This window comes from Stenotrophomonas sp. YJH_SMC_94-11 (assembly GCF_059370435.1).
Map to the genome: position 1 here is coordinate 1 of NZ_JCAFTR010000008.1, position 115,051 is coordinate 115,051.

Below are 115,051 nucleotides of genomic sequence, written 5' to 3' on the forward strand. Positions count from 1 at the left end.
CTTCATCGAGATGTTCTTGCCGGTCAGCGTGGTGTTCTGCCAGGTGCTGCTCTCGGCATTGGCCTTGCTGCTGCCAACACTGGCTTCGGCGTACACGTACACGCCGGTCTGCGCCCCTACCGAGACGCCCACGCCGACTTCGGCACCGGCATTGCTGCTCTTGCTGCGGTCGGTCACATGCGCCTTGCCTGCTTCCAGCAGGATGTCGCCGGCCGAATCCAGGCTGAGGGTGTTGCCTGCACTCAGATTGCCCTGCACCACGTGGATGTCGCCCTGGGTGCTGGTCAGGTTGACGTTGCCGCCGCCCTGGATGGTGGAGCCACGCGACACCCTGCTGCTGCCATCGGCACTGCTGTTGGCGGTCTTGAAGCCGATGCCTGCTTCAGCACGGAACAGTTCGCCACTGCCGCCACGGCCGGACAGTGCCGAGATCGCACTGGCTGCCTGGTACGCGTTGGCGCCCGCTGCCATGCCCTGCATCTTCTGCAGGCGATCATCCGACTGACGGGCCGCGTCCACGTTGTTGATCAGGTCGATCAACGGCGACTTCACCCGCGCGAACACGCCGATCTTCAGGTCCTTGTCGCTCTGCGAGTAGTGGCCGCTTTCGTCGGCGGTCAAAAGCTCGATCTCGGCGGCGGTGATGTTCACGTCCTTGGTCGCCACCACGTTGCTGGCGGTCTGCGTGTACTTGCCGCCAGCCGTCAGGTTTACGCTGCCGCCCAGGCTGCCGATGCTGCTGGCCACCTGTGACACCTGCGCGCTGTCGTCCTGGTGCTGCTCGCGGTGCCAGCCGGAGAACTTCTCGGTATCCGATATCTGTACCGTGCCGATCGCCTTGCTGTCGGACGTATTGGCGTTGCTGACCGTATCCTGCCCGCTGCGCACCAGCAGATCACCGGCCGCACGGATGTTCACGTCCTTCTCGGCGGCGATGTTGGCTGCGGTCAGGCTGATGTTGCCCTCGGTGGTGGCCATGCGCACGCCGCCGCCGACCGACAGCTGCGTGCCAGTGATGGTGTCACTGCTACCGCTGCCCTGGCTCTGCGAGTTGTTGGTACCGAACGGTAGGCCGCTGGTGTTGTTGGCAAAGCCCCAGCCCTTGCCGCGGCTGCTGCTGTCGCTGCGCTCGGTGTTGTGGGCCACGTCGAACACGATGTCCTTGGTGGCCAGCAGCACAGCGTTGCCCTCGGCCGACATCTGCGTGCCCTGGCTGAGGATCGAGCCGCCGTTGGCAATCAACGTGAGATCGCCACCTGCAGCCAACTGGCTGACACGGGCATCACTGGTCGAATGGCTCTGCTCGCTGTTGGTGCGCTGGCTGCCGGCAGTCACCACGGTCGAAGTGGTGGCCGCACGCAGGCCGGAGGCTGCGCCTTCAGCGGTGCGGGTGATCCGCCCCATCGCCGAGCCACTGTCGGCCATGCCGTCGGTGGTTGAATCGCGGGCGCTGCGATAGGCCTTGGTCGGGTCGTAGGTCACGCCCACCGAGAACCCGCTGGACTTGCTGGCCTGGCTGGATTGGCTGTCCGTGGTGTCCTGTCGCGCCAGCAGCGCAATGTCCTTGCCCACCAGTGTCAGGTTCTCGCCTGCGGCGACGTCCGAGGCCTCGATCGTCAGTGTGTTTCCAGCATTGATCAGCACATTGCCGTCGCGCGAGGCGATCGCCGATCCCACCTGGGTGGTGGACTGCTCGGCGTGGGTGCTGCTGTTCTTCGCGCTGCTGTAGCCGACCGATGCCACGCCGTTGCCAAAGCCTCCGGTAACGCCGGATTTCTTTTTGCTCTCGCTGGACTCACTGCTGTGATGGTCCTCGGCGGCAGTGATCAGCACATTGTTGCCAGCCCCCAGAATCACGTTACCGGTGGCATCGACCACCGCACCTACCGCAGTCAGATCGCGGCCAGCCGTGATGTTGATGCGCTCGCCCTGGATCGCCGTGCCGATGGCATAGCTGTCGCTGGCGTCGACGCTGCGCGTGGTGGTGGTGCTGGAGAGTGTCTTCTTTTTCTTGTCGTAGCTGTCCAGGCTGTAGTCGTGCGTCTCGTTGGCCGAGAGCAGGTTGACGTCGCGGCCCGCAGCCACGCTTACCGCGCCGTCATTGCTGTCGACCAACGCGGCTGTAAAGCTCACGTCCCGGCCCGCGTTCAGCAGCAGATTGTCCCCGGCCTGCAATGTACTGCCGCGCACCGTCTCATCACGCTGGCTGACCTGCAGCGAGCTGCGCTTGCCTGCATTGGCAAAATCCCGGCTCTCACTGTCCACCAGCGCCTGGCTGTTGATGTCCCCACCGGCCTGCAATGCCAGGCCACCACCAGCATTGATCTGCGCTGCAGCAAGGTTGATGTCCTTGCCGGCGGCCAGCACCACATCGCCAGCGCCCTGCACCGACGAGGCAGCGTGTGTCGTCTTGCTGCTGCGCTGGTGGTTGCGTTCATCGAAGGTGGCGTCGCGGCGCTCCTCCAGCGCAATCGCGCCAACATCCAGAGTGCCGCCTGCGGCCAGCTGGGTCAGGCCGTCGGCGCCGGCGTTGCGGATCTGTGCGGCTTGCAGGTTGATGTCACCGCCAGCCACCACCGACAGCATGCCGTCGCCACTGGGATTGGTTACATACAGACCGGCGACCCGATCGATGCGGTTGGTCTCGTACTGGTAGGTGCCACCGCCCTGCTGTGTCTCCACCGTGGAGGCCACCGTGACATTGCCCGCAGCCTTGACCGACAGCGCATCGGTGGCCGTCACGGCGGCACCCACAACACGGATGTCGTTGTCCGACGACAGCCCGACGTACTGGCCGGAAATGCTGCCGCCCAGATGCTCGATGTTGCCGGCATCGATGGTCACCAGCTTGCGCCCGGCGATGTTGCCGGTGTTGACCAGGCCATTGCCCAGTTTGATATCGACATTGGCGCCGGCCAGCAGTGCACCGTTGGCGTCCAGATCGCCCGGGCGCAGGCGCAGGTAGACCTGCGGCACCAGCGCGGTGGTGGTGCTGCCATCGGCCAGGGTGACGGTCTGCTCGACCAGCCAGACGATGTCACTGGTCAGCTGTGCCATCTGCGCTTCGGTCAGCGCCACGCCGGGGCGAAGGCCCCATTCGCTGGCCACCGTGGCACCGGCCTCCAGCAGCGCGCGGTACTGCGCCTCGTCACTGGCGTAGCCGTCCAGGAAGCGGCGACCGGTCAGCTGGCCGATCTGCTCGCGCACCAGCTTCTGCTCGTAGTAGCCATCACCCAGCCGCTTCTGCACGGTATCGGGCGAGTAGCCCATCTGGCCCAGCAGGTGGTCCGAGCTCAGCCAGGTCTTGTGGTCGGTAAAGCGCGGATCGGTCTCGACCAGGTAGTGGCCACCGTTGGGATTGACGTTGAACAGGCTGGCGCTCGGCGCGCGCGTGTCCGGTGCGCCCATCGCGATGCGGTCCGGCGATCCGCCACTGGCCGCGACCACGCGCGGCCCGGACGTGCCGGTGTTGCCGCTCACGCCGCCGACGCTGCTCCCTTGCTGGGTACCGGCGGCATCGGCCGCCTGCGCCAGCGCGCGTTCGGCACCGGTGCCGGTGGACTGGCCCGGCCCCTGCGCACCGCCGTGGCCCGGCCCATCCGGCAGCGCCTTGGGCCCCTGCACGTTGAGGTTGGCCATGGCCGAACCGTTCTGCACGTTCGGCGCGTTCCGTCCCTGGTTGAGGTTGCTCAGGTCACCGACGTCGATGACCAGCGTGCCTCCACTGGTGATGCTGCCACCGATCCTGCCGATCTCCTCGGAGATCGTCTCATTGCTCCAAGTGACCCGTTCATTGCTGTAGGTGTGGCCCACGTTGTTGAATTCATGGGTGCGGAACAGCGTCTGCGCCAGATTCTCCACCTTCGCCGTTGCGGTCAGCCCCACGATGCTCAGGTTGCCCCCTGCGGCGATGCTGCCGTAGTGGTTCTTCAGGTTGTCCGTGCCGATGCGCATCGCCCCGCCGGAGCGGATCACCGCATCGGCGCCTACTCCGGCGCCGAGCACATCTTCGGTCACCGTCCGGGTGGCAATGCGGTACTGCTCGTTGCTGCTGACATTGTTGCCACCCGAGCCGCGCGGATTGGTCAGCGTATGATCCGGATCGTTGTAGTCCTTGTAGGTCCACAACTGCACGCAGTTGGTGGTGCAGGTTCCGTAGTTGCTGGAATAGGTCAGCTTGTCGTCGACATAGCGGAATGGCGGCGCATCGGGATGCAGGGTGCTCAGCTCGGCGAACGGGTCATCCGCGCCGACGCGCACCTGGTCCGGATTGACCTGGTTGTCCTGCCGGCCGACGTAGTACATCACCACCGTGCCATCCTGCACGTTCAGGCGCGCGCGTTCGCCCAGGCCTGCATACAGGCCACCGCGCCCGAAGAAGTAGGCACTGGTCTTCGAGCTCAGGCGCACCACCGCGCGATGCACGGTGAAGCCATCAGGCGTGATGTGCGGCGTGTCTTCGAGGATGTCGGCCGGGTCGAGGTAGTACACCTCGTGCGCGGAGTAATGGCTGGTACTGCGGATGTCCTCGGTGCCGTTCTTGCCGTTGCGCCACCATGCCGGGCGATCCAGCCGCACCGGATCCATCACGGTCCTGGTCTGCGAAACGACCACGTTCTCGCGGATGTTGTTGACCTCCTGCGCATCGATGGACAGGTTGCCGCTCACATCGATGACCGAGCTGATGTTGTCGATCCGCCCGGCAATGCCGCTGGCGATCCGGTCGGCGCCGAGCGCGCCACCGATGGCCGCATCACCGCCGCTGTAGATCAGGCCCTTGCCGGTGTTCTGCAGTTCGCGCACGCCCAGGTCCAGCCGCTCGCGTGCGGCCACGGTGCCGACGCGGGTGGCACCACCGGCCTCTTCGGCGCGGTTCTTCAGCACGCCGGTGGAGATCGCCACGCGATCACCGTAGATGCGCCCGGTACCGAGATTGTCGATTTCGCCGGCCTCCAGGAGGGTCAGCGCGCCATCAATCAGGCCCCGGTTGGTCAGCTGGCCACGGGCATTGAGGTGGGTCGTGCCCTGGCTGGAGATCTCACCCGAAGCCGCATTGGTGATGTTCTGGGCGTTGAGGTCGAGGTTGCCACCGCGCACCACGCCCTGGTTGTCGAGGTCGCCGGACAGGTTCAGCGACAGGGTGCCGTTGGCGATCCATTCGCCACGTTGGCGCATGCCCTGCTGCAGGGTGAGGCCGAGGTCACGCTGCGCATGCACCTGGCCGTCTTCGCTGAGCGCACGTGCGACCAGGGTCTGGCTGCCATCGGCGCGCAGCAGGCCGCCGCTGTTGGCGACGTTGTCCGCCTGGCTGTCCAGGTTGCCGCCGGTGCTGATCACGCCGCCGGTGTTCTGCAGCTGACCGTTGATCTGCAGCCGCGCACCGCCATCAGTGACGACCTGGCCCTGGCTGTTGTCCAGCCAATGTGCACCGAACTGCAGCTGGCCCGCCTGCAAGCCACGCGTGCCGTCGCCGCCACGGGTGTTGCGGTTGTCCACGCTGGCGGCCGTGAGGGTCAGCAGCTGGCCGGCCGCGATCGCGCCGTCGGCGTTGTCCAGGTGCCCGTCCAAGGTCAGGTCGAGGTTGCGCCCGGCCTGCACGCGACCACTGGCATTGGCCAGGCTCGCCGCCTGCAGCGACAGATTCGCGGCGCTGGCAAGTGTTCCACCGGAACTGTTGTCGACGCGGGCCAGCAGCAAGCGCGCATCGCCTTGTGCATTGACTGCGCCGCCACGGTTGTCCAGCACGCCACCATCCAGCTGCAGCTTTCCGGCCGCCAGCAATCCACCGCTGCCGGCGGTGGCGCGGTTGTCGATGTCCTGCCCGGCCGTGTTGATGGCCAGGTCGGCCGCCGACTGCACGCGACCGCCCTGGTTGTCCATCGCGCCACTGCGAACGCTCAGGTCGCCCTTCTGCGTGCCCAGCGTGCCGGCGCGGTTGTCCAGCCGCTGGCCGCGGGTATCGATGTCCAGCTCGCCGCCCAGCAGCGTGCCGCGCTGGTTGAGCAGGCCGTTGCCCTGCAACTGCAGCCGTTCGCCGGCCTGCATCGCGCCGTCGCTGTTGTCCACGCCTGCCGCCGTGGTCGCGCTCAGGTCCTTGCCAGCGACCAGGGTGCCGTGGCGGTTGTCGAGACTGCCGGCGCCCAGGGTCATCGTGCCAGTGCTGGACAGCAGCCCCTGCTCGCCATTGTCGAGACGACCCTCAACGCCCAGCACCAGCGCGCTGCCGCCCGCATGCACGGTGCCGCCCTGGTTGCCGAGGCTGGCCGCGGTGACCGTGCCGGCACCGCCGAGCAGGATGCGGCCCTTCTGGTTGTCCAGCGCCTGGCCGATCGCCAGCGTGGAGTGACCCGCGCCTGCACCCTGCAGCGTGCCCTGTGCATTGATCAGCTGCTGCGCGGTGACAGCCAGCGCGCCATTGCTGGCCAGCGAACCGCCGCGATTGTCCAGCACACCCTGTACGCGCAGGCGCAGCGCGTCTTCACCGGTTGCGGTGAGCGTGCCACCGGCGGTGGTCAGGGTATCGGCGGTGATGTCGACGCGGCGCGCCGAGGCGGTTGCCGCGGTCAGATCGAGGTTGGCGCCGTCCAGCGCGAAGCTGCCATTGCTGAGCACGCTGCCGCCGTTGCCCAGCAGGGTCTTCGCCGAGACCTGCAGCTGGCCGCTCCCCGCGTGCTGGATCCTGCCTGCACGGTTGTCCAGCACCTGTGCCAGCAGGGCCAGGTCGCCATTGCTGGCCAGCGTGCCACCGGCATTGCCCAGCGTCGTGGCCTTGATGCGACTGGCGCCTTCGCCGCTGGCGATGATGCGGCCACCGGCGTTGTCGAGCGTGGTCGCCTCGAGGTCGAGGCGATCGGCGCCCAGCGTTGCGTCACGATGATCCACGTCATCGGCGCGCAGGGTCAGTGTGGCCGAGGAGACCAGCGTGCCCTTGCTGCCGTCCAGGCGGCCGGTGGTGATGTCCAGGCCCTGGTTTCCGGCCTGGCGGATGCTGCCGCCGCTGTTGTCCAGCCGTGCGGCGGCGACCGCCAGGCGGTTGGCATTGCTGGCGATCGTGCCTTCGTGATTGTCCAGCGCACCGGCGATCTGCAGCACGCTGTCAGCCGTTCCGGCGCCGCTGAGCGTGCCCTTGCGGTTGATCAGTTCGCCGGCCTGCACATCCAGCGCGCCGTTGCCGGCGATCGTACCGCCACTGTTGTCCACGCGCTGCGCCACGTGCAGCCGTAGCATGTCGCTGCCGGTCGCGCTGAGGTTGCCGCCGGCATTGTCCAGGTGCTGCGCATCGATGGCGATGCGCTCGGCCTGGGTAATGCTGCCGGCCCCCAGCTGCAATTGGCCGCCCTCAAGCATCAGCGACGACTGGCTGAGGATGCGGCCGCCCGCGCCCTGCAGGCCGTCGGCGTGGATCTGCAAGATGCCGCCGGCGGCGTGTTCGATCGCCCCACTGCGGTTGTCCAGCCGTACCGCCTGCAATCGCAGATCGCCAGTACCGGCCAGGCGACCACCGTTGCTGTTGTCCAGGAGTTCGCGGGCCTGCACCTGCAGCGCACCACTGCCTGCGGCCAGCACCTTGCCGCCCTGGTTGACCAGGCTGCCAACCTGCAGCTGCACCTGGCCATTGCCGGAGATGCCGCCGCCGCTGTTGTCCAGGATGCCGCGGACCGCCAGGGACACGCCCTGCGTACCGGCCGACTGCAGCGTGCCCTTCTGGTTGTCGATGCGACCGGCGTCGATGCGCAGGCCGCCGTTGCCGACGATCTGGCCGCCCTGATTGTCGAGCGCATCGCGCAGGTCCAGCGCCAGCTCCGAGACACCCTGCGAAACGATCTGGCCCTGGTGGTTGCGCAGTGCTCCGGCGTGGATCTGCACACTCTGCGCCGATGTCGTACCACCACTCACGTCCAGCTCGCCGCCGGACAACACCAGCGCGCCGTTGCTGAGCAGGCGCCCTCCGCTGCCACGCAACGTATCGGCCTGCACGCTCAGGGTGCCGGTGCCAGCCTGCTGAACCAGGCCGTTGCTGTTGTCCAGCGTGGTCGCGACCAGTGCCAGATCGCCGTTGCCGGCCAACGTGCCGCGGGCACTGTTGTCCAGCGTCGTGGCCTTCACCGAACTGGCCCCGGTACCGAGCGACAGCAGGCTGCCGCCGCGGTTGTCCAGCGTCGCGGCGAGGATGTCGAACGCCGCCGCACTGAGCGAACCGTTGCGCAGATCGGCGTTGCCGGCCGACCATTGCAGGCGGCCCAGGGTACTCAGTCGCCCACCGCTGCCGGCCCAGTCGCCCGTATTCAACGCGAGACCACCGCCACCGGCGTGTTCGATGCGGCCACCGGCATTGCCGACCTGGCCCGCGCGCAAGGCCAGCTGCGTGGCATTGGTGGCCAGCAGGCCACCGTCGTTGTTGAACAGGCCCTGCACCGTCCACGACGATGCCGCCTTGCCGGCGTGGCGCAGTTCACCACCGCGGTTGTCGAGCGCCTGCGCATCCAGCCACAGGTCGCCGGCCACGCTCAGCGCACCCTTCTGGTTCGACAACAGGCCCACCTGCAACGCGGCATCGCCATGCACCTGCAGCATGCCGCCGTCATTGCGCAGCTCACCCCCGGCCTGCAGCGCGCTCACGCCCAGGCGACCGCCGCTGTTGTCGAGACCGTTGCGTGCGGCCAGTGACACCGTGCCGCCGTTGCTGATGCTGCCGCCGTCGTTGTCCAGCGTACCGGCGATGGCGATCAGGCCCTCGGCCATCGGTACCACCGGCGAGGTCGGCGTGCCGGTCGAGCCACCGCCGGTACCCGGCGTCCCCGTACCCGGGCTACCGGTTCCGGGTGTTCCACCGCCATTGCCGGGCGACGCGCCGCTGCCAGCGCTGCTCCCGTTACCACCTGATGCCATGGCATCCAGTGCACCCAACAGGCCATTGCTACGGTTGCTGGCTGCGTCGGCCTTGAGTGCCAGCGCTTGCACACCGGTCTGTTCAATGGCGCCGCCACGGTTGCGCAACCCCTGCGCCTGCAGCTGCAGGCGCTGTGCATTGAGCGTGCCGTTGCTGTTGTCCAGCGTGCCACCGGCGGTGATCGCAACTTCGCGCGTGGCCGCGATGGTGCCGCCATTGGCAAGATCGCCACCGGTCTGCACGCGCACGTTCTGCCGCGACTGCAGGGCGCCGGTGTTTTCCAGCCGGCCATCCACCGTCACCACCAGCTCGCCGGCCTGTGCGCCAATGCTGCCGGCATTGCGCACGCCCACGCCGTGCTCGTTGCCCACCAGCCAGATCTTGTTGGCGAACATGCCGCCCAGCGCACCAACGTCCAGCGCGAAGGCCGGCGCCTCGCCGCTGGCTGCGGTCGCACTGGCCTGGCTGTGGTCGGCACTGACCACGTTGTTGCCCAGCGTCGCCTGCAACTGATTGGCCCAGATGCCGGCGTTTACCTGCAACGAACGGGTGATCAGGTCGGTGTAATCGGCACGGCTGGTGTCCAGGCCATCGCCATCGATCTGGATCGCGCCCCCTGTGACGCGGTAGCCCTCAAGTGCGCCTGCACCCGTGAACATCGGCGTGCCGGTGGTCAGGGTCACCCGGCTGGCATTGAGGAAACCGCCGCCATTGACCTGGATGCCGGCCGGGTTGGCAATGATCACCTCGGCGCGCTGCCCGGCCACTTCCACATAGCCGTTGAGCCGGCTGGCCGGACCATTCACTTCATTGAGGATGACCCGTGCACTGCCGGTGGCAAGCCACGGGTTGCCCTGCACCCAGCCGCCCAGCTGCGTCTGCACCTGGCCGCGGGCGTTGTTGAGGATGACGCCATCGCGGCCCACGTCGAACTGCGAATAGCGGTTGCGCGACACACCCGCTGCCGACGGCGTGGTGATGTTCACCATCGGCACGCCATTGGGTGCCGTCACCATCGTCGGCCGTTCACGGCCCGGCGCATTTGGATCGGAAATGATGCGCGCATCGGACTGCGCCAGCGCAGGCGTTCCCAGGCTGACCCAGCCCAGTGAGCACATCAGTGCGAAGCCCAGCGGCGACAGCGCAGCGCTCTGCCGGCCCGGCACATGGCCGACCAGGCCACCGCCGCCCTTCACCAGCTCCGAAGCCACCTGCCAGACGCGCAGCGCGCGGTTGAAAACCAGACGATAGATAGTGTTCATGTCACGTGTCCTTGTGGCAGATCAGTAGCGCCAGGCCAGGCTGAAGCCGAATGTGGTGTAGTCGGTGGGGAAATGGGCGGGTTTGCGCAGCGCCGAACCCACGAAGCCATCCCAGGAAAGCTGCTGCCAGCCGCCGCGCAGGCCCAGTGCCATGCCGGCCAGGTCATGGCCGGACTGCCACCGCGCGGATGGGCCGCCGATGCGGCCGTAGTCGGCAGCCACGTAGAACTCCTGGCCGCCACCGATACCGAGCGAAAGATCGTTGCGCAGCGACCAGCCACGCTCGCCGCTGAGCGAGCTTTCACCGTCGAAACCGCGCACGGTATAGCGGCCACCGATGGCGAAGCGGTCCTGCGGCGAGAGTGGCGTGCGGTTCCACTGCGCCCGCCATGCGGCGGTGTAGCGCAGGCGCTGCCTGCCCAGCTGGAACGGCACGCTGAACTGCGCGTCGGCGGTGATCAGCTTCATCCGCGAGGTGCCTTCCAGCGGCAACGTCGGGTCCCACAACTGCGCCATCTCTTCCGGCGAACGCAGTGCGTGGAAGGCGCCCGTGCCACGCCGGTAGGCCACGCTGGCATCGAGCGTGGCAGTGCCGATGAACTGTTTGTGGGTCAGGCCCAGTTCCCAGCCAGCGGTGCGGCGGCGCTGCACTTCGATCTCGGTATCGTCGATGTAGTTCTTCGACTCGCGCTGCCAGCCGCGTGCGTAGGCACTGAACTTGATCTTGGCATTGCGCAGCAGCAGCCGGTCCACCCGCGCTTCGGCGTTGCGGCTGCGGCCGCTGTACTCGTAGCGTTCAAAGGCACCGACCACGTTCTGGCTGTAGTTGTAGGCGCTGGCAGTAGCACCGAACAGCCAGTAGCCGTAGGGCACGTCGTAGTGCGCGGTCCAGCTGTCGGTGTCCTTGCCGCGGCCGTTGAACACACCGCGGCCAGCACTGACGTAGAACAGCTCGTTCAGGCCCAGCGGATTGTCCAGCGACAGCGTCGCGTTGGCCTGCAGCTTGCCGGTGCCGCGGCTGCCGGCATCGTCCAGGGTGACGCTGGCGCGCACCGGCGAGCGCTGCGTCCAGTCGATCTGCAGGTCGCTCTGGCCCGGCGCCGCGCCCTCGCCGTCGGCCGGCGCGATCTTGATGTCGGCGCTGACGGTGGGCACGCGCTGCAGGTTCTCCAGGCCCTGCTCGATGTCACGCAGGTTGAGCAGGCCGCCGCTGCGGATCGGCAGTGCATTGGCGAGGGCCGGATGCCGTCCCTGCGGATCGGAGAACACGGCCTCGCGGAACCGGCCCGGCACCACCGACAACGCCAGCGTGCCCTGGTTGAGGTCCTGCGGTGCCGACAGCACGCGCGTGGTGACATAGCCACGGGCGATGATCGCGTTCTGCACACGCTTCATCACCACGTTGATGCCTTCGGTTCCCAGGCAACGGCCAGTGGCCGGATCGTCCGTCGGGTCGGCCGCCGCCAGTGCCCAGCCGAAGCGCTGGCTGTCTTCGCCTTCCAGCACGATGCGATCGATGCGTACGCACGGGTGCTCCTGCGCCGGCAGGCGGTCGCCCTCCTTCTGCGCGTCCCGCTCCAGGCGGACGTCGGGGCGTTGTTCCTGCTGCTCGCGCAGCACGCGTTCGCGCTCCTGCTGCCGCAGCAGTTCCTGCGCGGCGGGATCACCGGCCTGCTGGGCGGTCGCCGGCCATGCGGCAACGGCGAGCATCAATGACCAACCACGATGGAGCCTCGGCCCCGGGTGCTTCTTCCCTGTTTCCACGCTACGTTCCATTCGAAATCGTCCTGCCAGCCGCGGTGCTGCAGGAACGTGAACCGAGGCTGCGCCACCATGGACAGCCACGGCATCGCGCGACAGGCGCAATGCCGCAGTACAGATCGGCCGGCGCGGGAGTTTCTGAAGGATGAATTTCCGCAGGGCGCGCGTCAGCCCGGCGCAAGGGCTCGCGGCAAAGCGTTGGCAGGTGGCGGAACGAGCGTTCGCCTCGTACCTGCAAAGCGGCACATGCGGCTGCACGACAGCCGTGCAGCGAAGTGCAGCCGCGAAGTATGCGGTGCACGGCCCACGCCCGCAAAGCGAATCCGTTCAGCCGCACACACCCTGCGCGCGGGTCACGCTACAGTCGGCGCATGACCATCGTCCTACAGATTGAAGGCGCCGCCATCGATGACATCGCCAGCCTGTACACGGAGATCAACCGCGTGTTCATGGCTGGCGAGGCGTGGCAGCTCGGGCCAAGCCTGGATGCGCTGGACGACCTGCTGCATGGCAGTTATGGCGCGTTGGCCGGCCAGGCGCAGGCCACGCTGATCTGGCGCGATATTGCCCACAGCCGCACGGCCCTGGGCATGGAGACCACCCGCCAATGGCTGCAGGCAAAGCTGGACACACCGGGCAGCTTCAACACGCAGGCCATTGCCCACCAGCTGCAGGCCCTGCAACGGGGCGAAGGCCCGACCTACTTCGAGATCGTCATGGAGATTTTCACCAGCCACCGGCAGATCACGCTGGTCCCGGCCTGACTCCTTTACGTGCCGTACCGGCCTGCCACCGGTGGCGGCAGCCCTGCGCCCCAGCAGTTACCATGGACGGCCCTGTACCCGCTCCGCTGCGACCGCCCTCCGGCGTGGCCGGATGCCCAGATCCACGAGTCCCATGTCCAAAGACAAGTCCGCCGAACACACCCCGCTGATGAAGCAATTCTTCGCAGCCAAGTCCGAGTACCCGGACCTGCTGCTGTTCTTCCGCATGGGCGACTTCTACGAGCTGTTCTACGACGATGCGCGCAAGGCCGCGCGCCTGCTCGACATCACCCTGACCCAGCGTGGCAGCTCCGGCGGCGCACCGATTCCGATGGCCGGCGTGCCGGTGCATGCCTACGAGGGCTACCTGGCACGGCTGGTGGCGCTGGGCGAGTCAGTGGCGATCTGCGAGCAGATCGGTGACCCGGCGCTGGCCAAGGGCCTGGTCGAACGCAAGGTGGTGCGCATCGTCACCCCCGGAACCGTCACCGACGAAGCGCTGCTGGACGAGCGCCGTGACACCCTGCTGATGGCGCTGTCGCGCACGAAGCAGGGCTACGGCCTGGCCTGGGCCGACCTGGCCGGTGGCCGCTTCCTGGTCAACGAAGTGGAAACCGACGATGCGCTGGAAGCCGAACTGGCCCGACTGGAGCCGGCCGAGCTACTGGTGCCCGACGAAGAAAACTGGCCGGAATTCCTGCGCCAGCGCACCGGCGTGCGCCGCCGTGCGCCGTGGCTGTTCGATGCCGACAGTGGCCGCCGCCAGCTGCTGAACTTCTTCAAGCTGCATGACCTGAGCGGCTTCGGCATCGATGACAAGCCACGTGCGACCGCTGCCGCAGGTGCCCTGCTCGGCTATGTCGAGGAAACCCAGAAGCAGCGCCTGCCGCACCTGACTTCGATCGCGATGGAAACCGCTGGCGAGGCGATCGCGATGAATGCCGCCACCCGTCGCCACCTGGAACTGGATACGCGCGTCGACGGCGATACCCGCAATACCCTGCTGGGCGTGCTCGACAGCACGGTGACGCCGATGGGCGGCCGCCTGCTGCGGCGCTGGCTGCACCGCCCGCTGCGCCTGCGCGAGGTGCTGGTGCAGCGCCACCATGCGGTGCAAACCCTGATCGATCGCGGCAGCGACGCCGACATCCGCGAACAGTTCCGCCGCCTGGGCGACCTGGAACGCATCCTCACCCGCGTCGCGCTGCGCTCGGCGCGCCCGCGCGATTTTTCCACCCTGCGTGATGGCCTGGGCCTGCTGCCCGCCGTGCGCGAGGTGCTGGCGCCGCTGGATTCGCCGCGCCTGCAGGCCCTGCATGCCGCGCTGGGCGAACACGATGAGTGCGCGCAGCTGCTGGCCAGCGCCATTGCCGAAATGCCGCCACTGAAGCTGAGCGACGGCGGCGTGCTGGCCGACGGCTTCGATGAAGAGCTGGACGAGCTGCGCCGCCTGTCCACCCATGCTGACCAGTTCCTGGTCGATCTGGAACAGCGCGAACGCGAAAGCAGCGGCATTCCCACCCTGAAGGTGGGCTACAACCGCGTGCACGGCTACTACATCGAGATCAGCAAGGGCCAGTCCGACCGTGCGCCGGTGCACTACACCCGCCGCCAGACGCTGACCAATGCCGAGCGCTACATCACCGAAGAACTGAAGGCGTTCGAAGACAAGGTGCTGTCCGCGCGCGACCGTTCGTTGTCGCGCGAGAAATACCTGTACGAGCAGCTGCTGGACACCCTCGGCGAACAGCTGGAACCGTTGAAGCAGTGCGCCGCTGCGCTGAGCGAACTGGACGTGCTGGCCGCCTTCGCCGAGCGCGCGCAGGCGCTGGACTGGTCGCGGCCGGAACTGGAAACGGCACCGTGCCTGAAGATCGAGCGTGGCCGCCATCCGGTGGTCGAAGCGGTGCGTGAGCAGCCGTTCGAACCGAACGACCTGGACCTGCATCCCGACCGTCGCATGCTGGTCATCACCGGCCCGAACATGGGCGGTAAATCGACCTACATGCGGCAGAACGCGCTGATCGTGCTGCTGGCCCACATCGGCAGCTTCGTGCCGGCCAGCCGTGCGGTTATCGGTCCGATCGACCGCATCCTGACCCGCATCGGCGCCGGTGACGACCTCGCCCGCGGGCAGTCGACCTTCATGGTCGAGATGGCCGAGACCAGCTACATCCTGCATCACGCCACCGCCCATTCGCTGGTGCTGATGGACGAGATCGGCCGCGGCACCTCCACCTACGACGGCCTGGCGCTGGCCGATGCGGTCGCACGCCACCTGGCCTACCAGAACCGCTGCTATACGCTGTTCGCGACCCACTACTTCGAGCTGACCGCGCTGGCCGACGAACAACACGAGGGCGGCCGCAGCGGCATTGCCAACGTGCACCTGGATGCCGTCGAGCACGGTGAAGCGCTGGTGTTCATGCACGCGGTGAAGGACGGTCCGGCCAACCGCAGCTTCGGCCTGCAGGTGGCCGCACTGGCCGGCCTGCCGCGCACTACCGTGGCGCAGGCACGGCGGCGCCTGGCCGAGCTGGAGCAGCGCGGCGGTGAAAGCCATGCCGCCGAGCTGGCGCCGCAGGCATTGGATGCGCCGCAGCAGTTCGGCCTGTTCAGCGCCCCGGCCAGCAAGGCGCAGGAAGCGCTGGCGGCGATCGACCCGGACGAACTGACGCCCAAGCAGGCGCTGGAAGCCCTGTATCGGTTGAAAGCGCTGCTGTAACTGCAACGCATAGAGACGGCCTCCGGCTGCCATGCAGGAGGCCTCTTGAAAGTCTCTGCAAATCCGATTCTGCGTTTCAATTGACAGAATCTATCAATCTGAACGGATCATTCGATTATTCATTTCATCTGGCCCTAGCTAAAGTCGAGTGAAGATGTTCCACCCCGTCTTCACCCGCAGGAGCCAGCCATGAGCCAGTCCGATAACAACAGTCCCAAGTGCCCGTATCACACCGCTCCGTCGCCGGCAGAAGGCGCGCAGCAGCAGCGTGAGCTGAGCACGACGCCGAAGCAGAAGCACGGCGACGATCCGGTCACGCCGATGACCACGGCCTTCGGCGCACCGGTGGTGGACAACCAGAACAGCAAGACCGCTGGCCCGCGCGGCCCGCTGCTGATGGAAGACGTGTGGCTGCTGGAAAAGCTGGCCAACCTCAACCGCGAGATCATTCCCGAGCGCCGCATGCATGCCAAGGGATCGGGTGCGTTCGGTACCTTCACCGTCACCCACGACATCAGCAAGTACACCCGCGCCAAACTGTTCGAGAAGGTGGGCAAGCAGACCGAGATGTTCGCGCGCTTCACCACGGTGGCCGGCGAGCGTGGTGCCGCCGACGCCGAGCGTGACATCCGCGGCTTCGCACTGAAGTTCTACACCGAAGAAGGCAACTGGGACCTGGTCGGCAACAACACGCCGGTGTTCTTCCTGCGCGACCCGCGCAAGTTCGCCGACCTCAACAAAGCGGTCAAGCGCGACCCGCACACCAACCTGCGCAGCGCGCGCAACAACTGGGACTTCTGGACACTGCTGCCCGAAGCCCTGCTGCAAGTGACCGTGGTGATGAGCGACCGCGGCATTCCGCGCAGCTTCCGCCACATGCACGGTTTCGGCTCGCACACCTACAGCTTCACCAACGCCGACAGCGAGCGCTTCTGGGTCAAGTTCCACTTTGTCAGCCAGCAGGGCATCGAATCGCTGACCGACGCGCAGGCGCAGATCCTGGTCGGCCATGACCGCGAAAGCCACGGCCGCGACCTGTTCGACGCGATCGAGAAGGGCGACTTCCCGAAGTGGAAGCTGTTCATCCAGGTCATGCCGGAGCTGGAGGCGGAAACCTACCGCATCCATCCGTTCGACCTGACCAAGGTATGGCCGAAGAGCGACTACCCGCTGATCGAAGTGGGCCAGTTCGAACTGAACCGCAACCCGGTCAACTGGTACCAGGACGTGGAGCAGTCGGCGTTCGCACCGAGCAACCTGGTGCCGGGCATTGGCCCGTCGCCGGACAAGATGCTGCAGGCACGCCTGTTCGCCTATTCCGATGCGCAGCGCTACCGGCTGGGCGTGAACCACCACCAGATTCCGGTGAACGCCGCACGCTGCCCGGTGCACAGCAATCACCGCGATGGTGCGATGCGCGTGGATGGCAACTACGGCGGCCTGCCGCATTACGAACCGAACAGCTATGGCCAGTGGCAGGAACAGCCGCAGTACCGCGAACCGCCGATGAAGATCCGCGGCGACGCCGACTTCTGGAACTTCCGTGAGGACGACGCCGACTACTTCAGCCAGCCCGGTGCGCTGTTCCGCAGCTACAACCAGGCACAGAAGGACCGCCTGTTCGCCAACACCGCCCGCGCCCTGGGCGATGCACCGGACTTCATCAAGCAGCGCCACATCGACAACTGCAGCAAGGCCGACCCGGCCTACGGTGCCGGCGTCGCCGCAGCCCTCAAGGCGCTGGCCAGCCAGCCATCGGATCCGTTCAAGCCGGCGCAACCGGAAGCGGACTTCCCTACTGCGACCCCGGGCGCGGAAGACATCGAACTCTGATCGCCCTCCCCGTGTACGGCACGCCGCCTCCCTGTAAGGCGGCGTCGCCGTTTTAACGGTCCGCGTCGTACCTTCTGCACGCCCCACCCCAATCAAGGAATCCGCAGATGAGCCTGACCGATGAACTTCTCGCCAAACTGCAGGGCGAGCCGCTGCAGCAGGTCTCCCAGCAGCTCGGCATCAGCGATACCCAGGCCTCCGGTGCGATCAGCGCCGCACTGCCGGTGCTGATGGGCGCGCTGGGCAACAACGCCTCGCAGCCACAGGGCGCACAGGCGCTGCTCGGCGCACTGCAGAACAACCACAGCGGCCTGGACCTGGGCAGCGTGCTCGGCTCGGTACTGGGCGGCGGTGGCGGTGGTGCCGCCAGCGATGGCGCCGGCATCCTCGGCCACATCTTCGGCGGCAGCCAGCAGAAGGTCGAAAGCGGGCTGGCGCAGGCTACCCAGCTGGACAGCGGCCGTACCAGCCAGTTGCTGCAGATCCTCGCACCGATCGCGATGGCCTTCCTCGCCCAGCGTCTCGGTGGCGGCCAGGCCGATGCCGGCTCGCTCAGCCAGGCGCTTGGCCAGGAAAAGCAGCGCGTGCAGCAACAGGGTGGTCTTGCCGGTGGCCTGCTCGGCAGCCTGCTGGACCAGGACGGTGACGGCCAGCTCGGCGTGGGCGATCTGCTGAAGATCGGCGGCAGCCTGCTCGGCGGCAAGCGCTGACGCCTGCGGGCGCCGGACCCGATCCGGCGCCGCATCATTTACAGCGCGTCAATATCGCCCAGCGCGCGGATCAACCGGCGCGCGCGCTTGTCCGGCTTGTGCTCCGGCGGCTGGAACCCATCGCGCGCGGCGATGCGCAGCGCACGCTGTTCGGCACGACGCGCCTTGGAGGCCTCGCTCTCGGCATACAGCTGCTGCGCCGTCGCTGCGGGCCCGCGCTGATCGCTCAGGCCGAGCACCTGGACCTCGAAATGCTCTTCACCACGGTCGACCTGAAGCTGCTCGCCCACGCGCACCGCGCGTGAGGATTTCGGACGCTGCCCGGCAACGCTGACCTTGCCGGTCTCGATCGCCTGCTTGGCCAGGCTGCGGGTCTTGAAGAAACGGGCCGCCCACAACCAGATGTCCAGGCGGACACTGGGTGACAGCGGGGAAAGCTCGGGCATGGGGGCAGGCTACTCCAGTGGCTTGTTGAGGGGACGCGGGTTGTCCGGGTCGGCCCGGCAGCCGGTGCCGCCGATCAATGGCCGCACCCCGGAGGCCAGGTCCTGGCGCTGGCTGCCGACCAGACACTCGGGACGGTCGGTTGGCCGGATCTGGGTATCACCCAGCCGGTCGTCCATCGAACATGCGGCCAATCCGACGCTGATCAAGGCCAGCGCCAGCCTCCGCTCCACCTGCAGTCGTTGATGCATTGCCACATCCCGCAAACCGGCGTGGTGCTAGTGTGCGCCTCCCGGGATTCGATCACCACTCCATGGCCAAGGCACCGCTTGACCTGACCTCCGGCCCGATCGGGCGCAATCTCCTGTTGTTCTCCCTGCCGATCCTGGCGGGCAACATCGCGCAGTCGCTGAACGGTTCGGTGAACGCGGTCTGGGTCGGGCGCTTCCTGGGCGAGGCGGCACTGACCGCCACCGCGAACGCCAACAACATCATGTTCTTCCTGATCGGCTCGGTGTTCGGTTTCGGCATGGCCTCCACCATCCTGATCGGCCAGGCGATCGGCGCGCGCGACATCGCGCAGGCGCGGCGCGTGGTCGGCACCAGCGCCACCTTCTTCATCGGCCTGTCGGTGATCATCGCCCTCGCCGGCTGGTTCATGGCCCATCCGCTGCTGGCGGCGATGGGCACGCCGGCTGCTTCGCTGCCATTGGCGGAGGCCTACCTGCAGATCATCTTCCTGGCGATGCCGACGCTGTACGCGTTCGCCTTCCTCACCGCCGCGCTGCGCGGTGCCGGTGATTCGCGCACGCCATTCCGTTTCCTGATGGTGTCGGTGGCGCTGGACATCGTGCTGAACCCGGTACTGATCTTCGGCGTGGGGCCGTTCCCTGCGCTGGGTATCGCCGGCTCGGCGTGGGCCACGCTGGTCGCGCAGACGCTGTCGCTGGCCGGCCTGCTGCTGTACATGCGGCACAAGCGCCACACCCTGTGGCTGGGCCGCGCCGACATGCGCCTGTTCAAGCTCGACATGACCATCCTCAAGGCGCTGGTGGTCAAGGGCGTGCCGATGGGCCTGCAGATGGTGCTGATCTCGCTGTCGGTGATCCTGCTGATGACCATGGTCAACCAGTACGGGACCGACACCGGCGCGGGCTACGGCGCTGCCCTGCAACTGTGGAACTACCTGCAGATGCCAGCGATGGCGATCGGTGCAGCGTGCTCTTCGATGGCCGCACAGAACGTGGGGGCGCAGCGCTGGGATCGCGTGCGCGGCACCGCGCGCCAGGGCGTGCTGTTCAACTTCCTGCTGACCGGCGCGTTGATCCTGCCGCTGGTGCTGTTCGATCGCCAGCTGCTGGCGCTGTTCCTGCCACCGGCCAGCCAGGCGCTGGAGATCGCGCGCCACCTCAACCACGTAGTGATCGGCTCGTTCCTGTTCTTCGGCGTCAGCTTCGTGATCTCCGGCGTAGTGCGCTCCACCGGCGCGGTGATTCCGCCGCTGCTGATCCTGGCTGGCTCGCTGTGGGGCGTGCGCGTGCCGTTCGCCGAACTGCTGCAGCCGTACTGGGGCGCCGATGCGATCTGGTGGAGCTTCCCGGTCAGCTCGCTGGTGTCGATGCTGCTGTCGCTGGCGTATTACCGCTGGGGTGGCTGGCGCAAGGCGAAGATGATGGTCAAGCCCTCGCATGCCGAAGAACTGGCCACGCCCTCTGAGATTCCCGCCTGCCCACCGTCGCCGGTGGCCGACCCGGATGCGGCACTGGAGCGGTAGTGCCGGCCGCTGGCCGGCAACTTCAAACCCCTCCGCAAGCATCGCAGAACAGCCGGCCAGCGGCCGGCTCTACCGCTTCTTCGCCGCCGGGGATTACCACGGTAGTGCCGGCCGCTGGCCGGCAACTTCAAACCCCTCCGCAAGCATCGCAAAGCAGCCGGCCAGCGGCCGGCTCTACCGCTTCTCCGCCACCGGGGATTACCACGGTAGTGCCGGCCGCTGGCCGGCAACTTCAACCCCCTCCGCAAGCATCGCAGAACAGCCAGCCAGCGGCCGGTTCTACCGCTTCTTCGCCGCCGGGGATTACCACGGTAGTGCCGGCCGCTGGCCGGCAACTTCAAACCCCTCCGCAAGCATCGCAAAGCAGCCGGCCAGCGGCCGGCTCTACCGCTTCTTCCGGCCCGCGTTGAACGTCGCCGCCGCGCGCAGCAGCGCCTTGAACGCAGCGGCATCCGGCATCGCGCCTTCATGGATGTCGATCGCACGCCGCGTGTTGCCGTCCAGGCTTGCGTTGAACAGCCCCTTTGGATCGGCCAGCGCCGCACCGTTGGCGAAGGTCAGCTTCACTGCCTGCTTGTAGGTCTCGCCGGTGCACAGGATGCCGTTGTGCTCCCACACCGGTGTACCCCGCCATTTCCAGGTTTCCTGCACGTCGGGCAGCGCTTCATGGATCAACGCACGCACGCGTGCCAGTGTTTCACCGCGCCAGTCTGCCAACTCGGCGATGCGTGCATCGATCAACTCGGTGGCCGGTGTTCCGGCATCGGCCGGGTTGGGGGCATGCGTGGCCATCAGGAGCTCTCGTCGGGAAAGGAATGAGAAGGTCGGGGTTACATGCGCTCGCCGGGCAACGCGGCGGCCTGGCGCACCCAGTCGAGGAACTGTGCCTCATCCAGCAGGCCGTCCTGCGGGATGTGCAGGTAACGCGTATCGGCGCTCCTGGACGGCTCGGGCGGCACTGGCGCCAGTGCCGCGCCACGGAAGAACGCCACCTTGATGTAGCGGGTGAAGCAATGGAAGCCGAGAAACCACCCTTCGCCCGGCGCAACCGCATACATCGGCGAGTTCCACTTCACCGCCTTGTGCACCCCAGGTACGGCCTGCTCGATCAATGCATCCAGTCGCGCGCCGATCGGACGTTTCCAGTCCGGCATGGCGGCGATGTATGCCTGCACCGGCGCATCGCCCTCGCCCTTGGCGATCTGCGGGTTGCCACCGGACAGCAGCGTGGGCGCAGTGGAAGGTGCGGTTCGCTTGGCAGGCATCGCACGCTACGTCCATCGGGATGAAGCTGCAGCCTAGCGCGGGCCCGCCCGGTGGTCACGGCGCAGTGCGCCATCGGCTCAGCCCGCCTGCCGTGCGCGGAACCGGCGCCAGTCCGGCAGCTTGCGGTGGCGGCGCAGCGAGCGCATCAGCGCTGCCATCACGATACCGAACAGCACGCCAGCCGACAGGCCGGCCACCAGCAACAGCGCCAGCGGGCGCTCGCTGCCCTGCCACAGCATCAGCCACATCAGCGCGGTCCAGAACAGCCCGAACAACAGGCCCTGCACCAGCGCATTGGTGCCGAAGCCGGCCAGGATCGGTGGCGGCAGGGCAATGCCCAGGCGCCATAGCAGGCGGTGCAGCAGCGGCGCCGACTGCACGCGCGCCAGCCCCTTGCCGTCGAGAAAGCGCAGTGCCGACTGGATCACGGCGGGATAGCGCGGGTTGATGTCGCTCATCAGCTGATCGTGGCCGATGCGATGCCGGAAACGCAAACGGCCACCCGAAGGTGGCCGTCGCGGCAACAACCGAAGTTGTTTATCAGGCCTTGTCGGCCAGACGGGCAGCCTTGGCGGCAGCAGCGGCAGCCAGGTCTTCCTTGATGCGGGCAGCCTTGCCTTCCAGGCCACGCAGGTAGTACAGCTTGCCGGCGCGGACCTTACCACGACGCTTCACTTCGACCGAGTCGATGATGGCGCTGTGGGTCTGGAAAACGCGCTCGACGCCGTAGCCGTGCGAGATCTTGCGCACGGTGAACGAGGAGTTCAGGCCGGCATTCTTGGTGGCGATGACGACGCCTTCGTAGGCCTGCACGCGCTCGCGGCTGCCTTCCTTCACCTTCACATTGACGACAACGGTGTCGCCCTGGCTGAACTTCGGCAGTTCGCGGGTGATCTGGGCGGATTCGAATTCCGCGACGATGGACTTGTTCAGCTTGCTCATGGGTTACACCGATTCTTGTTCGGGTGGGCGTGTCGTATCGACAACGTGGGCTCATGCAGTCACCGGACTGTGCTGCACGTTTGTTTTGGGTACTGCGCGCGCCAACCGGGGCTGGCGGGAATTGGCCATGATAGCCGATAAAGCCAGCCCTGCGCTAGGGGCTGGCCTTCTGGTTCCGGGCCTGGCGGCCCTGCTCCAGCAGTTTGCGGTCGGCCTTGCCCAGTGCCTGTTCATCCAGCAGGTCCGGGCGCCGCTGGGCGGTCCGGAGCAGCGACTGCTGGCGGCGCCAGGCGGCGATGGCCGCGTGGTTGCCCGAGCGCAGCACCTCCGGCACGTCCCCCAGCGGGTGCTGGGCCGGCTGGCTGTAATGCGGGCAGTCGAGCAGGCCGAGGTCGCCCTCGAAGCTGTCCTGCGCCGCCGACTCCGCATCGTTCAGGGCACCGTCCTGCAGGCGGGCCACGGCGTCGATGATCACCGCCGCGCCCAGCTCGCCCCCGGACAGCACGTAGTCGCCGAGGGAGATTTCCTCGTCGACATTGGCCTCCAGGAAACGCTCGTCGATGCCCTCGTAGCGGCCACAGAGCAGGACCATGCGCGGCAGCGCCGCCAGTTCCCGCACCTTGGCCTGGGTCAACGGCGCGCCCTGCGGACTGAGGTAGATCACCCGCGCCGGGGTGGGATCGGCCTCTCGGATCGCCTGCAGGCAGGCCTGCAGCGGCTCGATCAGCATCACCATGCCCGGGCCACCGCCGAACGGACGGTCGTCCACCCGGCGATAGTTGCCTTCGGCGTAATCACGGGGGTTCCAGCCATGCAGGCTGAACAGCCCCTTCTCCCGCGCGCGCCCGACCACGCCCAATCCAGCGGACTGGGCGAGGAACTCGGGGAACAGGGTGATGACGTCGAAACGCATGCGTCTGCTCAGAACTCGGGATCCCAGTCGACCACGACCAGATTGGCCTCGAAATCGACCGATTTGACGAAGTCCGGCAGCACGAACGGGATCATCCGCTCGCGGTCACCACGGACCACCACCACATCATTGGCGCCGGTGCTGAACAGGTGCGAGACCTGGCCCAGGGCGACGCCCTCGGTGGTCGTCACGTCCAGGCCTTCCAGGTCCACCCAGTAGTACTCATCGGGCTTCGGTGGCGGCAATGCACTGCGGGCCACGTAGATTTCGGTGCCGCGCATCGCTTCGACCACATCGCGATCCTCGACCCCGGGAAAACGGGCGACCAGGTGCTTGCCGCTATCGCGGCCACGTACACCTTCAATCGTGGTTTCCACGCCGGACGGGCTGCGCACGATCCACGGCTGGTAACGGAAAATGGCGGAACGTGGCTCGGTCCAGGACTCGAGCTTGATCTCGCCGCGCACACCAAAAGCGCCGACAACCCTGCCCAGCAGGATGCGGCGCTCGATATCTTTCATCTGCTTCAACCAAGAGGGCCACGCCGAAGCGTGGCCCGTCAGGATCAGGCCGCAGCGGCCTGGGACTTGGTCGCTTCCTTGATCAGGTTGCGGACCTTGTCGGTCGGCTGGGCGCCGTTCTTGACCCAATGGTCAACGCGGGCCAGGTCCAGCTCGATGCGCTTCTCGGCGCCCTGGGCGACCGGGTTGTAGAAGCCGACGCGCTCGATGTTGCGGCCGTCGCGCGCGCTGCGCACGTCGGTGACGATGATGTGGTAGAACGGACGCTTCTTGGCGCCGCCGCGGGTCAGTCGAATCTTGACCATGGTGTTTTTCCTATTGCCCAGTCGCCAGGATGGCGAGGTAAGCGGGCGATTATAGCGGCAGATCGCGGCCGGGCCAACCCCGGGGATGAACTCCCGGGGTCAGATCCCTTTTGCGGCGCAAAAGGGATCTGACCCCAATTTGTCCCAGGCCACCGCCGCCAGCACCGCCCTGCCCTGTTCAGCCAGCGCCTGGGAGCCGGCCAGGGCATGCCCGTCAATGGCCTCCAGCGCCCACAACCCGCTGGCGTTGCAGGCAAAAGCCGCCTTCACGCCGGCCAGATCGGCCAGCCGCAGCGGCTGAGTGGCCTGAGGCCCCGGCCAATGCTGCTTCAGCAGTGCCTCGGCAGTCCCGCGCAGGGCCGGCGCCTGCGGCCAGAGCAGCCGTTCACCATCGTGCACGGCCAGATTCCAGGTGCTGCCTTCACTCACGTGGCCATCGGCGGTCGCGAACAGCACATCGTCGAAGCCTTCCGCCATCGCCGCGCGACGCTCGGCGAACAGGCCGAAGGTGCCCACATGCTTGATCTGCGGCATCTCGCGCTGCCAGGCCACGCTGCGCACACGCTTGGAGGCGGTCAGCGTCATCGGCGCGGACACCGCCACCAGCACGTCCACCGGCACCGCCGCCAGCGGATTGCGGAAATCAAAACGGCGCGAGTACACGGTCACCCGCAGCGAGGCATCGGCCTGCCCTGACTGCTGCAATGCCTGCGCCATCCACGCCTGCACCTGCACCGTGTCCAGTTCGCTGCCGAACAGTTCGCGCGTAGCCTGTGACAGCCGCGCCAGATGCAGGCCCAGCCCCTGCACTGCACCACCACGCACCTGCAGCGAAGTGAAGTGGCCATAGTTCACCAGCGCCGGCAGCAGGTCTTCCACCTGTGCCGGCAGGCCGTTGCAGGTCAGCGTCATCGCAGCAATGCCTGCGCCTGTTCCCACATGCCGCGCAGCACGTCGGCGGCCGGCTGTGCCGGCGCCATCCATGCTGACTGCCCGGCCCAGGCCTGCATCGCCGCCAGACGATTTTCCTGTGCCGCCTGCCTGCGCATCGGGGCGGTCAGGCCGCGCTGCACCGGGTATGGACGCGGCGCGGGGGCGCCTTCTGCGGCAGCGGCGCGCACATAGGGCGTCGCCAGGCCACGGCCCAGGCGACCACTGAAGGCGCGGGTCGGCCAGGTGTCTTCCGGTTCGCTGGCGGCCAGCCCATCGGCCCACGCCGAAGCGATCGCCGCTTCCGGCGTGCGCAGGAAGGCGGTGCCGATCTGCACCGCACTGGCGCCCAAGGCGAGTGCGGCAGCGATACCACGGCCATCGGCGATGCCGCCGGCGGCAATCACCGGAATCTGCAGGTGATCGGCCAGGCGCGGCAGCAGCGCGAACAGGCCGACCAGCTGGCGCTCGGCCATCGCCGGATCGAAGGAACCACGATGGCCGCCGGCCTCCGCGCCCTGCGCCACCACCGCATCGGCACCGGCGTCCTGTGCCGCGCGCGCCTCGGACAAGGTGGTCGCGCACGCGATCCAGGCGATGCCGGCATCCTTCAACTGCTGCACGTGGCGCGGCAACAGCACGCCCATGATGGTCGAGGCCACCGCAGGACGCGCCGCCAGCAGTGCGGCAAACTGTTCCTCGAAGTCGGCTGGCGTGGCCTCGGCGGCGCTGGCCGGCACCTCCGGGCCCCATTGCGCCAGGAAGGCGCGGCTGGCGGCCTCGGCGGCAACGTCACGGGCCGGTACAGGGTCCGGCACCCACAGGTTCACCTGCGCCGGACCGCTGGAGGCTGCGCGGAAGTCATCCATCCAGCGACCGATATCGGCCGACGACGACAGCACCGCGCCCATTGCGCCCATGCTGCCGGCGTTGGCCAGCGCGGCCGACAACGGTACCGGGCAGGCACCGGCCATCGGTGCCAGCAGGATCGGAACGGAAATGCCAAAGCGCCGGCAGAACGCCTCGGCGCGGGAAGTGACAGCGGAACTCTGCATGACGGCCCATCGTTTCGGACAGGCCCCCATGGTGCGCGCAGGACGGGGGTAGAGTCGAGCTTGCTCGACTGCACCGCGCTCGACGCTACGCAGGCCGCGCCGACCACAGCGCGCACCCACGCATCAACGCATCAACGGAACGGCATGCCGCGGCCGCCCATGGCGCCCATCATCCCCTTCATGCTGCGCAACATGCCCTTCATGCCACCGCCGGCCATCTTGCTCATCATCTTTTCCATCTGCATGTACTGCTTCATCAGCTTGTTGACGTCGGCCGGCGTCACGCCCGAGCCCTTGGCGATGCGCGCGCGGCGCGAGCCGTTGAGCAGGTTCGGATTGCGCCGTTCCTTCTTGGTCATCGAGCTGATGATGGCGATCATGCGCGGCACTTCCTTGCCCTGGCTGACCTGCTGCTTCAGATGGTCGGGGATGTTGCCCAGGCCCGGCAGCTTGTCCATCAGGCCGCCGATGCCGCCCATGTTCTGCATCTGCTCGAGCTGGTCACGCATGTCGTTCAGGTCGAATTTCTTGCCCTTGGCGACCTTCTCGGCCAGCTTGGCGGCCTTGTCCTTGTCGACCTGCTGCTCGACCTGCTCGACCAGCGACAGCACGTCGCCCATGTCGAGGATGCGGCTGGCGATACGGTCCGGGTGGAACACGTCCAGGCCTTCCGGCTTTTCACTGACACCGACGAACTTGATCGGCTTGCCGGTGATGTAGCGCACGCTCAGCGCGGCGCCGCCGCGGGCGTCACCGTCGGTCTTGGTCAGCACCACGCCGGTCAGCGGCAGGGCATCGCCGAAGGCCTTGGCGGTATTGGCCGCGTCCTGGCCGGTCATGGCGTCGACCACGAACAGCGTTTCGGCCGGATTCACCGCAGCGTGCAGGGCCTTGATCTCGGCCATCATCGCTTCGTCGATGGCCAGGCGGCCGGCGGTATCGACCAGCAGCACGTCGACGAACGACTTGCGTGCATCGTCGATGGCTGCGCGGACGATGGCTTCCGGCTTCTGGTCGGCGCTGGACGGGAAGAACAGCACGCCCACCTGCTCGGCCAGGGTTTTCAGCTGCTCGATCGCGGCCGGACGGTAGACGTCGGCCGAGACCACCATCACCTTCTTCTTGCGCTTTTCCTTCAGGTGCTTGGCCAGCTTGCCCACGGTGGTGGTCTTGCCGGCGCCCTGCAGGCCCGCCATCAGGATGATGGCCGGAGCGGGCACATTGAGGTTCAGGTCGCTGGCTTCAGCGCCCATCACCGCAGTCAGCTCGTCGCGCACGACCTTGATCAGCGCCTGGCCCGGGGTCAGCGACTTCAGCACTTCCTGGCCAACCGCGCGCACCTTGATGCGCTCGATCAGGGCCTGCACCACCGGCAGCGCAACGTCGGCTTCGAGCAGCGCGATGCGCACTTCGCGGGTCGCCTCGCGGATGTTCTCCTCGGTCAGGCGGCCGCGGCCACGCAGGCGCTCGATGGTGCCGGAAAGGCGCTGGGTCAGGGACTCGAACATGCGGCGCAACCTGTCTGAAAGCGGGGGACAATAATGCAGACAGTATAACGGGTCTGGCTGTCTCCCCGGACTGCGGCCACGGGGCCGTCGCCAGCATCACGGGGGTATGCGAAACTGCAACGATGACAATCGTTCTCATCGCCGTCCTGCTCTACCTGGCTGCCAGTGCCCTGCTGGTGCGCGCGCTTGGCCGCGATGAGACGACCGGCTCCCCCATCTGGCTATGGCCGGCCCTGCCCGCCATGCTGCTGCACGGCGGCTACCACGTGATGGTGGCGATGCGCACCAACGGCGGGCCGGACATGCACTTCTTCGCCGCACTGTCGCTGGTCGGCCTGGGCATGGCCTGGCTGACTTCGCTGGTCGGCGCGCGCGGGCGGATGTCGGCGCTGGGCGTGGTGGTGTTCCCGCTGGCCGCCGTGCTGCTGCTGGCCTACCACGGTTACGGCCACGAACCGAGCAAGGTGCTGGGCTGGCGCCTGGCCAGCCACGCCTGGCTGGCCCTGCTGGCCTACGCCACGCTGAGCATCGCCGCGCTGCTGGCGATCATGCTGTGGCTGCAGGAACGCGCACTGCGCCGCCGCGAGTTCCGGCCTTGGCTGCGCGCGCTACCGCCGCTGGCCGACCTGGAATCACTGCTGTTCCGGGTGATCACCGTCGGCTTCGCGCTGCTGACCCTCACCCTGGTCACCGGGGTGCTGTTCGTCGACGACCTGCTGGCGCAGAAGCTGGTGCACAAGACCGTGCTGAGCGTGCTGTCGTGGATCGTGTTCGGCGTGCTGCTGATCGGCCGCCGGCGCTACGGCTGGCGCGGCATGAAGGCGGTGCACTGGACGCTGGCGGCGATGCTGTTGCTGCTGCTGGCCTTCTTCGGCAGCCAGTTCGTGATCGAACTGGTGTTCGGGCATTCGCGATAGGCGGTGTGCCGACCAACGGTCGGCACCCACCGGCGCTACCGTCAAGGCTGGGCCAGGATCTTCCGCACCGAACGACCACTGTTGGTGACGATGTCATCAACCTGCCAGCATCCCTGCCCGTGGCGCACCATCGGCAGGCGGGTCAGGTAGGCCTTCTTCCACACCGAATAGCGCATCTCGACCTGGCCGGCGGAGGCCGAAGCCTCCTTCCAGCTGTAGCGCACCGGGGTTACGATGTCACCGTCCTGCGCATCCAGCCACGGATCCGAATCGATTGTGCAGATGCCCTCTTCGCGCTGCTGGCAAGCGCGCTCTCCGCGCAGTGCCTTGCCGAAAGCAGGGCTGACCAGGGCCGGGGGTGGCTCCAGCAGATCACCGTTGCCCGTCGTTGCCTCGTAGAAGGCGCGGGCCACCGCCTCTGGTTCCTGGCAGGCGGGTGACGCCTGCACGGTGGGGGCCAGCAGCAGCCCGGCGATCATCAACATCCATGTCTTTCGCATGTATTGGTCCCTGAGGTAGTGCCGGCCTACAACCCGTAACGCTCGATCACGTCCAGATGCGGCTGGCGATCCTGGTCACAGGCTTCAGCCAGGCGCAGCCAGCAATGCGGATGCGGCCACGTCGCGGTGTGCTGCTGCAGGAAGCGGTGCAGTGCCAGCGGTGCGTGGTCCTGCGGCTGGGCCACGGTGAACAGCAGGCCGGGCAGCGTACCCTCTTCCACATCGGGGTCGGTGACGGTGTAGTCCGGCCGGCTGTGTGACCACACCTTCCAGCCCTGTGCTTCGGCCGCCTCGACGAAGGCATTCCAGGCCTCTTCGCCCGGGTGCGCGCCATCGATCATCCAGCTGCGGGCGAAGCCGCCGCGCTCCAGCACATGCACCTGCGCATAGGTCGGGATGAAATGCTCGCGTGCTTCCTCCTCCTCTGGTGCCGGATGCACCAGCGCGGCATCGAACACCACCCAGTCGCCCACCTGCTGGGCGCGGTTGGACGGTGCGTTCTCGACGATGCGCGCGGTCACCGGACCGCTGCGACGGGCGTAGTACTCCATCGGTTCGCCGTTCTCTTCGCTGCGGATGATCACCCAGCCCCACGGCTCCTCGACCACGCCATCCTGGCTGGACAATTCCATGCCGATCGCCGCCGCCGAGCGGCGCACCGCGTCCCAGTCGCGCGCCGCGCTGGCTGCACTCATGTGGTCCCAATACGCGGCATTGGGCTCCTCCAGCAGCTCCACCAGCTGTGCATAACAGGCCTGGGCCTCGCTGAAACGGCCGGTTTCCATGTACATGCGCGCCAGCGTGCCGCGCGCGCCGTGCGAGCCCGGAGACAGCTCCAGAAGCGATCGGGCCGCCTGCTCCAGCGCCGGCCAGTCGGACACGCGGCGTGCACGCTGCACCTCGCACCAGTGCGCGAACACCGGCACGCTGCCGCGATAGAGATCGGCCAGCTGGCGCAGTCCGTCGTCGTCGCCCTGTTCGGCCAGCCAGCGCATCAGCGTGTAGGCCGCGGGGCCATCGTGCTGGGTATGGCCGCGTACGAACCGCCACAGCAGCGACCGCGCCTCGGCCTGCGCGCCGCAGGCATTCAGCGCGGAGGCAGCCATCTCGGCAAGCGCCTCGTCATCGGGCAGCTCGGCATGCGCCTGCAGCAACCACTGCGCTTCGCGCTCGGGATCGCGCGACTGGTTCTGTTCGCCCTGCGCGTCCAGCCATGCCAGCAGCTCGCCCGCCGGCACCGGCAGCGGCGCGACGTCCGGCAATGCCTCGATGCGCGCGGCCAGGCCGGCCACAAGCGCCGCAGCACCCCGATCCTGGCGCAGCTGCGCCAGATGGGTGCGGGCCAGTTCCAGCTGCCGCAGTGCGACCCAGCGCGCGCCACGCTGCAGCGCCAGCTCCAGGCTCAGCGCCGCGACTTCGATCAGCAGGCGGTGCGAACCGACCCGTGCGAAGTGCTCGATGATGGTGTTGAAGCGCGTGCCCAGATCCCACGTATTGCGCGCGGGATCACGCTGGCACAGTGCTGCGGCGGTGTTTGCCCACAGCCGCCAGTAGTTCGGGGTCAGCTCGCTCCACGGCACCAGCTGCTGCAGCGCCTCTTCGTCGCGGCCCAGCTGGGCCAGCGCCCAGGCCTTGGACAAGCGACGCGGCACCGTGCAGTTGGCCGGTTCGTACTCCCCGGAGGCTGCCACTTCGGCCTCGCGCTTCTCGATCAGCGCCAGTGCCTCGTCGGCGCGGCCGACAGCGAGCAGGATCTTGATCTGCATCTCGGGGAAGCTGTCGAACACTTCCTTGCCACAGGCTTCCACGGCATCGGCCTGCACCTGCAGGTAATCCAGCGCCTCCTGGCCACGGCCATCATCGAGCAGCGCATCGGCCTTCTCGCAGCTCAGGCACTGGAAACAGGCCCAGCTCGGATCGATGCGGCCAAGGGTTTCGTCGCAGACCTCGATGCGCTCGGGCACCCAGCCCGGGCCATCGATGTTGCCGTAGCAGGCGGCCAGGTCCTGGGTCACGCAGATCGACTGCGGGCATTCCAGGGTGTCCTCGCGGTGCGCGCGCTCGAACAGCGCTACGGCTTCGCCGAGTGCGCTCTCGCCTTCCACGCGGTTGCCGACGCGGTTGCGCAGCGCCCAGTGGCCGACATAGACGTCAACCCAAGGGTTGTCCAGCGCCTTGCCCAGGGCGCGTGCTTCGGGCAGCAGGGCATCGACGCGGTCGATCTGCAGTTCACTGACCTCGTCGGCGAGACGGTTCAGCAGGTGCGCGTTCTGCGCCTGGCCGGCCTGGCGCAGGTCACCCTGCAGCTTTTCGACCCAGTTCCAGATGTCCATGGGGATAATTGCTCCTGTCTAGCGAAGGCTGGATGAGAGGGTGCGGTGCTCAGCGCAGCATCTGCTGCAGGGCACCGGCGATATCGGTGAAGGCACCATTGAGATCCGGGCCCGGCGTAGCGGTCGCGCGCGCCAGCGGGCGGCCCTGCGCGGCGACGATGACTTTCAGCGAGCGCAGCAGGCGCGCCGCAGCCTCGGCCTGTGGGTGGCCCTCGCGCTGGGCGCGCAGCAGTGCCTGCACCGCCGGGTTGTCGAGGTTGAGGTAGAGCCGCGAGGGTGCGCGTGATTCGATGCGCGCGGTGAACTGGCGCGCCAGGCGCAGCGCGGCCATCGAGACGCGCTTGTCGTTCTCGTCGTCTTCCAGCCGCTGCTTCAGCTCGGCCTCGCGGTCGGGCACCACCACCACCGGCAGCGCCTCCGGGCTGAAACGTGCGGGCAGCAGCTGCTCGCCGTCGCCCAGCTGTTCGCGCAGCCACGCCAGCTGCGCCTCGTCGAGGCTGTCATCACTGCGGAACAGTGCGCGGTTGCCCTGCTCGGTGCCGAGCTCGACCAGGCGCAGGCCCTTGGCCTGGGCCCAGCGCCGCAGGAACGGCACCACCGCGTAGCGATGGCCATGCGCGACCGGTACGCCCATCGCGCGGAACAGCATCTCTTCAAAGCCGCCGCCGTTGTCGAGGATGACATGCACGGCACCGCGCGCCGGCAGCGCACTGGCCGGCAGGTCGCCCTGCGAGGTCGGTACCCGCACATGCTCCATCAGCAGTTCGAACAGGCGCTCATCGCACAGTGCCGCACCCAGCAGGGCCTCGTTGTGGCGGGTCAGCACGCGCCGCCAGGCTTCCGGTTGCTGCTTCGCAACGTCGGCCAGGCCGTCGATCAGCGCCTCCAGCAGTGCATGCTGCACCGCGCGGTACTGGTCATCGCGCTGCAGGTCTTCGCGGCTGGCGGTGGGCGTCAACCGCGAGGATTCGATCACTCCGCCGATGAATCCGGCCCACGGCGGCAACAGGTCGCGCGCGTCGTCATCCAGCAGCATCCCACGCACGAACACCGACAGGTTGCGGTTGTCGCTGGTGCCATAGGTGGCGCCATCCTGCACCCACAGCAGGCCAGCGGCATCGCTGTTGCCATCGGCGCGCAGCGGCACGGTGACGATCGGTTCGAAATCGTGCTCGAACCGCGCTGCGAACTGCAGCGCCTGCCGACGCGCCTGCACCGGATGCACGGCGACATCCCCCTGGCCGCGCCACGGCGGCGGCTCGGGATTGAGCGCCTCGCCCGCAGCACCGATGAAGATCGGCTCGGACAGCAACGCGCAGTAGCGGCCCAGCACCTCATGCAGGCGCGCCTCGTTGGCCAGCGGCAGGAAGTCCGGATGCAGCTCCAGCTCCACCTCGGTGCCGACCGCGCGTGCAGGCACTTCGCTGACGGTGTATTGCTCGGCGTTGCTGGACACGTACAGATGGCCCAGATCCGGCGCCTGGTACGAGGTGGTTCGCACACTGACCCGGCGCGCCAGCACGAAGGCCGACAGGAAGCCGAGACCGAACATGCCGATCAGCCCTTCATCGTCCTCACCGCCCTGGCGCAGGCCACGGGTGTAGCCGACGCCGACGGTGGCCAGGTAATCGTGGATCTCCTGGCGGGTCAGGCCAGCACCGGTATCAGTGATGCGCAGCACGCCGGCACCGGCATCAACCTGCACCGAAATGCGCGAAGGCACGTCAACACCGGGCTGCTCGATGCGGCGGCGGATGATCGAGTCATGCGCGTTCTGCACCAGCTCACGCAGCGCCACCACCGGGGTGGAATACAGGTGCTTGCCCAGCACCGTCATCAATCCATTGAGATCGACCCCGGCGCGACGGATCTCGGCGTTGGGGGCGGTGAGTGCGGTGTCCTGCATGTAATCGTTTACTCCTGGGCACGGAAAGACGCCAGAGGGCGTCTTCGTCGAGCGGGAAAAACTAGCACAAGGAAGCTGACCGTTGCCGTGATTGACGTTTGTAGAGCCGGCCTCACGCCGCGTCGATGGCCTCGGACAGGCGTTCCACCGCGATCACCTCCATGCCTTTCACCGAACCGCCCTTGGGCGCATTGGCCTTGGGCACGATGGCGCGCTTGAAACCATGGGTGGCGGCCTCGCGCAGGCGGTCTTCGCCATTGGGCACCGGGCGGATCTCGCCGGACAGGCCCACTTCACCGAAGGCGATGGTCTTCTCCGCCAGCGGCCGATCCTGCAGCGACGACAACACCGCCAGCAGCACCGGCAGATCGGCGGCAGTCTCCTGCACGCGGATGCCACCGACCACATTGACGAACACGTCCTGGTCGCCGACCAGTACGCCGCCATGGCGATGCAGCACCGCCAGCAGCATCGCCAGGCGGTTCTGCTCCAGGCCGACCGCGACACGGCGCGGGTTCGACAGCGGCGATGCATCGACCAGCGCCTGTACCTCCACCAGCAGCGGCCGTGTGCCCTCGCGGGTGACCATCACGCAGCTGCCCGGTTGGTGGGTGCTGCCGCCGGAGAGGAAGATCGCCGAGGGGTTGGAGACCTCCTTCAGGCCCTTGTCGCCCATCGCGAACACACCCAGCTCGTTGACCGCACCGAAGCGGTTCTTGAACGCGCGCAACAGGCGGAAGCGGCTGCCGCTCTCGCCCTCGAAGTACAGCACCGCGTCGACCATGTGTTCCAGCACGCGCGGGCCGGCGATGCCACCCTCCTTGGTCACGTGGCCGACCAGGAACACGGCAGTACCGGTCTCCTTGGCGAACCGCACCAGCCGCGCCGCACTCTCGCGGACCTGGCTGACCGAACCCGGCGCAGCGGTCAGGCTCTCGGTCCACAGGGTCTGCACCGAATCGGCCACGATCAGCCGCGGCCCAGCCCTGGAGGCATGCTGCAGGATCGACTCGACCCCGGTCTCGGCCAGCGCGTTGACTCCGTCCAGTGGCAGCTCCAGGCGGTGCGCGCGGCCGGCCACCTGGGCCAGCGACTCTTCACCGGTGACGTACAGCACCGGCAGTTCGGCCGCCATCTTCGCCACCGCCTGCAGCAGCAGCGTCGACTTGCCGATACCCGGGTCGCCGCCCACCAGCACCACCGCGCCTTCGACCAGGCCACCACCCAGCACGCGGTCGAACTCGCCGATGCCAGTGGAGACCCGGCGATGCTCGGTCTGCTCCACGTCCTTCAGCGCGGTGATCTTCGGCGGATCGATCTTGCCGGCCCAGCCCGCCCGCCGCGACGCCGGTGCCTTGGCCGCCGCCGCGCTCTCCAGCACGATTTCAGACAGCGAGTTCCAGGCGTTGCACTCCGTGCACTGGCCCTGCCATTTGCTGAATTCGGCGCCGCATTCATTGCAGACGTAGGCGGTGCGGGCTTTGGCCATCGGATGATTTCCAGCAACGGGAACAGGCGTGGCAGGATAGCCGAGCCCGGTCGCAGCTGCTGCGACCGCTCAAGTCCTGCCCACCCGCGCCGATAGGGGTCGCGGGCGTGCGCCTTGCGGGCGCCCCCTTCCTCCCCCACTGGATTCAACATGACTGGCAGTTACAGTCAGAGCCTGGTCATCATCTCCCTGCTGGTGGCCATTCTTGCTTCGTACACGGCGCTGGACATGGCCGGGCGCCTGGCCACCGCCGAGGGCCGCGTGGCCCGCTGGTGGCTGGCGGGGGGTGCGGCGGCGATGGGCCTGGGCATCTGGTCGATGCACTTCATCGGCATGCTTGCCTTCGACCTGCCGATTCCGCTGGGCTACGACCTCGGCATCACCCTGTACTCGCTGGCGGTCTCGATCGGCGCCTCCGCCTATGCGCTGTGGCTGGTGTCGCGCCCCACCCTGCCGTGGCGCCGGCTGTTGGCCGGGGCCGTGCTGATGGGCCTGGGCATCGCAGCCATGCACTACCTGGGCATGGCTGCGATGCGCATGCAGCCCGGCATCAACTACCACCCGGGCTGGTTTGCCGCCTCCATCGCGGTGGCCATCGGTGCCGCTGGCGCCGCACTGTGGATCGCCTTCCGCCTGCGCGCCGAGCAGCGCCACACCCTGCTCCTGCGCGTGCTCGCATCGCTGGTGATGGGCCTGGCCATCGTCGGCATGCATTACACCGGCATGGCGGCGGCGCGCTTCCCCGAAGGCAGCATCTGTGGCGCCGTCGGCAGTGGCGGCATCGACACGCGCTGGCTGGCCGTGCTGGTGATCGTCACCACCGTGGCCACGCTGGGCATCGCCCTCGTGGCCTCGCTGTTCGACCGGCAGATGCGCGTGCGCACCGGGCTGCTGGCCGATTCGCTGGCGCACGCCAACGACAAGCTGATCCAGGCGGCACTGCATGATCCCTTGACCCAGCTGCCCAACCGCATGCTGCTGCAGGACCGCATCGAGCAGGCCATCGAGAAGGCGCGGCGCCGCAATCATGCGGTGGCGGTGATGTTCTGCGACCTGGATGGCTTCAAGGCGGTCAATGATGCCTATGGCCACCAGCTTGGCGACCGCCTGCTGGTGGCGGTGGCGCAGCGCATCGGCGGCCTGCTGCGCCCGCAGGACACGTTCGCCCGCCTCGGCGGCGACGAGTTCGTGATCGTGCTGGCCATCGATATTCCCGACGATGCGGTAGTGGTGGCCGAGCGCATCATTGCCGCCGCCGGTGAGCCGTTCACGCTGGATGCGGCCGAACTGCAGGTCAGCGCCAGCCTGGGCATCGCCCTGTATCCGGATGACGCCAGCAACGAGCGCGAGCTGATGGCGCACGCCGATGCGGCGATGTACCACACCAAGGAGACCGGGCGGAACGGCTATACCTTCTTCACCCCCTCGATGCAGCTCAGTGCCAATCGCCAGCTGCGCCTGCTGCAGGACCTGCGCAAGGCCATCGCCCGCAACGAACTGATCCTGCATTACCAGCCCAAATTTCCGGCCGCGGGCGCACCGGCCACCGGGGCCGAGGCGCTGCTGCGCTGGCAGCACCCGGAGCTGGGGCTGCTGGCACCGGATCTCTTCATTCCGATCGCCGAACGCAGCGGCCTGATCCTGCCGATCGGTGACTGGGTACTGGACCGGGCCTGTGCGCAACTGCGGGCATGGCACGATGCCGGGCATGCGGAATGGACCATGGCAGTGAATCTCTCGCCGTTGCAGTTTGCCTCGCCGGCACTGCTGGACAGCGTGCGCGAGGTGCTGGAGCGGCACCGGATCGAACCTGCACGGCTGACCCTGGAGATCACCGAGACCACGGCGATGAAGGACGTCGATGCCAGCTTGGCGATCCTCAGCGACCTGACCGCAATGGGCGTGCACATCGCCATCGATGATTTCGGTACCGGCTATTCCAGCCTGCTCTACCTCAAGCGGATGCCAGCCACCGAACTGAAGATCGACCGTGCGTTCGTGCACGACCTGGAACGCAATGACGAGGACGCCGCCATTGTCTCGTCAATCATCGCGCTGGGCCGCACCCTGCAGCTGCAGGTGGTGGCCGAGGGCGTGGAGACCCAGGCGCAGCGCGAGTACCTGAGCGAGCTCGGCTGCGACCAGCTGCAGGGCTACCATCTGGGCCGGCCGATGGAGGCCGAAGAGTTCCTGCGCCGGGTGGGGTGAGGCCCCGGTTTCGGGGTCAGAGCCCTTGCCTGCGGCATGGGCTCTGACCCCATCCACGCAACTCCATCCACGCATGGCGTGGATCTACCCGGGCCCCGGGGTCAGAGCCCTGCCCTGCGGACAGGGATCCGACCCCATCCATCCGCCAACAGAAAGGCCGCCCGAGGGCGGCCTTTCTGCGTGGCAACGTCGCGAGGACGTCAGTGCATCATGTGCACGTTCATGTTGTGCATGACCCACAGGGTGCCGATCACGATGATGCCGATCACCACGACGGTGAAGGCCGCAGCGTTGACGTTCCAGCGACTTTCCGAAGAGCGATCCAGGTGCAAGAAGAACACCAGGTGGACCAGCATCTGCAGCACCGCGGTGACTGCGATCACCACACCGTTGACGGTGCGCGAGAAATCGCCCGACATCACCATCCAGAACGGGATGACGGTCAGCACCACCGCCAGCACGAAGCCGATCAGGTACGACTTCACGCTGCCGTGGCTTTCGCCGCCGGTGCCGTGGTCGTGTGCATGGTTGTCATGTGCCATTACAGCGCTCCATTGAGGTAGACGACGGAGAACACGCCGATCCAGATCAGGTCCAGGAAGTGCCAGAACAGGCTCAGGCACGCCATGCGGGTCTTGTTGGTCGGGGTCAGGCCGTACTTCTTCAGCTGCACGAACATCACCAGCAGCCACAGCAGGCCGGCGCTGACGTGCAGGCCATGGGTACCGACCAGGGCGAAGAACGCCGACAGGAAGGCACTGCGGTCCGGACCGTAGCCCTGATGGATCAGGTGCTGGAACTCCCACACTTCCATGCACATGAAGCCGAAGCCCAGCAGCCAGGTGATGCCCAGCCACAGGTACATCTGGCCCATCTGCTTGCGGTGCATGGCAATCATGCCCAGGCCGAAGGTCAGCGACGAGGTCAGCAGCAGCGCGGTTTCCCACGCCACGAACGGCAGCTCGAACAGGTCCTTCGCGGTGGGACCACCATCGGTACCGCCCGCCAGCACCACGTAGGTGGCGAACAGCGAGGCGAAGATGAGGCAGTCGCTCATCAGGTACACCCAGAAACCGAAGACGGTGTTGCCGCCGGTATCGTGGTGCTCGTGGTCGTCATGGCCATGGGCCGCCGCGTGCGCGGCGTGCCCGTGGCTCAGGGTCGAGGTATTGGTGCTCATGCCTTCAGCTCCGACTTCACCAGGCCCTGGGCTTCCAGGTGCTTGCGGTGTTCGTTCTCGATGCGTTCCACCTCGGCGGCCGGGACCCAGTAGTCCACGTCCTGGTCGAAGGTGCGGTAGATGAACGTGGCGATCATGCCGACGAAGCCGACGATGGCCAGCCACCAGATGTGCCAGATCATCGCGAAGCCGAACACCAGGCTGAAGGCACCGATGACAACGCCCGTGCCGGTGTTGCGCGGCATGTGGATGTCGGTGTACTTGGCCGGCTTCGGCCAGGCTTCACCCCGCTGCTTGCGTTCCCAGAAATCGTCCAGCTCGGTGACTTCCGGCAGCGTGCCGAAGTTGTAGAAGGCCGGCGGCGAAGAGGTTTCCCACTCCAGCGTACGGGCATCCCACGGATCGCCGGTCAGGTCGACGGTCTTCTTGCGATCGCGGATCGACACGGCCACCTGGATGATCTGGCACAGGATGCCGGCGCCGACGATGAACGCGCCGCAGGCGGCAACCAGCAGCAACGGCTCGTAGGCCGGGTTCACCGTGCTCTGCAGGCGACGGGTCATGCCCATGAAGCCCAGCACGTACATCGGCATGAAGGTCACGTAGAAGCCGATGAACCAGCACCAGAACGCGCACTTGCCCCAGAACTCATTGAGGCGGAAGCCGAACATCTTCGGCCACCAGTAGGTGATGCCGGCGAACATGCCGAACACCACGCCGCCGATGATGACGTTGTGGAAGTGGGCGATCAGGAACAGGCTGTTGTGCAGCACGAAGTCGATGGCCGGGATCGCCAGCATCACGCCGGTCATGCCGCCGATGACGAAGGTGACCATGAAGCCGATGGTCCACAGCACCGGGGTGGTGAAGTGCACGCGGCCACGGAACATGGTGAACAGCCAGTTGAAGATCTTCACGCCGGTCGGGATCGAGATGATCATCGTCGTGATGCCGAAGAAGGCATTGACGTTGGCACCCGAACCCATGGTGAAGAAGTGGTGCAGCCACACGATGAACGACAGCACGCCGATGCAGGCGGTGGCGTAGACCATGCCCTTGTAGCCGAACAGCGCCTTGCGCGAGAAGGTCGCGATGACTTCGGAGAACACACCGAACGCCGGCAGGACCAGGATGTACACCTCCGGGTGACCCCAGATCCAGATCAGGTTGATGTACAGCATGGCGTTGCCGCCACCGTCATTGGTGAAGAAGTGCGTACCCAGGTAACGGTCCAGGGTCAGCAGCACCAGGGTGATGGTCAGCACCGGGAACGCGGCCACGATCAGCACGTTGGTCACCAGGGCGGTCCAGGTGAACACCGGCATCTGCATCAGCTTCATGCTCGGGGTGCGCATCTTGAGGATGGTGATGAAGAAGTTGATACCACTGAGCGTGGTACCCAAACCCGCCACCTGTAGACCCCAGATGTAATAGTCCATGCCGACGCTTGGACTGTATTCGATGCCCGACAACGGCGGGAACGCCAGCCAGCCGGTGGCAGCGAACTCACCGATCCACAGCGACAGCATGATCAGCACCGCACCGGACACGAACAGCCAGAAGCTGAGCGAGTTGACGAACGGGAACGCGACGTCGCGCGCACCGATCTGCAGCGGCACGGCCAGGTTCATCAGGCCGGTGATCAGCGGCATCGCCACGAAGAAGATCATGATCACGCCGTGGGCGGTGAAGATCTGGTCGTAGTGGTGCGGCGGCAGGTAACCCTCGGAGCCACCGACGGCGATGGCCTGCTGGGTACGCATCATGATGGCGTCGGAGAAACCGCGCAGCAGCATGACAAAGGCGACGATGAGGTACATCACGCCGATCTTCTTGTGATCCACCGAAGTGAACCACTCCTTCCACAGATAGCCCCACAGCTTGAACTTGGTGATCAGGGCGACGACGCCCAGGCCACCAAGAACCGCGCCGACCAGGGTGGTCAGCACGATCGGATCGTGGGGGATCGACTCAAGAGAGAGTTTTCCCAACATGTTCATTCTCCCGAACCCGCGTGGCCGGCATGGCCTGCGTGTTCGTGTTCGGTGGCATCCAGGTTTTCACCCGATTCCTTGGAATCATGCGCGTCACTCGGGGCATGGCCCTCGTGCGCTTCATGGGTGGCGGCATCGGCAGCGGCGGCACCGGCATGCGAGTGCTTCATGCCGTAATGCTTGTTGTCGCCCATGTGCTTGGCGATGACCCAGTCGAACAGGCCTTCTTCGGTCTTGCCGAAGTAAGTGACCGGATACCACTCGGCGTTGCGCGCTTCACCCAGCGCCTTGAACGAGGCCTTGTCCAGGGTCTGCTCGCCGGCGCGGACCTGGTCCAGCCACTGGCGGTACTCGGCATCGGTGACCGAGTAGGCGGTGAAGTGCATCTTGGCGAAGCCCGCGCCGCTGTAGTGCGAGGACATGCCCGGGAATTCACCGGTCTCGTTGGCGATCAGGTGGAGCTTGGTCTCCATCGCAGCCATCGAGTAGATCATGCTGCCCAGGTGCGGGATGAAGAAGGCATTCATCACCGAATCGGACGTGATCTTGAAGTTCAGCGGCGTGTTGACCGGGAACTTGATTTCGTTGACGACCGCCACCTTCTCTTCCGGATAGATGAACAGCCATTTCCAGTCCAGCGAGATCGCCTCGATGGTGACCGGCTTGACGTCCGAATCCAGCGGACGATACGGGTCCAGTGCGTGCGACGAACGCCAGGTCAGGACCGCCAGCACCAGCACGATCATGCAGGGAATGGACCACACCACCACCTCGATCGCCGTCGAGTGGGACCACTTCGGCTCGTAACGGGCCTTGGTGTTGGAGGCGCGATACTTCCACGCGAACGTCAGGGTCATGATGATGACCGGGATGACGACCAGCAGCATGAGCACGGTGGCCGTGATCAGCAGGGTCTTCTCATCCTGGCCGATCTGGCCCTTCGGACTGAGGATGGCCACGGCATCGCAGCCGGTGAGCATCACCAGCAACGACAGCAGCAGGCCCGGGCGCAACCAGCGCCCAAGGGTTTTCAACGGAATCATCGGTCGATCCAATTGCGAGGGAATGCCGTTCCCCGTCCCTGCCTGTTCCGGCCAAAGCCGGTCCCACCGGTCCGGAAGACAGGCAGGGAGGTGGGGTCGAGTCAGCCTTTCAATTTTAGGCCGTCACCCACCATTTAAGAAAGGCATTGACATTGATCGAGCGCAGGAAAGGCCCGATTCTGGCTGCGACACGTTGTCGCACCGCGCAGGCGCGGCCAGCAGGACGCCTGCGGGCGGCATCCTGGCATCAGGTGCTGGCCGGCAGTCCGCCCTCGTTCGGCAAAGTCACCTGAACCTGTTCAGGCGTGCTGGCGGGTGCCTGGCGTGGGATGCTCGGCGCAGGAGGAAGGCCCGTGGACAAGATCGACTTCAAGAAGCGCGACCGGGCGCTCTATCAGGCCCCGATGGGCCGGTTCGTGACCGTGGACGTACCGCCCCTGCCCTACGTGATGGTCGATGGTCGCGGCGACCCGAACACGGCCCCCGCCTACCTGCAGGCCGTGCAGTGGCTGTATTCGGTGAGCTATGCACTGAAGTTCGCGCTGAAGGCCGAAGGGCGCGACTACGTGGTACCACCGCTGGAAGCGCTGTGGAGTGCCGAGGACCCAGCCAGCTTCGTCGCACGGCGCAAGGATGAGTGGGCCTGGACCGTAATGATCCGCACACCCGAGGGCATCGGCCCTGCGCAGTGGCAAGCGGCGATCGGAAAGGCGCGCGCGAAGCTGGGAGAGGCGCCGCCCAGCCTCCGCCATGAAGTCCTTGCCGAGGGCCCCAGCCTGCAGACCTTGCACGTGGGCGCCTACGACGACGAGGGACCCGTCCTGGCGCAGCTGCATGACGAAGTGATGCCCGCACTGGGATACACCTTTGCCGGCCCCCATCATGAGATCTACCTGAGTGACCCGCGCAGGACCGACGCAGCGCGGTTGAAAACCGTGCTGCGGCAGCCGGTGCGGCCGATCGGGCCTGATGAGGATTCCCGCAGATGACACGAGGAATGCCGTGCGCCTGAACAACCGCCTGATGCGCTGGACCACCCTGCCCGCCGGGCGCCGCCTGATGGCCGTGCTGGGTGCTGCACTGGTGATCATGCTGGCCTGCAATCCGGATCTGCTGCCGTTGTTACCGGTGGTGGATGCGCTGGGGCTGGACGTGCTGATGCTGTTGCTGGGTGCGCAGGTGGTGGCGGTACTGCCTTGGGTGCGGGAGCGGGCCGCGCGCGGGATCAGAGTGCTCGCACGCCTGCTGATCGGCGCATTGGCGGGAGCTGCAGGTGGTTATCTCCGGCAGCTGGCGTGGTGGCTGGCGCGTGACGCGAGGATGGCAGGCCGTTGATGGAATCCCGCTGCTAGACGCCCAAACAAAAGCCCCGACCTGAGCCGGGGCTTTTCATGCAACTGGTGCCGGAAACAGGAGTCGAACCTGCGACCTACGCATTACGAATGCGCCGCTCTACCAACTGAGCTATTCCGGCCTAGCTGGGCATTGTAGGACTACAAGCAACATGCGGTCAATGGCCGCGCATCTACCCTCTTCATGGGCCAACAAGCCGCTACCAGCTACTGATAGTGGCTTTCACGGATGACCCTGGAACATCGCTGGTCGAGATCAACATGAAATGACTTCAGTCCACCTTCTGGCAGCAGAACCCTGTCATGGACGTGCTGGACCGAGAAGCCAATATCTGCGGTGCCGGAAGACTCCTCCGCAATCCGATACATCTCCCGTTTCCATCCCCTCGTCTCTTGAACGTAAGTCTCGATTGTTGTCACGCATCGTTCTAGCCCTTCCCACCCCTTCTCGCCTCGGGACTCCTCCGCTGCACAGCCGCCCGCCATCAGCAATGGAAACAGCAGCCCAACTTTCAAGGTGACTAAGCGTTTCATCTGCGCCCCTCAATGATAGGTATGAAAACGCACACCCCTCATGACTTCCAATCATCTCAGCGATGTCTCCACCCGGTTCGCACACACCCGCCCCTCGGCGAAATCCCGCAGGTTCCCCAGCGTGATTGCCGAGATCTCCTGCAGCGCCTCTACGGTGAAGAAGCCCTGGTGGCCGGTCACCAGCACGTTGGGGAAGGTCATCAGGCGCTGGAAGGCCTCGTCGTCGATGATCTCGCCGGACAGGTCCTGGAAGAACAGCGCGCTTTCCTGCTCGTAGACGTCGATGGCCAGATGACCCAGCCGCCGCGACTTCAGCGCGCGGATCACCGCATGGGTATCGACCAGCGCGCCGCGCGAGGTGTTGACCAGCATCGCGCCGGTCTTCATCCGCGCCAGCGAGGCGTCGTTGATCAGGTGCCGGGTATCGGGCGTCAGCGGGCAATGCAGCGACACGATGTCGGCGCGCGCCAGCAGTTCATCCAGCCCAACCATGTCGCCCACGCCGGCGAAGGCCGGCGATGGATACGGGTCATGCCCCAGCACGGTGCAGCCCATGCCATTGAAGATGCGCGCGGTGGCCAGGCCGATCTTGCCGGTGCCGACGATGCCGACCGTGCGTCCATGCAGAGTGCGGCCGAGCAGGCCATCGAGCATGAAGTTGCCCTCGCGCACGCGATTGTAGGCGCGATGGGTCTGCCGGTTGAGCGTCATCACCAGCGCCAGCGCGTGCTCGGCCACGGCTTCGGGGGAATAGGCCGGCACCCGTGCGACGAACAGCTCCAGCGCTTTCGCGGTGGCCAGGTCCACATTGTTGAAGCCGGCGCAGCGCAGCAGGATGGCGCGTACGCCCAGCGCATGCAACGCGTGCAGAACCGGCGCGTCGAGACGGTCATTGACGAACACGCAGACGGCGGCGCAGTCCTGCGCCAGTGCGGCGGTATGCACGTCCAGCGCGGCATCGAAGTACACGAACGCAAAGCCCTGCCCGGCCGCATCGCGCTGGTTGGCCTCGTCGAGGAAGCGACGATCGTAGGGGCGGGCACTGAAAACGGCGATCTGCATGGACAGGCCTGGCTGGAATTCCCTGCCGACCATACCGCAGCACCTGCCCTGATGGGATGGTCCCGGCGATACGGATATCGCCGGGACCGAGTGCCCCTTAGAACCGGTAGCCCAGGCCCAGCATCACGCCGTTCTGGATCTGCCCGTCGCGGCGCTCACCCACGTAGTCGGCCATGATCGACAGGCGGTCGCTGGCGCGACTGGTCACGCCGACGTTCCAGGCCAGCACCTGCTCGCCCACGGCCTGGCTGCTGGCACCAAACACCAGGTCCGGGGCCGCAGCAAAGCCGGTGCTGTAGCGCGCCTGCGAATCGCCCAGCTCCTTCTGCCAGACCACGCGGGCACGCGGGGTGATGCGCTCACCGTTGTTGCCTTCGAAGGTCTTGAACAGCTGCAGGCCGGCACCCACACGAATGCTCTCCAGGCTGCCGCTGCGGCCCACCAGCGCACCGGCGCCCTGCCCTTCATTGAAACGGGTGGCCGAGGTCCGTGCGTAGTCCACCACCGGCAGCAGCGGCTGGATCACCAGACCCTTTCCAGTGGTGAAGGAGAACGCATGCTCCACCCGTGCCGAGATGGCATCGTTGCTGTACTTCGCGCGCAGAGGCTGCTGCAGCCCATCAATGCCGCTGACACTGCGGCGGGTGTCATGCCGCAGGTCGGTGTAGCGCACGGCCGCCGACAGGTAGCCCCGCGAATAGGTCGCATCCAGGTAGCCGCCCACATCCAGCGCGCGTACGTCGCCACTGAAGCCGGAGCCGTCGCTGGCCTTGGTCGACATGTCGGCGGCGGCCACGCTCACGCCGAGGGTCACGCGGTCATCGGCCACGCGGGTATCGGCACCGATCACGATGCCGCCGACAGTGTGGCTCAGGCCGGCCACACCACCGTCGGCGTCGATGCGGCCATGGCTGGCGAAACCGCGCGCCCACAGGCCATGGCTGCGCCCCGCCACGCCGCTGTCGCCAGCAGCTTCGCCGGCCGGTTCAACCAGATGCATGGCCAGCTGGTTGAACAGGCTGCCATGGCGCATGCCCGGCTGCGCCGACACCGACTGCGCCGCCTGCGAAGCCAACCCGTCTGCATCGCCGCCACTGCGCATCGCTGCCTGGTGCTGCTGCACCACGTTGCCGATGCTGCCGATCAGTGCATTGTCGGCCAGGCGCAGGCTGGCATGCGCGTCACCGCGCAGGGCGCCAGCCTGCTGTGCGATCACATCACGGTCAGCGAACTGCAGCGCGCCGAGCAACGACTTCAGGCCGCTGTCCTGGCGGTCCGATGCAGCGGCCAGCGCGCGCCCTAGGCCGTCGCCGGAGGTGCCGTTGGCGAACAGTCCCAGCTGATCGAAGCCCGGGTTGGCGGTCAGCCACAGGCCGTCGGCGGTCTGGTTGACGTTGAAGCTGAGCAGCGAATTGTGGCGCGGGCGGAACACTTCACCGGCCGTGACGCTGGCGCTGTAGCCGGCATCGCCCAGCCGCACGGCATCCTGGAAGCCCCCCTGGTAGATCGGTCCTTCCACCAGGTCGCGACGGTAGGTGCCGGAATAGAAGCCCTGGGCCACGTTCAGCGCCAGATGTGCGCCCTGCGCGATCACCAGCGCGCCCTCCTCGGAGCCGCCATCGTAGAAGCTGCCGACGCGCAGGCGGCCACTGCCGGTACCACCGGTTTCGGTAACATCGAACAGCACCTGCCCGCCGGGCATGATGTTGACGTAGCCGTGGGTCACCAGATCGCCACCACGCGGCATCAACGTGCCGAACACGCGCAGGCGGTTGAAGCCGTCTTCGCGGTAGGACGGGCCGGTGCCATCCAGCAGCGCATCGCTGTCGGTGCCGACCGATGCGATATCACCGTGGCCGACCACGATGCTGCCCGGCATCACGCGCAGCTCGGGGGTGCGCAGCGCACCACCCTCCAGTGCGATGGTGCCGTTGTCCACCAGAATGAAATCGGCGCCAGTGGTTTCGGCGGTGCGCCAGGTAGCGCCATTGCTGACACGGATCACGCCCGCCGAACTGGCCAGGGTTGAGGCATCCAGATCGGCCAGCCGCAGCTGGCCGCGCAGTTCATTCTGGACGTCGGGATCGGCGAGCAGCTGCTGCAACGACTGCGCGCCGATACCGTTCGCCCCCCGCGTGGAGACGTTGTACAGGCTCACCGCATCGTTGATGTAGGTGCTGGCCCAGTCGGTGTTCCAGCGCGCGAAATCGTCGTCGACGAAGGCCTGCAGCTGGCGCGCGGTGCGCAGGTAGCCCGGGTTGATGTCGCCGCTGACGTTGCTGGTGACACGGAGGGTGTCGCCCGGATCGCGATAGCCTGCCGTGTTGATGATGTTGTTGCCGCGGATGTCCTGGCCCGGGAACGACTCCAGCTTGCTGCCGCTGCCATCCGGATCGAAGGTGACCGACGTACCCGTGGTGCGCGCCGGGTCGCGGAATACCAGCAGGCCATTGGGTTGAACCACTTCATACATCGCCTTGTGCAACAGGCCCGCATCCATCCCGCCGCCGTAGTTGCCTGTGTAGATCTGGGTCATGCGCGCTGACGGCGCATAGGTGATCTTGCCGCCACTGCTGGCGGCGTGGATCTGCACCGAGTCGACCAGTGGCAGATCGCCGCCGAGGTAACGGTTGACGCCACCGGACTGCATGATCGAGCAGGACGAGATGCAGTGGCCGGACACGATGGTGTCCAGGCCCTGGGTGCGGATCACCGCCTGCAGCCACTCGCCGGCGATCAGCGCGCCACCATTGGATGTGCGCAGCACGACTTCGCGGATCGGACGGCCTTCAGCCTGTGCCTTGGCCAGCAGCGCGGGCAGCGCCACCACGTCAGCAACGGTGACGCCGCCGCTGAGGAAGACGCGATCGTCCCGCACGTGATAATTCATTGCCATGACGTCATCAACCGCCGCCATGGCGGTGACGCCCATCAGCCCGGCCAGGGCCAGGCTCAACTTCGAATGTTTCATGCGTTCTCTCTCCACCCGCAACACACGGGTCAGGAGTTCAACGTCCGGGCGGCGCAAACTCCCCCAGCGCACCAGCCCCCGAAACATGAATGCATTCACAATGAAATCAGGGGCCATGCACACTCTTCCCCATCCGGTCATCGTCGCGTAAAACTCGAAGACGCACCCGCCACCGACGCCCGAGGCCAGCCCTGTCCACCCCCTCTCCTCTGATCCATCGCGCGCCGGACCTGTCCGTGCCGACGGACGCGTTCATTGCGTTCGTACGGGAAGAACGCGCGCCGTTGTGCGCTTTCCTGCGCACGCGCGGCGTTGGGCCGGAGGATGCCGAGGACATCGCGCAGGACTGCATGGAGCGGCTGATCCGCTATCGCGCGCACAGTGCCGACGAGCTGCGGTTGCTGCTGTATCGTATCGCCCGCAACCGCCTGGCAGACCGTGGCCGCTCGTCGCAGTCGCGGCCACACCTGTCCCTTGCCGAACACGATGGCGGCGACGAGCCCTCCAGCACGTCGCCCGATCCATTGCGCCAGGCCGAGTCCGGGCAGATGCTGTCCCTGCTGCGGCAGGCCCTGTTCAAGCTGCCCGAGCGCGCGCGCGAGGTGTACCTGCTCAACCGGATCACCGGCATGAGCTATACGCAGATCGCGCGGCACTGTGGAATCACCGCCAAGACCGTGGAAAAACATATCGCCCGCGCCCTGCAGGGCCTGCGCCAGGAACTCGGATCGGATCCGCTGCACAACGACAGGGACAACGGATGAGTCACGCCAGCCCCAGGGAAGACACCCTGCTGTTTGAACGCGCCAGCGCCTGGGTGGCGCGGCTGGAGGCTCCGGACTGCACGCCGGGCGAGCGAGAGAGGTTCGAGGACTGGCTGGCCGAGGACCCGGCCCATGTCAGCGCCTGGATCCAGGCCGAGACCCTGTTCCAGCGGGGCGAAGAACTGGCCGCCGACCCGTGGCTGCGCACCGCCGCAGCACGTGCCGCACGGCCGGCACAGCGTCGCTGGCTGCCGGCAGTGGCCGCCGCCGCAGGCGTCTGCCTGGCCATCGGGATCGGCTGGATGGTCGCCATCGACGGCAACCCCACGCCGCTGCGCTATGCCAACGATTCCCACCAGCCCCGGCAGCAGACGCTGGCCGATGGCAGCGTGGCCACGCTGGATGCGGGCACCACGCTGCATGCCCGATTCGGTTGGCGCCATCGCAACCTGGTGCTGGAACGGGGCCGCGTGCAGCTGCAGGTCGCACCGTCGAGCAAGGCGCTGCAGCTGCGCGCCGGCGACAGCACCATCCGCGACATCGGCACCACCTTCCAGGTGGAGCGCCTGAACGACGGCCTGGTCGAAGTCGCACTGCTGGAAGGTGCGGTGGAAGTCAGCAATGGGGGGACGCAGCACACCCTGGCACCCGGCCAGCAGCTGCAGGTGCTGCCATCGGGCCGCTTCCAGCCCGGCCCGGCGCTGTCGTCCAATGCCGCTGCCGAAGGCTGGCTGCAGGGACAGCTGGTGTTCGATGCCACGCCGCTGTCGATCGTGGTCGAGCGCATGAACCGCTACAGTCGCACGCCGCTGGTGATCGCCGATCCCGAGATCGCCAGCCTGGCCGTGAGTGGCACCTTCCGTGCCGGCGATGCGCAGGAACTGCTGTCGGCGCTGGAACTGGGCTGGTCGGTGGCTGACCAGGCGCGACCGGATGGCGCGCTGGAACTGCGCCGCACGTACTGAGGAGGCCTGCAGTGAAGGCAGTACCGGGCGCGCTGCGGGAGGGGCTGCTCTGCACCCTGTTCTGCTTCGCGCTGAGCATCGCCGCGCTGCCCTCTGCCGATGCAGCCGAACAGGCCGGCACCCTGGAGGTCCATGTGGGTTCAGGCCCACTCGCACCGGCCCTGCAGCAATGGGCGCGCCAGAGTGGCATCGCCCTGCTGTTCGATGCGCGTGAACTGGATGGCCTGCGCACGGCCGGCACCCATGGCCAACGCGATGCGGCCGCAGCCCTGAAGGAACTGGTCGCCGGCATGCCAGTGACCATCCTGCGCACGCCTGCCGGTGGATTCGTCGTCCGCCGCACCCGGCCAGCTCCGCCATCGCCCCCGCCGGTCGCGACGCGTGCGATGCCCGCGGTACCGTCGCCGGGCGAGGTGCCCGAGACGCCACCGCAGGTGGAGCTGGCGCCGATCCATGTCACCGGCAGCCGGCTGCCGCGCACCTCCGTGCAGACCACGCTGCCGGTGACCATCATCGACCGCGATGACATCCTGCGCAGCGGTTACGGCAGCCTGTTCGACCTGCTGCGGCACTTGCCGGGCATGAACGGCCACCCGGCGATGAGCACCTCGCGCAGTGGCGATTCGCAGTACCTGCCGGTGGGTGCGGCCACCACCACCAGCCTGGACGGCATGGGTCCGCGTGCGACCTTGTTCCTGGTCAATGGCCGGCGCCTGCCACGCTATCCGATGGTGTCGCTGGAACAGGGCGGGCTCACCGACCTGGGGGGCATCCCGCTCAGCTTCGTCGAGCGCATCGAACTGGTGCGTGGCGGTGCGTCGGCCATCTATGGTGCCGACGCGATGTCCGGCGTGGTCAACATCATCCTGCGTGACCAGGCCGATGGCCCTGAAGCCATGCTGCAGACCGGCCTGAGCGGGCGCGGCGACGCCGGCCAGTATCGCCTGCAGGCGGCCACCGGTGGCGTGCGCGACGGAGGGGACCGCTGGTTCGCTGGCGTCGACCTGCATCGCATCGACCACGTGGCCGGCGATCGCCGCGAATGGCATGCGGAAACCTCGCAGTACCTGATCGGCGCATTCCGCGATGGACGCTACTGGCCGGCAAAGCGCTGCGAAGGGCCATTGAAACGGCGCGATGGTGCCTGCTGGTTTGACAGCGCACGCCCGCGTTCGCTGCAACCGGCCTCGGACACCGCCTCGGCCTACCTGCGCTATCGGCATGAGCGCGGCGAAGGTCGCTACGCCTACGCCGAGGCGCGGGCCAGCCACAACCGGCAACGCTTCGACCTCGGCCCGACCGCCGTAGCCATCGGGCTTTATGGGTTCACCTTCAACAGCGTGCTGCGCGAAGCCGGCAACGTGCGTCCGCACGTACGTGCCACCGATGCCGACGTCACCTTCGGCATGGGCCGCGACCAGGGCCGCCGCAGCTGGGATGCCGGCATCAGCGCACAGCGCAGCGATGTCACCCTGACGACGTCCGGCACCGTGCGCGCCCAACCACTGCTGCGCGCTGCCGAGACGCTGGATTTCCTGCCCGGCTTCACCTCGTTGCCGGCAGAGACCGCCGCGCAGTTGTTCCCGTCGATCCGCAACCGCGGGCGCACCGAGCAGTGGCAGGGCTGGTGGGGCATGCAGCGCGAGTTGATGCCATTGGCCGGCGGTGCTGCACAAGTGGCCACCGGCATCGACCTGCGCCAGGAACGCTGGACGTCGCATCCCGACGCGCTGCTGAGCCAGGGCGACCTGGCGCTGGGCCTGCCACAGGAACAACGCCACCTGTCACGCCGCAGTGGCGGTGCCTACGCCGAACTCGGCCTGCCATTGGCGCGCACGCTGCGCATGGACCTGGCAGCACGCTGGGACCGCGATGGCGATTACCAGGCTTTCTCGCCCCGCGTGGGCGTACGCTGGAGCCCGATGCCGCAGTGGTCATTCCTGCTTGCCACCGGGCGCGGCTACCGGGCCCCCAGCCTGTTCGAGCAACGGCGGCCGCCGGGCTATTTCGGCGCGATCGAACTACCCGCCTCCAGCGCACTGCCCAACTGCGCGCAGAGCAACGGCAACGGACGCTGCAGCGTAACCGTGGACGTGGTGGAGAACGATGCGCTGAAAGCGGAGCGGTCGCGCAGCCATTCCCTGGGTGCGACCTGGACACCGACCGATGCGTTTTCACTGTCGCTGACCCACAACATCGTCGAACTGCGCAACGAGATCCTGGCCCTGCAACCGGCCGACGCAGTGTGGAATTCAAGCACGTGGGAGTTGGACGAGGACGGCAACCTGCACAACCTGCGCCTGTCCTTCGACAACATCGGCCGCACCACGTCGCGCAACCTTGTTCTGCGCGGGGAGTACCACATCGACACCGGCAGCACCGGCCAGTGGCTGTTCTCCGTCGATGCCTTGAAACAGCAGGAACTACGCCGCGAGCGTGGCCACGAAGCGACGGTGGACCTGCGTGGCCATGTCACGCCAGCGATGGCCGCCGTGCTCAATGTGCAGTGGCAGAACAGCAACTGGGACATCGCCCTGCGCGGCAACCAGGTTGGGCGCACGCGTGCCTGGCTGCCCGGTGCGGAATGCCCGGAGGAACAGCGCGAGCAGAACCATTGCATGAATCCGCGGCAGCTGCGCTGGAACCTGCACCTGGCAAGGCGGCTGGGGCCGCGCGTGGTCGCCGCGCTGGACGTGCACAACGTGCTCGACACGCAACCGGTGAACTACCTGGTCGGCAATGGCGGCCAGATGCCGGGGCTGGACGATCCACTTGGCCGCTACTTCCTGCTGACCCTGCAGATCCGCTGAGCGTAGTACCCTACGCGCCCTGTTCCATCGGTCCCCCACCACCCCATGAAGGCCTATCTCTGGTTCTGGGGCGCGTTCCTGCTGTTCTTCGCGTTGCCCTTCCCCTGCATCCTCTACTTCGGCACGTCGTGGCCGGTGCCACTGGCCGACCGCAGCGCGCCATGGCTGGCCCTGCTGCTGCTCGCCCTGTCGCTGGCCCTGTGGCTCGCGTTGCTGCTCGCCTTCCTGCACTACCTGCTGCTGGGCCCGCCGCGCGCGCTGCATCGGGTGCGCACCATCCTGGCCGACGGTGAGCCGCGTGATGCGTTGATCGAACAGGCCGAGCAGACCGGCGTGCACGTGCGCGGCTTCGCGCAGTGGAGACTGAAGCTTGGCTTCCAGAACCTGTCCGGCACGCCGATCAACGAACAGATGCTGGTGGTGGACAGCAAACCGCAGCTGCAGCGTTTCGTGGCCGGCCAGCGCATCGAGGTTCGCCTGAGCCGGACGCCGGGTGCGTTCCCCAATGTGGTGCTGGAGGGCGCCCAGCCCGAACTTGATGTCGCCAGCCTCTGGCGCCGCGGCGCCGGCGCGGTCATCGGCATCGTCGTGGTTGCCAGCGCCTACGTGCTCGCCTATCGGCTGCAGAGCGAGGGCCTGGGCTGGACGTTCATGTCCTTCGGCCACCCACTGCTGGTGTGCCCGCTGGTGTTGTGCGGCTACGCCCTGGGCCTGCGCGTCCTGGGGCGCCTGCTGCAGGCCGATGCACGCGGAGACGCGCTGAAGTACCGCGGCATCGGCGTGGATGCGAAGGTGCTGAAGCTGCGCCAGACCGGCACCTACCTCAACGAGCAGCCGCAGGTGGAGTTCCAGCTGGAGTACACCGACCGCGAAGGTGGCATACAGCAGGTGAGCGTGCGCCGCTTCATCCCGTTGATCGAGCTTGCCAATCTTCCACGCGAGCAGGTCACGCTGCTGTACGACCCGGAAGATCGCGGCAGCGTGCGCCTGGAGGGTATATGAAGCAGCCACCCTCGACCCTGCTGGTGTTCTCCGTGGTACTGCTGTTGCTGGCCGGCGTCGCCGTTGCCGGCGGGGCACTGCAGACCCTTGCCGAAACGATGGGCCATTCGGTGCAGGATGACCGCGCAACCACGCCGATCACCACGCCCCCACCGCGCGAGCGGCCTGCTTCGCTCGCACCGATTCCCGAACCGCGGTCGATGCCGATGCCCGAACGCAGCAACCGCTTGTTCGATGCGGACTACCTGTTGGCCGCCCGCCAGGCACTGGAACAGATGCCAGCCCTGGCCGGGCACCGGTTGATGGTGTTCCACAGCATCCACTTCTACGACGACGGCCGCATCAATCTGGACCTGGTCGATCCGCAGCAACCCACGCACGTGGACAGCTACCACTTCGAGCGCGGCCAGTGGCGCAAGGGCGGGCCGGTCGATCCGCAGCGCTTCGCGCCCACCATCACACTGCGCCGCAGCAGCACGGCGCTGGCCAACATCGATTTCGAGGCGGTGCCACGCGTGGCCCAGGCGCTGCAGGCACAGCGGAACGCGTTGATGGGCACGCCGGGTAACGTCGGCCACGTCTATGTGATCGTGCGCAAGGGCGGCAGGCTGGTGTGGCTGCCGGACGAGGTCGCCGGCGATCGCCAGTCCGCACGACTCTCGTTCGACGCACAGGGTCGTTCCGGCAACGCAAGCCTCCGATAGTCAACGCAAAAAGGGGACGGAGGGGATTAAGTCGCAAGTGCCTTGGTGCGGTCTGCGACTTAATCCCCTCCGTCCCCTTTTTCTATTTCACCGAACGGGCGATGGCGTACTGCGCACCGTAATAGGTGGACAGCACCAGCAGGCTGGCCAGTGGCAGGCCGCCGGCGAAGCGGTCCCAGGCCAGCAGCGAATCGCTGGCCACGAACAGCAGCGCACCGGCGGCCGCCCAGCGCGCACTGCTGGCTTCCACCGCACCGGGCCGTTGCCGGTGCCACTGGCGTGCCAATGCCAACACCGCCATCGAGGCCAGCACCACCACGTACGCCAGCACCGGCATACGCATCGGTGCGGGCAGGTGCGGCCACAGGCCAAGTACATTGAGCACAGCGAACGCGCCGAGCAGGACGCTGACGGCGAGCAGGCCACGTCCGGCACGCAGGCCATCGCGGAACGCGACGATGTAGCAGAGGTGCGCCAGCAGGAACGCGATCAGCCCCGGTACGAACGCATCCATCGGCAGCATCAGCGCGATGTCGCCCACGCACGACAGCAACATGCCAGCCAGCACCGCGCGCCGGTAGGACGGCTGCGCGGGATCGTGCACGCGCCAGGCGATGGCAGCGATCAGCAGCGTGGTCACCGGCTTGGCCAGCCAGTGCAGCCAGCGCCCGTCGCCATGCAGGAACGCACCGACGATGGCGAGGATCGCCATCAACAGGATCACGCCATCGCGGGCGCGCGGTTTCATCGCGCCTTCCACAGGTCCGCCAGGCGGTCAGGCTTGCCGGCGATACGCTCCAGCACCGGATACTGCAGGCCACCGTGGTAGTCGATGTTCATCGTCTCGATGCGGTCGAACTGCTTCACCAGCAAGACGATCGGCGCCTTGTCCTTGGCCGCCGTCGTCACCGCATCCTTCAAGCGCTGGCTGCTGTACTCGCGCCCGCCAACCGCAATCACCTTCATGCCGGGTGCAAGACCGGCGTTGAACGCCGGGCTGTCCCAGATCACGTCGCCGACCACGCCGCTGTCGAGCACGGTCGCGCCCAGCGAATAGGCCAGCAGTGCGGCCTTGGCACGCTTTTCCTGCGCCTTGTAGGCGTCGTTCGGGGTATCGCGGTAGACCAGCTTCCAGCCCGCCAGTTCCAGCCCCCCGGTCAACGAACCGTGGCCGTCCAGGCGCCCGCGCAGGAACGTCGTCCAGTCGTAGGGCGCGATGCCGTTCAAGGTCGCCACCACGTCGTCGAAGGTGTAGGGGTTGACGTCCCAGTCACCGTTGCCAACCCCGAAGAAGGCGCGCGCGAAGTCATCCAGGCTGCGGCGGTTGCCGCTCAGTTCGCGCAGCTTGCCCTCCACTTCCAGCCACAGCATCTGGCCACCGGAGTAATAGTCTTCGCTCATCTGGTAGTTGCGGTACGGCAACGTCCGGCGCTGGGCGATGGTCGGGTCGTTGGTGGTGTCCTGCAACGGGCGCCAGGCCAGGCCCGGGCGGCCGCGATCATAGGTCGCGGCTACATTGGCCAGCATGTCGCGCGCCTGCGCCGTCGACCACAGCCCCGAGCGTGCCGCCAGCACCTGTCCCCAGAACTGGGTCTGGCCTTCGTAGACCCACAGCAGGCTGTCGCCCATCGGCGTGTTGAAGTTGGCGGTTGCCAGGTCAGCGCCACGCCGGTACTTGCCGTTCCAGGAATGGGTGTACTCGTGCGGTAGCAGATCGCGCATCCAGGCGTTGTCGTCCCACTCGGTGAAGTAACCCGGATCGGCACTGTTCTCGCTGGAACGGTGATGCTCCAGGCCGATGCCACCGAGACGATCGGTCAATGCCAGCAGGAATTCATAGTGGTTGTAGTGGCGGGCGCCATAGAGCTTGTCGGCCTGCTGCACCAGCGCGCGGTGCATCGTGATCTGCGCCTCGCTCGGCTTCAGCGACTTGGCCTCGTCGGCAAACACATTGAGGTGCACCGGCACCTTCGCGCCCGGATCGAGATCGATGCGCTGGTAGTGCTCGCCGGCAAACAACGGCGAATCGACCAGGTGGTCATAGGAGATCGGCTTGAACACCACGGTATCGCCGTCGCGGCGCGCGGTTTCCAGCGCAGTGGCAAACGACCAGCCCTTGGGTAGGATCACGCTGGCCTGCGCCTGCAGGTCGCGTGCATCGACGCCGGCCGGATACAGCGAGTTGGCATTCCACTGCAGGTTGAGCATCTCCGGGGTCATCACCACCCGGCCCTGGCTGCCGCCCTGCGAGGACAGGAAGTCGAAGTGGGCGACGATCTCGCTGACGCCCTCGGGCACGTCTACCTTGAATGCATAGACGTTGTACTGGTCGCGCTGCCAGGCCAACGGCTTGCCGTTGGCGGTCACGCGCAGGCCGGCCAGCTTGTCGATCGGGCCGGTGGGCGAATGGTTGCCGGGAATCCACTGCGGGTACAGCAGGGTCATCGGACCGGGTTTGACCGGTACGGTGGCGGTCACCTTGAAGATGCGGCGAGCGAGATCGCGCGCATCCACATCGATGCGCAGCAGGCCGGGCGCCGTGGCGTTGGCCGGCGGCGAAATCTGCGCCAGTGCAGGCGAAGCAGCCAGCGCGAACAGCACGGACATCACCAGGGCTCGGGTCTTCATCGGGCAGCATCCAACAGCGGAGAATCCTCCGATGCTAGGCCTGTAAAGTGCCCTGCCCCATGGCCAAAGGTCATGGGCGGGCCGGCCATCCGCGCATGACAAAAAGCGTGCGAACCAAGGTTCGCACCCACCAGAGCAGTTTCAGTAGATCCACGCCATGCGTGGATGAGGCGCTTCCCGGTCAGTCGACCAGGCGCAGACGCAGTTCCTTCGGCAGCGCGAACACCATCGATTCCGGTTCGCCTTCCAGCTCGCCCACGCCGGTTGCACCCAGCTCGGCCAGGCGCGCCAGCACGCCATCGACCAGTACCTGCGGCGCCGAGGCGCCAGCGGTCACGCCGATGTGCTGCTTGCCCACCACCCACGCCGGGTCGATCTCGTGCGCACCGTCGATCAGGTACGACTCCACACCTTCACGGCGGGCCAGTTCGCTCAGACGGTTCGAGTTGGAGCTGTTCGGCGAACCGACCACCAGCACCAGGTCGCAGCGCTTGGCCAGGTCGCGCACGGCGTCCTGGCGGTTCTGCGTGGCGTAGCAGATGTCGTCGTTCTTCGGGCCCTGCATCGCCGGGAAACGCTCGCGCAGCGCATCGATGATGCCGCGCGTATCGTCCACCGACAGCGTCGTCTGGGTGGTGTAGGCGAAGTTGTCCGGCTGGTTGATGTGCAGCGTGGCAACCTGCTCGACATCCTCGACCAGGTAGATCTGGCCGGTACCGGCTTCGCGGTTCCACTGGCCCATGGTGCCTTCCACTTCCGGGTGACCGGCATGGCCGATCAGCACCACGTCACGGCCGGCACGGCAGTGGCGGGCGACTTCGAAGTGGACCTTGGTCACCAGCGGGCAGGTCGCGTCGAACACCTTCAGGCCACGGCGCTCGGCTTCCTGGCGCACGGCCTGGGAGACGCCATGCGCGCTGAAGATCACCGTGTTGTTGTCCGGAACCTCGTCGAGCTCTTCGACGAAGATCGCGCCGCGCTGCTTCAGGTCGTCGACCACGAAGCGGTTGTGCACCACTTCATGGCGGACGTAGATGGGCGCGCCCAGCGTTTCGATCGCGCGCTTGACGATCTCGATCGCACGATCGACACCGGCACAGAAACCACGCGGGTTGGCGAGCAGCACATCCATCAGTTCAATCTCCCGGCAGCGGCCGGCTTACGGTTTCGGGTTGGCATTATCCGCCTTTTTGGCAGACTTGCCGTCGAACAGGCCAAACAGGGCGATGCCGATGGCACCCACCACGATGGCCGAGTCGGCGATGTTGAACGAGGGCCAGGTATAGCTGCCCACGTACCACTGGATGAAATCAACCACGTGACCGTGCACCTGGCGGTCGATCACATTGCCGATGGCGCCGCCGATGATCAGTGCATACGGAACTGCGGCCTTCCAGTTGCCGCGGGCGGTGCCGCGCAGCCACCAGGCCATCAGGCCGCTGATGGCGATCGCCAGCGCGGTGAAGAAGTACTTCTGCCAACCACCGGCGTCACTCAGGAAACTGAACGCCGCACCGGTGTTGTAGGTGCGGTACCAGTTCCAGAAGCCGTCGATGACCACCACCGGCTGGAACTCCGGCAGGCTCGACAGCACCCAGGCCTTGGACCACTGGTCCAGGCCGATGATGGCGGCCGACAGCAGCAGCCAGACCAGGGCGTTCGGATGCGGACGGGACGCGGCCATCAGAACCAGCTCCGCACTTCACCGGCACCGGTGATGTTGCTCACGCAGCGGCCGCACAGTTCCGGATGGTCGGCGTTGCTGCCGACATCGGCGCGATGGTGCCAGCAGCGCACGCACTTGGTCTTGGTGGTCGGCTGGGCGCTGACGAACACCTCGTCGGTGGTCGCCGGCCGCACCTGCACGTCGCCGCTGATGAACAGGAAGCGCAGTTCATCGGCCAGCGGCTGCCACTTCGCGGCCTGCTCTTCGCTGGCGGCGATGGTGATTTCCGCTTCCAGCGCGGCACCGATCGCGCCGTTGGCACGCATCGGCTCGAGCACCTTGGCCACCTGCTCGCGCACGGCCAGCAGCTGGTCGAAATCGGCGGCGTTGAGCTGGGCATCGGCCGGCAGCGGCGCCAGGCCGTCGTACCAGGTGGTGAACAGCACATGGCCGGCACGTTCGCCCGGCAGGTAACCCCACAGCTCGTCGGCGGTGAAGGTCAGGATCGGCGCCACCCAGCGGGTGAACGCTTCAGCGATGTGGTACATCGCGCTCTGCGCCGAACGGCGACCGTGTGAATCGGTCGGCATGGTGTACAGGCGGTCCTTGGTCACGTCCAGGTACAGCGAGCCCAGATCCACGCTGCAGAAGTTCAGCAGCAGCTGCACGATCTCGGCCATGTTGTAGCCGTCGTAGGCCGCCTTGATCTTCTCCTGCAGCTCCCAGGCGCGATGCACGATCCAGCGGTCCAGCGCGACCATCTGCCCGAGCGGCTGCAGGTGCTGGGCCGGATCGAAACCATCCAGGTTGCCGAGCAGGAAGCGTGCGGTGTTGCGCAGGCGGCGGTAAGCGTCAGCATTGCGCTTCAGGATCTCCTGCGAAAGCGACATCTCGTTGCTGTAGTCGGCCGAGGCGATCCACAGGCGCAGGATGTCCGCGCCCAGCTTGTTCATGATGTCCTGCGGCTCGATGCCGTTGCCCAGCGACTTGGACATCTTGCGGCCGTGCTCATCCACGGTGAAGCCGTGGGTGAGGCACTGCTTGTACGGCGCGCGCTTGTCGATCGCCACGCCGGTCAGCAGCGAGGACTGGAACCAGCCGCGGTGCTGGTCGGAGCCTTCCAGGTACAGGTCGGCCGGCTTGCCGAAGCCACGCGCGGCGAGCACGCCTTCGTGGGTCACGCCCGAATCGAACCAGACGTCGAGGATGTCGGTGACTTTCTCGTAGTCGGCCGCTTCGGCGCCGAGCAGTTCGGCGGCGTCCAGCGAGTACCACACATCGATGCCCTCGGCTTCGACGCGGTCGGCGACCTGCTGCATCAGTTCCACCGAGCGCGGGTGGATCTCGCCGGTCTGGCGATGGGTGAACAGTGCGATCGGTACGCCCCAGGTGCGCTGGCGCGAGATGGTCCAGTCCGGGCGACCGTCGACCATGCTCTGGATGCGCGCCTTGCCCCAGGTCGGGAACCAGCCGACAGTGTCGATCGCAGCCAGCGCATCACGGCGCAGGTTGGCCTTGTCCATCGAGATGAACCACTGCGGAGTGGCGCGGAACACCACTGGTGTCTTGTGGCGCCAGCAGTGCGGATAGCTGTGGCGGATCGGGTGGAAGGCCAGCAGCGAACCATTGTCGCGCAGCACGCCGACGATGGCCTCCTGCGCCTTCCACAGGTGCTGGCCGGCCAGCACCACCTCACCGGCCGGCGGGGTCGATTCCAGGTACACGCCACGGCCGTCGATCGGGGTCACCTGCCCGGCGTTGTACTTGTCCAGCAGGCCGTACTTCTGGCTGACCACGAAGTCTTCCTGGCCGTGACCAGGGGCGGTGTGCACCGCACCGGTACCGTCCTCGTCGGAGACGTGGTCGCCGTTGAGCAGCGGGATGTCGCGCTCCGGATAGAACGGATGCGCCAGCAGCTGGTTCTCCAGCGCCGCACCGGTGGTTTCACCGTGCAGCACCACGCTCTCGACGCCGTAGCGCTGCAGCGCGCGCTCGGCCAGCGCGGCGGCCAGCACCAGCCAACGGCGCTTGCCGTTGTGCGCCGGGCCTTCGGCCAGCACATAGTTGATCTCCGCGCCCAGCGACACCGCCAGCGAGGCCGGCAGCGTCCACGGGGTGGTGGTCCAGATCGGCACGGCCACTTCGACGTCGGCCGGCACGCTCACGCCGAACGCCTTGCCGATGGCCTGGGCATCGCGCGCGGCGTAGGCCACGTCGATCGCCGGCGATTCCTTTTCCTGGTACTCGATCTCCGCCTCGGCCAGTGCCGAGCCACAGTCGAAGCACCAGTACACCGGCTTGGCGCCACGCACCAGGTGACCGTTGGCGACGACCTTGGCCAGCGCACGGATCTCATTGGCTTCGAAGTCGAAACTCAGGGTCTTGTACGGGTTCTCCCAATCGCCGGTCACGCCCAGGCGCTTGAAGTCCACGCGCTGGATGTTGATCTGCTCTTCGGCGAACTCGCGGCACTTCTGCCGGAATTCAACCGCATCGAGCTTGGTGCCGACCTTGCCCCACTTCTTCTCGACCGCGATCTCGATCGGCAGGCCATGGCAGTCCCAGCCCGGCACATAGGGCGCATCGAAGCCGGCCAGGTAGCGCGACTTGACGATGATGTCCTTCAGGATCTTGTTGACCGCATGGCCCAGGTGGATGCGGCCGTTGGCGTAGGGCGGGCCGTCGTGCAGCACGAACAGCGGGCGGCCGGCGGCGTTGTCACGCAGCTGCTGGTAGAGCCCCTGCGCTTCCCACTGCGCCAGAATGCCCGGCTCGCGCTTGGGCAGGTCGCCGCGCATCGGGAATTCGGTGGCTGGCAGGTTCAGGGTGGTCTTGTAGTCCTGGCTCACGCAGTGGCTCGCAATCTATGTTCGGAAAGGAGGGCGCGCGCCTGTTCGGCGTCGCGGTGCATCTGGTCGGTCAGTGCCGCCAGATCATTGAATTTCTCTTCGTCGCGCAGCTTGGCGACAAACTCCACGTCGATGTGGCGCCCGTACAGGTCGCCCTGGAAATCGAACAGGTGGGCTTCCAGCAGCGGCTCCACGCCCTCCACCGTCGGCCGAGTGCCGAAGCTGGACACCGACGGCCACGGCTGGTCGAACACGCCGTGCACCCAGGTTGCGTAGATGCCCGACAGCGCCGGGGTCTTCGGGAAGCGCAGGTTGGCGGTGGGGAAGCCCAGCGTACGGCCAAGCTGGCGACCGCGCACCACGCGCCCGCTGATCGCATACGGGCGACCGAGCAGGTCGTTGGCGCGGGCGAAATCGCCCCCCTGCAGCAGCTGGCGGATGCGGGTGCTGGAGATGCGCTCGCCATGCAGGTCCACCGCTTCAATCTCGCCGGCGCTGAAGCCCAGTTCGGCGCCCATCTCCTGCAGCAGTGCCAGATCACCGCGGCGGCGGTTGCCGAAGCAGAACTCCGGCCCGATCCAGACTTCGCGGGCGCCCAGCCGGTGCACCAGCAACCGGCGCACGAAGGTCTCGGCCGGCATCGCCGCCATCGCCGCATCGAAGCGCAGCAGGCCGACCGCATCGACACCGAGCTCGCGCAGGATCTCGACCTTGCTGCGCGCCAGGGTCAGCCGCGGCGGCGGCGTGCCCTGGGCGAAGAATTCACGCGGCAGCGGCTCGAATGCCACGGCCACTGCGGCCACGCCCAAGGCGCGCGCGCGGGCGACCGCGTGGCGGACCAGCGCACGATGGCCCAGGTGGAGGCCGTCGAATGCACCGATACAGACCACGCTTCCGTTGGGGAACAGCTCCCCGCCCTCGACGCTTCTGAACAGCCTGCTCATCAACTCTCGTTCCGGCCCGACCGGGCCGCCGCTTCAATGGTGTAACCCTGAAGTATAGCCGCCACGGGCCGCGATCAATGCCCGCGCAGGTCGCGCGGACGGAAGCCCATCGCCAGCATGGCCACGGCATAGGTCGCGCCGCCGCCGCCGACCAGCAACGCAAGGGCACCGATCCGCTCCCAGACACGCATCACGGAGAAACCCGGCAGCCAGTGCAGCAGGGCCAACAGCACGCCAACCATGGCCGCACAGGCCAGCACCAGGCGCAGCAGATAGCCGCCCCAACCCGGCCGGCGCTGGTAGACATCGGTCTTGCCCAGCCAGTACCAGAGCAGGCCCAGGTTCAGGTAACTGGACAGCGCGCTGGCGATGCCCAGTGCCAGGTGCAGGCCCGGCTGCTTGCCGATGGCCGCCATCACGCCCTGCGCCTTCAGCGCGTCGGGCACCATCACCTGGTACAGCACGGCCAGCAGGGCGAAGTTGAACACCATGTTGGCCACCAGCGCGGCCACACCGGCGCGCACCGGGGTCTTGGTGTCCTGGCGGGCGTAGAAGGCCGGCAGCACCACCTTCAGCAGGGCGAATGCCGGCAGGCCGAAGCTCAGGCCATACACCGACAGCGCGGTCATGCGGGTGTCGAAGGCGCTGAACTGGCCGTGCTGGAAGATGGTCGCGATCAGCGGCTCGGCCAGCAGCAGCAGGCCCAGCATGGCCGGCACCGAGATCAGCAGGGTCATGCGCAGGCCCCAGTCCAGCGAGCGCGAGAAGCCCTCGCGATCGGTGCTGACATGGTGGCGGGCCAGCGCCGGCAGGATCACCGTGCCCAGCGCCACGCCGAACACGCCCAGCGGCAGCTCCAGGAAGCGGTCAGCCAGCGACAGCCACGACTGCGAGCCGTCGGTCAGCTTGGCCGCGATCACCGTATCCAGCAGCAGGTTGATCTGCGCCACCGAGGAACCAAACAGGGTCGGCACCATCAGCGTCATGACCTTGCGCACACCCGGGTGGCGCCAGCCCCAGCGCGGCAGGGTCAGCAGGTTGATGCCCTTCAGCGAGGGCAGCTGGAACAGCAACTGCAGGATGCCGGCGGCCAGCACCGCCCAGCCCAGCGCCAGGATCTGCTTTTCCGGCGTGCCGCCCAGCCGCGGTGCCAGCCACAGCGCGCCGGCGATCATGCACAGGTTGAGAATGACCGGGGTCAGCGCCGGCATGGCAAAGCGCTGGAAGCTGTTCAGCGCACCACCGGCCAGTGCGGTCAGCGAGACGAACAGCAGGAACGGGAAGGTCAGGCGGAACAGGTCGACCAGCAGGCCCTGCTTGACCGGGTCGGTATCAACGCCACTGGAGAAGACCGAGGCCAGCTGCGGCGCGAAGATCAGCGCCAGTGCGGTGACCAGCATCAGCACCCCGCCCAGGGTGCCGGCGGTGCGGGCCATCAGTTCGCGCAGCTCGGCGTGGCTGCGGGTTTCCTTCACTTCCGTGAACACCGGCACGAAAGCGGTGGCAAAAGACCCTTCGGCGAACAACCGGCGCAGGAAATTGGGTACCCTGAAGGCGACCCAGAAAGCATCAGTGATGGCGTTGGTGCCGAACGTGGTGGTCACCACGAAGTCCCGGACAAGTCCGAGAACGCGCGAGACCATGGTCATGCTGCTGAACGACAGCAGGCCCCGCAACAACTTGGGTGAACTCACTCAGCGTCCCTCTTGACAATCGACTTGACGTGCATTTCTTACGCCATCATACTAGCTAGCTTGCTGTTCCCATAACACCGATTTTTTCAGGAAACCACCACCGTGGCCAATATCAAGTCCGCCAAGAAGCGCGCCAAGCAGACCGTCGTGCGCAACGCGCGCAACGTGGCTCAGCGCTCGATGCTGCGCACCGCTGTCAAGAAAGTGATCAAGGCGCTGGACGCCAACGATGCCGCCGGCGCCGAAGCCGCCTTCGCCGTTGCCCAGCCGATCCTGGATCGCTTCAGCGCGCGTGGCCTGATCCACAAGAACAAGGCTGCTCGCCACAAGAGCCGCCTGAACGACCGCATCAAGGCCCTCAAGGCCGCCTGATCCGGCGTTGCCGCCCTGCCCTTCGGGGTTGGGCTGCAGACAAAAGCCCGGCCCCGGCCGGGTTTTTTGTTGCCCGCGGTTTCCACCCTGTAGAGCCGAGCCCATGCTCGGCTGGCCGCGCGAACAGCAGCCGAGCATAGGCTCGGCCCTACAGAAGAGCGGCAGCCAACAAAAAACCCGGCCGAAGCCGGGTTTTCCGCATGGAACCACAACGGCATCACTGCGCGTTGCGGGCTTCCTGCTCTTCTTCCTTCTGGCGATCGAAGAAGGCCATGATGCGGCTCATGATCGGGAAGGTGCCTTCGCGACCCAGTGCGGAGACCAGGAACCACGGCTCCTTCCAGCCCAGCTCGGCAACGATCTGCTCGGCCGCGGCCTGCGCCTCGTCTTCGAACATCAGGTCAGCCTTGTTCAGCACCAGCCAGCGCGGCTTTTTCAGCAGTTCCGGATCGTGCTTCCCCAGCTCGCGCTCGATCGCACGCACCTGCTCCACCGGCGAGATGCCGTCCACGCCACCTTCCATCGGCGAGATGTCCACCAGGTGCAGCAGCAGGCGGGTGCGCTGCAGGTGGCGCAGGAACTGCGCGCCCAGGCCGGCGCCATCGGCCGCGCCTTCGATCAGGCCGGGAATGTCGGCGATCACGAAGCTGCGATGGTTCTCCACCTTCACCACGCCCAGGTTCGGATACAGCGTGGTGAACGGGTAATCGGCCACCTTCGGCGTCGCTGCCGAAACGGCACGGATCAGGGTGCTCTTGCCAGCGTTGGGGAAGCCCAGCAGGCCGACATCGGCCAGCAGCTTCAGCTCCAGCTTCAGCGTGCGCTCTTCGCCCGGCTCGCCCGGCAGCGCCTGGCGCGGCGAGCGGTTGGTCGAGCTCTTGAAGTGCATGTTGCCCAGGCCACCGCGCCCGCCCTTGGCCACCAGCAGGCGGTCGCCGTGCCGGGTCAGGTCGCCGATGATCTCATCGGTGGCAACGTTGATGATCACGGTGCCGACCGGCACGGTGATGGTCAGGTCTTCGCCCCCCTTGCCATAGGCCTGGCGGCCCATGCCGTTCTCGCCGCGCTGCGCCCTGAAGATGCGGTCATGGCGGAAGTCGACCAGGGTGTTCAGGTTTTCGTCGGCGCGGATGTACACGCTGCCGCCCGCACCGCCGTCGCCGCCGTCCGGGCCGCCGAGCGGAATGAACTTCTCGCGACGGAAGCCAATGCAGCCGTTGCCGCCGTTGCCGGCGAACACTTCGATTTCTGCTTCGTCTACCAGTTTCATTGTTTCGATGCCTGCGATGGGCGTGGCCTGCAGGCCGCCGCCTTGAATGTTATGCCTGCCGATGACCGGCAGCCCGGCCCGGCCGGTCTTGCTTCAACTCTAACGAAAAGCCCCGCCGAAGCGGGGCTCTTCATGCAGCACTCCCATGCCGGGGCACGGGTGCCGGCGATGCCTGGATCAGGCGTCGGCCGAGACGATGCTGACGGTGCGACGCTTCTTGGCGCCCTTGACCGAGAACTCCACCTTGCCGTCCACGAGGGCGAACAGGGTGTGGTCACGGCCCAGGCCAACGCCCGAACCCGGGTGGAACTGGGTGCCGCGCTGACGCACGATGATGTTGCCGGCTTCGATGGCCTGGCCGCCGAAGATCTTGACGCCCAGGTACTTCGGGTTGGAGTCGCGACCGTTGCGCGAGGAGCCTACGCCCTTTTTATGTGCCATGACTGCTTCTCCTGATGCTTAGCCGGCGATGCCGGTGATCTCGATTTCGGTGTAGTACTGACGGTGACCCTGACGCTTCATGTGGTGCTTGCGGCGACGGAACTTGATGATCCGGACCTTGTCAGCACGACCCTGGGACAGGACCTTGGCGGTGACGGCAGCGCCCTTCAGCGCATCGCCCAGCTTCACGCCGTCGCTGTCACCCAGCATCAGGATGTTGTCGAACTTGATCTCGCTGCCGACTTCGACTTCGAGCTTTTCAATGCGGAGCTTTTCGCCCTGCGCCACGCGGTATTGCTTACCGCCGGTGACCAGTACTGCGTACATGACCAGGCCTTCCTCTGTAGTTATTGTGGTCTGAGCTGCCGCCATCGAGGGCGGACAGGAGCGGGATTGTACGCAGATCATCGGGCGCGGGTCAAGTCAACCCTGAACGCCGCAGGGGGCGGCGTCGGAACGGGGTCAGATCCCTTTTCACCCCGTGAAAAGGGATCTGACCCCTGCCTGTCGGCCTGTCTCACAAGGTGAGACACCGGGCTGGCATTGTCGCCCATTGCCCCCATCTGGTCACCTCGGTAGGCTGACCGATTGCCGTTCCCTGCTGGCCCGGCACCCAGCCAACGCCCCCACAACCGGATCCCCCATGGCGATGGATTTCATCCGCATCCGCGGCGCGCGGACGCACAACCTGAAGAACCTCGACCTCGACCTGCCCCGCGACAAGCTGATCGTGATCACCGGCCTGTCCGGCTCGGGCAAGTCCTCGCTGGCGTTCGACACCATCTATGCAGAAGGCCAGCGCCGCTATGTCGAGTCGTTGTCGGCCTATGCGCGCCAGTTCCTGAGCGTGATGGAAAAACCGGACCTGGACCACATCGAGGGCCTGTCCCCGGCGATCTCGATCGAGCAGAAGTCGACCTCGCACAACCCGCGTTCGACGGTCGGCACGATCACCGAGATCTACGACTACCTGCGCCTGCTGTACGCCCGCGTAGGCACCCCGCGCTGCCCAGACCACGGCTACCCGCTGGAAGCGCAGACGGTCAGCCAGATGGTCGATCAGGTGCTGACCCTGGACCCGGAACAGCGCTACATGCTGCTGGCGCCGGTCATCCGCGACCGCAAGGGCGAGCACGCCCAGGTGTTCGACCAGCTGCGCGCGCAGGGCTTCGTGCGCGTGCGCGTGGACGGCGAGCTGCATGAGATCGACGCGGTGCCGCCGCTGGCGCTGCGCCAAAAGCACACCATCGAGGCGGTGATCGACCGCTTCCGCCCGCGCGAGGACATCAAGCAGCGCCTGGCCGAGAGCTTCGAGACCGCGCTGAAGCTGGGCGACGGCATGGCCTCGGTGCAGAGCCTGGACAACACGGAAACCGCGCCGACCCTGTTCTCCTCCAAATACTCCTGCCCGGTCTGCGATTACTCGCTGCCGGAACTGGAGCCGCGCCTGTTCTCGTTCAACGCACCGATGGGCGCCTGCCCCGGCTGCGATGGCCTGGGCATGGCCGAGTTCTTCGATCCCTCGCGCGTGGTGGTGCACCCCGAGCTGTCGCTGGCCGCCGGCGCGGTGCGCGGCTGGGACCGCCGCAATGCCTACTACTTCCAGCTGATCGCTTCGCTGGCCAAGCACTACCGGTTCGACGTCGACGCGGCCTGGAACTCGCTGCCGGACAAGGTGCAGCAGGCCGTGCTGTACGGCAGCGGCGATGAAGCGATCACCTTCACCTACTTCACCGAAGCCGGTGGCCGCACCCAGCGCAAGCATCGCTTCGAGGGCATCATTCCCAACCTCGAGCGCCGCTACAAGGAAACCGAATCGCCGGCGGTGCGCGAAGAGCTGTCCAAGTACATCAGCGAACAACCCTGCCCGGAATGCCATGGCGCGCGCCTGAACAAGGCTGCACGCAATGTGTTCGTGGCCGACCGCCCGCTGCCGGAGCTGGTGGTGCTGCCGATCGACGAGGCGCTGAAGTTCTTCAGCGAGCTGAGCCTGCCGGGCTGGCGTGGCGAGATCGCGGCGAAGATCGTCAAGGAAATCGGCGAACGCCTCGGCTTCCTGGTCGACGTGGGCCTGGATTACCTGACCCTGGAGCGCAAGGCCGACACCCTGTCCGGTGGCGAGGCGCAGCGCATCCGCCTGGCCAGCCAGATCGGTGCCGGCCTGGTCGGCGTGATGTACGTGCTCGACGAACCGTCGATCGGCCTGCACCAGCGCGACAACGAACGCCTGCTGGGCACCCTCACCCGCCTGCGCGACCTCGGCAACACGGTGATCGTGGTCGAGCATGACGAGGACGCGATCCGCCTGGCCGACTACGTTCTGGACATCGGCCCGGGCGCAGGCGTGCATGGCGGCGAGATCGTCGGCCAGGGCACCCTGCAGGACATCCTGGAGGCACCGCGCTCGCTGACCGGCCAGTACCTGTCGGGCAAGCGCGCGATCGAGATCCCGGCGCGCCGGCACAAGCCGAACCCGAAGATGACCCTGCACCTGCGCGGGGCCAGCGGCAACAACCTCAAGGGCGTGGACCTGGCGATTCCGTCGGGCCTGCTGACCTGCGTGACCGGCGTGTCCGGCTCCGGCAAGTCGACCCTGATCAACGACACCCTGTTCTCGCTGGCCGCCAACGAGATCAACGGTTCCTCGCACCCGATCGCCCCGTACAGGGAGATCGATGGCCTGGACCTGTTCGACAAGGTGGTGGACATCGACCAGTCGCCGATCGGCCGCACCCCACGTTCGAACCCGGCCACCTACACCGGCCTGTTCACTCCCCTGCGCGAACTGTTCGCACAGGTGCCCGAAGCGCGTGCACGCGGCTACTCGCCGGGCCGCTTCAGCTTCAACGTGCGTGGTGGCCGCTGCGAGGCCTGCCAGGGCGATGGCCTGATCAAGGTCGAGATGCACTTCCTGCCGGACGTGTACGTGCCGTGCGATGTCTGCCATGGCAAGCGCTACAACCGCGAGACGCTGGAGATCCTGTACAAGGGTTTCAACATCAACGACGTGCTGGAAATGACCGTCGAGGATGCGCTGAAGCTGTTCGAGCCGGTGCCGTCGATCGCACGCAAGCTGGAAACACTGGTCGACGTCGGCCTGAGCTACATCAAGCTGGGCCAGAGCGCGACCACGCTGTCCGGTGGTGAAGCGCAGCGCGTGAAGCTGTCCAAGGAGCTGTCGCGCCGCGATACCGGCCGCACCCTGTACATCCTCGACGAGCCGACCACCGGCCTGCACTTCCACGACATCGAAGCGCTGCTGGGCGTGCTGCACAAGCTGCGCGACGAAGGCAACACGGTGGTGGTGATCGAGCACAACCTGGACGTGATCAAGACCGCCGACTGGATCGTCGATCTGGGTCCGGAGGGTGGCCACCGCGGCGGCACCATCCTGGTCACCGGCACGCCGGAAGACGTGGCGGCCTGCCCGCAGTCGTACACCGGCCAGTTCCTGGCCCGCATGCTGCCGTCCACCAGCGCGCGCCCCGAGCAGCCGGCCGCCGTGGCCAACAAGCCCGACGCCCGCCCGCCGCGCAAGGTGAAGCCCGAGAAGCCGGCCAAGGTGGCGAAGAAGGCCGTGGCCGCCAAGAGCACCGGCAAGGCCAGCAAGAGCACGTCGAAGAAGAAGGACGCCTGATGAGCAGCGAACACAAGATCCTTGCCCGCATCCCGATCAGCGTGCGCTGGCGCGACATGGACAGCATGGGCCACGTCAACAACGCCAAGTACATTTCCTACCTGGAAGAAGCGCGCGTGCGCTGGATGCTGGGCGTGGACGGCGTGTCGATGACCGACCGCATCGCACCGGTGGTGGCCGCGACCAACGTCAATTACCGGCTGCCGATCGTGTGGCCCAACGACATCGTGGTCGAATTGTTCGTCGAGCGCCTGGGCAACAGCAGCGTGACCATCGGCCACCGCATCGTCGACCAGCAGGACGCATCGAAGCTGTACTCGGATGGCAACGTGGTGGTGGTGTGGATGGATACGCAGACCGGCAAGAGCGCGCCGCTGCCTGAGGCGATCCGCAACGCTTCCACCTGAAGGTAGTGCCGGCCGCTGGCCGGCAACCTCCAGACGCTTCGCGCATGCCGGCCAGCGGCCGGCACTACCGATCCAATTCAAAGGACTGACATGATCCACCAGACTGAACTGAGCGACCTGCTGCCCGGCATGGTCCCCTTCCCCACCGACGTCTTCCCCGCCGACCAGGCCTGGCTCGGCCAGCACCTGCTTCCGCTGCTGAAGATCGACCTCGGTGTGCTGCGCCCGGAACTGGCCGGCCAGGTGGCGACGATGCTGTGCCCGATCGAGCCGTACGACGGCTGCATCGGCGAAACCACCGAAGAACACCACAACGATTTCACCGCCACCAACTGGATCGCCTTCGAGCTGACCGCCGGCAACCAGATGCGCTTCCTCGGCAACGAGGGCTATTTCATCGGCGATGCAGTACAGGACAAGGACGCGCAGGAACACATTGCGCAGATGCGCGACAGCTACGCCAAGGCCCGCCACTACCACGCCATGCATGGCCGCCTCGCCTGCTACTCGCGCTACGGCAAGGGTGAGGCCAGCGAGCGCGATTATCTGGATACGCTGGGGGGACAGATTTCCTGTGGCAACTGGATCGAAACGGCCGATATTCCTGCCGCCTTCACACTGGAATTCACCGACGCCGCCAACGACCGGCATGCTCCAGATGATGCCGAACTGGCGATCATCCGCCGCGATGGCCACAAGTTCTTCGCCGTCGCCGAAGTCGCCGGCTACAACTGGTGCGCCACCGGCGCCGACGCGATCGTAATGCTGTATGAGCCGGTGAGCCGCACGGTGCTGTTCTCGTACGACTGGTCGTAGCATCCCGCCGGGCTTGGCCCGGCGCTACCCAGGCATGACCGCCGGATCATCACCGGTAGCGCCGGGCCATGCCCGGCGGAACGGGCGACGCGTTACGGCGCAGCCTTGCGCACGGTCAACGTCGCGCTCGCTTCACCACCACCTTCCAGCTGCAACTGCAGCGGCAGCGCCTGGCCTTCCTTCAGCGCGCCCCGCCCCTGCATCAACATCAGGTGCAGGCCACCAGGCTTGAGTTGGGCACGCGCGCCGGCTGCCAGCGGCAGGCGCCCGATCGCGCGCATCCGGCTGACGCCATCGACGATCGTGGTCTCGTGCAGCGACACGTCGCCGAAACTACTGCTGGTCGCACCGGTGATCACCACCGCCCTGCTGCAGCCGTTGTGGATCACGCCATAGCCGGCAGTCATCGGCATCGCCGGATTCGGTGGCAACCGCGCCCAGCCCTGCTCCACCGTGACGCAGCGTGATTCCGCAGCCGAAGCCGATGCTGCAACCGCACACAGCACCCACAGTACGCCAACGAATGGTTTGGTTATCATCGCCCAGGTTCCTTCTTCGCAACGAGACCGCAGCATGACGACGCTCATCGAGGTGATCAACCACGGCCCCATCCGCGAACTGCGCCTGGCGCGGCCGCCGGTCAATGCACTGGACACCGATCTGTGCCGGCAGCTGATCCATGCCATCGAACTGGCCATGGCCGAAGACGCGCACGGCATCGTGCTGTCGGGCAGCGAGCGCATCTTCACCGGTGGAATGGACGTGCCGCACCTGCTCTCGCATGGCGATGACAAGCACAAGCTGCTGGACACCTGGAACGCTTTCTTTGGCGCCGTGCGCACACTGGCCGAGAGCCGCATCCCGGTGGTCGCAGCGATTACCGGCCACGCGCCGGCCGGCGGCTGCGTGCTGGCCCTGTGCTGCGACTACCGGGTAATGGCGCGCAGCGCCGATCCGTCGCGGCCGTATGCCATCGGCCTGAACGAGGTGCAGGTAGGCCTGATCGCGCCGGAGGGCATCCAGCGCCTGCTGCGCCGTGCGGTGGGCGTGCACCGCGCCGGCGTGCTGCTGACCACCGGTTCGCTGGTACCGGCCGAACAGGCGCTGCAGATCGGCCTGGTCGACGAGCTGGCTGAGGGTGACCTGGTGGTGGCCCGCGCCGTGGCCTGGCTGCAGAACCTGCTCAAGCAGCCTCGGCAGCCGATGCTGCTGACCCGCGCCATCGCTCGCGCCGACCTGCACGAAGCGCTGCACCCGGACCTGATCCAGCTGGACCGTTTCGTCGAGGCCTGGTTCGCCCCGGACGCACAGAACGCCCTACAGGCCCTGGCGGCGCGCCTGGGCAAATAGCGGTTGCCCCGCCCGGGGTCAGATCCCTTTCGCCGGGCGAAAGGGATCTGACCCCTGACCGGTATAATCAGGCCCTCTTTCACTGCTGTGGCCGCCCCCTTGAACGACACGCCCGAACCCGTCGTCTCCGAGCTGATCGACCTGCTCACGCTGGAGCGGCTGGAGGACAACCTGTTCCGCGGGCAGAGCCGCGACATCGGCACCAAGTACGTGTTCGGTGGGCAGGTGCTGGGCCAGGCCCTGGCTGCGGCGCAGGCCACGGTCGACAACGGCCGCCACGTGCACTCGCTGCACGCCTACTTCCTGCGCGCCGGCAACATCGACCACCCGATCGTCTACGACGTGGACCGCACCCGCGATGGCGGCAGCTTCTCGGTGCGACGGGTCACCGCGATCCAGCACGGCAAGGTGATCTTCTTCTGCGCGGCCTCGTTCCAGCAGGCCGAGACCGGCGCCGAGCACCAGCACAAGATGCCTGAAGTGCCGCAGCCGGAAGACATCGAACCGAACCGGCCGCTGCCGGCCGAAGTGCTGGAGCGGCTGCCGATCAAGGTGCAGCGCTGGCTGTCGCGTGGCGGCCCGTTCGAGTTCCGACACGTCTACCCGCGCGACGAGTTGAACCCGCCCAAGCGCCCGCCCTACCACCAGGTGTGGCTGCGCCTGAGCGAGCCGGTCGGCGATGCCCCGGAGCTGCACCAGGCGCTGCTGGCCTATGCCTCCGACTTCCACCTGCTGGGCACGGCGACCTTCCCGCACGGCATCAGCTACTATCACCCGCACGTGCAGATGGCCTCGCTCGACCACGCAATCTGGTTCCACCGCCCGTTCCGCGCCGACGACTGGCTGCTGTACTCGCTGGACAGCCCCAGCGCGCAGGATTCGCGCGGCCTGGCCCGCGGCCAGTTCTTCACCCGCAACGGCGTGCTGGTGGCCAGCACTGCGCAGGAAGGCCTGATCCGCGTGGTTCCCGACCAGGCTGCGGCCGCCGCCGTGCCGGCCAAGGAGTAACCCATGCGCCAGATCTTCAGCAGCCAGCGCGTGGAAACCGTCGAAGGCGTGGCCGAGCTCCTGCGCGGGCATGGGATCGACGTCAAGGTGACCAACGGGCGCTCGTACAAGACCCGTCGCCGCGGCCAGTTCAGTTATACCGACCTGGGCAACGCCAACGCCTATCCGGCGGTATGGATCGTGCGTGCCGACGACCAGCCGCGCGCGCGCGAAATCCTGCGCGAGGCGCGCCTGCTCGACACTACCCGCCGTGACCACCCCACCGCCGAATTCGCCTTCCGCGACGCGCCGGAACCGGGCAGCGGCGGCCGCAGCTGGGCCTGGCGCATCCGCATCGCGCTGCTGGTGGTGATCGCTGGCGTGGCGCTGGTGATCGGCCTGCGCCATCGCGGCGCCCCGGTGCCCACCCCGCAGGCCCAGCCGCAGCAGGCGCAACCGGCCCCGCAGGCCGCGCCGGAAGAGGAAGAAGTCCGGGTCCGCATCCAGCCCTCGAAATGACTCGCGGGTGAAAAAGGGGACGGAGGGGATTAAGTCGTTTGTGGCACAAACGACTTAATCCCCTCCGTCCCCTTTTTGTCATGAGGATGCCGGCCAGCGGCCGGCACTACCGCACAGAATGCTGGTCACACTTCGCGCGCGGCTCCGTCATGGGACACAATCCCCGCAGGAGAGCCGCCGCCATGACGACGTTCACCGCATCGATCGACCAGACCCTGGAACGCGAACTGCCCGCCGCCGCCAGCGGTTGCCAGCACGCCTACGGCCGCATCGTGCTGGCCTGCCAGAACACGGTCACCGCCATCGCGCTGGCCATCACCCGGGACCGCCAGGCCAGCGAGGACATCGCCCAGGAGGCCTTTGTGAAGGGCTGGCAGCAGCTGCACCAGCTGCGCAGCGCGACCAGCTTCCTGCCGTGGCTGCGGCAGATCACCCGCAACCTCGCCCGCGACTGGCTGCGCGCCCAGCGTGGCCGTCCACTGACCGGCGAGGCGGCCGAGGTGGCGATGGGGATGGCCGCCGATCCGTCCCCAGGCGCAGCCGATCGCCTGCAACGGGTGGAGGAAGAAATCGCCGCCGAGGACATCATCTCGACCCTGCCCGCCGACAGCCGCGAAGTCCTGTTGCTGTACTACCGCGAAGGCCAGCGCTCGCAGCAGGTGGCCGACCTGCTCGGGCTCAGCGACGCCGCCGTGCGCAAGCGCCTGTCGCGCGCCCGCGCGCTGGTGCGCGACGGCCTGCTGCAGCGCTTCGGTGAGTTCGCGCGCAGCAGCGCGCCGAGCGCCGCCTTCGCCACCGCCGTGGTGTCGATGGTGCTGGTGGCCGCACCCGGCACCGCCAGTGCCGCGATCCTGCTGAGCGCCGGCGTCGGCGTGGGCAGCAGCAAGCTGGGCCTGGGCGGGGCCAGCGTGGCCGGGGGTACAGCCATGGGCTCGGTCACCGCCACCCTGGGCTACCTGCACATGATTCCGGCCAGCACTTGGGGCGCGTTCGCTGGTGGCGTTGCCGGCGGCGTGATCGGCAGCTACCTGGGCGGTCGATTCCTGCTGTCCTATGCCAAGACCGATGCCGAACGCGCGCGGGTCTGGCGCTTTGTGCGCATGAACACCTGGACAGCCATGGCCTGCTGCCTGGCAGTGCTGGCGGTGGTACTGCTGCAGACCCCGACGTGGGTGCATCTGCTGGTGCTGGTGCTCGGCATGGGTCTGGTGAACTACCAGTGCCTGGGACCGCTGCAGCAGATCATGGCGCCGCTGATCGCGCGCGATTCGTCGCGGCGTGGGCGCACCGGCACCAACTGGGTGTATGAATCGCTGTATGGGCGTACCGGGATCATCGCCATGAACATCGTGGTGCTGGGCGTCGTGCTGTATGCCGTGGCCCATTCCAGCGGCCGCTAGGGCCTCAACGCACGACGCCGGCAGTACGCCGGCGTCGTGGTCGGTCAGCGCGCGATGAATCAGCGCTGCGACTTCGGTGCACCGCCGTCGCGCGGACCGCCTTGGCGCGGGCCACCGTGCATCGGGCCCTTGGCCGCGTCGAACTCGGCCTTGCTCAGCTGGCCATCCTTGTTGGTGTCGGCGGCAGCAAACCAGGCATCACGATGCTGCTTCATGCGCAGCTCGCGGTCAGCCTTGTCCAGGTAACCGTCCTTGTTGAGGTCGAGCTGGTCGAAGCGCGCGGCCAGGCGCGGGTCGGCCTTGGCCTCGTCGCGGCTGATGCGGCCGTCCTTGTTGACGTCCAGCCTGGCCCAGCGCTCACCGCCGTGGCCACGACGGCCATGCTGCCAGCGCGGCATCTCATCGCGCGAGAGCTTGCCGTCCTTGTTCCTGTCCAGCTCGTCGAACTTCGCGGCCAGGCGCGGGTTGGCAGCCGCCTCGCTGCGGTCGATCACGCCGTCGCCATTGGTGTCCAGCTTGGCCGGGCGCTGCGCCGACGTGGCCGGGGTGTCGGCCGCCAGCGCGATGCCGGAGGCGGAAGTGCCGAGCAGCAGGGCCAGCAGCAGGGGGGTACGGATCATGGGGTCACTCCTGGGAATGGGAATTGCGTCGGGGTGATCACTTCACCCTCGAGTGACAACAACGCCCGGGCGCGACATCGGTTGACGCTGCTGTCAGATCCATTCATCCGGCGGACAGTCGCCGCCACTGCGACGGGCTGGGGCTATGCTGTGCCCATGGCACTACACGGCGATAGAGACGACGAACTGCGGCTTTTCCAGACCGGCGAGCACCCCTGCGGGTACTGGTCCGACCGGGTGGCGCGCGACCTGGTGCTGGATCCGCACGATCGCCGGCTGGGTGGCCTGTACCCGCTGGCACTGAGCTGGGGCTTCCGCCGCAGCGGTGATCTGGTCTACCGGCCGCACTGCGCGCACTGCCAAGCCTGCGTGGCGGTGCGCATCCCGGTGGCCCGCTTCGCCCCGGACCGCAGCCAGCGCCGCTGTGCCGCCCGCAATGACGACCTGGAGGTGCGGATCACCGCCGCCACCGCCCGTGACGACCTGTTCGCGCTGTATCACCGCTACCTCACCCACCGCCACGCCAATGGCGGCATGGACGACCATGGCCCGCACGAGTTCGAGCAGTTCCTGATCGGCAGCTGGTCGCACACCCGCTTCATGGAGATGCGCCTGCCCGGCCACGACGGCCAGCCCAGCCAGTTGCTGGGGGTGGCGGTGACCGACGTCACCGAGCATGGCCTGTCGGCGGTCTACACGTTCTTCGACCCGGACCACGCCGTGCGCGGGCTGGGTACCTTCGCGATCCTCCAACAGATCGAGTGGGCGCGCCGCGAGGGGCTGCCGCACGTGTACCTGGGCTACTGGATCCGCGGGCACCAGAAGATGGACTACAAGCGCCGCTTCCATCCCCTTGAGGCCTACGACGGCCGCCGCTGGCACGATTTCGACAACGAACTGGACGGGCGCTGACAAACCGCTGACACCGGGCCGGGTGCAGAATAGGGGGATGAACGCCAAACCCCTGATCCTCGCCCTGGCCCTGCTCTGCGGCGCCACCGCCCCCGCCTTTGCCACGTCCCCCGCGATGACTGAGAAGCCGTCCACTGCGCTGCGCCTGGCCACCTACAACACTTCGCTGTACTCCGATGATGCCGGTGGCCTGATCAAGGAACTGGAGGGCGACAGCGAGCACGCACGCAAGATCGCCGCCGTGCTGCAGCAGGTGCGCCCGGACCTGGTACTGCTGAACGAATTCGATTTCGACGATGCCCATCGCGCCGCCGACCTGTTCCAGAAGCGCTACCTGGAAGTCGCCCAGCCCGGCGGCGGCAAGCCGCTGCACTTTGCCTACCGCTACCTGGCGCCGGTCAACACCGGTGTGCCCAGCGGCCTGGATCTGGACAACAACGGCGTGGTCGGCGGCGAAGGCCGCAGCCGTGGCAATGACGCGTGGGGCTACGGCCTGCACCCGGGCCAGTACGGCATGCTGGTGCTGTCGCGCTACCCGATCGATGAAACCAAGGTGCGCAGCTTCCAGCTGTTGAAGTGGAGCGCGATGCCCGGCGCCATCCGCCCGGTCGATCCGCGTACCGGCCAGAGCTTCTACAACGACCACGTGTGGTCGCAGCTGCGCCTGTCCTCGAAGTCGCATTGGGACGTGCCGGTGAAGACCCCGGGCGGCGTGGTCCACGCGCTGGTCTCGCATCCGACGCCGCCGGTGTTCGACGGCCCGGAAAAGCGCAACGCGGCACGCAACCACGACGAACTGCGCCTGTGGCAGGAATACCTGTCCAAGGGTGACAAGCCCTGGCTGTGCGACGACAAGGGCCAGTGCGGCGGCTTGGCGGAGGACGCGCGCTTCGTGATCCTCGGCGATCTGAACAACGACCCGGTCGATGGCGATGGCCGCCACGAGGCGATCGTCGAGCTGATCGAGAACGCGCGCGTGCTGCGCTACCCCACCCCGCGCAGCGTCGGCGGCGAGCAGACCAGCCTGGCCTATGCGGCCAAGGGCATCGAACGCAAGGGCGCACCGTTCCACGCCACCGGCGATTTCGGCCCGAAGTCCGGCACCATGCGCCTGGACTACGTGCTTCCCTCGACCGGTTTCGAGTACGTGGGCAGCGGCATCTTCTGGCCGGCCAATGAAAGCCCGGAAGCGAAGATCGCCGACGGCAGCGACCACCACCTGGTGTGGGTGGACGTGAAGCCGTAACCGTCCGCCCCCTTTTTTTGTACCGACCAACGGTCGGTACCCACCGGGTTTCGGTAGGCGACGACCGTTGATCGTCGCTCCTTTTTTACGGGCGCAGCTCGACGCCGATGGCGTCGGCGGCATCACGCGCGATGGCGCGTGCTTCGTCGATGGTTTCCGCGCGCGCCAGGGTCACACCGACGCGGCGGTGGCCATGCACGCTCGGCTTGCCGAACAGGCGCACGGCGGTATCCGGTACCTGCAGCGCGGCGGCGACATTGTTGAAGTACGGCACACCCTCGCCGTGTGCCAACAGCGCGCACGACGCCGACGGGCCACTCTGGCGGATCACCGGAACCGGCAGGCCGAGGATCGCGCGCGCGTGCAGCGCGAACTCGCTCAGTTCCTGCGAAACCAGGGTCACCAGGCCGGTATCGTGCGGGCGCGGCGACACTTCGCTGAACCACACCTCGTCGCCCTTCACGAACAGCTCGACGCCGAACAGGCCCCAGCCGCCAAGGTCGTCGGTGATCGCACGCGAAATCTCTTCGGCACGCGCCAGTGCCGCGCTCGACATCGGCTGCGGCTGCCAGCTTTCGCGGTAGTCGCCATCCTTCTGCAGGTGGCCGATCGGCGCACAGAATGAGGTGCCGCCGGCATGGCGCACGGTCAACAGGGTGATCTCGTAGTCGAAATCGATGAAGCCTTCGACGATGCAGCGGCCGGCACCGGCACGGCCACCGGTCTGTGCGTACTCCCAGGCCGGAGCGATGTCCGCTTCGCTGCGCAGGGTGCTCTGGCCCTTGCCCGAGGACGACATCACCGGCTTGACCACGCACGGCAGACCGATCGCAGCCACGGCAGCGCGGTATTCGGCCTCGGTATCGACGAAGCGGTAGGGCGAGGTCGGCAGGCCCAGGGTTTCGGCGGCGAGGCGGCGGATGCCCTCGCGGTCCATGGTCAGGCGCGCGGCGCGTGCGGTCGGGATCACCCGCAGGCCTTGCTCCTGCTCCAGCTGGACCAGGGTCTCGGTATGGATGGCCTCGATCTCCGGCACCACCAGATGTGGCTGCTCCTGGGCGATCAGGGCGCGCAGCGCCATCGCATCGAGCATGTCGATCACGTGCGAGCGGTGGGCGACCTGCATGGCCGGGGCATCGGCGTAGCGGTCAGCGGCGATCACTTCCACGCCCAGCCGCTGCAGCTCGATGGCCACCTCCTTGCCGAGTTCGCCCGAGCCCAGCAGCAGCACGCGGGTGGCGGAGGGAGACAACGGAGTTCCAAGCTTGGCCATGGCGGTTCCAGCAGCGACGTGAAGGCGGGTGGGCATTCTAGCTGGCCGCGCACCCTGGTCATGGCATCCGACGAACGGTAGTCGAAAAGTGATATCACTTTGATATCTTCAATTCGAACCCTCAAGGACGTACCGCCATGAAAGAGAAGTCGCTTGCCTCCCTCAACGGCCTGGGCACCCTGGCCGGATCCCTGCTGGTCGCGCTGGCGGGTACCGCACTGTTCGTACTCGGGGCGACGACCAGGACCGGTTCCGGCTCACCGAACCTGCTGCTGATGCTGGCCGGCATGCTGGTGATCTTCGCTGCGGTCTTCATCCTGGCCGGCCTGTACACCATCCAGCCCAACCAGGCGGCGGTGCTGAGCCTGTTCGGCAAGTACATCGGCACCGTCAAGGACAACGGCCTGCGCTGGAACAACCCCTTCTATGCCAAGCGCCGGGTCAGCCAGCGCGTGCGCAACTTCGAGAGCGGCAAGCTGAAGGTCAACGAGCTGGACGGCAGCCCGATCGAGATTGCTGCGGTCATCGTCTGGCAGGTGGTCGATGCCTCCGAGGCCGTCTACAACGTGGACGACTACGAGAGCTTCGTGCACATCCAGTCGGAATCGGCGTTGCGCGCGATGGCCACCAGTTATCCCTACGACCAGCACGAGGAGGGCCAGCTGGCGCTGCGCAGCCATGCCAGCGAGATCTCCCAGCACCTGAAGAACGAGCTGGCCGAACGCCTTGCCGATGCTGGCGTGCAGGTGATCGACGCACGCATCAGCCACCTCGCCTACGCCGCCGAGATTGCCCAGGCGATGCTGCAGCGGCAGCAGGCCAACGCAGTGATCGCTGCACGCACGCGCATCGTGGCCGGTGCGGTCGGCATGGTTGAAATGGCCCTGGCCGAGCTGCAGAAGAACGGCGTGGTGCAGCTGGATGAGGAACGCAAGGCGCACATGGTCAGCAACCTGCTGACCGTGCTGTGCTCGGACCGCGGCACCCAGCCGATCGTCAACGCCGGTTCGCTGTACTGAACCACCCTCGCAACGGGGTGCCCCACCGCCCCGCCAGGAGTCTTCATGAGTGAGAAGAAAGCCTATCCGCTGCGCATCAACGCCGAAGTCCTGGCCGCGGCGCAACGCTGGGCTGACGACGAGCTGCGCAGCCTCAACGCACAGATCGAATACGTGCTGCGCGACGCCCTGCGCAAGGCAGGACGCCTGCCGAAACCCACGCCATCTTCGGAGGACAAGGAATGAGCAAGCGTTGGAGCTACCAGACGATCGAGGTCAAGACGTCCATGATGGGCCTGCTCAAGGCCGAGGACATCCAGAGCGAGCTGAGCCGCCAGGGCCAACTCGGCTGGGAACTGGTCAACATCATCATCCCCGCACCGATGCGCCCGGCGATGCTGGTGTTCAAGAAGGAGGCCTGAGCCATGGGCGCCAGCGATCCGAAACAGTACGAGGTGGCCGAGAGCTCGCCGTTGCGCGTGCTGTGGATCGTGCTGCCCCTGCTCGCCGCCTTCGTGGCCTGCTTGTATGCGCAGTTGTACAAGGCGCCGGCGACGGCGCCCTGGATCGAAGTAACGCTGTCGCCACCCTGGTTCCGGATGGGCGGCAGCGCCGCCTGGAGCCTGCTGGTCATTGCAGCGCTCGGCATCGGGCTGGGCGCAGCATTCTTCCGCCGCCGGGTGGAACTGGCCGATGGCATGCTGGACGTGCGTTCGACGATGTACCGCCGCCGCGTTCCGGTGGCGCAGTTGCGGCTGGACCAGGCCGAGGTGGTCGACCTGCAGCGTGACCCCCGCTATGGCATCCGCTTCAAGACCAACGGCTACGCGATGCCGGGCTTCTATTCCGGTCACTTTCGCCTGCAGGGCGGTGGCAAGGGTTTCGCGCTGGTCACCAACCGCGCGAGCGTCCTCGCCCTGCCGGTCCGCGATGGCAGCACCCTGCTGCTCAGTCTCGATCGGCCACAGGCGCTGCTGGAAGCACTGCGCAAGGTGGCCGTGCCGGGCCCGCGGCAGTAAGCTGCGGCGATGCAACGACGCCTGCCCCTGCTGATCAATACCGAAGCCATCGAGTTGTGGCCGGCCGGCCTGCTGCGTGCGCGCAGCAATCTCGACGCGCGCCTGCTGTCACGAGCGAACTGGGTGCTGCGGCGCAAGTGCGATGGCCGTTACCTGGCGGCGGTGGTGGAACACGGCGTGCACGCCATGGTGCCGCGCCTGGCGCGCGAGCCCGGGGCCGAGGAAGCACTGGCCTTGCTGGATGCAGCTGCGGCCCGGCCGTTCGGTGCAAATCTGGAAGCGCAGTGGCTGCCCCTCGCCGGGCTGCAGCAGCGCCTGCAGCAGCTCGGCCTGGATGCCCAGCGCTATGCCGACGACAGTGGCCTGCCGCTGGAACCCGAACCGTGCCTGCTGCACTTCGCTGGCCGCGACCGCTTCGGCCGCCCGTTGTGGCTGCGCCGTGGCGCCGCGCAGGGCTGGCGACGGATGCGCCTGCACGCCGCGCAGGATGGCATCGCACTGGATGCAATCTCCGGCTTCCGCAGCCATGCCTACCAGCTGGGCATCTTCGAACGGAAACGGGCGCGCGGGCTGAGCGTGGCCGAGATCCTGAAGGTCAATGCCGCGCCGGGGTTCAGTGAACACCATAGCGGCCATGCGCTGGACATCGGCACGCCGGGCGATGCCCCGGCCGAGGAATCGTTCGACGCCACTGATGCATTTGCTTGGCTGCAGGCCCATGCCGGCGAGCACGGCTTCCACTTGAGTTACCCGCGCAACAACCCGCACGGGATCGTCTACGAACCCTGGCACTGGTGCTGGAGACCGGCCAACGGCTGAGCCCCTCGTGGCGGCCGCAAGGCGAAATTCATGGAGCGGTCCGGGCGGGCAGGCTGCGCAGGGGACGCCGTAAATACGTCCCTGTAGGCTCGGGCGCGCCATCCATGGCGCTTACGCCCCTGCGCAACCCACCCGCCCGGCCACGGACAGATTCCGCGTGCGTCCGCCACGGGATGGAACAAGAGAGCAAAGACAAAACCGGGTCGCTTCGCTCGAAGTCTCTACAACGGGTCAGCGCGCGGCTGTTGGGTCCGCCTTCAAGCGAGCCGAGCACCGCAGGTCCGGCGAGGGTGAAGAGGTGCTTGCGATTCTGTAGAGCCGAGCCATGCTCGGCTGCTCTCCGCACCGTCCCTCGACGGGCCGAGGAGCACAGGGGACCGGTGCGCAGCATCGGCTCGCGGCCGGCGGCGCGTTTGGTTGCTTTTCATTTCGCGCGAAAAGAAAAGTAACGCCCCTGAGCGATGCAGATCGCATCAGCAGGGATCGAAACGACGCCGTCGACTCAGTCACCGCCTCAACGCATTGATCGCCAGCAACACCCATCCAGCCATCATGCTGGTGCCACCGATCGGCGCCATCCGTGTCGGCCACTGCCACAACGCCCCACCCACCAGGCTGCCGGAAAACAGCAGGACCCCCAGCAGCAGCACGTACAGCGCCAGGTGTGCGATCACCCCCTGCGCGCGCGGCCCAAGCGCGACCAGCACCGCGCCATGCGCGAACGCATACAGCGCCGCCATGTTCAGATGCTGCTGCGCCAACGGGTCGGCCACGCCATGCGATGCATAGGCAGACAGGCCGATCGAGACGGCAGCCAACAGCGCCCCCAGGCAGGCCAGCAGGGAAGGCTTACGTGCGCGACGTTCCAGATTGAACATGAGGGCTCCTTGCGCAGCGCCCCTTGCCGGGCGCCGGATGAAAAAAAAACGCGCCGCAATGAGCGGCGCGTTTTCGTGTCCAACACTACATGGGTCAGCCGGGGATTACTTGACGGCCCAGTAGATGTCGTAGGTACCTTCCGGGGTGAACGACTTGTCGATGCCGTCCTTCCAGGTTTCGTACGGACGGTCGATGACTTCGTTGCCCGAGGTCACGGCCCAGGCACGCAGGCCGTTGCGCGCCACGTCCAGACCCGCCATGTGGCCGGTGTAGGCCGCATGCGCCGAACGGTGCGGAGCAACGTGCACGTACTTGACCGGAGCGCCGCCGTCGATCTTGACGGTCAGCTCGTCGGCAGCAGCACCTTCGGCACCCTTCTTCTTCACCGGCTGGGCAATGTCGAAGGCGTACTTCTCCTGGCCGAAGTCGGTGGTGATGATGCGGAACGGACCGGCAGCTTCAAGGCCATTGGCCTCCATCACGCGCTTGATCCACTCCTGGTTGTCCTTGATGGACTTGGTGATGGTGTCCTGACCGCGGTCCACGTTGCCGGCGTTGACCACCAGCAGGTTCTCGGCCGGCACTTCAACGATGGCCAGGTCGGTCAGCGGGGCTTCCGGCGTGCGGTAGTCCACGTTCGGCACGGTTGCGAGCATGTTGGCCATGCGCGACAGACCCATCTTGATGTCGTCGCCGATCTGGCGGCTGACATACAGGCCGGCGTAACGGCCGAACAGGTCGAAGCCGTACTTCACCGAGTAGTCCTGGGTGATCTTGACGTTGCGACCGCCCTTGCCGGTCGGCTCCAGGTTGAAGGTGGTGACCTTGTCGTGACCCTTGGTGGCGTCCTCGATGGCGATCACAACACGCTTGTTCTCTTCGGCTTCGGTGATCTTCCAGGAACCGGTACCCAGGTCCTTGGAGGTGAAGTCGAGGGTGGCACCGACACCCGAGGCCGGGCCGGACAGCTTCAGGTCAACGGCGGGATCGCGCAGTACCAGCGGGTTCCAGTCCTTGAAGCGGCGCAGGCTGCTGACCGTGTCGTACACGATCGTCATCTTGCGGTTGGTCTCGATGCTTTCGGTGATGTGACGCTCGCCCGGCAGACATACGCCAATGATGACGAACAGGCCAGCCACGATCCCCAAGGCGATCAGGAACTCGATAATACGGGTCATTCAGAGAGTCTCCGGGGCCGATCCCACGGCCGGGTTGATTGAAGCGAAGCGCCAATCCTAGCAGGCTTCGCGGGCATTGTTTATCGGGATTGGCGCACCGGTTTCCCTGCCGGCTGCGTATTTGTATGGACAAAGGATTCGAAGGGTAACGCATACCGCTACCCGGCAAGTAGGGGGCAACCCTGGCGGAACCCCCCGGCCACGACCCAAGTCTTTGTACTTGAAAGATTTTTCTTATACCAGCTGGAGTTCGAAGGCCTTCAATACGGCACGCGTACGGTCGCGCACACCCAGCTTGGAAAGGATGTTGGACACGTGGTTCTTGATGGTGCCCTCGGCGACGCCCAGCGAATTGGCGATCTCCTTGTTGGAGAAGCCACTGGCCATCAGCCGCAGGATCTCGGTCTCGCGGTCGGTCAGCGGGTCCGGGCGGTCCAGGCTGACGAATTCATTGCGCATGTGCTCCAGGCCGGACAGCAGGCGCTGGGTTACCGCCGGCTGCACCAGCGATCCCCCGTCGGCCACGGTGCGGATGGCACCGACCAGCTGTGCCAGGGTGACGTCCTTGAGCAGGTAGCCCTTGGCACCGGCCTTGAGCCCGGCCAGCACCAGCTGATCGTCGTCGAAGGTAGTGAGGATGATGGTCGGCGGCAGCTGTTCCTGCCTCGACAGCACCTGCAGGGCCTCCAGCCCCGACATCACCGGCATGCGCATGTCCATCAGCACCACGTCGGGGCGTACCTGGGGGATCAGCTCGACCGCCTGCCGGCCGTCGCCGGCCTCGGCCACCACCTCGATGCCGTCGTCGAGCGCCAGCAGGGAGCGGATTCCCTGCCGCACCAGGGTTTGGTCGTCGACCAGGCAGACGCGAATCATCAACGCACTCCTTCAGGAACCTTGGTAAGGGCCGCCACCAGCACCGTTGCCGGCACCGTCGCCCGCAGCCGGAAACCCTCACCGGGGCGGGTTTCGATCTGCAGCTGGCCACCACATTGTTGCAGGCGCTCGCGCATGCCGCGCAAGCCATTGCCCACATTGACCATATCCGCGCCGACACCGTCGTCGCGGGCCTCGACCACCACCCGATCGGGGGCTTCACGGTACACCTTGATCCACAGGTGGCGGGCACTGGCATGGCGCACCGCGTTGGTGATGATCTCCTGGGTGCAGCGCAGCAGTACGTGGGCCCGCTGCGGGTCCTCCACGTTCAGCGGATCCTCGATCTCCAGCTGGATGTCCAGCGAGGGCACGTTCTCGGTCAGCGGGCGCAGGGCCGCGGCCAGATCGATCGCGCCGGTCTCGCGCAGCTGGCTCACGACCTCGCGCACGTTGCCCAGCAAGAGCTTGGCCAGCGCGTGCGAGCGCTTCACGTGATCCAGGGCCTGGCCCTCGGCCAGGTGCCCGGCGACCTCCAGGTTCAAGGTCAGCGCGGTCAGCTGGTGGCCCAGCAGGTCATGCAGTTCGCGCGAAATGCGGGTGCGCTCGTTGACCCGCGCGCTCTCGGCCAGCAGGGCGCGGGTGGCGCGCAGCTCTGAATTGAGCCGGCGCTGCTCGTCGCGGGCCTCGGTCTGCTGACGCGCAACCAGGCTGGTCACGAAGATGAACATGGAGAAGCCGCCGTACAGCAGCGACTGCATCACCGCTTCGAACAGCGGGAAGCGCAGCAGCATATAGTAGACCGGAGCCACGGCCAGCTGGCTGACCAGCAGCCACAGCACCCCCAGCCGTACCGACAGCATCCACGGAATGACCCCGGCGGCCACCATCATCAGGATGCTGCCCAGGCCCGACCCGCTGAGGAAGCTGACCCCCAGCGCCGAGACCGTCAGCAACAGCAGCAGGCTGCGGTCCAGCCAGCTGGTGTGGCTGTCGCTGCGCAGGATGCGGGTCAGCCAGTAGTAGGCCGTGCCGAAGGACAGGTAGGCAACGAACAGCAGGATCGCCCAGCCGCCCATGTCAGCGCGGCTGTGCAGGTTCTCGAACTGCGAGTATGCCAGCGGCAGGCCGACCATGACCCAGGTGAACAGGCCGGCCAGGCGGAGGACGCGGGTATGGCTGAGGACTCCCAACATGCCAGCACTCTACGGGCCCGGCCTGCGTCGCGCACTCCCACGGAAGTCATGCCCCTGCAGTCGCCTGTTCATGCCGCAGCCCACCCCGGGCATGCAATAATCGTGCGCAGGGTCCCTTGATGGACCAACCGCGTTACCCCACGGAGTCACAATGTCGATTGTCATCCGCGACGTGCGCGAGCACGAGCTCGATTCCGTCCTGGCTTTGAACAACAATGCTGGCCTGGCCATCCTTCCCCTGGATGCGGCCCGCCTGCGCCTGTTCTATGAAACCGCTGAATACTTCCGCGTCGCCGAGCGCGACGGTAACCTGGCCGGCTTCCTGATCGGCTTTGGCAGCGACAGCCAGCACGACAGCAGCAATTTCGCCTGGTTCAAGCAGCAGCTGGACACCCCGTTCTTCTATATCGACCGCATCGTGGTCGCCAGCCGCCGTCGTGGCGGCGGCGTCGGCCGTGCGTTCTATGCCGACGCGCAGAGCTTCGCCGAACTGCGCTACCCGCAGATGACCTGCGAAGTCTTCCTCGACCATGGCGCCGATGCCGCCCTGCTCTTCCACGGCAGCTTCGGCTTCCGCGAGCTGGGCCAGAACACGATGCCGCAGGTCGATGTGCGCGCCAGCATGCTGGCCAAGGAACTGTGCAGCTACCCCTGGGTCAAGGAGACCTACGGCGGCAAGCTGCCGGATGTGGCATGGACACGCGCACGGCAGCTGCCGGCGCAGGCACAGCGGCCGACGGGGACCTGAGCGTGGCGGTGAATTTCGATTACGAACAGGCCGGTGAACTGAAGATCGGCCAGGTGGGCATCGCCAACCTGCGCATCCGTACCCTTGATGTCGAACGCCTCGTGCAGGAAATGCGCGAGCGCGTGACCCGCGCCCCGAAGCTGTTCGGCCGCGCCGCGGTGATCCTCGACTTCGGCGGCCTGAGCCAGGTGCCGGATGTGGCCACCGCGCAGGCGCTGGTCGATGGCCTGCGCAGCGCCGGCGTGCTGCCGGTGGCGCTTGCCTATGGCACCAGCGCGATCGACCTGCTCTCGCAGCAGCTCGGCCTGCCGCTGCTGGCCAAGTTCCGAGCGCAATACGAGCGTGCCGAGGCCGAACCGGCCCCGCCACCGCCTGCACCGGAGCCGCGCCGCGCAGCCCGTGCCGAACCGAAGCCGGCCCCGGCAACGCCGGTGGCCAAGGTGGCCGACGCGGCTGCACCGAAGCCGGGCCGCATGCAGCTGGGCAACGTGCGTTCGGGCCAGCAGCTGTACGCGGAGAACTGCGACCTGACCGTGATGGCCACCGTCGGCGCCGGCGCCGAGGTCATTGCCGATGGCAGCATCCACATCTACGGCACCCTGCGCGGCCGCGCGCTGGCAGGGGCCCAGGGCAACACTGCGGCACGCATTTTCTGCCGTGATTTCCATGCGGAACTGGTCGCCATTGCCGGCCATTACAAGGTACTGGACGATGTCCCGGACAACCTGCGCGGCAAGGCCGTGCAGGTCTGGCTGGAACAGGACCAGATCAAGATCGCTGCGCTGGACTGACGCAGCCCCCAAACAGAATCATCAGGAGAAGTCCTTTGGCTGAAATCATCGTAGTCACCTCCGGCAAGGGCGGCGTCGGCAAGACCACTTCCAGCGCGAGCCTGGCCTGCGGCCTGGCGCGGCGCGGCAAGAAGGTGGCGGTGATCGACTTCGACGTCGGCCTGCGCAACCTCGACCTGATCATGGGCTGCGAACGCCGCGTGGTGTACGACTTCGTCAACGTCGTGCACGGCGAAGCCACCCTCAAGCAGGCCCTGATCAAGGACAAGCGCTTTGACAACCTGTACGTGCTGGCCGCCTCGCAGACCCGCGACAAGGACGCACTGACCCAGGAAGGCGTGGGCAAGGTCCTGAAGGACCTGGCCGCCGACGGTTTCGAGTACATCATCTGCGACTCCCCGGCCGGCATCGAGAAGGGTGCCTTCCTGGCGATGTATTTCGCCGATCGTGCGGTGGTGGTGGTGAACCCTGAAGTGTCGTCGGTACGCGACTCCGACCGCATCATCGGCCTGCTCGACTCGAAGACCCACAAGGCCGAGTCCGGCCAGGACGTGCCGGCCTTCCTGCTGCTGACCCGCTACACCCCGCTGCGCGTGGAAAGCGGCGAGATGCTGAGCATCGCCGACGTCGAGGAAGTGCTCGGCCTGAAGGCGATCGGCGTGATTCCGGAATCGGGCGACGTGCTCAACGCCTCCAACAAGGGCGAGCCGGTCATCCTGGATGTCGAATCCGCTGCCGGCCAGGCCTATGAAGACGCCGTCGCGCGCATCCTCGGCGAAGAACGCCCGATGCGCTTCACCAACGTCGAGAAGAAGGGCTTCTTCAGCAAGCTGTTCGGAGGGTAAGCATGGGCCTGTTTGATTTCCTCAAAGCGAAGAAGACCACCGCCGAAACCGCCAAGAACCGCCTGCAGATCATCATCGCGCAGGAACGCAGCCACCGTGGTGGCCCGGACTACCTGCCGCTGCTGCAGCGCGAGCTGCTGGAAGTGATCAAGAAGTACGTGAACATCGACGTCGATGCGGTGAAGGTCGACCTGGTAAAGGATGGCCAGCACGACGTGCTGGACATTTCCGTGGCGCTGCCCGAAGGCCCGGACAAACCGTGATCCCCTGCCCCGCCCGTGCCTGCATGGGCGGGGCTGTCTGACCCGCATGACCGATACGACAACCGCCGTGGACATCACCTGCGTGGGCGACATCGCCTTCGCCGACGCGCAGCGCCTGCTCGCCGCGCATGGCCTTCGGCTGCACCACGTGGCGGCCGGTGAACCGATTCCCGGCAGTTACTGGGGCGAGCCAGAGGCCGGCATCATCGCCAGCAACGTGTACGTACGCGATGACACGCCCGTGCACTCGATGCTGCATGAGGCCTGCCACCTGATCGTACTGCCGCCGGAGCGGCGTGCGCAGGTGCACACCGATGCCACCGACTCGGTGGCCGAGGAAGACGCGACCTGCTACCTGCAGATCGTGCTGGCCGGGCAGCTGCCCGGTGTCGGCAGCCAGCGGCTGATGGCCGACATGGATGCGTGGGGATATACGTATCGGCTGGGATCTACCCAGGCGTGGTTTGAACAGGACGCCGAAGACGCGAAGGCGTGGTTGATCGAACGCGGATTGCCGGTGGCGTGATTCACCGGGAACCGGGGTCAGATCCTTTTTGCGTCGCAAAAGGGATCTGACCCCATCACCGTATCAGCCCTGCCCGGCCAGCGCGCGCAGGGTGATGCCGACGATGTAGGCCAGGTACGTGCCGGTGGCATAGCCCATTGTCCCCAGCAGCACGCCGACCGGCGCCAGGGCCGGATGGAACGCCGCGGCCACCACCGGCGCCGAGGCTGGGCCACCGATGTTCGACTGCGAACCGATGGCGAAATAGAAGAACGGTACCTTCAGCAGCTTGCCCAGGCACCACAGCAGCACGATGTGCACGCTGATCCAGATGATGCCCAGCAGGAACAGCCACGGGCGGTCCAGCAGCGCCAGCAGATCCATCTGCATGCCGATGCAGGCGATCAGGAAGTACAGCAGCAGCGAGCCCAGGCGCGATGCGCCCGCGCCTTCCAGGTTGCGCGCACGGGTGAAACTCAGGCTGAGGCCGAGCGTGGTCGACAGCACCACCACCCACACGAACGGCGCGTCCAGGCTGAACTGCGCAGCCCAGCTGACATTCGCCTTGAACCACGCCGCCAGCGGTGCGCCAATGGCGTGAGCCAGGCCGACACCGCCGAAGGCCACCGCCACGATCAGCATCAGGTCGGTCAGGCTGGGAATGCGTTCGTGTTCGGCCTGGAAGCGCGCGATGCGCTCCTTCAGCTCATCGATGGCCGAGGTATCGGCGCCACTGCGCGCGTCGATCTTCGCCGCGCGCCCGGCCAGGAAGATCAGCGCGGCCATCCATACGTAGCCGACCCCGACGTCGACCACCGCGAACTGTCCGAAGGTGGTCGCATTGACGTCGAACACTTCACGCATCGCCAGCATGTTGGCGCCGCCGCCGATCCAGCTGCCCGCCAGCGCGGCCATGCCGGCCCAGGTGTCTCCGGCCACGGTTTCCGGATGCACGGCACGCATCAGCAGGAACGCCACCACCGCACCGAGCATGATGCTGGCCGAGGCACCCAGGTACATCAGCACCAGCTTCGGGCCAAGCCGCAGGATGCCCTTGATGTCGACCGCAAGGGTCAGCAGGATCAGCGCCGCCGGCAGCAGGATGTCGCGCGCGATCGGGTTGTAGAGCCGGGTGTTCTGCCCGTCGATCAGGCCCACAGTGTTGTAGATGCCGGGAATCAGGTAACACAGCAGCAGGGCCGGCACGAAGGTGTAGACGCGCTTCCACAGGCCCTGCTCTCGCGAGGCGGTCCAGAACACGGCGCCAAGGGTGGCGGCGATCAAACCGAAGACGACGATGTCGTTCTGGATCAGGGCAGTCGAAGGCATGCAGGCGCTCTGGTAGAGCCGGCCGCTGGCCGGCTGCTGTTGGCGGCAGATCCGGAAGGTGCACCGACCAACGGTCGGCACCCACCGGTAAAGCAAAGGGTGAAACAAAAGCGCCGCCCCGAAGGGCGGCGCTGCAATCATCAATTGCCGATGTGCTGCTTCAGCCAGGCATTGACGGTGTCATGCCACAGGATGCTGTTGTTCGGCTTCAGCACCCAGTGGTTTTCATCCGGGAAGTACAGGAACTTCGATTCAATGCCCTGGCGCTGGGCGGCGGTGAACGCGGCCAGGCCCTGCTCGACCGGAATGCGGAAGTCCTGCTGGCCGTGGATGACCAGGATCGGCTTCTTCCAGTCCGCCACGTGGTTGACCGGGTTGAACTTCTCGTAGTTGGCGGCCTTCTGGTACGGCGTGCCGCCCTGCTCCCACTCGGTGAACCACAGTTCTTCGGTGGCGTAGCCCATCATGCGCTGGTCGAACACGCCGTCGTGGTTGACCAGGCACTTGAACGGGCCGTTCCAGTTGCCGGCGATCCAGTTGACCATGAAGCCGCCGTAGCTGGCGCCCAGCGCGCAGGCCTTGTCACCGTTGAGGAAGGAATACTTCTTCAGTGCCGCATCCCAGCCCTTCTGCAGGTCTTCCAGCGGGCGGTCGCCCCAGTGCTGGCTGATCGCATCGGTGAATGCCTGGCCATAGCCGGTGGAGCCGTGGAAGTCGATCATCACCACCGCGTAGCCCTGGCCCGCGTAGGTCTGCGGGTTCCAGCGGTAGCTCCAGCCATTGCCGAAGCTGCCCTGCGGGCCGCCGTGGATCAGGAACGCCACCGGGTAGGACTTGCCTTCCTGGTAGTTGTGCGGCTTGACCACGTAGCCGTGCACGGTGTCGTTGTTCCAGCCCTTGAACTCGAACTGCTCGTAGTCGCCGAAGGACACGTCCTTCAGCACCTCGCCTGCGGCCGGGGTCAGCGCGCGCAGTTCGCCGATGGCTTCGCCCGCGGCCGGCAGCAGGCCGACCAGCACCTGGTCGTTGCTCTTCAGGCTGTTGCGGGTGATCGCCACGCTGTTGCCGGCCACGTCGACCGCGGTCACGCTGCCGTCGCCGATCAGCTTGGTGGCCTTGCCGCTGGCCACGTCGATCTGGAACAGCGGGTGTTCGCCGAGGTCGTCGGCGGTGGTGTAGATGCTGGCGCCGTCGGCGGACAGGGTGATGCCACCGGCCGAACGATCCCACTGCGGGGCAATCTCGCGGGTCTTGCCGCTGGCAACGTCCATCGCCATCAGGCCGAAGCGGTCGGCCTCGAAGCCCGGGCGCTTCATCGCGCGGTAGAACAGCGTCTTGCCGTCGGCACTGAACACCGGGCCGGCATCCCAGGCCGGGTTGGAGGCCGTCAGGTTGACCGGCGCCTGCTTGCCGGCGGCGTCGAAGCGGTACAGGTCGAAGTTGGTCGACCACGGCTCCTGCTTGCCGGCCACGCGGATGCTGGCCACCACGCTGGCGCCGTCCGGCGACCAAACGAAGTCGTCATTGCCGCCGAACGGCTTGGACGGCGCATCACCATCGATGGTCGCGCTCAGCGCCGAAGCGCCCTTGACTGCACCGGCCTTGGCTGCCGGCAGCGGAGCGACGAACAGGGTATTGCGGCGACCGTCGTTCCAGGTATCCCAATGGCGCACGAACAGCGAATCCCACACCTGGCCGCTGGCCTTGGCGTCCTTCTTTTCCTTCAGCTTCTTCTCGGTGCAGGCCAGGTCCGAGGCGCACGCCTGGAACACGCCGGCGCTGAACAACACGCGGTCGTCCTGCGGCGACACACGGTAGCTGTCCACGTCGACCGGGAAGTCGGTCAGCTGGCGCGGGGTGCCGCCGCTGATCGGCTGCGCGTACAGCTGCTGGCTGCCGTTCCTGGCACTGAGGAAATACACGGTCTGGCCATCGGCCGACAGCGAAGCGGAATTGACGTTCCAGCCGGCCGGGGTGATCTGCTTCGGCGGCGCTGCGTCGCGGGTGCGCAGGTTGCGCGCGTACAGCGCGGTGGAGGCCTTGAGATTGGCATCCACGCTGCGCTTGGCGAACACCACGGTGCCGCCGTCAGCGGTCAATACCGGCGCGGAGACGCGGTCCATGGCCACCATGTCGCGGACTTCCAGGCCACGGGCAGCGGCGACGCTGGGCAGGGCGGCCAGCAGGCTCAGTGGCAGCAGGGCATGACGCAGTTTCATCGGGGTCTCCGCAGGACGGCAAAAAACCGATGGTAGGCCCGCATGGCCGGGGCTGCCAAGGCCATCGGTCATGGCTGCAGGCGGGCAATCGCCAGAAACCGCAAACCCCGCCGAAGCGGGGTTTGCGGGGACGCCGGGGTCGGATCCGATTCCGGCGGAATCGGCTCTGACCCCAGACGCTGTCAGCGCGGGGTCGGAGCCCTTCCCTGCGGGAAGGCGTCCGACCCCATTGCTTACGCCTTGGCGTACTTGCCGGTGCGGTAGATCAGCCAGCCGACCAGGAACAGCACGGCCAGGCCGATCCACTGTGCGCCCGGCAGGTGGAACGGCACCGCCAGCACGTCGGCGCGGCTGCTGACCACGATCGGAATCGCGATGGCGATGCCCATCAGTGCCTCACCGGTGATCAGGCCGGCGGCAAACAGCACGCCCGGCTTGTGCACGCGGTCGCGGCCTTCTTCGTCATCGGCGCGCACCTTGTGGAAGCGCTCGACCAGATGGGCGATCAGGCCGCCGAGGAAGATCGGCACCATCAGTTCCAGCGGCAGGTAGATGCCGATAGCGGCGGCCAGCACCGGCACGCGGAAGCGCGCGTTGCGGGACTTCAGCCAGCTGTCGAAGGCGATGATGGCAGCGCCGACCACAGCACCAATGCCGATGAAGGTCCACGGCAGTTCACCGCCGAACAGGCCCTTGGCCACCGAGGCCATCAGGTTGGCCTGCGGCGCAGCCAGCGCGTTCGGGTGCAGCTCGGACTTCACGCCGATGCCGTAGGCAGTGGCCAGCAGGTTCAGTACCGGGGCCATGATCAGTGCGCACGAGAACGCACCGATGCCCAGCATCAGCTGCTGCTTCCACGGGGTGGCACCGACGATGTAACCGGCCTTGAGGTCCTGCAGGTTGTCACCACCGACCGCAGCGGCACAGCACACCACCGCGCCAATCATGATCGCGGCCACCGCGCCCAGCGGCGCCCCGCCGGCACCGACCGGCTTGAGGCCGTCAGCGCCCAGCAGCACGACCAGCACGGCCGAGGCGAACAGGATGGTGGAGATGGTGATGCCCGAGACCGGGTTGTTGGACGAACCGATCAGGCCGGCCAGGTAGGCCGAGACCGAGACGAACAGGAAGCCGGCGACGATCATGATGAGGGTCATCGGGATCGACACGTGCCACTGGCCGACGATGGCCTGATACAGGGCCAGCAGCGGCAGCACGAACGCCACCAGGGCGACCAGCATCCACTTCATCGGCAGGTCGCGCTCGGTATGCGCCAGCACCGGGCCACCACTCTTGCGGGCCGCGGCGAAACCGCTCTTGACGCCGTTGAGCAGCGACTTGCGCAGCGAGATCAGGGTCCAGATGCCACCGATCAGCATCGCACCAACGCCCAGGTAGCGCATCTTCGCGCCCCAGATGGCGAACGCGGCCTCGGTGGAGGAAGCCGCAGCAACCGACGCGGCCAATGCCGGATCGGTGTTCATGAAGAACGCCTGGTAGATCGGAATGGCGATGTGCCAGGTCAGGATCGAGCCCGACACCACCACGATGCCGACGTTGAGGCCGACGATGTAGCCCACGCCCAGCAGTGCAGGCGACAGGTTGGTGCCGATGAAGGCGGTGACCTTGGAGCTGCCGACATAGGCCGAGGTGGCCCAGGCGTCCGGGATCAGGCGCATGCCGCTTTCCGCAGCCAGCTTGACGAAGGCGCCGATCACCGCCGACAGGCCGAGGATCTTCAGGCCCGGACCCGGGTTCTCACCGGCCTTGAGCACTTCCGCCGCCGCCTTGCCTTCCGGGAACGGCAGCGGGTCTTCAACGATCATCGAACGGCGCAGCGGCACCGAGAACAGCACGCCCAGCAGGCCGCCCAGGCCGGCGATGCCCAGCACCCACCAGTACTTGAAGTCCGGCCAGTAGCCCATGATCACCAGCGCCGGGATGGTGAAGATCACACCGGCGGCGATCGACGAGCCGGCCGAGGCGCCGGTCTGCACGATGTTGTTTTCAAGGATGGAGCCACCGCCCAGCAGGCGCAGCACGCCCATGGAAATCACCGCGGCGGGAATGGCGGTGGCGATGGTCAGGCCTGCGAACAGGCCGAGGTAGGCGTTTGCGGCCGACAGCACCACCGCCAGCACGATGGCCAGGGCCACTGCGCGGAAGGTGAGCTGCTTGGGCGCAGCGTCGTGGTTCATGGAAGCCCCTGCTGGCAAAAAATCCCTGTCACGCTAGCGTTCAGGACAGATCAAGTCCAGCGTGCCAAAGGATGGGGCAGCCGCCACAGCGCAATGAGGCTGTGCGTGAAGCCGGAATCGGCAGACACGGCAAAGTCCGGCTGGGATCACCTGAATTGATATGTTATATCTTAATACTACCCTGTAGCTTCCGCATCGCATGCCCCCTTCCCCCTCTCCCCGCCTGGCCTCCATCGACCAGCTGCGCGGCACCGTGATGCTGCTGATGCTGCTGGACCACGTGCGCGAGACCTTCTTCCTGCAGCACCAGGTGAGCGACCCGATGGACGCAGCCACGGTCTCCCCTGCGCTGTTCGCCTGCCGTCTGCTGGCCCACCTGTGCGCACCCGTGTTCGTCCTGTTGACCGGCCTGTCGGCCTGGCTGTACGGCCAGCGCCAGCCGGATCCGCGCCGGGCCACAGGCGCCTTCCTGCTCAAGCGCGGGCTGTTCCTGGTGGTGCTGGAACTGACCCTGGTGAACTTCGCCTGGACCTTCCAGCTGCCGCCGCACACGCTGTACCTGCAGGTGATCTGGGCCATCGGGCTGAGCATGATCGCGCTGGCCGGCCTGCTGTGGCTGCCACGCCCGGCCCTGCTGATGCTGGCAATCGCGGTGGTGGCCGGGCACAACCTGTTCGACGGCCTTCGGGTGCAAGGCAATGGCCTGCTGGCGGTGCTGTGGAAAGTACTGCACCAGCGCGACTGGATCGAGGCTGGCACGCTGCGCCTGCGCACCTCCTATCCGGTACTGCCGTGGATCGGGGTGATTGCGCTGGGTTATCTGATGGGGCCCTGGTTTGGCCGCGCGCGCGCGCCGGAGCAGCGCCAGCGCTGGCTGCTGTGGGCAGGCGTCAGCGCGCTGGCCCTGTTCGCATTGCTGCGGTTGGCCAACGAATATGGCGATGCGCCCTGGCAGTACCAGGCCACCACGCTGCGTACCTGGCTGAGCATCTTCAACGTCACCAAGTACCCGCCGTCCTTGCAGTTCCTGCTGCTGACCCTGGGCGTGGGAGTGTTGCTGCTGCGGCTGTACGAATGGCCGCCGCTGGCGCGGGCACTGCAGCCGCTGGCCGATATCGGCGCTGCGCCGATGTTCTTCTACCTGCTGCACCTGTACGTACTGAAGGGGCTGTACCTGGCCGCGTTGGCGGCCTGGGGGCCGACCCATGGCGAGCTGTATGCCCTGGATTCGGTCAGCGGCCTGCTGCTGGTGGCCTGTGCGCTGGCGGTGGTGCTGTACCCGCCGACGCGGGCCTTCGCGCGGTTCAAAGCGCGAAGGCGCGATCTGCCTTGGTTGCGATACCTGTGATCGCCCAGGCCAGCCCGGCAATCCACGCATGGCGTGGATCTACTGAAAGCGGATCAGGCCACAGGCCTATAATTCCGCGATGAATTCCACCGCTATCGCTTCCGACGACTTCCTGGGCCACCCCAAGGGCGTCTACGTCTGCTTCTTCACTGAAATGTGGGAGCGCTTCTCCTTCTACGGCATGAAGGCGCTGTTGCTGCTGTACCTGACCAAATATCACCTGTTCGGCGACAAGGCCGGCCTGGACCTGCTCGGTGCCTACGGTGGCCTGGTGTACTGCATCCCGGTGTTCGGCGGCATGCTGGCCGACCGCTGGCTGGGCATGCGGCGGGCGGTGCTGTTCGGCGGCATCCTGCTGGTGCTCGGCCACCTCGGCATGGCCTTCGAGGGCCACGCCGCTTACCGGGTAAACGGCGAAGTGGTGCGCGACACCTCGGCGCTGGCGGTGACCTACCTGTCGCTGGCGCTGATCATCATGGGCGTCGGTTTCCTCAAGCCGAACATCTCCACCATCGTCGGCAAGCTGTACGCCAAGGATGACCCGCGCCGCGATTCGGGCTTCTCGCTGTTCTACGCCGGCATCAACCTCGGCGCGCTGTTCTCCTCGCTGGTGTGCGGCTTCCTCGGCGAGGCCTATGGCTGGAAGTACGGTTTCGGTGCAGCCGGCATCGGCATGCTGGCCGGCCTGGCGATGTTCCTGTGGGGCCAGAAGTACCTGCAGGGCCACGCCGAACCGCCGCAGCCGGCGGCGCTGAAGCAGAAGGTGATGGGCCTGCCGCGCGAATGGCTCATCTACCTGTGCGCGGTGCTTGGTGTGCTGCCGGTGGCGTGGCTGATGTGGGCCGCCGGCAACGGCGCGTTCGCGCTGGGCGGAGAAATCAGCCTGGCGCTGATGCTGATGCTGGTGGTGCTGGGCGGCGTGCTGGTCTGGTTCGCCTGGTTCACCGGCAGCAAGTGCACGCCGGTGCAGCGCCAGCAGATGATCGCGCTGATGGTGCTGATCTTCATGGCGCTGGTGTTCTTCACGATGTACGAGCAGTCCTACGGCTCGTGGGTGACCTTCACCGACCGCCTGTTGACCAAGGACATCGTGCCCTCGCTGGTGATCACCGGCGGCACGCCGCTGCCGTGGTCGATCATCTCGCTGCTGCTGGCACCGCTGGGCTTCGTGATCAGCGCGCGGTTGTCCGAGCGCCGCCCGGGCTCGGCTGCGCCGCGCACGTTCTTCGCCGCCATTGTCGTGCTGATGCTGGTGCTGCTGGTGCGCGACTGCCTGGTGATCCCGCAGACCGCAGGCTCGCTCACCTATCTCGGCGGCCTGTTCCTGGTGCTGCTGGCGCCGGCATTCGCCGCGCTGTGGACGTGGATGGACCGCCGCGGCTGGGAGCCGGGCAAGCCGGTGAAGTCGGCCTGGGGCCTGGTGATTGGCGCACTGTCGTTCGTACCGCTGGCACTGGCGGCGCAGCAGGTGGGCGCCACTGGCGAGATGGCCAGCGTGTGGTGGCTGGTGCTGGCCTACTTCCTGCTGGCCAGCGGCGAGATGTGCCTGTCGCCGGTCGGCCTGTCGGCAGTGACCCAGCTGGCCGTGCCGCGGGTGATGAGCCTGATGATGGGCACCTGGTTCCTGGCCACTGCATTCTCGGAGACGCTGGCCGCGCTGTTCGGCAAGCTGGCCGCGATCGAGGTGCCGGAAGGCGAATCTCTGGACATGGTGGCCGCAGCCGGCGCCTATGCGCACCTGTTCTGGCTGCTGATGTGGATCGGCCTGGGTTGCGCACTGGCGGCCTTCATCGCCGCACCGCTGCTGAAGAAGATGATGCACGGGGTGAAGTAAACCCCGCGCTTGCGGAAAACCAGGGCGGCGGAATGATCATCCACCGCCCTGTCAGCTCAGGGCGCCTTGTCCTTGCCGGTCGCGGGCGCGGTCGTCGCAGTCTTGCCGCCCAGGCTGCGCGCCAGGAAGGCCAGCAGCTTGTCGTAGTACTCGCTGCGATGGGCCTCGGTGTAGAAGCCGTGGCCTTCGGTCTTGTAGTACAGGCTTTCCACCGGCGTGCCGGCGCGCTTGAGCGCTGCTTCCATGCGCTCGGTGTGCTGGATCGGCGCGCGCTTGTCTTCGCCACCGGCGGCCAGGAACACCGGCACCTTGATCCGTTCGGCCATGTTCACCGGCGACACCGCACCCAGCTTGGCCGGATCCCCCAGCCATTCGCGCAGGTAGGTCACGCCTGAACCCCGGTCCTGGATGTCGCCACGGGTGTACATCATCGGCAGGTCGTAGACCCCGACATAGCCCGCCGCGCACTGATACAACCCGGGTTCGCGGGCGGCACCCATCATCGCCGAGTAGGCCCCGTAGCTGGCGCCGTAGATACAGATGCGACGGCCGTCGGCGATGCCTTCGCTGATTGCCCAGCGGGTGGCATCGGTGACATCGTCCTGCATCGCCGCGCCCCACTGCTGCGCCCCGGCCTGGGTGTGGGCCCGGCCGTAGTTGCCCGAACCACGGAAGTTGACCTGCAGCACGGCATAACCGGCCGCGGCCAGCATCTGCGTTTCGCGGTCGTACTGGCCGGAATCGAAGATGTCGAACGGGCCGCCATGCGGCATCACCACCATCGGCAGGTTGCGCCCGTCGCTGCCGGCCGGCAGGGTCAGGAAGCCATGCAGCGGCAGCCCGTCGCGCGCCTTCAGTGCAATCGGCTTCACGCTGGCACTACGGTCCACGTCGATCCAGTCGCTGCGGCTGATCAGGTGATCGGCCTTGCGCGCCACCGTGTCGTACACATAGAAATCGCCTGGGTTCGAGCCCGACCAGGTTTCCACCAGCACGACACGGCCATCGCGGGTGCTGGAGGTGATGTAGACGGGCCCTCCGAAGGCGGCTTCCAGGCTGCGGTACAGGCGCGCATCGGCCGAGCCTTCATCGAAGAAGCGCGTGCGCGGTTTGTCACCCAGGTACAGCGCGCCTACCGGCACATGGGTGCCGGGCCGGTGGATGATGCGGTACGGATTGACCACCTCGTCGCGCAGAAGCGTCGCGCGTTCGCCGGTCTGCGGGTTCCAGCTGACGATCGCATCCGGGCCTTGGGTCTGCTCGACGTTGAGGTAGGCCAGGCTGTCATCGGCCGAGAAGCCGAGGGCGGTTTCGATGCGCTTGCTGACCGCCTCATCATTGATCAGCTTCCAGCTGTCGCCACTGCGTTCGCGGAAATACAGCTTGTTGATGTTGTCGCTGCCCGAGCCGTGCACGAAGCGGACCTCGCCGGCGCCGTCGGTGGTGAACTCACCGCGCCGTACCGGCGAAGACGCCACCCGCGAGCGACGACCGGTGGTCACATCCATGCGATCGACGCGGGTGAACGGATCCTCGGCCAGCGGCCATACGGTCACCAGCACGTTGCGCTCGTCACCCGGCAGGTCGTCGGCCAGGAAGGCGGCCACGGCTTCGACTTTCTTCGGCTGGATGCGGGTCCCCGGGCCCTTGCTTTCGACGCGATAGCCGACCAGCAGCTCGCCACGGTTGCCATTGGCGTCGATGGCATAGAGTTCGCCGGTGGGATTGGGCTGGTCGAGCGAGCCCCACTTCTGGGCCAGGCCGATCAACAGGCGCTCGTTGCTGACCCAGTCGAATTCCTGCGCATGATTGCGGCTGGGCGGCCAGAAACTGCCGACCACCTCCTTGTCCTTCAACCGCAGGATCGCGATCGCGGTGCTGTCTTCCTTCGGCACTGTTGCCGCCACGTACTCGCCCCCCGGCGAGATCTTGATATCGGTGAAGGTCTCCCGGCGCAGGTACTGCGTCAGGTCCACCGCCCCCGCGCTGCCTGCGGCAACGCCCCCGATGACGGCCAGTGCGGCCGCCAGAATGGTCTTGTGCATCCTTCCCCTGCTCCTGTGGACACCTTGTCCTGGTGGCCGATTCTAGGCAGGGCCGAGCGTTTGACGCCAGAGCCGGAAAAGACGACGGCACCGTTGCCGGTGCCGTCGTTGCCACTACCTTGGAGAGAGAGTCAGGACGTGGGTTCGGGGGGCGTGCACCGGGTCAGTGGACCCCGCGCACCGCCAACATGAGGGCCAGGATGCTGAGGATCACGGCGATGGTGCCGTCGAGCACGCGCCAGGTGCTGGGCTTGGTGAACAGCGGCGCCAGCAGGCGGGCGCCGAGGCCCTGCGCGGTCAGCCACAGGCAGCTGGCGGTGACCACGCCGGCGGCGAAGGCCATGCGGGCGTTGCCGAAGTTCTCGGCGATGGAACCGATCACCATCATGTCCAGCCAGAAGTGCGGGTTGATCAGCGAGAAGCCGACCGCGGCCATCAGCACCGCGCGGCGGCTGCCGTCATCGCTGTCGGCCTCGCCCATGCCACCCCCCCCGGCGATCGCACGGCGTGCCGACTTCATCGCATACCAGGCCAGGAACGCGACACCGGTCCACAGCACGGCGGTCGTCAGCCACGGCAGCGCCGAGGTGAGCGTGCGCAGGCCGGCCACGCTGGCGAAGATGAAGATGGCATCGATGGCCGCGCAGGTGGCGACCACCGGCACGATGTGCTTGCGCAGGATGCCCTGGCGCAGAATGAAGGCGCTCTGGGCGCCGACCACCGCGAACAGGCCGATGCCGGTGGCTGCACCAGAGAACCAGGCACCGAGGCCGGTGCTGGCGGAGATGACCGAGAACATGGGATTCACTGCCTTGTATTGCTTGGGGGGACGGTGCCTCGCGAAGGCGGACAGCACCGGAACGGACGCCATTGTCGCGCCGCAACATGGAAAAGACGAGCTAAACTTCCTAAACCAACATTAGCGGAGCTTAATTCGATGCGCATCGATCATGCCCAGCTGCGCGCCCTGGCCGCGGTGATCCGCGAAGGCAGCTTCGACCGCGCCGCACAGTCGTTGAATGTCACGCCCTCGGCCATCTCGCAGCGGGTCAAGGCACTGGAGGACCGGATCGGCCGCCTGCTGGTCAAGCGCGGCACGCCTGCCACGGCCACCGCCGAGGGGCAGCTGCTGGTGCAGCTGGCCGAGCAGACCGCCCTGCTCGAACACGATGCGCTGCACCGGATGGGCCTGGCCGATGAGGATCTGCCCCAGGCCAGCATCCCGGTGGCGGTGAACCACGACAGCCTGGAAACCTGGTTTCCGCAGGCCGCCTACCAGTTCGCGCAGACCACCGGCACCACCCTGGACCTGCGCGTGGAAGACCAAGACCACACCGTGGAGCTGCTGCGCCAGGGCACGGTGCTGGGCGCAGTGACCACGCTGGACGAGCCAGTGCAGGGCTGCCAGATCCATGCGCTGGGCAGCATCCGCTACGCCGCCACCTGTACCCCCGAGTTCCGCGAACGCCACTTCGCCAAGGGCGTGACCGCGCAGGCGCTGGCACAGGCGCCGGTATTGGTGTTCAACCGCAAGGACGAAATGCAGTCGCGCTTCGCCCGGCGCATGGCCGGCGACGACCTGCCCAGTACCGCACCGACCTGGTGGATCCCCTCCACCCGGGCCTTCGTGCAGGCCAACCTCGGCGGACTGGGCTGGACCATGAACCCGCTGCCGCTGGTCAAGCGGCACCTGGACGCAGGCCGCCTGGTCTACGTGCGCCAGCGCGCGTGGGAGGACGTGCCGCTGTACTGGCAGCACTGGAAGGGCGACGTGCAGACCATGGCCCTGCTGACCCGCGCGGTACTGGATGCGTCCTCCGCGCTGATCCGGCGCAAGCGCTGACGCCCAGCGGGAAAAAGGGGACGGAGGGGATTAAGTCGTCTTTGCCCCGGATGTCGTTTGGGTCTTAAACGACTTAATCCCCTCCGTCCCCTTTTTTGCTCCATCGGATCTCCACGTAAGCTCCACACCAGGTCCATGCGTGATGCGGATACTGGTCGGCCGATCACTGCAAGGATGCCCTGCATGCCTGTATTCGTCCGCGACGCCCGCCCCGAAGATGCCGCCGCCTGCATCGACCTGCGCGGGCGCACCCGCGAGAACGCCTTCAGTGCGGCCCAGCTGGCAGAACTGGGCATCACCGAGGACAGCTGGGCAGCCGGCATCGCCCAGGGCGATTCGATCGGCCGCGTCGCCTGGGACGGCGAGCGCATGGCCGGTTACTGCTTCGCCGATCGTGACAGCGGCGAGGTGCTGGTGCTTGCCCTGCTGCCGGACTACGAGGGCCGCGGCATCGGCCGCCAGCTGCTGCAGGACGTGGTCAGCCTGACCCGCGATGCCGGCCACCAGCGGCTGTTCCTGGCCTGCTCGGCCGACCCGCGTTCGCGCTCGCATGGCTTCTACCGCCGCCTGGGCTGGCGCCCGACCGGCGAGCTCGATGAGGCCGGCGACGAGATCCTTGAGCTGGTCCCCACCGTCGCCGGGCGCCGCCTGCCGCCCACGTGACAGCGTCGCGAAACGTCGGATGCTGCGTTGCATCAAAAAACGACCGGATCCGGTTAGAATCGCGGATGGATGCTGCAAGGCGTTGTTTCTTCACGCCCTTTCCCTGCCCCACGCGCATCCTGACCCCTTCCCCTCCGCCAACGATCCCGCCCCCATGAAGAAATTTGGCAAGGCCCTGCTCGCCCTGCTCGTGCTGCTGTTGCTGGCCGCCGCGCTGTTCCTGTACTGGCCGCTGACCCAGCGCTCCGTGCCCGCCGCCAGCAACGACAAGCCCGTCGATGTTGTGCTGGTCGGCGCCGGCATCATGAGCATCACCCTGGCCACCTACCTGCAGGAACTGCAGCCGGACTGGAACATCCAGGTCTACGAACGCCTCGACGGCGTCGCCGGTGAAAGCTCCGATGGCTGGAACAACGCCGGCACCGGCCACTCGGCGTTCGCCGAACTGAACTACACCCCGGAACTGCCCGACGGCAGCATCGAGACCAAGCGCGCGGTCGGCATCGCCGAATCGTTCGAGGTCTCGCGCCAGTTCTGGTCGCACCAGGTGAAGGAAGGCCGGCTGAGCCAGCCCAGCGACTTCATCAACCCGACCCCGCACATGAGCTTCGTCTGGGGCGATGACAACATCGCCTACCTGCACAAGCGCCAGCGGGCCCTGGTGAAGAACCCGCTGTTCTACGGCATGCAGTACTCCGAGGATCCGGCGCAGATCAAGCAGTGGGCCCCGCTGCTGATGGAAGGCCGTGACCCGAAGCAGAAGGTTGCCGCGACCTGGATGCCGCTCGGTACCGACGTCAACTTCGGTGTGATCACCCGCCAGCTGACCGCCGGCCTGCAGCGCAGCCCGAACTTCAGCCTGCACCTGAACCATGAAGTGACCGCCCTGCGGCAGAACGCCGACAAGAGCTGGAACGTCACGGTGAAGGATCTCAAGGCCGGCACCGAAACCACCACTCACACCCGCTTCGTGTTCATCGGTGCCGGCGGCGCCGCGCTGAAGCTGCTGCAGATGTCGGGCATTCCCGAATCGAAGGACTACGCAGGCTTCCCGGTCGGTGGCCAGTTCCTCGCCTTCCAGGGCCAGGACGTGACCTCGCGCCATGGCGTAAAGGCCTACGGCATGGCCGAAACCGGTTCGCCGCCGATGTCGGTGCCGCACCTGGATGCACGCAAGCTGGACGGCAAGCCGGTGGTCCTGTTCGGGCCGTTCGCGCTGTACAGCACCAAGTTCCTCAAGCACGGCTCGTGGTGGGACCTGTATTCCTCGGTGACCCACAACAACGTTGGCCCGATGCTGGAAGTGGGCAAGGACAACCTGGACCTGGTGCAGTACCTGATGGGCCAGGCGCGCCTGAACGATGCCGACCGCCAGGCCGAACTGGTCAAGTACTTCCCCAATGCCAAGCCGGGTGACTGGAAGCTGGTCACCGCCGGCCAGCGCGTGCAGATCATCAAGCGCGATCCGCTGAAGGGCCCGGTGCTGCAGTTCGGTACCGAGATCGTGACCGACAAGGACCACACCATCGCCGCGCTGCTCGGCGCGTCGCCGGGCGCGTCGACCTCGCCGCCGATCATGCTGGACCTGATGGCCAAGGCCTTCCCGGACCAGATGAAGGCCGGTTGGGAAACCCGCCTGCGCGAAATCGTGCCGTCGTACGGGCGCAAGCTCAACGACAGCGCCGCACTGGTCAACGAGATCCGTACGCTCACCAGCCAGACCCTGCACCTGCCGTACCTCGAGGTGCCGGTGGATGCGAACGCGGCGGTGCCGGCTCCGGCCGCTGCGGCTCCGGCACCGGCGAAGGAAAAGCGCAATGCCAATGAGGAACTGCAGGCGCTGTAAGCCCGCGCGTTCCCTCGATGCAGACGGACGGCCACCTTCGGGTGGCCGTTTGTTTTTGTGCGAGGTGGGTCGGATCCCTCCCGCACGGGAGGGCTCTGACCTGCGATTGGGCGTCGATGATGGGGTCAGAGCCCATTGTCTGCAGCAACGGGATCCGACCCCAGCCCGCCACTGCTCCGCGCCGGGAAGCCCCTGCACAATGACGCGAATTGTAATGTTGTTAAGAATTATTTACATTTGCACCCTGCGCAGTGATCGCGCCGCTCCAGATGGACCTGACCGTGCCCGAAGCCGCCGCCCCGGGTGCTGGACGACTGTTGCCGCCCTTCCCCGTTTCCAAAAGCCTCGAGCCCACCATGCCCCTGCCTGTCCGTAACCGCCTGCCCCGCCGCGCGCTGCTGCCGGCTGCCCTGCTTTCGTCGCTGACCCTGCTGGCCACGCCCGCCGCGTTCGCCGCCACCGATGCCGCCGGCGATGCCAAGACCCTGGACCGGGTCAGCGTCCGGGCCGAGCAGTCCGCTCCGCCGGCCAGCACCACGCGCCTGCCGATCACCCTGCAGGAAACCCCGCAGTCGGCCACCGCGATCAGCCTGCAGCGCCTGCAGGACGAATCACTGTTCAGCATCAACGATGTGATGCGCAACGTGACCGGCGTCAGCGTGTCCTTCTATGACACGCAGCGCCCGCTGTACTACGCGCGTGGCTTCGCCATCACCGACTTCCAGGTCGACGGCATTCCCACCTACAGCGGCTCCACCAACCAGGAATACGACACCGCCTTCTACGACCGCATCGAAGTGATCCGCGGTGCCAACGGCCTGCTCAGCGGCGCCGGCGTGCCGTCGGCCACGGTCAACCTGCTGCGCAAGCGCCCCGGCAAGGAATTCGACGCGTCGTTCGCGGTCAGCGCCGGTAGCTGGGACTACCGCCGCATGGAAGCCGACGTCACCGCGCCGCTGACCGATGACGGCCGTTTCCGCAGCCGCGTGGTCGCCGCTTACACCGATCGCGGGCTGTACTACGACCGTTACGACGAGAACAAGATGGCCGGCATGGCGGTGCTGGAAGGCGATGTCACCGACAGCACCACCCTCACCCTCGGCTACCAGACCCAGGACAACAACCCGACCGGTTCGACCTGGGGCACCGTGCCGTTCTTCGACAGCCAGGGCAATTTCGCCCATCTGCCGCGCTCGACCAACCTGTCGCCGAAGTGGAGCTACTGGAAGCGCGAGAGCAACACCGCCTTCGCCAACCTGGAGCAGCGTTTCGGCGACAACTGGCTGTTGAAGATCAACACCGCCTACACCCGCGGCAACGTGCAGAACGTGCGCCTGTACGGCACCGGCAACCCGGACCCGGTGACCGGCTCGGGCATCTACCTGCGTGCCGCCGCAGGTGATTCGAAGGACACCCGCCGCAATGTCGATGCTTACCTGACCGGCAGCTTCCCGCTGTTCGGCCGCGACCACGACCTCACGATCGGCGCCCAGTGGTCGGACCTGGAAGGCACCACCAATACCGTGTCGCTGAACTTCCCGGGGGACTGGGCCACCTGCGGGCGTGAGCGCTGCTACTACATCCCCAATGTGTACTCCTGGAACGGCGACATTTCCGAGGTGACCTACACCCGCACCGGCGCACGCCGCGTAGCGAAGACCACGCAGAGCGGCGTCTATCTGGCCACCCGCCTGCACCTGGCCGATCCGCTGTCGTTGATTGCCGGTGCACGCCTGAGCCGCTGGGAAACCCTCACCCGCTCCTACAACGCCACCGGCGCCTATACCGGCACCAGCGGTGCATACAAGGTGAGCGATGAAGTCACTCCGTACCTGGGCCTGGTCTACGAGATCACCCCGAACGTGTCGGCCTATGCCAGCTACACCGAGATCTTCAATCCGCAGAACTACAAGGACCGCAACGAGAACCTGCTGGCGCCGGTGCAGGGCTCGAACCTGGAAGCGGGCATCAAGACGCAGTGGTTTGATGGCCGCCTGACCGCAAATGCCGCTGTGTTCGAGGCCAAGCAGGACAACTACGCGGTGCGTGACATGGGCGTGCCGGAAGGCACGCTGAGCGACGGCAGCTCGGCCTACATCGGCGTGAACGGTACCAAGGCGCGCGGTTGGGAGATGGACGTCAACGGCGAGATCCTGCCGGGCTGGACGGTCAATGCCGGCTACACCCACGTCAAGGTCACCCGCGCCGCCACCGACCTGCTGTACGCCAACCCGCCCAAGGACCTGCTGCAGCTCAACACCCAGCTGCAGCTGCGCGGCGCGCTGGAACGCCTGAGCATCGGCGGGGGCCTGCAGTGGCAGAGCAGGGTGCAGGGCTACAACATCGCCTACCCGCTGGGCGGCACGGTAACGGTGAACCAGCCAGCGTATTCGCTGGTCCAATTCAATGCCAACTACCGAATCAGCGACAACTGGACCGCGACGCTGAGCGTGCGCAACGCGCTGGACAAGACCTACTGGGCGAACCTGGACTACAACAACTTCGGCGAGCCGCGATTCGTATCCGCCAGCCTGCGCTGGAAGTTCTGAGGCAGCCAGGGGTTGCCGGGCTGTGCCCGGCACCTTGTAGCGTCGAGCCATGCTCGACTGCTTTCTTGCTCAGGCACGGCGACGTTGAAGCGAAGAGCAGTCGAGCATGGCTCGACGCTACAGGGACCTCAATCGCCGCAGCTGCCGCCGCCCCCCCCGCCGCCATCACTGCTGCAGTCGGAGCTGCTGTGGCTGTGATGGCTGTGGTTGTCATCTGAGTAGCCACCTGAGCTGTCGTAGCTTGCGCCGCCATCCCCCCGGCTGCCCGAGCCATCGGCCGTAGCCACCGCCATGCACAGGATGGCGCCGACCAGCGGCAGCAGCCAGACCAGCAGCAGCTGCACCGTCCGGCCACCCGCCGACAGTCCATCACGCCTGACGATCACCACGGTGGCCACCACGTTCAGGCCCAGCACCAGCAGGATCAGCAGAAGGGCAACGATCAGCATTCGGCGACTCCATGCCTGGACTGGAGGCATTATGGCCTGCCACCCCGGCAATGGCCCTGCCTGTCATCAAGATGGGACAATGTGGGGGCGCGCCGGCCTGCCCCGTGGCCGCCGGCGCCCCTCGCACCACACGGAAGAAGAAGAACAACAACATGCTGAAAGTCATTTTCGATACCGACCCGGGCGTCGACGACGCCCTGGCCCTGCTTTACCTACACAAGCACGCCCAGATCGACCTGATCGGTGTCACCACCACCTTCGGCAATGCCTCGGTGGAGTCGACCACGCACAACGCGCTGTACCTGAAGCAGGCCTGGGGCTTCGCCGCCCCGGTCGCGCGCGGTGCCGATGGCCCGCTGCAGCCGGAAGCCACCCCGGAAGCCTGGCCGGTGCACATCCACGGCCACAACGGCCTGGGCAACCACCCGGTGCCGGCCAGCCTGGACGTGACCGCCGATGACCGCCCGGCCCACCAGCTGATCATCGATCTGGTCCGCGCCCATCCGGGCGAAGTGACCCTGGTCGCGGTCGGCCGCATGACCAACCTCTCGCTGGCCCTGCAGCAGGCCCCGGACATCGCCGGCCTGGTACGCGGCGTGGTGATCATGGGCGGCGCCTTCCACGTCAACGGCAACATCACCCCGGCCGCCGAGGCCAATATCTGGGGCGATGCCGAAGCCGCCGACGTGGTGTTCACCGCCAGCTGGCCAGTCACCGCGATCGGCCTGGACGTGACCACCCGCGTGGAAATGGACCGTGACGGCCTGGATAAGCTGGCCGCCATCGGCGGTGCCGACGCCGAGCTGGTCCGTGCGCTGTCGCAGGATTACGTGGACTTCTACCTGCAGGCCGGCCACAAGGGCATGGTCGTGCATGACTGCTGCGCGTGCATCGCGCTGACCCGCCCGGAACTGTTCCAGTTCGAGCGCGCCAGCGTGCGCGTGGCCACCGACGGCGTCGCCCGCGGCATGACCATTCCCAAGCCGGAAGGCCTGGCATTCGGCCCCAGCGTATGGGACGGCCACGTGGTGCAGTCGATCGCCATCGGTGTGGATGCGGCCGCGGTACTGGCCGACATCGCGCAGACCCTGAAGGTCTGACCGGCTAGCGCCTGGCCCTGCCCGGGACCGTCTCGGGCAGGGTCCACAGCACCGGCAGCACCAGCACCGCCACCAGCGCGATCATCGCGCCCGGCGCCGCCGCCCAGCCGCTGCGCTCCACCCACCATTGCGCCAGCCATGGCGTTGCCCCGCCGAAGAAGGCAGTGGCCATTGTTACCCCCAGTGCCAGGCCGCTGACCCGGCCTTCGCCTGGGAACTGCTCAGCCGTGGCCGGGGCCGCCACCGCGCTTACACCACCGGCCACGCAAGCCAGCAGCACCGCCGCCAGCACGACGCCCAGCGCTGTCGCCTGTGCCATCCACGCAAACAGGGACAGCGGCAGCAACGCTGCCAGCACGGTCAGGCCCAACAACACCGGACGTCGTCCGATGCGGTCCGACAAAGCGCCACACAGGGGCGTGATCGCGATCACTGCCACCGCCGCGATCGTCGACAGCCACAGTGCGTCACCCTCATCGTGGCCCTGCGCGTGCAGGAATGCAGGCACATAGGTGATGCCCACGTAGTAAGTGATCGATCCCAGCGCCGAAATCGCGAACGTGCGCGCCACCGCCAACGGATGATGCTGCAGCACATGCCGCAGTGGTGTGGCGGGAATGCTGCCTTCGCGGCGCTGGCGCTCGAACTCCGGCGACTCGTGCATGCCCGAACGCGCAATCAGGATCACCAGCGCAAGCGCGGCGCCGACGAGGAACGGAATCCGCCAGCCCCAACGGTCCAGCTGCACGGTGGGCAGCAGCGCGACGGTAAGTGCAGAGATCGCCACCGCCAGCAGTGCGCCCACTTCGCTGGCCGCCGAAGCCAATGACGTAACCAGGCCGCGTCGGCGCGCCGGTGCGCTTTCCAGCAGGTACGCCACCACGCCGGTATATTCGCCGCCCACCGAGAACGCCATCACGCAGCGCAGCACCAGCAGCAGCACGCCGGCCGTGGCGCCTGCGGTGGCCGCAGTCGGCAGCAGCGCGGTGGCCAGCATTGCCGCTGCCATCAACGCCATCGACGCAAGCAACATCCATCGCCGGCCGAGCCGGTCACCCAGGTGACCAAAGCACAGCGCGCCCAGCGGACGCATCAGGTAGGACACGGCGAATCCGGCCAAGGTGACCAGCAGCGCCTGCTCGCCACCGCCGAAGAACACCCGCGACAGCACCGTGGCGAAGTACAGGTACAGGGTGAAGTCGTACCACTCCACCACCGTGGACAGGCCGGCCACCCACATCGAGCGCTGTCGCGCCACAGTCATTGCGTATTCGCCTTCAACAGCCTCGATCCCGGATGTACAGGTTCGGCGCAGCGTGGCATGGACGGGGTGAAATACCGGTCATCGGCTGTCCGCTGCCTGCATGTACTGGGTTTCATGGCCGGTGAAACGTTCGCCGTCAAAGCCGAAGCAGAAGCGCCCCTCCTCGAACACGCGGTAGACCAGCAACGCGCCATCGAGGCAGAACTGCTGCTGGTCCACGCCCGTTTCCAGTGTCCCGTATCCGGTTGCATCACCGCCCTTCCCTGCCGGCCCGGTGAAGGCATCGAACGGCAGTGGCGTCGCCCTGCCTGTGCGGGTATCGACCAGTACCAGCGTGCGCTGGAAGTACTCGGGTCGATCATCGACCTGTACCAGCAGATAGTACTGGTTGAAATTGGGTTTCCGATGCTGGAGGGCATCTTCGATGGCTGCGCGGTGCCGCGCATCGCAGAAGTCGACCGGGCTGTAGCGGTAGCTGCAACCGTCGTGATCGTAGGGCAGGTTCATGCCGGAATAGCTGATGCTTCCCTCGCTGTCCACGTCGTGGCCCAGTTCCGGGGTGCTGCACAGCAGCCACGAACGCTGCGCATCCTCCGGGTCGGCCAGCAGCTTCGGCTCGCGCCCTTCCTCGTAGGCCGCACCACCCGGGAAGTCCTGCCCGAAACGCTGGCGGACGATGGGACGTGCCTTCTCCAGCGGCAGGCCGATCCTGGCCCCACGGAACGAAACGAACGTCATCGTCGGCAGGATCACTTCCTCCACCGGCAGCCCCTTCCATTGCCCCTGCACGCAGAACGTGGCGATCTCGTTCTCCCCGTCTTCCTTGCAGGGTTTCGGTGCGTTCGCCGCCAACCAGGGATGGGCCGGGCGCCCGGTCTGCTGATCGATGTACCAGCCGTCCAGCGCGCAGGTCGGCAAGGCATCCAGTAGTGGAGAGAGGTCTGCTGCGGTGGCCGGGGCGGCAAGCGGTGGGCCCGCTGTGGGTGCCACGGTCGACGCGTCCGGTGTGCGCTGGCAGGCCGCCAGCGCGAGTAGACCGGACAGCAGCGCGACGTGGCGCGGACGCCGGATTGAATGCTGCGTTCCCTGCATTGCGTGTTTCCTGGTTTCGACACTCCCTGCAGATGATCGCCGATCCCGGGGCCGTGCAGGATTGCCGCGGATCCCACATCGGGGTCAGAGCCCTTTGCCACCGGCCAAGGGATCCGACCCCGCCCGTTGCCCCGGCAGCTGCAGTTCCGCCCGCAGGCCGCCACCCTCGCGGTTGTGCAACCGCAGCGAGCCGCCCAGCGACTGCGCCAGCTGCACCGCGATGGCCAGGCCCAGGCCGGTCCCGCCGGTATCGCGATTGCGCGAGCTTTCCAGCCGGTGGAACGGCGCCAGCACTGCCTGCAGCTGGCCCTCGGGAATACCGGGGCCACGGTCGGAAATGCTGATCCACACCCTTCCGGCCTCATCGCGACCCGCCTCGATCTCGGCGGCACCGGCGTAACGCAACGCGTTGTCGACCAGATTGCCGACCACCCGGCGCAGCGGCTGCGGCCAGGTCTGCACGACCAGTCCAGCGGGCGCACCACCAATGACCGGCTTTCCCATGTCCTCGTAATCGCCGACCACACTGGCCAGGAACGCGCCCAGGTCCATCGACACCGGCGCGCCACTGGCGACGTGGCTGCTGCGCGCATAGGCCACGCCCTCACGCACCAGTTGACCCAGGTGGTCGAGGTCGGCCAGCAGCCGCTGCTGGGTGCTGTCTTCAGGCAGGGTCTCCACCCGAAGCTTCATGCGCGTGATAGGGGTCTGCAGGTCATGCGAGATCGCGGCCAGGATCTGCAGGCGCTCACTGACATGGCCACGAATGCGTGCCTGCAGTGCATTGAGTGCAGCCGCCGCGCCGCCCACTTCCGCAGGGCCATCTTCAGGCAGTGCAGGCCCGTCCTTGCCCGGCTGCAGATGCTCCACCGCATGCGACAGCTGCTGCAGCGGGCGCAGGGCCAGGCGCACCGCCAACCACGCGCACACCAGCAGCAGCGCCAGCTGCACCAGCAGCACGGCGGGCAGCCAACGTGCCAGCGGCAGGCCCGACGGAGTGACTTCAATGGTCAAGGGTGTGCCGTCGTGCAGGCGCAGTTCCACCTCGAACCGCTCCGGCAGGCGAGCCACCTGGCGCGCCTGCAACGGATAGCGGTGCTGCAGGCTGTCGTCGATGATCGCCGTGACCTGGCGTGCACGGTCGGTCTGCAGCCCTGGTCCGGCCGCGGCCGGGCGCAGCAGGTAACGGTAGGTGCGCCGCTCCAGCCGCGGCACCCAGGCCTCACGCTGCGCCACAGGCAGGTGCTCCAGCAGCGCGACACTCACCGCCACATCCTCGTCGAGGTTGCGCAGCATCATGCTACGGGTGGACTGGTAGCGTTCGAAGAACAGCAGGCCGAAGGACAGCGCGTGGGCCAGGGTGAGTCCGCCCAGCAGGACCAGCAGCAGCCGCGCCGACAGCGTGCGCGGCCAGCGTGGACGGCGTGCGCAGGTGTTCATTCGTCCGGCCCCAGCAACTGCACCGGCACGCTGAACACATAGCCTTCGCTGCGCACGGTCTTGATGTAGGTCGGCTCGCGCGCGTCGTCACCCAGTCGCTGGCGCACGCGGCTGACCAGCAGGTCGATCGAGCGATCAAACAGTTCGGCATCGCGGCCCTGGGTGAGGCTGAGCAGCTGGTCACGGCTAAGCACCCGATTGGCGTGGTCGAGGAACACGCGCAACAGGCGGAACTCGGCGCCACTGAGCGGATACGCAGTGTCCTGCGCATCCAGCAGATGGCGCGCGGTGGTGTCCAGGCGCCACTCGCCGAAGGCGAGCTGGCGCCCGGCCTCGCTCACCTGCAGGTTCGGCGGCAGCATCTGCGTGCGGCGGATCACGGCGTTGATGCGCGCCAGCAGTTCGCGCGAGGAAAAGGGCTTGGTCACGTAGTCGTCAGCGCCCATTTCCAGGCCGATGATGCGATCGGTTTCGTCATCGCGGGCGGTCAGCAGCACCACCGGCACCGCACGATGCTTGCCGGCGCGCAGGTTGCGGCACAGGCTCAGGCCGTCCTCGCCCGGCATCATCACGTCCAGCACCACCAGATCCACCGCATGGGTATCCATCAGCGCGCGCATGGCCCGGCCACCGTCGGCCTGGCTCACGCGCAGGCCGTTGCGCTGCAGGTAGTCGGCCAGCATCTGGCGGATCTCGCTGTCATCGTCGACGACCAGGATGTGCGGTACATGGTTCATTGCGTTCTCGATGAAGACGGAGGTCAGGGCCGCGCTGCGCGGCCATGGTAGCGCGGCTCAAGGGCTGGCCAGCAGGCGCTGGATCTCGCTTTCGGTACGTGCGTAGTCGCCCTCGCCGTAATGGCGGTAGACCACCCGCCCCTGCCGGTCGAGCAGGTACAGCGCGGGCCAGAAGCGGTTGCCCCAGGCGTTCCAGATCCGGTACTGGTTGTCCTGCACCACCGGCCAGGTGATATCCAACCGCGCGATGGCCTTGCGCACGTTGCCGGGCAACCCTTCATGGGCGAATTCCGGCGTATGCACGCCGATCACCTTCAGGCCCTGCGGCGCGTAGCGTGCATGCCACTGGTGGACATACGGCGCCACGTTGAGGCAGTTGCTGCAGGTGTAGGTCCAGAACTCGACCAGCACCACCTGTCCCCGCAACTGCTTCAGTGTGAGCGGTGGGCTGTTGTGCCAGGGCCCGCCACCGTCGAACCCGGTGGCGGGAACGGCCTGTGCCGGCCGCGCATCGGCCTCCGGGCTGGGCCATGCCAGCAACAACACCGCTCCGCCCAGCAGGCCCAGCAGCAGCGGCAGTGCGTACCCTCGCAGTGCGGCCATCGCTCAGCCCCCCTGCTCGGCCAGCGGCAGCTCCACCGGCTTCACCCCCGCCGCTTCCAGGATGCTGTCGGCCACCTGCGCCGGATGCGAAAGCAGCGACACATGGCTGCTGCCGATCGATTGCAGCTGAGCACCGATGCGACGTGCGGTCGCGGCCTGCAGCTGTGGCGACAGCATGCGGTCATCACGGCTGAGCACGTACCAGCTCGGCTTGCTGCGCCAGGCCGCCACGTTCACCACCTCGCCCAGCGCGCTGGCCTTCAACGGGACCTGCGTGCTGTACAGCAGTGCGGCCGACTTTTTCATCACGTCCGGGGCGAAGTCCTGGGCGATGGCATCGGCCGGCAAGGTCAGGTAGCCATCCCTCTCCTGCAGCCGGGCCAGGCCCGGCCCAACCGGGAAGCCTTCGCCCTGTTGCGCCGAAGACTGCCCTGCATCCGGTGCGAAGGCCGCCACGTACACCAGCGCCTGCACCTTCGGGTCATTGCCCGCTTCGGTGATGACCGTGCCACCCCAGCTGTGGCCGACCAGCACCACCTTGCCAGGCGCGGCGGCAATCGCGCGGCGGGTGGCCGCCACATCGTCGGCCAGTGAGGTGAGCGGGTTCTGCACCGCCACCGCCGGCACCTTCCAGTCGTGCAGCGTGGTGAGGACCTTGCTCCAGCTGGAGCCATCGGCGAAGGCGCCGTGCACCAGGATGACGGTGGGCGGTGCAGCGGTATCGGCCTGGGTAGCGAAGGCGGGGGCGGCAGCGCCGGCCAGGGCGAGAGCGGCGACAAGCAAGGAGGTACGGATCATGGGTGTCACTCCGGTGTTGGGAGTGGCCATTTCCGCCTGCCGGTGTATCGGCGCTGTTTCTCCGTGGCGCGGGGTTGTACCGGACTGTAGGGCGCAGGCGGGTTTCTACACTGGGATACATTTGCGCGACGGGCCAGGCCGGCTACTACCGGCCGGACATCGTTCCCCGCCCGCGTGCGCACAACGCCCCGGTGTGCATCCACGCATCGTCTTTGTATCGGACTGTACGAAACCCCGGTCGCGGCCACAGTCGCTGACAAAACCCCGGGCAACGGCACACGTTGCCGATACCTGCACCACCTGGAATGGCCTCCATCGACCACTGGCCCGCAGGACACCATCATGATCAGCACCGCCTCTTCCGTGTATACCCCCCGCCTGGACGCCGTCGGCCGCTGGCTGTCGCCATTGGCGCTGCGCACCCTGCTGGCCTGGGAGTTCTTTGAGTCCGGCCGCGAGAAGCTGGGCGGCCAGAACTGGTTCGCCGACCTGGAAGGTCGCTTCCCGTTCCCGTTCTCCACCCTGCCCGCATCGTTGAACTGGCAACTGGCCACCTGGCTGGAACTGGTGGGTGCGGTGATGCTGCTGCTCGGCCTGGCCACGCGCTCGGTGGCCTACGTCTTCTGGGTGTTGACGGTGGTCGCCATCGCCGCCGTGCACTGGCCCGACCAGTGGAACGGCCTGAGTGAACTCTGGCAGGGCTACGCGATCACCGACCAGGGCTACGGCAACTTCAAGCTGCCGCTGCTGTTCCTGGCCATGCTGCTGCCATTGATCCTCAACGGCGGTGGCGCGCTCAGCGTGGACCGGCTGCTGGCCGGCCCACAGCATGCCCCCGTCGGCAATGACGGCCTGGGCTGGGGCGTCAGCCTGATCGCCCTGTTGCTGCCGGTTGCCGCGCTGTTGCCCGGCGTCGGCTTCGGCGGCGCCCTGCTCGGTGGCGTGCTGCTGCTGGGCTACGCGCTGCGCCGTCGTCGCACCGCCTGACCTGCTTCGCCCCTTCCCGCGCTTCTTCCTTTCGTTTCCGTCGCCTTCAGGCGGCGTCCATCCCGCACGCCTGGCGTGCCATCCCCAAGGAGTCACCACCATGTCCGTCTCGACCAAGAACACCCCCTCCTCCCGCCTGCCGCGCATTGGTGCCATCGGCATCGCCCTGGCCGGTGGCCTGCTGCTGGCCGGCCAGGCCGCAGCGATCCAACCGCTGGCGAT

Annotated in this window: 97 protein-coding genes and 1 tRNA gene (1 of these 98 cut by a window edge); 43 read left to right on the plus strand and 55 right to left on the minus strand. The window is 66.9% G+C overall.

Going from position 1 to position 115,051, the window contains the following annotated elements:
- Window positions 1-10,152: hemagglutinin repeat-containing protein (locus AC5P74_RS14280; RefSeq protein WP_495205043.1), on the minus strand; the 10,152-nt coding region annotated here is incomplete at its 3' end.
- A gap of 21 nt (window positions 10,153-10,173) precedes the next feature.
- On the minus strand, window positions 10,174-11,862 hold the full coding sequence (locus tag AC5P74_RS14285; protein ID WP_428986914.1) for a ShlB/FhaC/HecB family hemolysin secretion/activation protein: 1,689 nt from the start codon (window positions 11,860-11,862) through the stop codon (window positions 10,174-10,176).
- A gap of 422 nt (window positions 11,863-12,284) precedes the next feature.
- Between AC5P74_RS14285 and AC5P74_RS14290 the strand changes: the two genes are divergently transcribed.
- From AC5P74_RS14290 to AC5P74_RS14305, 4 genes are all read left to right on the plus strand, one after another.
- On the plus strand, window positions 12,285-12,677 hold the full coding sequence (locus AC5P74_RS14290; RefSeq protein ID WP_346607487.1) for a barstar family protein: 393 nt from the start codon (window positions 12,285-12,287) through the stop codon (window positions 12,675-12,677).
- Between the two features lie 133 nt (window positions 12,678-12,810).
- Window positions 12,811-15,402, plus strand: a complete 2,592-nt coding sequence (gene mutS, locus AC5P74_RS14295) for a DNA mismatch repair protein MutS (RefSeq protein ID WP_346607486.1) — start codon at window positions 12,811-12,813, stop codon at window positions 15,400-15,402.
- A 189-nt stretch (window positions 15,403-15,591) separates the two neighbouring features.
- Window positions 15,592-17,235 carry a catalase gene (locus tag AC5P74_RS14300; protein ID WP_005415744.1) on the plus strand — a complete coding sequence of 548 codons (1,644 nt, stop codon included), beginning with the start codon at window positions 15,592-15,594 and terminating at the stop codon, window positions 17,233-17,235.
- A 107-nt stretch (window positions 17,236-17,342) separates the two neighbouring features.
- A complete protein-coding gene (locus tag AC5P74_RS14305) occupies window positions 17,343-17,945 on the plus strand; it encodes a DUF937 domain-containing protein (protein WP_346607485.1) in 603 nt (200 codons plus the stop codon).
- A gap of 38 nt (window positions 17,946-17,983) precedes the next feature.
- Here AC5P74_RS14305 and AC5P74_RS14310 read toward each other — a convergent pair whose 3' ends face one another.
- Together AC5P74_RS14310 and AC5P74_RS14315 are read right to left on the minus strand one after the other, a co-directional pair.
- Window positions 17,984-18,391, minus strand: a complete 408-nt coding sequence (locus tag AC5P74_RS14310) for an RNA-binding S4 domain-containing protein (protein WP_005415742.1) — start codon at window positions 18,389-18,391, stop codon at window positions 17,984-17,986.
- A 9-nt stretch (window positions 18,392-18,400) separates the two neighbouring features.
- Window positions 18,401-18,640: a hypothetical protein gene (locus AC5P74_RS14315; RefSeq protein ID WP_005415741.1), complete on the minus strand. Its 240-nt coding sequence runs from the start codon at window positions 18,638-18,640 to the stop codon at window positions 18,401-18,403.
- Window positions 18,641-18,702: 62 nt separating this feature from the next.
- Here AC5P74_RS14315 and AC5P74_RS14320 point away from each other — a divergent pair, with 62 nt between their 5' ends.
- Complete coding sequence (locus tag AC5P74_RS14320; RefSeq protein ID WP_346607484.1) at window positions 18,703-20,163, plus strand: MATE family efflux transporter; 1,461 nt, start codon at window positions 18,703-18,705, stop codon at window positions 20,161-20,163.
- A 384-nt stretch (window positions 20,164-20,547) separates the two neighbouring features.
- Here AC5P74_RS14320 and AC5P74_RS14325 read toward each other — a convergent pair whose 3' ends face one another.
- The 10 genes from AC5P74_RS14325 to ffh all read right to left on the minus strand — a co-directional run bounded on the left by AC5P74_RS14325 (window position 20,548) and on the right by ffh (window position 27,603).
- The gene (locus AC5P74_RS14325) at window positions 20,548-20,955 is read right to left on the minus strand and encodes a DUF1801 domain-containing protein (RefSeq protein WP_206620217.1); all 408 of its coding nucleotides are present in this window, start codon (window positions 20,953-20,955) and stop codon (window positions 20,548-20,550) included.
- Window positions 20,956-20,993: 38 nt separating this feature from the next.
- Window positions 20,994-21,428: a DUF1801 domain-containing protein gene (locus AC5P74_RS14330; RefSeq protein ID WP_070489271.1), complete on the minus strand. Its 435-nt coding sequence runs from the start codon at window positions 21,426-21,428 to the stop codon at window positions 20,994-20,996.
- A 78-nt stretch (window positions 21,429-21,506) separates the two neighbouring features.
- A complete protein-coding gene (locus AC5P74_RS14335; protein WP_053498494.1) occupies window positions 21,507-21,887 on the minus strand; it encodes a DUF6404 family protein in 381 nt (126 codons plus the stop codon).
- Window positions 21,888-21,969: 82 nt separating this feature from the next.
- Window positions 21,970-22,371 carry a 50S ribosomal protein L19 gene (gene rplS / locus AC5P74_RS14340; RefSeq protein ID WP_005415736.1) on the minus strand — a complete coding sequence of 134 codons (402 nt, stop codon included), beginning with the start codon at window positions 22,369-22,371 and terminating at the stop codon, window positions 21,970-21,972.
- A gap of 154 nt (window positions 22,372-22,525) precedes the next feature.
- A complete protein-coding gene (gene trmD / locus AC5P74_RS14345; RefSeq protein ID WP_206620218.1) occupies window positions 22,526-23,284 on the minus strand; it encodes a tRNA (guanosine(37)-N1)-methyltransferase TrmD in 759 nt (252 codons plus the stop codon).
- An 8-nt stretch (window positions 23,285-23,292) separates the two neighbouring features.
- On the minus strand, window positions 23,293-23,805 hold the full coding sequence (gene rimM, locus AC5P74_RS14350; RefSeq protein WP_019659264.1) for a ribosome maturation factor RimM: 513 nt from the start codon (window positions 23,803-23,805) through the stop codon (window positions 23,293-23,295).
- A 44-nt stretch (window positions 23,806-23,849) separates the two neighbouring features.
- On the minus strand, window positions 23,850-24,110 hold the full coding sequence (gene rpsP / locus AC5P74_RS14355; protein ID WP_005415733.1) for a 30S ribosomal protein S16: 261 nt from the start codon (window positions 24,108-24,110) through the stop codon (window positions 23,850-23,852).
- 99 nt (window positions 24,111-24,209) lie between these two features.
- Window positions 24,210-25,022: an aminotransferase class IV family protein gene (locus tag AC5P74_RS14360; protein WP_206620219.1), complete on the minus strand. Its 813-nt coding sequence runs from the start codon at window positions 25,020-25,022 to the stop codon at window positions 24,210-24,212.
- Entirely contained in the window at window positions 25,019-26,095 is a 1,077-nt protein-coding gene (locus AC5P74_RS14365; protein ID WP_206620220.1) for an NAD(P)H-dependent flavin oxidoreductase, read from the minus strand. Before AC5P74_RS14365 ends, AC5P74_RS14360 begins: the two co-directional genes overlap by 4 nt.
- Before the next feature lie 131 nt (window positions 26,096-26,226).
- Entirely contained in the window at window positions 26,227-27,603 is a 1,377-nt protein-coding gene (ffh, locus tag AC5P74_RS14370; RefSeq protein ID WP_005408591.1) for a signal recognition particle protein, read from the minus strand.
- A gap of 122 nt (window positions 27,604-27,725) precedes the next feature.
- Between ffh and AC5P74_RS14375 the strand changes: the two genes are divergently transcribed.
- Complete coding sequence (locus AC5P74_RS14375) at window positions 27,726-28,520, plus strand: cytochrome C assembly family protein (protein WP_005415730.1); 795 nt, start codon at window positions 27,726-27,728, stop codon at window positions 28,518-28,520.
- Window positions 28,521-28,561: 41 nt separating this feature from the next.
- Here the strand turns inward: AC5P74_RS14375 and AC5P74_RS14380 are convergent, their stop codons facing one another.
- From AC5P74_RS14380 to radA, 4 genes are all read right to left on the minus strand, one after another.
- The gene (locus AC5P74_RS14380; protein WP_206620222.1) at window positions 28,562-29,020 is read right to left on the minus strand and encodes a YqhG/Tai3 family protein; all 459 of its coding nucleotides are present in this window, start codon (window positions 29,018-29,020) and stop codon (window positions 28,562-28,564) included.
- A gap of 26 nt (window positions 29,021-29,046) precedes the next feature.
- Window positions 29,047-31,353, minus strand: a complete 2,307-nt coding sequence (locus tag AC5P74_RS14385) for a tetratricopeptide repeat protein (protein WP_171958145.1) — start codon at window positions 31,351-31,353, stop codon at window positions 29,047-29,049.
- Window positions 31,354-31,402: 49 nt separating this feature from the next.
- Window positions 31,403-33,259 (minus strand): ATP-binding protein, encoded by a 1,857-nt coding sequence (locus tag AC5P74_RS14390; protein WP_206620223.1) that lies wholly within the window; start codon window positions 33,257-33,259, stop codon window positions 31,403-31,405.
- A 112-nt stretch (window positions 33,260-33,371) separates the two neighbouring features.
- Window positions 33,372-34,748 (minus strand): DNA repair protein RadA, encoded by a 1,377-nt coding sequence (gene radA / locus AC5P74_RS14395; protein WP_005408586.1) that lies wholly within the window; start codon window positions 34,746-34,748, stop codon window positions 33,372-33,374.
- Between the two features lie 150 nt (window positions 34,749-34,898).
- Here radA and AC5P74_RS14400 point away from each other — a divergent pair, with 150 nt between their 5' ends.
- The gene (locus AC5P74_RS14400) at window positions 34,899-36,956 is read left to right on the plus strand and encodes a putative bifunctional diguanylate cyclase/phosphodiesterase (RefSeq protein ID WP_235642866.1); all 2,058 of its coding nucleotides are present in this window, start codon (window positions 34,899-34,901) and stop codon (window positions 36,954-36,956) included.
- 200 nt (window positions 36,957-37,156) lie between these two features.
- Here AC5P74_RS14400 and cyoD read toward each other — a convergent pair whose 3' ends face one another.
- Genes cyoD through cyoA form a run of 4 tightly spaced genes read right to left on the minus strand, consistent with a single transcriptional unit; the run spans window position 37,157 to window position 41,173 of the window.
- On the minus strand, window positions 37,157-37,498 hold the full coding sequence (gene cyoD, locus AC5P74_RS14405) for a cytochrome o ubiquinol oxidase subunit IV (protein ID WP_005415725.1): 342 nt from the start codon (window positions 37,496-37,498) through the stop codon (window positions 37,157-37,159).
- Window positions 37,498-38,136 (minus strand): cytochrome o ubiquinol oxidase subunit III, encoded by a 639-nt coding sequence (gene cyoC, locus AC5P74_RS14410; protein ID WP_005408583.1) that lies wholly within the window; start codon window positions 38,134-38,136, stop codon window positions 37,498-37,500. The genes cyoD and cyoC overlap by 1 nt, the downstream gene beginning before the upstream one ends.
- Window positions 38,133-40,130 (minus strand): cytochrome o ubiquinol oxidase subunit I, encoded by a 1,998-nt coding sequence (cyoB, locus tag AC5P74_RS14415; protein WP_032954024.1) that lies wholly within the window; start codon window positions 40,128-40,130, stop codon window positions 38,133-38,135. Before cyoB ends, cyoC begins: the two co-directional genes overlap by 4 nt.
- A gap of 2 nt (window positions 40,131-40,132) precedes the next feature.
- Complete coding sequence (gene cyoA / locus AC5P74_RS14420) at window positions 40,133-41,173, minus strand: ubiquinol oxidase subunit II (protein WP_005415723.1); 1,041 nt, start codon at window positions 41,171-41,173, stop codon at window positions 40,133-40,135.
- A 353-nt stretch (window positions 41,174-41,526) separates the two neighbouring features.
- On the opposite strand from cyoA, the gene AC5P74_RS14425 reads away from it, so the two are divergent.
- The gene (locus AC5P74_RS14425) at window positions 41,527-42,162 is read left to right on the plus strand and encodes a GyrI-like domain-containing protein (protein WP_346607482.1); all 636 of its coding nucleotides are present in this window, start codon (window positions 41,527-41,529) and stop codon (window positions 42,160-42,162) included.
- A gap of 13 nt (window positions 42,163-42,175) precedes the next feature.
- Window positions 42,176-42,508 (plus strand): hypothetical protein, encoded by a 333-nt coding sequence (locus AC5P74_RS14430; RefSeq protein WP_235642867.1) that lies wholly within the window; start codon window positions 42,176-42,178, stop codon window positions 42,506-42,508.
- A 63-nt stretch (window positions 42,509-42,571) separates the two neighbouring features.
- On the opposite strand, the gene AC5P74_RS14435 is transcribed toward AC5P74_RS14430, so the two are convergent.
- The 4 genes from AC5P74_RS14435 to AC5P74_RS14450 form a co-directional block, all read right to left on the minus strand.
- Window positions 42,572-42,647, minus strand: a tRNA-Thr gene (locus AC5P74_RS14435).
- 85 nt (window positions 42,648-42,732) lie between these two features.
- Window positions 42,733-43,059 carry a hypothetical protein gene (locus tag AC5P74_RS14440; protein WP_095377775.1) on the minus strand — a complete coding sequence of 109 codons (327 nt, stop codon included), beginning with the start codon at window positions 43,057-43,059 and terminating at the stop codon, window positions 42,733-42,735.
- A 51-nt stretch (window positions 43,060-43,110) separates the two neighbouring features.
- Window positions 43,111-44,121 (minus strand): 2-hydroxyacid dehydrogenase, encoded by a 1,011-nt coding sequence (locus tag AC5P74_RS14445; RefSeq protein WP_346607481.1) that lies wholly within the window; start codon window positions 44,119-44,121, stop codon window positions 43,111-43,113.
- Window positions 44,122-44,218: 97 nt separating this feature from the next.
- Window positions 44,219-47,092: an autotransporter domain-containing protein gene (locus tag AC5P74_RS14450; RefSeq protein WP_346607480.1), complete on the minus strand. Its 2,874-nt coding sequence runs from the start codon at window positions 47,090-47,092 to the stop codon at window positions 44,219-44,221.
- 236 nt (window positions 47,093-47,328) lie between these two features.
- On the opposite strand from AC5P74_RS14450, the gene AC5P74_RS14455 reads away from it, so the two are divergent.
- Genes AC5P74_RS14455 through AC5P74_RS14475 form a run of 5 tightly spaced genes read left to right on the plus strand, consistent with a single transcriptional unit; the run spans window position 47,329 to window position 53,337 of the window.
- On the plus strand, window positions 47,329-47,856 hold the full coding sequence (locus AC5P74_RS14455) for an RNA polymerase sigma factor (protein WP_080352916.1): 528 nt from the start codon (window positions 47,329-47,331) through the stop codon (window positions 47,854-47,856).
- Complete coding sequence (locus AC5P74_RS14460) at window positions 47,853-48,821, plus strand: FecR family protein (RefSeq protein WP_346607479.1); 969 nt, start codon at window positions 47,853-47,855, stop codon at window positions 48,819-48,821. Before AC5P74_RS14455 ends, AC5P74_RS14460 begins: the two co-directional genes overlap by 4 nt.
- Window positions 48,822-48,832: 11 nt before the next feature.
- Window positions 48,833-51,631 carry a TonB-dependent receptor plug domain-containing protein gene (locus AC5P74_RS14465; protein WP_346607478.1) on the plus strand — a complete coding sequence of 933 codons (2,799 nt, stop codon included), beginning with the start codon at window positions 48,833-48,835 and terminating at the stop codon, window positions 51,629-51,631.
- Window positions 51,632-51,676: 45 nt separating this feature from the next.
- A complete protein-coding gene (locus AC5P74_RS14470) occupies window positions 51,677-52,633 on the plus strand; it encodes a hypothetical protein (protein ID WP_346607477.1) in 957 nt (318 codons plus the stop codon).
- Entirely contained in the window at window positions 52,630-53,337 is a 708-nt protein-coding gene (locus tag AC5P74_RS14475; protein ID WP_346607476.1) for a hypothetical protein, read from the plus strand. The genes AC5P74_RS14470 and AC5P74_RS14475 overlap by 4 nt, the downstream gene beginning before the upstream one ends.
- Before the next feature lie 82 nt (window positions 53,338-53,419).
- Here the strand turns inward: AC5P74_RS14475 and AC5P74_RS14480 are convergent, their stop codons facing one another.
- The 7 genes from AC5P74_RS14480 to murJ form a co-directional block, all read right to left on the minus strand.
- On the minus strand, window positions 53,420-54,085 hold the full coding sequence (locus tag AC5P74_RS14480; RefSeq protein WP_346607475.1) for a lysoplasmalogenase: 666 nt from the start codon (window positions 54,083-54,085) through the stop codon (window positions 53,420-53,422).
- Window positions 54,082-55,965, minus strand: coding sequence for a M61 family metallopeptidase (locus AC5P74_RS14485; protein WP_346607474.1), 1,884 nt, complete (start codon window positions 55,963-55,965; stop codon window positions 54,082-54,084). Before AC5P74_RS14485 ends, AC5P74_RS14480 begins: the two co-directional genes overlap by 4 nt.
- 181 nt (window positions 55,966-56,146) lie before the next feature.
- A complete protein-coding gene (gene ispH, locus AC5P74_RS14490) occupies window positions 56,147-57,097 on the minus strand; it encodes a 4-hydroxy-3-methylbut-2-enyl diphosphate reductase (RefSeq protein ID WP_005415710.1) in 951 nt (316 codons plus the stop codon).
- Between the two features lie 27 nt (window positions 57,098-57,124).
- Window positions 57,125-57,649 carry a signal peptidase II gene (gene lspA / locus AC5P74_RS14495; protein WP_005415709.1) on the minus strand — a complete coding sequence of 175 codons (525 nt, stop codon included), beginning with the start codon at window positions 57,647-57,649 and terminating at the stop codon, window positions 57,125-57,127.
- Entirely contained in the window at window positions 57,649-60,480 is a 2,832-nt protein-coding gene (ileS, locus tag AC5P74_RS14500) for an isoleucine--tRNA ligase (RefSeq protein WP_495204991.1), read from the minus strand. The genes lspA and ileS overlap by 1 nt, the downstream gene beginning before the upstream one ends.
- Window positions 60,477-61,424: a bifunctional riboflavin kinase/FAD synthetase gene (locus tag AC5P74_RS14505; RefSeq protein ID WP_005415707.1), complete on the minus strand. Its 948-nt coding sequence runs from the start codon at window positions 61,422-61,424 to the stop codon at window positions 60,477-60,479. The genes ileS and AC5P74_RS14505 overlap by 4 nt, the downstream gene beginning before the upstream one ends.
- A gap of 74 nt (window positions 61,425-61,498) precedes the next feature.
- On the minus strand, window positions 61,499-63,103 hold the full coding sequence (gene murJ, locus AC5P74_RS14510; protein WP_141750781.1) for a murein biosynthesis integral membrane protein MurJ: 1,605 nt from the start codon (window positions 63,101-63,103) through the stop codon (window positions 61,499-61,501).
- 117 nt (window positions 63,104-63,220) lie between these two features.
- Between murJ and rpsT the strand changes: the two genes are divergently transcribed.
- Window positions 63,221-63,490 carry a 30S ribosomal protein S20 gene (gene rpsT, locus AC5P74_RS14515; RefSeq protein ID WP_005408560.1) on the plus strand — a complete coding sequence of 90 codons (270 nt, stop codon included), beginning with the start codon at window positions 63,221-63,223 and terminating at the stop codon, window positions 63,488-63,490.
- A gap of 217 nt (window positions 63,491-63,707) precedes the next feature.
- Here rpsT and cgtA read toward each other — a convergent pair whose 3' ends face one another.
- From cgtA to rplU, 3 genes are all read right to left on the minus strand, one after another.
- Window positions 63,708-64,760: an Obg family GTPase CgtA gene (gene cgtA, locus AC5P74_RS14520; RefSeq protein ID WP_346607472.1), complete on the minus strand. Its 1,053-nt coding sequence runs from the start codon at window positions 64,758-64,760 to the stop codon at window positions 63,708-63,710.
- 177 nt (window positions 64,761-64,937) lie between these two features.
- On the minus strand, window positions 64,938-65,201 hold the full coding sequence (rpmA, locus tag AC5P74_RS14525; RefSeq protein WP_005415704.1) for a 50S ribosomal protein L27: 264 nt from the start codon (window positions 65,199-65,201) through the stop codon (window positions 64,938-64,940).
- A gap of 18 nt (window positions 65,202-65,219) precedes the next feature.
- Window positions 65,220-65,528 carry a 50S ribosomal protein L21 gene (gene rplU, locus AC5P74_RS14530; protein WP_005408557.1) on the minus strand — a complete coding sequence of 103 codons (309 nt, stop codon included), beginning with the start codon at window positions 65,526-65,528 and terminating at the stop codon, window positions 65,220-65,222.
- Window positions 65,529-65,844: 316 nt separating this feature from the next.
- Here rplU and uvrA point away from each other — a divergent pair, with 316 nt between their 5' ends.
- The 3 genes from uvrA to AC5P74_RS14545 all read left to right on the plus strand — a co-directional run bounded on the left by uvrA (window position 65,845) and on the right by AC5P74_RS14545 (window position 70,061).
- On the plus strand, window positions 65,845-68,838 hold the full coding sequence (uvrA, locus tag AC5P74_RS14535; protein WP_065178105.1) for an excinuclease ABC subunit UvrA: 2,994 nt from the start codon (window positions 65,845-65,847) through the stop codon (window positions 68,836-68,838).
- A complete protein-coding gene (locus AC5P74_RS14540) occupies window positions 68,838-69,245 on the plus strand; it encodes an acyl-CoA thioesterase (RefSeq protein WP_065178106.1) in 408 nt (135 codons plus the stop codon). Before uvrA ends, AC5P74_RS14540 begins: the two co-directional genes overlap by 1 nt.
- A gap of 90 nt (window positions 69,246-69,335) precedes the next feature.
- On the plus strand, window positions 69,336-70,061 hold the full coding sequence (locus AC5P74_RS14545) for an enolase (RefSeq protein WP_206620238.1): 726 nt from the start codon (window positions 69,336-69,338) through the stop codon (window positions 70,059-70,061).
- A gap of 92 nt (window positions 70,062-70,153) precedes the next feature.
- Here the strand turns inward: AC5P74_RS14545 and AC5P74_RS14550 are convergent, their stop codons facing one another.
- On the minus strand, window positions 70,154-70,600 hold the full coding sequence (locus AC5P74_RS14550) for a copper chaperone PCu(A)C (protein WP_346608216.1): 447 nt from the start codon (window positions 70,598-70,600) through the stop codon (window positions 70,154-70,156).
- Between the two features lie 34 nt (window positions 70,601-70,634).
- On the opposite strand from AC5P74_RS14550, the gene AC5P74_RS14555 reads away from it, so the two are divergent.
- From AC5P74_RS14555 to AC5P74_RS14570, 4 genes are all read left to right on the plus strand, one after another.
- Entirely contained in the window at window positions 70,635-71,411 is a 777-nt protein-coding gene (locus tag AC5P74_RS14555; RefSeq protein WP_005415699.1) for an enoyl-CoA hydratase/isomerase family protein, read from the plus strand.
- 87 nt (window positions 71,412-71,498) lie between these two features.
- Complete coding sequence (tesB, locus tag AC5P74_RS14560; RefSeq protein ID WP_005408551.1) at window positions 71,499-72,419, plus strand: acyl-CoA thioesterase II; 921 nt, start codon at window positions 71,499-71,501, stop codon at window positions 72,417-72,419.
- 3 nt (window positions 72,420-72,422) lie between these two features.
- Window positions 72,423-72,917 (plus strand): pathogenicity-like protein, encoded by a 495-nt coding sequence (locus tag AC5P74_RS14565; protein ID WP_139726821.1) that lies wholly within the window; start codon window positions 72,423-72,425, stop codon window positions 72,915-72,917.
- 182 nt (window positions 72,918-73,099) lie between these two features.
- Entirely contained in the window at window positions 73,100-74,317 is a 1,218-nt protein-coding gene (locus AC5P74_RS14570) for an RNA polymerase sigma factor (RefSeq protein ID WP_069139079.1), read from the plus strand.
- Between the two features lie 59 nt (window positions 74,318-74,376).
- On the opposite strand, the gene AC5P74_RS14575 is transcribed toward AC5P74_RS14570, so the two are convergent.
- Window positions 74,377-74,937, minus strand: coding sequence for an EF-hand domain-containing protein (locus AC5P74_RS14575; protein ID WP_111127889.1), 561 nt, complete (start codon window positions 74,935-74,937; stop codon window positions 74,377-74,379).
- A gap of 156 nt (window positions 74,938-75,093) precedes the next feature.
- Between AC5P74_RS14575 and AC5P74_RS14580 the strand changes: the two genes are divergently transcribed.
- Entirely contained in the window at window positions 75,094-75,849 is a 756-nt protein-coding gene (locus AC5P74_RS14580) for an arginyltransferase (protein ID WP_171958125.1), read from the plus strand.
- Between the two features lie 37 nt (window positions 75,850-75,886).
- Entirely contained in the window at window positions 75,887-77,095 is a 1,209-nt protein-coding gene (locus AC5P74_RS14585) for an endonuclease/exonuclease/phosphatase family protein (RefSeq protein ID WP_346607753.1), read from the plus strand.
- An 85-nt stretch (window positions 77,096-77,180) separates the two neighbouring features.
- On the opposite strand, the gene purT is transcribed toward AC5P74_RS14585, so the two are convergent.
- The gene (gene purT, locus AC5P74_RS14590) at window positions 77,181-78,368 is read right to left on the minus strand and encodes a formate-dependent phosphoribosylglycinamide formyltransferase (protein ID WP_139726818.1); all 1,188 of its coding nucleotides are present in this window, start codon (window positions 78,366-78,368) and stop codon (window positions 77,181-77,183) included.
- Between the two features lie 137 nt (window positions 78,369-78,505).
- On the opposite strand from purT, the gene AC5P74_RS14595 reads away from it, so the two are divergent.
- From AC5P74_RS14595 to AC5P74_RS14615, 5 genes are read left to right on the plus strand one after another with little or no spacing between them, the layout of a single operon-like run.
- A complete protein-coding gene (locus tag AC5P74_RS14595) occupies window positions 78,506-79,387 on the plus strand; it encodes an SPFH domain-containing protein (protein ID WP_053500808.1) in 882 nt (293 codons plus the stop codon).
- Between the two features lie 45 nt (window positions 79,388-79,432).
- On the plus strand, window positions 79,433-79,612 hold the full coding sequence (locus AC5P74_RS14600) for a type II toxin-antitoxin system antitoxin (RefSeq protein WP_065178114.1): 180 nt from the start codon (window positions 79,433-79,435) through the stop codon (window positions 79,610-79,612).
- Window positions 79,609-79,788, plus strand: coding sequence for a DUF4177 domain-containing protein (locus AC5P74_RS14605; protein ID WP_005415690.1), 180 nt, complete (start codon window positions 79,609-79,611; stop codon window positions 79,786-79,788). Before AC5P74_RS14600 ends, AC5P74_RS14605 begins: the two co-directional genes overlap by 4 nt.
- A gap of 3 nt (window positions 79,789-79,791) precedes the next feature.
- On the plus strand, window positions 79,792-80,385 hold the full coding sequence (locus AC5P74_RS14610; RefSeq protein ID WP_065178115.1) for a PH domain-containing protein: 594 nt from the start codon (window positions 79,792-79,794) through the stop codon (window positions 80,383-80,385).
- 9 nt (window positions 80,386-80,394) lie between these two features.
- Entirely contained in the window at window positions 80,395-81,204 is an 810-nt protein-coding gene (locus tag AC5P74_RS14615) for a M15 family metallopeptidase (protein WP_329841497.1), read from the plus strand.
- Window positions 81,205-81,710: 506 nt separating this feature from the next.
- Here AC5P74_RS14615 and AC5P74_RS14620 read toward each other — a convergent pair.
- The 4 genes from AC5P74_RS14620 to AC5P74_RS14635 all read right to left on the minus strand — a co-directional run bounded on the left by AC5P74_RS14620 (window position 81,711) and on the right by AC5P74_RS14635 (window position 85,333).
- Complete coding sequence (locus tag AC5P74_RS14620) at window positions 81,711-82,082, minus strand: DUF423 domain-containing protein (protein WP_005415687.1); 372 nt, start codon at window positions 82,080-82,082, stop codon at window positions 81,711-81,713.
- A 105-nt stretch (window positions 82,083-82,187) separates the two neighbouring features.
- Window positions 82,188-83,261, minus strand: a complete 1,074-nt coding sequence (locus tag AC5P74_RS14625) for a polyketide cyclase (RefSeq protein WP_005415686.1) — start codon at window positions 83,259-83,261, stop codon at window positions 82,188-82,190.
- A 234-nt stretch (window positions 83,262-83,495) separates the two neighbouring features.
- Entirely contained in the window at window positions 83,496-84,137 is a 642-nt protein-coding gene (locus tag AC5P74_RS14630) for a response regulator (protein ID WP_006424175.1), read from the minus strand.
- A complete protein-coding gene (locus AC5P74_RS14635) occupies window positions 84,137-85,333 on the minus strand; it encodes a sensor histidine kinase (RefSeq protein WP_053497662.1) in 1,197 nt (398 codons plus the stop codon). Before AC5P74_RS14635 ends, AC5P74_RS14630 begins: the two co-directional genes overlap by 1 nt.
- A 151-nt stretch (window positions 85,334-85,484) precedes the next feature.
- Between AC5P74_RS14635 and AC5P74_RS14640 the strand changes: the two genes are divergently transcribed.
- Genes AC5P74_RS14640 through AC5P74_RS14660 form a run of 5 tightly spaced genes read left to right on the plus strand, consistent with a single transcriptional unit; the run spans window position 85,485 to window position 88,506 of the window.
- A complete protein-coding gene (locus tag AC5P74_RS14640; RefSeq protein WP_005415684.1) occupies window positions 85,485-86,081 on the plus strand; it encodes a GNAT family N-acetyltransferase in 597 nt (198 codons plus the stop codon).
- Window positions 86,027-86,872 carry a septum site-determining protein MinC gene (gene minC, locus AC5P74_RS14645; RefSeq protein ID WP_049413254.1) on the plus strand — a complete coding sequence of 282 codons (846 nt, stop codon included), beginning with the start codon at window positions 86,027-86,029 and terminating at the stop codon, window positions 86,870-86,872. The genes AC5P74_RS14640 and minC overlap by 55 nt, the downstream gene beginning before the upstream one ends.
- Window positions 86,873-86,907: 35 nt before the next feature.
- Window positions 86,908-87,717 carry a septum site-determining protein MinD gene (minD, locus tag AC5P74_RS14650; protein WP_346607752.1) on the plus strand — a complete coding sequence of 270 codons (810 nt, stop codon included), beginning with the start codon at window positions 86,908-86,910 and terminating at the stop codon, window positions 87,715-87,717.
- A 2-nt stretch (window positions 87,718-87,719) separates the two neighbouring features.
- A complete protein-coding gene (gene minE / locus AC5P74_RS14655; RefSeq protein WP_005408532.1) occupies window positions 87,720-87,980 on the plus strand; it encodes a cell division topological specificity factor MinE in 261 nt (86 codons plus the stop codon).
- A gap of 46 nt (window positions 87,981-88,026) precedes the next feature.
- Window positions 88,027-88,506: a hypothetical protein gene (locus tag AC5P74_RS14660; RefSeq protein ID WP_053497660.1), complete on the plus strand. Its 480-nt coding sequence runs from the start codon at window positions 88,027-88,029 to the stop codon at window positions 88,504-88,506.
- Window positions 88,507-88,569: 63 nt separating this feature from the next.
- On the opposite strand, the gene AC5P74_RS14665 is transcribed toward AC5P74_RS14660, so the two are convergent.
- From AC5P74_RS14665 to AC5P74_RS14675, 3 genes are all read right to left on the minus strand, one after another.
- Window positions 88,570-89,814: a DUF819 family protein gene (locus tag AC5P74_RS14665; RefSeq protein ID WP_005415680.1), complete on the minus strand. Its 1,245-nt coding sequence runs from the start codon at window positions 89,812-89,814 to the stop codon at window positions 88,570-88,572.
- A gap of 140 nt (window positions 89,815-89,954) precedes the next feature.
- Window positions 89,955-92,033, minus strand: coding sequence for an alpha/beta hydrolase family protein (locus AC5P74_RS14670; RefSeq protein WP_005415679.1), 2,079 nt, complete (start codon window positions 92,031-92,033; stop codon window positions 89,955-89,957).
- Window positions 92,034-92,266: 233 nt separating this feature from the next.
- Window positions 92,267-94,231, minus strand: coding sequence for an OPT family oligopeptide transporter (locus tag AC5P74_RS14675; RefSeq protein ID WP_049435318.1), 1,965 nt, complete (start codon window positions 94,229-94,231; stop codon window positions 92,267-92,269).
- Window positions 94,232-94,430: 199 nt separating this feature from the next.
- Here AC5P74_RS14675 and AC5P74_RS14680 point away from each other — a divergent pair, with 199 nt between their 5' ends.
- Complete coding sequence (locus AC5P74_RS14680; RefSeq protein WP_346607750.1) at window positions 94,431-95,579, plus strand: acetyltransferase domain-containing protein; 1,149 nt, start codon at window positions 94,431-94,433, stop codon at window positions 95,577-95,579.
- A 79-nt stretch (window positions 95,580-95,658) separates the two neighbouring features.
- Window positions 95,659-97,413, plus strand: coding sequence for a peptide MFS transporter (locus AC5P74_RS14685; protein WP_206620244.1), 1,755 nt, complete (start codon window positions 95,659-95,661; stop codon window positions 97,411-97,413).
- 56 nt (window positions 97,414-97,469) lie between these two features.
- On the opposite strand, the gene AC5P74_RS14690 is transcribed toward AC5P74_RS14685, so the two are convergent.
- On the minus strand, window positions 97,470-99,458 hold the full coding sequence (locus AC5P74_RS14690; RefSeq protein WP_053497655.1) for an alpha/beta hydrolase family protein: 1,989 nt from the start codon (window positions 99,456-99,458) through the stop codon (window positions 97,470-97,472).
- A 163-nt stretch (window positions 99,459-99,621) separates the two neighbouring features.
- Window positions 99,622-100,257 (minus strand): LysE/ArgO family amino acid transporter, encoded by a 636-nt coding sequence (locus AC5P74_RS14695; RefSeq protein ID WP_005415673.1) that lies wholly within the window; start codon window positions 100,255-100,257, stop codon window positions 99,622-99,624.
- A 138-nt stretch (window positions 100,258-100,395) separates the two neighbouring features.
- Between AC5P74_RS14695 and AC5P74_RS14700 the strand changes: the two genes are divergently transcribed.
- From AC5P74_RS14700 to AC5P74_RS14715, 4 genes are all read left to right on the plus strand, one after another.
- Window positions 100,396-101,301 (plus strand): LysR family transcriptional regulator ArgP, encoded by a 906-nt coding sequence (locus tag AC5P74_RS14700; protein WP_005415672.1) that lies wholly within the window; start codon window positions 100,396-100,398, stop codon window positions 101,299-101,301.
- A gap of 183 nt (window positions 101,302-101,484) precedes the next feature.
- Window positions 101,485-101,964, plus strand: a complete 480-nt coding sequence (locus AC5P74_RS14705; RefSeq protein WP_053497651.1) for a GNAT family N-acetyltransferase — start codon at window positions 101,485-101,487, stop codon at window positions 101,962-101,964.
- A gap of 154 nt (window positions 101,965-102,118) precedes the next feature.
- Window positions 102,119-103,810 carry a malate dehydrogenase (quinone) gene (gene mqo, locus AC5P74_RS14710; RefSeq protein WP_346607749.1) on the plus strand — a complete coding sequence of 564 codons (1,692 nt, stop codon included), beginning with the start codon at window positions 102,119-102,121 and terminating at the stop codon, window positions 103,808-103,810.
- 356 nt (window positions 103,811-104,166) lie between these two features.
- Entirely contained in the window at window positions 104,167-106,359 is a 2,193-nt protein-coding gene (locus AC5P74_RS14715) for a TonB-dependent siderophore receptor (protein ID WP_329841487.1), read from the plus strand.
- A gap of 128 nt (window positions 106,360-106,487) precedes the next feature.
- Here AC5P74_RS14715 and AC5P74_RS14720 read toward each other — a convergent pair whose 3' ends face one another.
- A complete protein-coding gene (locus tag AC5P74_RS14720) occupies window positions 106,488-106,808 on the minus strand; it encodes a hypothetical protein (protein ID WP_253134262.1) in 321 nt (106 codons plus the stop codon).
- Window positions 106,809-106,960: 152 nt separating this feature from the next.
- Here AC5P74_RS14720 and AC5P74_RS14725 point away from each other — a divergent pair, with 152 nt between their 5' ends.
- Window positions 106,961-107,908, plus strand: coding sequence for a nucleoside hydrolase (locus tag AC5P74_RS14725; protein WP_346607748.1), 948 nt, complete (start codon window positions 106,961-106,963; stop codon window positions 107,906-107,908).
- A gap of 4 nt (window positions 107,909-107,912) precedes the next feature.
- Here the strand turns inward: AC5P74_RS14725 and AC5P74_RS14730 are convergent, their stop codons facing one another.
- From AC5P74_RS14730 to AC5P74_RS14755, 6 genes are all read right to left on the minus strand, one after another.
- The gene (locus tag AC5P74_RS14730; protein WP_346607747.1) at window positions 107,913-109,172 is read right to left on the minus strand and encodes an MFS transporter; all 1,260 of its coding nucleotides are present in this window, start codon (window positions 109,170-109,172) and stop codon (window positions 107,913-107,915) included.
- Between the two features lie 78 nt (window positions 109,173-109,250).
- Window positions 109,251-110,264 carry a hypothetical protein gene (locus AC5P74_RS14735; RefSeq protein ID WP_206620958.1) on the minus strand — a complete coding sequence of 338 codons (1,014 nt, stop codon included), beginning with the start codon at window positions 110,262-110,264 and terminating at the stop codon, window positions 109,251-109,253.
- An 84-nt stretch (window positions 110,265-110,348) separates the two neighbouring features.
- Window positions 110,349-111,704 (minus strand): sensor histidine kinase, encoded by a 1,356-nt coding sequence (locus tag AC5P74_RS14740; protein ID WP_206620959.1) that lies wholly within the window; start codon window positions 111,702-111,704, stop codon window positions 110,349-110,351.
- Window positions 111,701-112,441: a response regulator gene (locus AC5P74_RS14745; protein ID WP_005415664.1), complete on the minus strand. Its 741-nt coding sequence runs from the start codon at window positions 112,439-112,441 to the stop codon at window positions 111,701-111,703. Before AC5P74_RS14745 ends, AC5P74_RS14740 begins: the two co-directional genes overlap by 4 nt.
- A 57-nt stretch (window positions 112,442-112,498) precedes the next feature.
- A complete protein-coding gene (locus AC5P74_RS14750; RefSeq protein WP_095377751.1) occupies window positions 112,499-113,044 on the minus strand; it encodes a redoxin family protein in 546 nt (181 codons plus the stop codon).
- 3 nt (window positions 113,045-113,047) lie between these two features.
- A complete protein-coding gene (locus AC5P74_RS14755; RefSeq protein ID WP_329841479.1) occupies window positions 113,048-113,842 on the minus strand; it encodes an alpha/beta fold hydrolase in 795 nt (264 codons plus the stop codon).
- Window positions 113,843-114,184: 342 nt separating this feature from the next.
- Here AC5P74_RS14755 and AC5P74_RS14760 point away from each other — a divergent pair, with 342 nt between their 5' ends.
- On the plus strand, window positions 114,185-114,829 hold the full coding sequence (locus AC5P74_RS14760; protein WP_206620963.1) for an HvfX family Cu-binding RiPP maturation protein: 645 nt from the start codon (window positions 114,185-114,187) through the stop codon (window positions 114,827-114,829).
- A 100-nt stretch (window positions 114,830-114,929) separates the two neighbouring features.
- Window positions 114,930-115,051, plus strand: partial view of an HvfA family oxazolone/thioamide-modified RiPP metallophore gene (locus tag AC5P74_RS14765; RefSeq protein WP_069139051.1) — the beginning only. 355 nt of this gene lie beyond the right edge of the window; only the first 122 of its 477 coding nucleotides appear in the window; it begins with the start codon at window positions 114,930-114,932; its stop codon lies beyond the right edge, outside the window.

Excerpts from the sequence above, each read along its gene's own strand:
- AC5P74_RS14285 (WP_428986914.1), bottom strand. The coding sequence starts at position 11,862 with ATGCTCGCCGTTGCCGCATGGCCGGCGACCGCCCAGCAGGCCGGTGAT.
- AC5P74_RS14290 (WP_346607487.1), top strand. The coding sequence starts at position 12,285 with ATGACCATCGTCCTACAGATTGAAGGCGCCGCCATCGATGACATCGCC.
- mutS (WP_346607486.1), top strand. The coding sequence starts at position 12,811 with ATGTCCAAAGACAAGTCCGCCGAACACACCCCGCTGATGAAGCAATTC.
- AC5P74_RS14300 (WP_005415744.1), top strand. The coding sequence starts at position 15,592 with ATGAGCCAGTCCGATAACAACAGTCCCAAGTGCCCGTATCACACCGCT.
- AC5P74_RS14305 (WP_346607485.1), top strand. The coding sequence starts at position 17,343 with ATGAGCCTGACCGATGAACTTCTCGCCAAACTGCAGGGCGAGCCGCTG.
- AC5P74_RS14310 (WP_005415742.1), bottom strand. The coding sequence starts at position 18,391 with ATGCCCGAGCTTTCCCCGCTGTCACCCAGTGTCCGCCTGGACATCTGG.
- AC5P74_RS14315 (WP_005415741.1), bottom strand. The coding sequence starts at position 18,640 with ATGCATCAACGACTGCAGGTGGAGCGGAGGCTGGCGCTGGCCTTGATC.
- AC5P74_RS14320 (WP_346607484.1), top strand. The coding sequence starts at position 18,703 with ATGGCCAAGGCACCGCTTGACCTGACCTCCGGCCCGATCGGGCGCAAT.
- AC5P74_RS14325 (WP_206620217.1), bottom strand. The coding sequence starts at position 20,955 with ATGGCCACGCATGCCCCCAACCCGGCCGATGCCGGAACACCGGCCACC.
- AC5P74_RS14330 (WP_070489271.1), bottom strand. The coding sequence starts at position 21,428 with ATGCCTGCCAAGCGAACCGCACCTTCCACTGCGCCCACGCTGCTGTCC.
- AC5P74_RS14335 (WP_053498494.1), bottom strand. The coding sequence starts at position 21,887 with ATGAGCGACATCAACCCGCGCTATCCCGCCGTGATCCAGTCGGCACTG.
- rplS (WP_005415736.1), bottom strand. The coding sequence starts at position 22,371 with ATGAGCAAGCTGAACAAGTCCATCGTCGCGGAATTCGAATCCGCCCAG.
- trmD (WP_206620218.1), bottom strand. The coding sequence starts at position 23,284 with ATGCGTTTCGACGTCATCACCCTGTTCCCCGAGTTCCTCGCCCAGTCC.
- rimM (WP_019659264.1), bottom strand. The coding sequence starts at position 23,805 with ATGAAAGATATCGAGCGCCGCATCCTGCTGGGCAGGGTTGTCGGCGCT.
- rpsP (WP_005415733.1), bottom strand. The coding sequence starts at position 24,110 with ATGGTCAAGATTCGACTGACCCGCGGCGGCGCCAAGAAGCGTCCGTTC.
- AC5P74_RS14360 (WP_206620219.1), bottom strand. The coding sequence starts at position 25,022 with ATGACGCTGACCTGCAACGGCCTGCCGGCACAGGTGGAAGACCTGCTG.
- AC5P74_RS14365 (WP_206620220.1), bottom strand. The coding sequence starts at position 26,095 with ATGCAGAGTTCCGCTGTCACTTCCCGCGCCGAGGCGTTCTGCCGGCGC.
- ffh (WP_005408591.1), bottom strand. The coding sequence starts at position 27,603 with ATGTTCGAGTCCCTGACCCAGCGCCTTTCCGGCACCATCGAGCGCCTG.
- AC5P74_RS14375 (WP_005415730.1), top strand. The coding sequence starts at position 27,726 with ATGACAATCGTTCTCATCGCCGTCCTGCTCTACCTGGCTGCCAGTGCC.
- AC5P74_RS14380 (WP_206620222.1), bottom strand. The coding sequence starts at position 29,020 with ATGCGAAAGACATGGATGTTGATGATCGCCGGGCTGCTGCTGGCCCCC.
- AC5P74_RS14385 (WP_171958145.1), bottom strand. The coding sequence starts at position 31,353 with ATGGACATCTGGAACTGGGTCGAAAAGCTGCAGGGTGACCTGCGCCAG.
- AC5P74_RS14390 (WP_206620223.1), bottom strand. The coding sequence starts at position 33,259 with ATGCAGGACACCGCACTCACCGCCCCCAACGCCGAGATCCGTCGCGCC.
- radA (WP_005408586.1), bottom strand. The coding sequence starts at position 34,748 with ATGGCCAAAGCCCGCACCGCCTACGTCTGCAATGAATGCGGCGCCGAA.
- AC5P74_RS14400 (WP_235642866.1), top strand. The coding sequence starts at position 34,899 with ATGACTGGCAGTTACAGTCAGAGCCTGGTCATCATCTCCCTGCTGGTG.
- cyoD (WP_005415725.1), bottom strand. The coding sequence starts at position 37,498 with ATGGCACATGACAACCATGCACACGACCACGGCACCGGCGGCGAAAGC.
- cyoC (WP_005408583.1), bottom strand. The coding sequence starts at position 38,136 with ATGAGCACCAATACCTCGACCCTGAGCCACGGGCACGCCGCGCACGCG.
- cyoB (WP_032954024.1), bottom strand. The coding sequence starts at position 40,130 with ATGTTGGGAAAACTCTCTCTTGAGTCGATCCCCCACGATCCGATCGTG.
- cyoA (WP_005415723.1), bottom strand. The coding sequence starts at position 41,173 with ATGATTCCGTTGAAAACCCTTGGGCGCTGGTTGCGCCCGGGCCTGCTG.
- AC5P74_RS14440 (WP_095377775.1), bottom strand. The coding sequence starts at position 43,059 with ATGAAACGCTTAGTCACCTTGAAAGTTGGGCTGCTGTTTCCATTGCTG.
- AC5P74_RS14445 (WP_346607481.1), bottom strand. The coding sequence starts at position 44,121 with ATGCAGATCGCCGTTTTCAGTGCCCGCCCCTACGATCGTCGCTTCCTC.
- AC5P74_RS14450 (WP_346607480.1), bottom strand. The coding sequence starts at position 47,092 with ATGAAACATTCGAAGTTGAGCCTGGCCCTGGCCGGGCTGATGGGCGTC.
- AC5P74_RS14460 (WP_346607479.1), top strand. The coding sequence starts at position 47,853 with ATGAGTCACGCCAGCCCCAGGGAAGACACCCTGCTGTTTGAACGCGCC.
- AC5P74_RS14470 (WP_346607477.1), top strand. The coding sequence starts at position 51,677 with ATGAAGGCCTATCTCTGGTTCTGGGGCGCGTTCCTGCTGTTCTTCGCG.
- AC5P74_RS14475 (WP_346607476.1), top strand. The coding sequence starts at position 52,630 with ATGAAGCAGCCACCCTCGACCCTGCTGGTGTTCTCCGTGGTACTGCTG.
- AC5P74_RS14480 (WP_346607475.1), bottom strand. The coding sequence starts at position 54,085 with ATGAAACCGCGCGCCCGCGATGGCGTGATCCTGTTGATGGCGATCCTC.
- AC5P74_RS14485 (WP_346607474.1), bottom strand. The coding sequence starts at position 55,965 with ATGAAGACCCGAGCCCTGGTGATGTCCGTGCTGTTCGCGCTGGCTGCT.
- ispH (WP_005415710.1), bottom strand. The coding sequence starts at position 57,097 with ATGGATGTGCTGCTCGCCAACCCGCGTGGTTTCTGTGCCGGTGTCGAT.
- lspA (WP_005415709.1), bottom strand. The coding sequence starts at position 57,649 with ATGGCCGCGTCCCGTCCGCATCCGAACGCCCTGGTCTGGCTGCTGCTG.
- AC5P74_RS14505 (WP_005415707.1), bottom strand. The coding sequence starts at position 61,424 with ATGAGCAGGCTGTTCAGAAGCGTCGAGGGCGGGGAGCTGTTCCCCAAC.
- cgtA (WP_346607472.1), bottom strand. The coding sequence starts at position 64,760 with ATGAAACTGGTAGACGAAGCAGAAATCGAAGTGTTCGCCGGCAACGGC.
- rpmA (WP_005415704.1), bottom strand. The coding sequence starts at position 65,201 with ATGGCACATAAAAAGGGCGTAGGCTCCTCGCGCAACGGTCGCGACTCC.
- rplU (WP_005408557.1), bottom strand. The coding sequence starts at position 65,528 with ATGTACGCAGTACTGGTCACCGGCGGTAAGCAATACCGCGTGGCGCAG.
- uvrA (WP_065178105.1), top strand. The coding sequence starts at position 65,845 with ATGGCGATGGATTTCATCCGCATCCGCGGCGCGCGGACGCACAACCTG.
- AC5P74_RS14540 (WP_065178106.1), top strand. The coding sequence starts at position 68,838 with ATGAGCAGCGAACACAAGATCCTTGCCCGCATCCCGATCAGCGTGCGC.
- AC5P74_RS14545 (WP_206620238.1), top strand. The coding sequence starts at position 69,336 with ATGATCCACCAGACTGAACTGAGCGACCTGCTGCCCGGCATGGTCCCC.
- AC5P74_RS14550 (WP_346608216.1), bottom strand. The coding sequence starts at position 70,600 with ATGATAACCAAACCATTCGTTGGCGTACTGTGGGTGCTGTGTGCGGTT.
- AC5P74_RS14555 (WP_005415699.1), top strand. The coding sequence starts at position 70,635 with ATGACGACGCTCATCGAGGTGATCAACCACGGCCCCATCCGCGAACTG.
- AC5P74_RS14565 (WP_139726821.1), top strand. The coding sequence starts at position 72,423 with ATGCGCCAGATCTTCAGCAGCCAGCGCGTGGAAACCGTCGAAGGCGTG.
- AC5P74_RS14570 (WP_069139079.1), top strand. The coding sequence starts at position 73,100 with ATGACGACGTTCACCGCATCGATCGACCAGACCCTGGAACGCGAACTG.
- AC5P74_RS14575 (WP_111127889.1), bottom strand. The coding sequence starts at position 74,937 with ATGATCCGTACCCCCCTGCTGCTGGCCCTGCTGCTCGGCACTTCCGCC.
- AC5P74_RS14580 (WP_171958125.1), top strand. The coding sequence starts at position 75,094 with ATGGCACTACACGGCGATAGAGACGACGAACTGCGGCTTTTCCAGACC.
- AC5P74_RS14585 (WP_346607753.1), top strand. The coding sequence starts at position 75,887 with ATGAACGCCAAACCCCTGATCCTCGCCCTGGCCCTGCTCTGCGGCGCC.
- purT (WP_139726818.1), bottom strand. The coding sequence starts at position 78,368 with ATGGCCAAGCTTGGAACTCCGTTGTCTCCCTCCGCCACCCGCGTGCTG.
- AC5P74_RS14595 (WP_053500808.1), top strand. The coding sequence starts at position 78,506 with ATGAAAGAGAAGTCGCTTGCCTCCCTCAACGGCCTGGGCACCCTGGCC.
- AC5P74_RS14600 (WP_065178114.1), top strand. The coding sequence starts at position 79,433 with ATGAGTGAGAAGAAAGCCTATCCGCTGCGCATCAACGCCGAAGTCCTG.
- AC5P74_RS14605 (WP_005415690.1), top strand. The coding sequence starts at position 79,609 with ATGAGCAAGCGTTGGAGCTACCAGACGATCGAGGTCAAGACGTCCATG.
- AC5P74_RS14610 (WP_065178115.1), top strand. The coding sequence starts at position 79,792 with ATGGGCGCCAGCGATCCGAAACAGTACGAGGTGGCCGAGAGCTCGCCG.
- AC5P74_RS14615 (WP_329841497.1), top strand. The coding sequence starts at position 80,395 with ATGCAACGACGCCTGCCCCTGCTGATCAATACCGAAGCCATCGAGTTG.
- AC5P74_RS14620 (WP_005415687.1), bottom strand. The coding sequence starts at position 82,082 with ATGTTCAATCTGGAACGTCGCGCACGTAAGCCTTCCCTGCTGGCCTGC.
- AC5P74_RS14625 (WP_005415686.1), bottom strand. The coding sequence starts at position 83,261 with ATGACCCGTATTATCGAGTTCCTGATCGCCTTGGGGATCGTGGCTGGC.
- AC5P74_RS14630 (WP_006424175.1), bottom strand. The coding sequence starts at position 84,137 with ATGATTCGCGTCTGCCTGGTCGACGACCAAACCCTGGTGCGGCAGGGA.
- AC5P74_RS14635 (WP_053497662.1), bottom strand. The coding sequence starts at position 85,333 with ATGTTGGGAGTCCTCAGCCATACCCGCGTCCTCCGCCTGGCCGGCCTG.
- AC5P74_RS14640 (WP_005415684.1), top strand. The coding sequence starts at position 85,485 with ATGTCGATTGTCATCCGCGACGTGCGCGAGCACGAGCTCGATTCCGTC.
- minC (WP_049413254.1), top strand. The coding sequence starts at position 86,027 with ATGGACACGCGCACGGCAGCTGCCGGCGCAGGCACAGCGGCCGACGGG.
- minE (WP_005408532.1), top strand. The coding sequence starts at position 87,720 with ATGGGCCTGTTTGATTTCCTCAAAGCGAAGAAGACCACCGCCGAAACC.
- AC5P74_RS14660 (WP_053497660.1), top strand. The coding sequence starts at position 88,027 with ATGACCGATACGACAACCGCCGTGGACATCACCTGCGTGGGCGACATC.
- AC5P74_RS14665 (WP_005415680.1), bottom strand. The coding sequence starts at position 89,814 with ATGCCTTCGACTGCCCTGATCCAGAACGACATCGTCGTCTTCGGTTTG.
- AC5P74_RS14670 (WP_005415679.1), bottom strand. The coding sequence starts at position 92,033 with ATGAAACTGCGTCATGCCCTGCTGCCACTGAGCCTGCTGGCCGCCCTG.
- AC5P74_RS14675 (WP_049435318.1), bottom strand. The coding sequence starts at position 94,231 with ATGAACCACGACGCTGCGCCCAAGCAGCTCACCTTCCGCGCAGTGGCC.
- AC5P74_RS14680 (WP_346607750.1), top strand. The coding sequence starts at position 94,431 with ATGCCCCCTTCCCCCTCTCCCCGCCTGGCCTCCATCGACCAGCTGCGC.
- AC5P74_RS14685 (WP_206620244.1), top strand. The coding sequence starts at position 95,659 with ATGAATTCCACCGCTATCGCTTCCGACGACTTCCTGGGCCACCCCAAG.
- AC5P74_RS14690 (WP_053497655.1), bottom strand. The coding sequence starts at position 99,458 with ATGCACAAGACCATTCTGGCGGCCGCACTGGCCGTCATCGGGGGCGTT.
- AC5P74_RS14695 (WP_005415673.1), bottom strand. The coding sequence starts at position 100,257 with ATGTTCTCGGTCATCTCCGCCAGCACCGGCCTCGGTGCCTGGTTCTCT.
- AC5P74_RS14700 (WP_005415672.1), top strand. The coding sequence starts at position 100,396 with ATGCGCATCGATCATGCCCAGCTGCGCGCCCTGGCCGCGGTGATCCGC.
- AC5P74_RS14705 (WP_053497651.1), top strand. The coding sequence starts at position 101,485 with ATGCCTGTATTCGTCCGCGACGCCCGCCCCGAAGATGCCGCCGCCTGC.
- mqo (WP_346607749.1), top strand. The coding sequence starts at position 102,119 with ATGAAGAAATTTGGCAAGGCCCTGCTCGCCCTGCTCGTGCTGCTGTTG.
- AC5P74_RS14715 (WP_329841487.1), top strand. The coding sequence starts at position 104,167 with ATGCCCCTGCCTGTCCGTAACCGCCTGCCCCGCCGCGCGCTGCTGCCG.
- AC5P74_RS14720 (WP_253134262.1), bottom strand. The coding sequence starts at position 106,808 with ATGCTGATCGTTGCCCTTCTGCTGATCCTGCTGGTGCTGGGCCTGAAC.
- AC5P74_RS14725 (WP_346607748.1), top strand. The coding sequence starts at position 106,961 with ATGCTGAAAGTCATTTTCGATACCGACCCGGGCGTCGACGACGCCCTG.
- AC5P74_RS14730 (WP_346607747.1), bottom strand. The coding sequence starts at position 109,172 with ATGACTGTGGCGCGACAGCGCTCGATGTGGGTGGCCGGCCTGTCCACG.
- AC5P74_RS14735 (WP_206620958.1), bottom strand. The coding sequence starts at position 110,264 with ATGCAGGGAACGCAGCATTCAATCCGGCGTCCGCGCCACGTCGCGCTG.
- AC5P74_RS14740 (WP_206620959.1), bottom strand. The coding sequence starts at position 111,704 with ATGAACACCTGCGCACGCCGTCCACGCTGGCCGCGCACGCTGTCGGCG.
- AC5P74_RS14745 (WP_005415664.1), bottom strand. The coding sequence starts at position 112,441 with ATGAACCATGTACCGCACATCCTGGTCGTCGACGATGACAGCGAGATC.
- AC5P74_RS14750 (WP_095377751.1), bottom strand. The coding sequence starts at position 113,044 with ATGGCCGCACTGCGAGGGTACGCACTGCCGCTGCTGCTGGGCCTGCTG.
- AC5P74_RS14755 (WP_329841479.1), bottom strand. The coding sequence starts at position 113,842 with ATGATCCGTACCTCCTTGCTTGTCGCCGCTCTCGCCCTGGCCGGCGCT.
- AC5P74_RS14760 (WP_206620963.1), top strand. The coding sequence starts at position 114,185 with ATGATCAGCACCGCCTCTTCCGTGTATACCCCCCGCCTGGACGCCGTC.